96 protein-coding genes (1 of these 96 cut by a window edge) are annotated in these 114,540 nt (G+C 66.9%); 54 read left to right on the top strand and 42 right to left on the bottom strand.

Features of this window, described 5'->3' with window-relative positions; translation table 11 throughout:
- Positions 1–68: 68 nt before the first annotated feature.
- From hprK to ilvA, 4 genes are all read right to left on the bottom strand, one after another.
- On the bottom strand, positions 69–1,004 hold the full coding sequence (hprK, locus tag IP91_RS24190; protein WP_145652831.1) for an HPr(Ser) kinase/phosphatase: 936 nt from the start codon (positions 1,002–1,004) through the stop codon (positions 69–71).
- A gap of 56 nt (positions 1,005–1,060) precedes the next feature.
- Positions 1,061–1,543, bottom strand: a complete 483-nt coding sequence (locus IP91_RS24185) for a PTS sugar transporter subunit IIA (protein ID WP_145652829.1) — start codon at positions 1,541–1,543, stop codon at positions 1,061–1,063.
- Between the two features lie 317 nt (positions 1,544–1,860).
- Positions 1,861–2,694, bottom strand: a complete 834-nt coding sequence (gene queF / locus IP91_RS24180; RefSeq protein ID WP_145652827.1) for an NADPH-dependent 7-cyano-7-deazaguanine reductase QueF — start codon at positions 2,692–2,694, stop codon at positions 1,861–1,863.
- 101 nt (positions 2,695–2,795) lie between these two features.
- Positions 2,796–4,328, bottom strand: coding sequence for a threonine ammonia-lyase, biosynthetic (gene ilvA, locus IP91_RS24175; protein ID WP_145652825.1), 1,533 nt, complete (start codon positions 4,326–4,328; stop codon positions 2,796–2,798).
- Positions 4,329–4,573: 245 nt separating this feature from the next.
- Between ilvA and IP91_RS24170 the strand changes: the two genes are divergently transcribed.
- The 7 genes from IP91_RS24170 to IP91_RS24140 all read left to right on the top strand — a co-directional run bounded on the left by IP91_RS24170 (position 4,574) and on the right by IP91_RS24140 (position 13,724).
- Positions 4,574–5,068 carry a YqaA family protein gene (locus tag IP91_RS24170; protein ID WP_145652823.1) on the top strand — a complete coding sequence of 165 codons (495 nt, stop codon included), beginning with the start codon at positions 4,574–4,576 and terminating at the stop codon, positions 5,066–5,068.
- A gap of 251 nt (positions 5,069–5,319) precedes the next feature.
- Complete coding sequence (locus IP91_RS24165; RefSeq protein ID WP_145652821.1) at positions 5,320–9,342, top strand: DUF3683 domain-containing protein; 4,023 nt, start codon at positions 5,320–5,322, stop codon at positions 9,340–9,342.
- A 2-nt stretch (positions 9,343–9,344) separates the two neighbouring features.
- Positions 9,345–9,782, top strand: coding sequence for an HIT family protein (locus IP91_RS24160; protein WP_145652819.1), 438 nt, complete (start codon positions 9,345–9,347; stop codon positions 9,780–9,782).
- 8 nt (positions 9,783–9,790) lie between these two features.
- A complete protein-coding gene (locus IP91_RS24155; protein ID WP_145652817.1) occupies positions 9,791–10,210 on the top strand; it encodes a gamma-butyrobetaine hydroxylase family protein in 420 nt (139 codons plus the stop codon).
- Between the two features lie 14 nt (positions 10,211–10,224).
- Complete coding sequence (locus IP91_RS24150; protein WP_145652815.1) at positions 10,225–10,677, top strand: MarR family winged helix-turn-helix transcriptional regulator; 453 nt, start codon at positions 10,225–10,227, stop codon at positions 10,675–10,677.
- Between the two features lie 37 nt (positions 10,678–10,714).
- Entirely contained in the window at positions 10,715–11,899 is a 1,185-nt protein-coding gene (locus IP91_RS24145; RefSeq protein WP_145652813.1) for an FAD-dependent monooxygenase, read from the top strand.
- 121 nt (positions 11,900–12,020) lie between these two features.
- Positions 12,021–13,724: a methyl-accepting chemotaxis protein gene (locus tag IP91_RS24140; RefSeq protein WP_145652811.1), complete on the top strand. Its 1,704-nt coding sequence runs from the start codon at positions 12,021–12,023 to the stop codon at positions 13,722–13,724.
- A 270-nt stretch (positions 13,725–13,994) separates the two neighbouring features.
- On the opposite strand, the gene IP91_RS24135 is transcribed toward IP91_RS24140, so the two are convergent.
- Positions 13,995–14,927 carry a sulfonate ABC transporter substrate-binding protein gene (locus IP91_RS24135; RefSeq protein WP_145652809.1) on the bottom strand — a complete coding sequence of 311 codons (933 nt, stop codon included), beginning with the start codon at positions 14,925–14,927 and terminating at the stop codon, positions 13,995–13,997.
- A 20-nt stretch (positions 14,928–14,947) separates the two neighbouring features.
- Complete coding sequence (locus IP91_RS24130; RefSeq protein ID WP_145652807.1) at positions 14,948–16,009, bottom strand: LacI family DNA-binding transcriptional regulator; 1,062 nt, start codon at positions 16,007–16,009, stop codon at positions 14,948–14,950.
- 167 nt (positions 16,010–16,176) lie between these two features.
- On the opposite strand from IP91_RS24130, the gene IP91_RS24125 reads away from it, so the two are divergent.
- Together IP91_RS24125 and IP91_RS24120 are read left to right on the top strand one after the other, a co-directional pair.
- On the top strand, positions 16,177–18,483 hold the full coding sequence (locus IP91_RS24125; protein WP_145652805.1) for a TonB-dependent receptor: 2,307 nt from the start codon (positions 16,177–16,179) through the stop codon (positions 18,481–18,483).
- Positions 18,483–19,772: an LLM class flavin-dependent oxidoreductase gene (locus IP91_RS24120; RefSeq protein WP_145652803.1), complete on the top strand. Its 1,290-nt coding sequence runs from the start codon at positions 18,483–18,485 to the stop codon at positions 19,770–19,772. The genes IP91_RS24125 and IP91_RS24120 overlap by 1 nt, the downstream gene beginning before the upstream one ends.
- A gap of 201 nt (positions 19,773–19,973) precedes the next feature.
- Here the strand turns inward: IP91_RS24120 and IP91_RS24115 are convergent, their stop codons facing one another.
- Positions 19,974–20,225, bottom strand: a complete 252-nt coding sequence (locus tag IP91_RS24115) for a hypothetical protein (RefSeq protein ID WP_145652800.1) — start codon at positions 20,223–20,225, stop codon at positions 19,974–19,976.
- A gap of 190 nt (positions 20,226–20,415) precedes the next feature.
- Here IP91_RS24115 and ubiE point away from each other — a divergent pair, with 190 nt between their 5' ends.
- The 19 genes from ubiE to IP91_RS24020 all read left to right on the top strand — a co-directional run bounded on the left by ubiE (position 20,416) and on the right by IP91_RS24020 (position 39,923).
- Positions 20,416–21,150: a bifunctional demethylmenaquinone methyltransferase/2-methoxy-6-polyprenyl-1,4-benzoquinol methylase UbiE gene (gene ubiE, locus IP91_RS24110; protein ID WP_145652798.1), complete on the top strand. Its 735-nt coding sequence runs from the start codon at positions 20,416–20,418 to the stop codon at positions 21,148–21,150.
- A gap of 23 nt (positions 21,151–21,173) precedes the next feature.
- Entirely contained in the window at positions 21,174–22,208 is a 1,035-nt protein-coding gene (locus IP91_RS24105; protein ID WP_145652796.1) for a TIM44-like domain-containing protein, read from the top strand.
- Positions 22,209–22,375: 167 nt separating this feature from the next.
- Positions 22,376–23,062 (top strand): ubiquinone biosynthesis accessory factor UbiJ, encoded by a 687-nt coding sequence (locus tag IP91_RS24100; protein ID WP_145652794.1) that lies wholly within the window; start codon positions 22,376–22,378, stop codon positions 23,060–23,062.
- The gene (ubiB, locus tag IP91_RS24095) at positions 23,062–24,630 is read left to right on the top strand and encodes a ubiquinone biosynthesis regulatory protein kinase UbiB (protein WP_145652792.1); all 1,569 of its coding nucleotides are present in this window, start codon (positions 23,062–23,064) and stop codon (positions 24,628–24,630) included. The genes IP91_RS24100 and ubiB overlap by 1 nt, the downstream gene beginning before the upstream one ends.
- On the top strand, positions 24,631–25,248 hold the full coding sequence (locus IP91_RS24090; RefSeq protein WP_145652790.1) for a methyltransferase: 618 nt from the start codon (positions 24,631–24,633) through the stop codon (positions 25,246–25,248). It abuts the gene before it with no gap.
- A 192-nt stretch (positions 25,249–25,440) separates the two neighbouring features.
- Positions 25,441–25,755: an FmdB family zinc ribbon protein gene (locus IP91_RS24085; protein WP_145652789.1), complete on the top strand. Its 315-nt coding sequence runs from the start codon at positions 25,441–25,443 to the stop codon at positions 25,753–25,755.
- A 16-nt stretch (positions 25,756–25,771) separates the two neighbouring features.
- The gene (locus tag IP91_RS24080) at positions 25,772–26,359 is read left to right on the top strand and encodes a DUF502 domain-containing protein (protein ID WP_145652867.1); all 588 of its coding nucleotides are present in this window, start codon (positions 25,772–25,774) and stop codon (positions 26,357–26,359) included.
- Positions 26,360–26,400: 41 nt separating this feature from the next.
- Entirely contained in the window at positions 26,401–28,206 is a 1,806-nt protein-coding gene (gene aspS, locus IP91_RS24075) for an aspartate--tRNA ligase (RefSeq protein ID WP_199754734.1), read from the top strand.
- Positions 28,207–28,463: 257 nt separating this feature from the next.
- A complete protein-coding gene (gene nudB, locus IP91_RS24070; protein ID WP_145652787.1) occupies positions 28,464–28,922 on the top strand; it encodes a dihydroneopterin triphosphate diphosphatase in 459 nt (152 codons plus the stop codon).
- A gap of 75 nt (positions 28,923–28,997) precedes the next feature.
- Positions 28,998–29,807 carry an endonuclease/exonuclease/phosphatase family protein gene (locus IP91_RS24065; RefSeq protein ID WP_145652785.1) on the top strand — a complete coding sequence of 270 codons (810 nt, stop codon included), beginning with the start codon at positions 28,998–29,000 and terminating at the stop codon, positions 29,805–29,807.
- Positions 29,808–29,820: 13 nt separating this feature from the next.
- Positions 29,821–30,984: a cardiolipin synthase ClsB gene (clsB, locus tag IP91_RS24060; protein ID WP_145652783.1), complete on the top strand. Its 1,164-nt coding sequence runs from the start codon at positions 29,821–29,823 to the stop codon at positions 30,982–30,984.
- Positions 30,977–31,360 carry an RNA-binding S4 domain-containing protein gene (locus tag IP91_RS24055; RefSeq protein WP_145652781.1) on the top strand — a complete coding sequence of 128 codons (384 nt, stop codon included), beginning with the start codon at positions 30,977–30,979 and terminating at the stop codon, positions 31,358–31,360. The genes clsB and IP91_RS24055 overlap by 8 nt, the downstream gene beginning before the upstream one ends.
- Before the next feature lie 288 nt (positions 31,361–31,648).
- On the top strand, positions 31,649–32,236 hold the full coding sequence (locus tag IP91_RS24050; RefSeq protein ID WP_145652863.1) for a TetR/AcrR family transcriptional regulator: 588 nt from the start codon (positions 31,649–31,651) through the stop codon (positions 32,234–32,236).
- Between the two features lie 86 nt (positions 32,237–32,322).
- Positions 32,323–34,113 (top strand): acyl-CoA dehydrogenase C-terminal domain-containing protein, encoded by a 1,791-nt coding sequence (locus IP91_RS24045; RefSeq protein WP_145652779.1) that lies wholly within the window; start codon positions 32,323–32,325, stop codon positions 34,111–34,113.
- A gap of 17 nt (positions 34,114–34,130) precedes the next feature.
- The gene (locus IP91_RS24040; RefSeq protein WP_145652777.1) at positions 34,131–36,530 is read left to right on the top strand and encodes a 3-hydroxyacyl-CoA dehydrogenase/enoyl-CoA hydratase family protein; all 2,400 of its coding nucleotides are present in this window, start codon (positions 34,131–34,133) and stop codon (positions 36,528–36,530) included.
- 13 nt (positions 36,531–36,543) lie between these two features.
- On the top strand, positions 36,544–37,740 hold the full coding sequence (locus IP91_RS24035; RefSeq protein WP_145652775.1) for an acetyl-CoA C-acyltransferase: 1,197 nt from the start codon (positions 36,544–36,546) through the stop codon (positions 37,738–37,740).
- A gap of 76 nt (positions 37,741–37,816) precedes the next feature.
- A complete protein-coding gene (locus IP91_RS24030; protein WP_145652773.1) occupies positions 37,817–38,596 on the top strand; it encodes an enoyl-CoA hydratase in 780 nt (259 codons plus the stop codon).
- A gap of 83 nt (positions 38,597–38,679) precedes the next feature.
- On the top strand, positions 38,680–39,225 hold the full coding sequence (locus tag IP91_RS24025; protein WP_145652771.1) for a sigma-70 family RNA polymerase sigma factor: 546 nt from the start codon (positions 38,680–38,682) through the stop codon (positions 39,223–39,225).
- A complete protein-coding gene (locus IP91_RS24020; RefSeq protein ID WP_145652769.1) occupies positions 39,222–39,923 on the top strand; it encodes an anti-sigma factor in 702 nt (233 codons plus the stop codon). Before IP91_RS24025 ends, IP91_RS24020 begins: the two co-directional genes overlap by 4 nt.
- Positions 39,924–39,957: 34 nt before the next feature.
- Here the strand turns inward: IP91_RS24020 and IP91_RS24015 are convergent, their stop codons facing one another.
- The 8 genes from IP91_RS24015 to IP91_RS23980 all read right to left on the bottom strand — a co-directional run bounded on the left by IP91_RS24015 (position 39,958) and on the right by IP91_RS23980 (position 51,253).
- A complete protein-coding gene (locus tag IP91_RS24015; protein ID WP_145652767.1) occupies positions 39,958–41,604 on the bottom strand; it encodes a DUF4394 domain-containing protein in 1,647 nt (548 codons plus the stop codon).
- Between the two features lie 230 nt (positions 41,605–41,834).
- Positions 41,835–42,593, bottom strand: coding sequence for a GDSL-type esterase/lipase family protein (locus IP91_RS24010; RefSeq protein ID WP_145652765.1), 759 nt, complete (start codon positions 42,591–42,593; stop codon positions 41,835–41,837).
- Positions 42,594–42,608: 15 nt separating this feature from the next.
- On the bottom strand, positions 42,609–43,910 hold the full coding sequence (locus tag IP91_RS24005) for an MFS transporter (protein WP_145652762.1): 1,302 nt from the start codon (positions 43,908–43,910) through the stop codon (positions 42,609–42,611).
- A 55-nt stretch (positions 43,911–43,965) separates the two neighbouring features.
- Positions 43,966–44,928 (bottom strand): sugar kinase, encoded by a 963-nt coding sequence (locus IP91_RS24000; protein WP_259772471.1) that lies wholly within the window; start codon positions 44,926–44,928, stop codon positions 43,966–43,968.
- 4 nt (positions 44,929–44,932) lie between these two features.
- Entirely contained in the window at positions 44,933–46,933 is a 2,001-nt protein-coding gene (locus tag IP91_RS23995) for a DUF4962 domain-containing protein (RefSeq protein WP_145652760.1), read from the bottom strand.
- 10 nt (positions 46,934–46,943) lie between these two features.
- Positions 46,944–47,708: an SDR family NAD(P)-dependent oxidoreductase gene (locus IP91_RS23990; protein ID WP_145652758.1), complete on the bottom strand. Its 765-nt coding sequence runs from the start codon at positions 47,706–47,708 to the stop codon at positions 46,944–46,946.
- 23 nt (positions 47,709–47,731) lie between these two features.
- On the bottom strand, positions 47,732–48,802 hold the full coding sequence (locus tag IP91_RS23985; RefSeq protein ID WP_145652756.1) for a LacI family DNA-binding transcriptional regulator: 1,071 nt from the start codon (positions 48,800–48,802) through the stop codon (positions 47,732–47,734).
- Positions 48,803–48,829: 27 nt separating this feature from the next.
- Positions 48,830–51,253 (bottom strand): TonB-dependent receptor, encoded by a 2,424-nt coding sequence (locus IP91_RS23980; protein WP_145652754.1) that lies wholly within the window; start codon positions 51,251–51,253, stop codon positions 48,830–48,832.
- A 443-nt stretch (positions 51,254–51,696) separates the two neighbouring features.
- Between IP91_RS23980 and IP91_RS23975 the strand changes: the two genes are divergently transcribed.
- The gene (locus IP91_RS23975) at positions 51,697–52,461 is read left to right on the top strand and encodes a GntR family transcriptional regulator (protein ID WP_145652752.1); all 765 of its coding nucleotides are present in this window, start codon (positions 51,697–51,699) and stop codon (positions 52,459–52,461) included.
- Between the two features lie 76 nt (positions 52,462–52,537).
- Here IP91_RS23975 and IP91_RS23970 read toward each other — a convergent pair whose 3' ends face one another.
- Genes IP91_RS23970 through IP91_RS23955 form a run of 4 tightly spaced genes read right to left on the bottom strand, consistent with a single transcriptional unit; the run spans position 52,538 to position 57,755 of the window.
- A complete protein-coding gene (locus tag IP91_RS23970; RefSeq protein WP_145652750.1) occupies positions 52,538–52,825 on the bottom strand; it encodes a formate dehydrogenase subunit delta in 288 nt (95 codons plus the stop codon).
- Positions 52,822–55,668 (bottom strand): formate dehydrogenase subunit alpha, encoded by a 2,847-nt coding sequence (gene fdhF / locus IP91_RS23965; RefSeq protein WP_145652748.1) that lies wholly within the window; start codon positions 55,666–55,668, stop codon positions 52,822–52,824. The genes IP91_RS23970 and fdhF overlap by 4 nt, the downstream gene beginning before the upstream one ends.
- A gap of 9 nt (positions 55,669–55,677) precedes the next feature.
- Positions 55,678–57,249, bottom strand: coding sequence for a formate dehydrogenase beta subunit (locus IP91_RS23960; RefSeq protein WP_145652746.1), 1,572 nt, complete (start codon positions 57,247–57,249; stop codon positions 55,678–55,680).
- Positions 57,246–57,755: a formate dehydrogenase subunit gamma gene (locus IP91_RS23955; protein WP_145652744.1), complete on the bottom strand. Its 510-nt coding sequence runs from the start codon at positions 57,753–57,755 to the stop codon at positions 57,246–57,248. Before IP91_RS23955 ends, IP91_RS23960 begins: the two co-directional genes overlap by 4 nt.
- Before the next feature lie 124 nt (positions 57,756–57,879).
- Between IP91_RS23955 and IP91_RS23950 the strand changes: the two genes are divergently transcribed.
- Positions 57,880–58,944: a substrate-binding domain-containing protein gene (locus IP91_RS23950; RefSeq protein WP_145652742.1), complete on the top strand. Its 1,065-nt coding sequence runs from the start codon at positions 57,880–57,882 to the stop codon at positions 58,942–58,944.
- 114 nt (positions 58,945–59,058) lie between these two features.
- Entirely contained in the window at positions 59,059–60,306 is a 1,248-nt protein-coding gene (frc, locus tag IP91_RS23945; RefSeq protein WP_145652740.1) for a formyl-CoA transferase, read from the top strand.
- A gap of 224 nt (positions 60,307–60,530) precedes the next feature.
- On the opposite strand, the gene IP91_RS23940 is transcribed toward frc (IP91_RS23945), so the two are convergent.
- Positions 60,531–61,442, bottom strand: a complete 912-nt coding sequence (locus IP91_RS23940; protein ID WP_145652738.1) for a LysR family transcriptional regulator — start codon at positions 61,440–61,442, stop codon at positions 60,531–60,533.
- A 113-nt stretch (positions 61,443–61,555) separates the two neighbouring features.
- Between IP91_RS23940 and gcl the strand changes: the two genes are divergently transcribed.
- From gcl to IP91_RS23920, 4 genes are read left to right on the top strand one after another with little or no spacing between them, the layout of a single operon-like run.
- A complete protein-coding gene (gene gcl / locus IP91_RS23935; RefSeq protein WP_145652859.1) occupies positions 61,556–63,298 on the top strand; it encodes a glyoxylate carboligase in 1,743 nt (580 codons plus the stop codon).
- Positions 63,299–63,304: 6 nt separating this feature from the next.
- Entirely contained in the window at positions 63,305–64,084 is a 780-nt protein-coding gene (gene hyi / locus IP91_RS23930) for a hydroxypyruvate isomerase (protein WP_145652736.1), read from the top strand.
- 19 nt (positions 64,085–64,103) lie between these two features.
- Positions 64,104–64,991: a 2-hydroxy-3-oxopropionate reductase gene (gene glxR / locus IP91_RS23925; protein ID WP_145652734.1), complete on the top strand. Its 888-nt coding sequence runs from the start codon at positions 64,104–64,106 to the stop codon at positions 64,989–64,991.
- A gap of 20 nt (positions 64,992–65,011) precedes the next feature.
- Positions 65,012–65,944 (top strand): histone deacetylase family protein, encoded by a 933-nt coding sequence (locus tag IP91_RS23920; RefSeq protein ID WP_145652732.1) that lies wholly within the window; start codon positions 65,012–65,014, stop codon positions 65,942–65,944.
- Between the two features lie 122 nt (positions 65,945–66,066).
- Here IP91_RS23920 and IP91_RS23915 read toward each other — a convergent pair whose 3' ends face one another.
- The gene (locus tag IP91_RS23915; protein ID WP_145652730.1) at positions 66,067–66,987 is read right to left on the bottom strand and encodes a LysR family transcriptional regulator; all 921 of its coding nucleotides are present in this window, start codon (positions 66,985–66,987) and stop codon (positions 66,067–66,069) included.
- 128 nt (positions 66,988–67,115) lie between these two features.
- On the opposite strand from IP91_RS23915, the gene IP91_RS23910 reads away from it, so the two are divergent.
- From IP91_RS23910 to IP91_RS23895, 4 genes are all read left to right on the top strand, one after another.
- Positions 67,116–67,439: an HAD family hydrolase gene (locus tag IP91_RS23910; protein ID WP_145652728.1), complete on the top strand. Its 324-nt coding sequence runs from the start codon at positions 67,116–67,118 to the stop codon at positions 67,437–67,439.
- 371 nt (positions 67,440–67,810) lie between these two features.
- Positions 67,811–69,157, top strand: a complete 1,347-nt coding sequence (gene oxlT / locus IP91_RS23905) for an oxalate/formate MFS antiporter (protein WP_145652726.1) — start codon at positions 67,811–67,813, stop codon at positions 69,155–69,157.
- Positions 69,158–69,227: 70 nt separating this feature from the next.
- Positions 69,228–69,995 (top strand): fumarylacetoacetate hydrolase family protein, encoded by a 768-nt coding sequence (locus IP91_RS23900; RefSeq protein WP_145652724.1) that lies wholly within the window; start codon positions 69,228–69,230, stop codon positions 69,993–69,995.
- A 17-nt stretch (positions 69,996–70,012) separates the two neighbouring features.
- Entirely contained in the window at positions 70,013–71,029 is a 1,017-nt protein-coding gene (locus IP91_RS23895) for a 2-dehydropantoate 2-reductase (protein WP_145652722.1), read from the top strand.
- Between the two features lie 71 nt (positions 71,030–71,100).
- Here the strand turns inward: IP91_RS23895 and IP91_RS26130 are convergent, their stop codons facing one another.
- Positions 71,101–71,247 carry a hypothetical protein gene (locus tag IP91_RS26130; protein WP_158643196.1) on the bottom strand — a complete coding sequence of 49 codons (147 nt, stop codon included), beginning with the start codon at positions 71,245–71,247 and terminating at the stop codon, positions 71,101–71,103.
- 180 nt (positions 71,248–71,427) lie between these two features.
- Positions 71,428–72,036 (bottom strand): Crp/Fnr family transcriptional regulator, encoded by a 609-nt coding sequence (locus IP91_RS23890; protein ID WP_145652720.1) that lies wholly within the window; start codon positions 72,034–72,036, stop codon positions 71,428–71,430.
- A 142-nt stretch (positions 72,037–72,178) separates the two neighbouring features.
- Here IP91_RS23890 and oxc point away from each other — a divergent pair, with 142 nt between their 5' ends.
- The 5 genes from oxc to IP91_RS23865 all read left to right on the top strand — a co-directional run bounded on the left by oxc (position 72,179) and on the right by IP91_RS23865 (position 80,294).
- A complete protein-coding gene (gene oxc / locus IP91_RS23885; RefSeq protein ID WP_145652718.1) occupies positions 72,179–73,891 on the top strand; it encodes an oxalyl-CoA decarboxylase in 1,713 nt (570 codons plus the stop codon).
- Positions 73,892–73,926: 35 nt separating this feature from the next.
- Positions 73,927–75,177 carry a formyl-CoA transferase gene (frc, locus tag IP91_RS23880; RefSeq protein WP_145652716.1) on the top strand — a complete coding sequence of 417 codons (1,251 nt, stop codon included), beginning with the start codon at positions 73,927–73,929 and terminating at the stop codon, positions 75,175–75,177.
- Between the two features lie 72 nt (positions 75,178–75,249).
- Positions 75,250–75,720: a PAS domain-containing protein gene (locus IP91_RS23875; protein ID WP_145652714.1), complete on the top strand. Its 471-nt coding sequence runs from the start codon at positions 75,250–75,252 to the stop codon at positions 75,718–75,720.
- Positions 75,721–76,003: 283 nt separating this feature from the next.
- A complete protein-coding gene (locus IP91_RS23870) occupies positions 76,004–79,186 on the top strand; it encodes an efflux RND transporter permease subunit (RefSeq protein WP_199754741.1) in 3,183 nt (1,060 codons plus the stop codon).
- Entirely contained in the window at positions 79,176–80,294 is a 1,119-nt protein-coding gene (locus IP91_RS23865; RefSeq protein ID WP_145652710.1) for an efflux RND transporter periplasmic adaptor subunit, read from the top strand. The genes IP91_RS23870 and IP91_RS23865 overlap by 11 nt, the downstream gene beginning before the upstream one ends.
- Positions 80,295–80,465: 171 nt before the next feature.
- On the opposite strand, the gene IP91_RS23860 is transcribed toward IP91_RS23865, so the two are convergent.
- Both IP91_RS23860 and IP91_RS23855 read right to left on the bottom strand, forming a co-directional pair.
- A complete protein-coding gene (locus tag IP91_RS23860; protein WP_145652708.1) occupies positions 80,466–80,939 on the bottom strand; it encodes an AtaL-like protein in 474 nt (157 codons plus the stop codon).
- 24 nt (positions 80,940–80,963) lie between these two features.
- Entirely contained in the window at positions 80,964–81,833 is an 870-nt protein-coding gene (locus tag IP91_RS23855) for an SDR family oxidoreductase (protein ID WP_145652706.1), read from the bottom strand.
- A gap of 125 nt (positions 81,834–81,958) precedes the next feature.
- Here IP91_RS23855 and IP91_RS23850 point away from each other — a divergent pair, with 125 nt between their 5' ends.
- Both IP91_RS23850 and IP91_RS23845 read left to right on the top strand, forming a co-directional pair.
- Positions 81,959–82,867 (top strand): LysR family transcriptional regulator, encoded by a 909-nt coding sequence (locus IP91_RS23850; RefSeq protein WP_145652857.1) that lies wholly within the window; start codon positions 81,959–81,961, stop codon positions 82,865–82,867.
- A 101-nt stretch (positions 82,868–82,968) separates the two neighbouring features.
- Entirely contained in the window at positions 82,969–83,784 is an 816-nt protein-coding gene (locus IP91_RS23845) for a PEP-CTERM sorting domain-containing protein (RefSeq protein ID WP_145652704.1), read from the top strand.
- A 216-nt stretch (positions 83,785–84,000) separates the two neighbouring features.
- On the opposite strand, the gene IP91_RS23840 is transcribed toward IP91_RS23845, so the two are convergent.
- The 5 genes from IP91_RS23840 to betC are packed head-to-tail and all read right to left on the bottom strand — an operon-like array spanning position 84,001 to position 90,602.
- Positions 84,001–84,843 (bottom strand): ABC transporter permease, encoded by an 843-nt coding sequence (locus tag IP91_RS23840; protein WP_145652855.1) that lies wholly within the window; start codon positions 84,841–84,843, stop codon positions 84,001–84,003.
- A gap of 25 nt (positions 84,844–84,868) precedes the next feature.
- Positions 84,869–85,855, bottom strand: coding sequence for an ATP-binding cassette domain-containing protein (locus IP91_RS23835; protein WP_145652702.1), 987 nt, complete (start codon positions 85,853–85,855; stop codon positions 84,869–84,871).
- Between the two features lie 13 nt (positions 85,856–85,868).
- Positions 85,869–88,115, bottom strand: a complete 2,247-nt coding sequence (locus IP91_RS23830) for a TonB-dependent receptor (RefSeq protein ID WP_145652700.1) — start codon at positions 88,113–88,115, stop codon at positions 85,869–85,871.
- 16 nt (positions 88,116–88,131) lie between these two features.
- Complete coding sequence (gene choX / locus IP91_RS23825; RefSeq protein ID WP_145652698.1) at positions 88,132–89,070, bottom strand: choline ABC transporter substrate-binding protein; 939 nt, start codon at positions 89,068–89,070, stop codon at positions 88,132–88,134.
- Entirely contained in the window at positions 89,067–90,602 is a 1,536-nt protein-coding gene (gene betC / locus IP91_RS23820) for a choline-sulfatase (protein ID WP_145652696.1), read from the bottom strand. Before betC ends, choX begins: the two co-directional genes overlap by 4 nt.
- A 179-nt stretch (positions 90,603–90,781) precedes the next feature.
- Here betC and IP91_RS23815 point away from each other — a divergent pair, with 179 nt between their 5' ends.
- The gene (locus IP91_RS23815) at positions 90,782–91,687 is read left to right on the top strand and encodes a choline sulfate utilization transcriptional regulator (protein ID WP_145652694.1); all 906 of its coding nucleotides are present in this window, start codon (positions 90,782–90,784) and stop codon (positions 91,685–91,687) included.
- A 38-nt stretch (positions 91,688–91,725) separates the two neighbouring features.
- On the top strand, positions 91,726–92,202 hold the full coding sequence (locus IP91_RS23810) for a MarR family winged helix-turn-helix transcriptional regulator (protein ID WP_145652692.1): 477 nt from the start codon (positions 91,726–91,728) through the stop codon (positions 92,200–92,202).
- Positions 92,203–92,230: 28 nt separating this feature from the next.
- Here IP91_RS23810 and IP91_RS23805 read toward each other — a convergent pair whose 3' ends face one another.
- The 4 genes from IP91_RS23805 to IP91_RS23790 are packed head-to-tail and all read right to left on the bottom strand — an operon-like array spanning position 92,231 to position 96,777.
- The gene (locus IP91_RS23805) at positions 92,231–92,590 is read right to left on the bottom strand and encodes a DUF3325 domain-containing protein (protein WP_229474922.1); all 360 of its coding nucleotides are present in this window, start codon (positions 92,588–92,590) and stop codon (positions 92,231–92,233) included.
- A complete protein-coding gene (locus tag IP91_RS23800; RefSeq protein ID WP_145652690.1) occupies positions 92,587–94,233 on the bottom strand; it encodes a PepSY-associated TM helix domain-containing protein in 1,647 nt (548 codons plus the stop codon). The genes IP91_RS23805 and IP91_RS23800 overlap by 4 nt, the downstream gene beginning before the upstream one ends.
- A complete protein-coding gene (locus tag IP91_RS23795) occupies positions 94,230–94,562 on the bottom strand; it encodes an iron transporter (RefSeq protein WP_229474920.1) in 333 nt (110 codons plus the stop codon). The genes IP91_RS23800 and IP91_RS23795 overlap by 4 nt, the downstream gene beginning before the upstream one ends.
- Before the next feature lie 7 nt (positions 94,563–94,569).
- Positions 94,570–96,777 (bottom strand): TonB-dependent siderophore receptor, encoded by a 2,208-nt coding sequence (locus IP91_RS23790; RefSeq protein WP_145652688.1) that lies wholly within the window; start codon positions 96,775–96,777, stop codon positions 94,570–94,572.
- Positions 96,778–96,972: 195 nt separating this feature from the next.
- Here IP91_RS23790 and IP91_RS23785 point away from each other — a divergent pair, with 195 nt between their 5' ends.
- Positions 96,973–97,680 carry a siderophore-interacting protein gene (locus tag IP91_RS23785; RefSeq protein ID WP_145652686.1) on the top strand — a complete coding sequence of 236 codons (708 nt, stop codon included), beginning with the start codon at positions 96,973–96,975 and terminating at the stop codon, positions 97,678–97,680.
- Between the two features lie 19 nt (positions 97,681–97,699).
- Here the strand turns inward: IP91_RS23785 and IP91_RS23780 are convergent, their stop codons facing one another.
- From IP91_RS23780 to IP91_RS23765, 4 genes are all read right to left on the bottom strand, one after another.
- Entirely contained in the window at positions 97,700–98,794 is a 1,095-nt protein-coding gene (locus IP91_RS23780; RefSeq protein ID WP_145652684.1) for a porin, read from the bottom strand.
- Between the two features lie 83 nt (positions 98,795–98,877).
- A complete protein-coding gene (locus IP91_RS23775) occupies positions 98,878–100,176 on the bottom strand; it encodes a gallate dioxygenase (RefSeq protein WP_145652682.1) in 1,299 nt (432 codons plus the stop codon).
- Between the two features lie 20 nt (positions 100,177–100,196).
- A complete protein-coding gene (locus IP91_RS23770) occupies positions 100,197–101,537 on the bottom strand; it encodes an MFS transporter (protein WP_145652679.1) in 1,341 nt (446 codons plus the stop codon).
- 246 nt (positions 101,538–101,783) lie between these two features.
- Complete coding sequence (locus tag IP91_RS23765; protein ID WP_145652677.1) at positions 101,784–103,022, bottom strand: LysR family transcriptional regulator; 1,239 nt, start codon at positions 103,020–103,022, stop codon at positions 101,784–101,786.
- Positions 103,023–103,240: 218 nt separating this feature from the next.
- On the opposite strand from IP91_RS23765, the gene IP91_RS23760 reads away from it, so the two are divergent.
- Genes IP91_RS23760 through ligK form a run of 3 tightly spaced genes read left to right on the top strand, consistent with a single transcriptional unit; the run spans position 103,241 to position 106,037 of the window.
- Complete coding sequence (locus IP91_RS23760; protein ID WP_259772470.1) at positions 103,241–104,293, top strand: 4-oxalomesaconate tautomerase; 1,053 nt, start codon at positions 103,241–103,243, stop codon at positions 104,291–104,293.
- A gap of 20 nt (positions 104,294–104,313) precedes the next feature.
- The gene (locus IP91_RS23755) at positions 104,314–105,339 is read left to right on the top strand and encodes an amidohydrolase family protein (protein WP_145652847.1); all 1,026 of its coding nucleotides are present in this window, start codon (positions 104,314–104,316) and stop codon (positions 105,337–105,339) included.
- A 14-nt stretch (positions 105,340–105,353) separates the two neighbouring features.
- On the top strand, positions 105,354–106,037 hold the full coding sequence (gene ligK, locus IP91_RS23750; RefSeq protein ID WP_145652845.1) for a 4-carboxy-4-hydroxy-2-oxoadipate aldolase/oxaloacetate decarboxylase: 684 nt from the start codon (positions 105,354–105,356) through the stop codon (positions 106,035–106,037).
- 6 nt (positions 106,038–106,043) lie between these two features.
- Here ligK and IP91_RS23745 read toward each other — a convergent pair whose 3' ends face one another.
- The gene (locus IP91_RS23745; protein WP_145652675.1) at positions 106,044–106,646 is read right to left on the bottom strand and encodes an O-methyltransferase; all 603 of its coding nucleotides are present in this window, start codon (positions 106,644–106,646) and stop codon (positions 106,044–106,046) included.
- 297 nt (positions 106,647–106,943) lie between these two features.
- On the opposite strand from IP91_RS23745, the gene IP91_RS23740 reads away from it, so the two are divergent.
- The gene (locus tag IP91_RS23740) at positions 106,944–108,341 is read left to right on the top strand and encodes a tetratricopeptide repeat protein (protein WP_229474918.1); all 1,398 of its coding nucleotides are present in this window, start codon (positions 106,944–106,946) and stop codon (positions 108,339–108,341) included.
- A 143-nt stretch (positions 108,342–108,484) separates the two neighbouring features.
- On the opposite strand, the gene IP91_RS23735 is transcribed toward IP91_RS23740, so the two are convergent.
- Together IP91_RS23735 and IP91_RS26570 are read right to left on the bottom strand one after the other, a co-directional pair.
- Positions 108,485–111,718: an ATP-binding protein gene (locus IP91_RS23735; RefSeq protein ID WP_145652673.1), complete on the bottom strand. Its 3,234-nt coding sequence runs from the start codon at positions 111,716–111,718 to the stop codon at positions 108,485–108,487.
- A 93-nt stretch (positions 111,719–111,811) separates the two neighbouring features.
- The gene (locus IP91_RS26570) at positions 111,812–112,825 is read right to left on the bottom strand and encodes a hypothetical protein (RefSeq protein ID WP_229474916.1); all 1,014 of its coding nucleotides are present in this window, start codon (positions 112,823–112,825) and stop codon (positions 111,812–111,814) included.
- A gap of 183 nt (positions 112,826–113,008) precedes the next feature.
- Between IP91_RS26570 and pnuC the strand changes: the two genes are divergently transcribed.
- Positions 113,009–113,575, top strand: a complete 567-nt coding sequence (gene pnuC / locus IP91_RS26565; protein WP_259772469.1) for a nicotinamide riboside transporter PnuC — start codon at positions 113,009–113,011, stop codon at positions 113,573–113,575.
- Between the two features lie 208 nt (positions 113,576–113,783).
- Here the strand turns inward: pnuC and IP91_RS23720 are convergent, their stop codons facing one another.
- Positions 113,784–114,540, bottom strand: the 3' portion of a protein-coding gene (locus IP91_RS23720) for a response regulator transcription factor (RefSeq protein ID WP_145652667.1). Its footprint extends 32 nt past the window's final position; the window shows 757 of its 789 coding nt (coding positions 33–789); its start codon lies beyond the right edge, outside the window — the gene reads right to left on this strand; it ends in the stop codon at positions 113,784–113,786.

Raw genomic sequence — 114,540 nt, 5'->3', positions numbered from 1 at the left:
CACTACGCCGACGTAGCGGTGCGCGCCTGCCAGCGCGCATTCCTTGCAGCGTTGCAATGGTAGCGACGTCAGTCGCCGCTCATTGCCTGCCGCTGCCGCTCCATGAACTCCTGCAACGTATCGATGCCACGCAGCTGCAGGATGGTGTTGCGGACGGCCGCTTCCAGCAGCACGGCGATGTTGCGGCCGGCGGCGACGGGGATCACGACCTTGCGGACCGGCAGGCCCAGCACCTCCTCGGTGGGGAACTGGAAGGGCAGGCGTTCGACTTCCTCTTCCAGCGCGGAGCGGCGCACCAGGTGGACGATCAGCTTCAGGCGCATCTTGCGGCGCACGGCCGTCTCGCCGAAGATGGCCTTGATGTCCAGCAGGCCCAGCCCGCGTACCTCCAGCAGGTTCTGCAGCAGGGGCGGGCAGCGGCCCTCGATCATGTTCGGCGCGATGCGCGAGAATTCCACGGCATCGTCGGCCACCAGGCCGTGGCTGCGCGAGATCAGCTCCAGCCCCAGCTCGCTCTTGCCCAGGCCGGAGTCGCCCGTGATGAGCACGCCGACGCCCAGCACGTCCATGAACACGCCATGCATGATGATGCGTTGCGCCAGCTTCTTCGACAGGTACACGCGCAGGAAGTCGATCACCTGCGCGGCCGGCAGCGGCGTGGAGAACAGGGGGATGTTTTTTTCGTCGCAGATCGCCAGGATGTCCGGCGGCGTTTCCAGGCCCTGCGCGATGATCAGCGCGGGCGGGCCGCCGGCGATCAGTTCGCCGATGACGTGGGCGCGTGTGAGGGCCTTCAGGCGGTGGTAGTAATTGATTTCCTGGTGGCCGAAGACCTGGATGCGGCCCGGGTGGATCGTGTTCAGGTGGCCCACCTGGTCGGCGGCCGAGGCGGCGTCGCCGGAGATCGTGCGTTCGCCGCCCGGAAAGCCCGCGAACCAGCCCAGCTGCAGCGTCTCCCGGTTGTCGTCGTAGAGGCGCTGGATCGTCAGTGGGGTTTGCAGCATGGGGTCTTTTTCTAAGGAAAGAATGAACCCCTAGTGTACCCCGCTTTGGCGACGGATTACCCCGCGACCTGCAGGCTTGGCTGCCAGTTGACGATGCGGCGATACACGGAGCGCGGGTCGGCATCCGTCGACAGCGCCTGGCGGAAGCTGTCGTCCGAAAACATCTCGGCAATCTCGGACAGGATCTCCAGGTGCTGCTGCGTCACGTGATCGGGAATCAGCAGGAAGAACAGCAGGTTGACGGGCTTGCCGTCCGGCGATTCGAACGGGATCGGCTCGGCCAGGCGGACAAACGCGGCCAGCGGCGACTTCAGGCTTTTCGAGCCCTTGATACGGCCGTGGGGCACGGCCACGCCATGGCCCAGCCCGGTCGAGCCCAGGCGTTCACGGGCAAACAGGTTGTCCGATACGGTGGAGCGGGCGATGCCGCAGTTGTTCTCGAAGATCAGGCCGGCTTGCTCGAAAGCGCGCTTCTTGCTCGAGACTTCCAGATCGAGCTGGACGTTCTCGGGCGACAGGATTTTACTGAGGTTATTCATAACGCGACGTAATTGGTGCGGCGCACAAAGGTGGCTGGCGAGCGTGATTATAGGCCTGTTTGTCCGCCGTGTAACTCAATATCGCCAGGGCCGCAAACGCTGTCACGGACCTTCCTGGCGGCCTCGGCATACCCCGTGAAAAGCTTTGAATTTCGACAAAGCCGCGGCACGCTATTTCCACGTTAAAACGAGTGCAATCGCCATTTTTTGCCTGCCGCGAGCGGGGTTTGGCCAATTATTGCGCGTTTGCGCGCCGTGCACTGCAAGTTATATGAAGCTGGGCACAGTTTCTTCAAGTGCTCTTTGTGCCACCTCAATCATTGACGCGCGTTGCGCAGATTCGACGGCTGTCCGGCACGCGTGAAATTGCTCCGCCATGGATTGATGTCGAGGCCGCCACGGCGCGTGTAGCGCGCATACACGGTGAGATGCTGGGGCCGGCATTCGCGCAGGATGTCCGTGAAGATGCGCTCGACGCATTGCTCGTGGAACTCGTTATGTTCGCGGAAGCCGATCAGGTATTTCAGCAGGCTCTCCTGGTCGATCTGCGGCCCGGCGTAGTCGATCTGCACGCTGCCCCAGTCCGGCTGGCCCGTGACGAGGCAGTTCGACTTCAGCAGGTGCGACACGAACGTCTCCTCCACAGGATTCTCGTCGAAGTTGGCCTTCAGGATGGACGGTTGTGGCGAGTAATCATCGATCTCCACGTCCAGCCGGTCGAGCAGCACGCCGTCCAGCTCGCCCATCTTCAGCTTGCCGAAGTCTTCCTGCAGCGTGAGCGTCACGTGCACGGTGCTGCCGGCCGCGGCCGAGAGATCCCGTTGCAGCCGTTCGCGCAGCGCGTCCGGGTCGCCCAGCCGGGTCTGGTTGAAGGAGTTCAGGTACAGCTTGAAGGACTTCGATTCGATGATGTTCGGCGAATCGGCCGGCACCGCGATGCGCGCCACGGCCACCTGCGGCTTGCCGCGCAGGTTCAGCCACGACAGCTCGTACGCGTTCCAGATGTCGACGCCGAAGAAGGGCAGCGTCCCACTGAGGCCGAGCTCGTCACGCTTGCCCTGGCGCGCGATCGGGAACAGCAGCTCCGGCGCGTAGTCGGTGCGGTAGGCGGAGTTCTTGCCGAGGGGGGATTGTTCTGGAGAGTTGGACATGGCACGCCTTTTCTTCAACAAAAATAAATAGGGACAGACCCCATTTTCCGGGCAATATTTCCCAGAAAATGGGGTCTGTCCCCATTTTTGAAGCAAGTATTTTACAGGAACAGCTTATAGACGGGATTCTGCGTCTCGTCCCAGTAGCGGTAGCCCAGCGTGGCGAGGAATCTGGCGAATTCGTCCATCTCTTCCGGCGGCACCTGCAGGCCGACGAGGATGCGGCCCACGTCGCCGCCCTGCGAGCGGTAGTGGCACAGCGAAATATTCCAGTTCGGTGCCATGCTGTCCAGGAAGCGCATCAGCGCGCCCGGGCGTTCCGGGAATTCGAAGCGGTACAGCAGCTCGTCCTTCGCCAGCGCGCTCTTGCCGCCCACGAGGTGGCGCAGGTGCGACTTGGCCAGTTCGTCGTGCGTCAGGTCCAGCGTGCGGAAGTCGTGTTCCTCGAAGCGGCGCGCCAGGGCACTCGACTCGCCGCGGTCGGCGATCTGCACGCCCACGAACACGTGGGCCTGCTCGCGGTCGCTGATGCGATAGTTGAACTCGGTGACATTGCGCGGACCGATCAGCGAGCAGAAGCGCTTGAAGCTGCCGCGCTGTTCGGCCATCGTCACGGCAAACACGGCCTCGCGGAACTCGCCCAGCTCGGCGCGTTCGGCAACGAACCGCAGCCGGTCGAAGTTCATGTTCGCGCCGGACGTGATGGTGATCAGCGTCTCGTTCTCGATCGGGTTCTTCGTGAGCGCCGCGCGTTCGATGTACGCCTTGGCGCCCGCCACGGCCAGCGCGCCGGACGGTTCCAGGATCGAGCGGGTGTCCGTGAACACGTCCTTGATCGCCGCGCAGATCGCATCCGTGTCGACCAGGATGATGTCGTCCACATACTGCTGCGCGAGGCGGAAGGTCTCTTCGCCCACCAGGCGCACCGCGGTGCCGTCGGCGAACAGGCCCACGTCCGGCAGCGTCACGCGTTCGCCGGCCTTCAGGCTGCGCGCCATCGCATCGGCATCCATCGTTTCCACGCCGATGATCTTGATGTCCGGCCGGATCTGCTTGATGTAGGCGGCCACGCCGGAGATGAGCCCGCCGCCGCCGATGGCGACGAACACGGCGTGGATCGGCCCGGCATGCTGGCGCAGGATTTCCATGCCGATGGTGCCCTGGCCGGCGATCACGTCCGGATCGTCGAACGGGTGCACGAAGGTGAGCTTCTGTTCCTGTTCCAGCGTGAGCGCGTGGTTGTATGCGTCCGTGTATGAATCGCCATGCAGCAGCACTTCCACATAGTCGCCGCCGCGCGCCTTGACGGCCTCGATCTTCAGCTGTGGCGTGGTGGTGGGCATCACGATGACGGCGCGGCAGCCCAGGCGCGCGGCGGACAGCGCCAGGCCCTGCGCATGGTTGCCGGCGGAGGCGCAGATCACGCCGCGCTTGCGCTGCGCATCGGTCAGGTGCGCCATCTTGTTGTAGGCGCCGCGAATCTTGAAGCTGAAGACGTCCTGGATGTCTTCGCGCTTGAAGTAAATGCGGTTGCGGCAGCGCTGCGACAGGTTCGGCGCCAGCTCGAGTGGCGTTTCGCGGGCAACGTCGTAGACGCGCGCGGTCAGGATCTTCTTCAGGTAATCGGTGGTCATGGTCGTCAGGGTGGCAGGTGGATGCGACAGCGAGAGTGCCACGGCGGGTAACCGAGAGGGCAGTGAAGCGAGGACACGACGGGTAGGCCGTGGCCGTTCATTCGTGCGGGATGGCCGGGTGCGTTTCATTATAATGGCAACCTTCCGCCCCCAGCCAAGTCTTCGATGACCGAATTGCATGATCAGTCCGCAGCATCGCGTCCACCTGATTGCGTCCATGACTGAGTCCGCATGATTGAGTCCGCATGATCGAGTCTGCACTGAGCTGGCTGCTGGCCTTCCTGGCCGCGCCGGAAGTGGGCCTGACGTCCGTCTTCATCATCAGCTTCATTTCCGCGACCCTCGTGCCGCTCGGTTCCGAGCCCGCCGTGTTCGCCGTCTGCAAGGCCAACGAGGACATGTTCTGGCCGGCCATCCTCGTCGCCACCTGCGGCAACACGCTGGGTGGCGTGGTCGACTACTGGATGGGCTACTACGCAAAGGCCGCGTTCGCGAAGGAACGCAACAGCCGCTGGTTCGGCTGGCTGTCGCACCATGGCGCCAAGACGATGCTGCTGTCGTGGGTGCCCGGCATCGGCGATCCCCTGTGCACGCTGGGCGGCTGGCTGAAGCTGCCGTTCTGGCCCGCCGTCGGCTACATGGCGATCGGCAAGTTCGCCCGCTACCTGACGATGACGCTGGCGCTGCTGTACGTGCCCGATGGTTTCTGGCGCTCGCTGGTGCATGCGCTGGGTGGTTAAACGGCCGGTGCCGCCTTTCACACTTTATTCTGTTGCAGGCTCGGCCGTGCAAATTTTGCATCTCTCAGGCGCTCATGGCCGGATTGAATAAAGCGATCGGTGCGGGAGACCGAATAATGTTCCGTTGCTTGACGTTCACGTAACCCGTGGAAAAGCGGGGCTATCGGGACGTTGTGCGGCGCAATACGTTAAAATGGCCCTCTTAGTGACCATTCAAGCTGACCATTCAAGCGTCTGCTGTTTCCCGCACAATGAACGCCCCAGCACACATCCAGGCACTGCTCGCTGAAACCCCGGACGGCCACGCGCCCACCCGCCTCCGCGAAATCCCGTACAACTACACCTCGTTCTCCGACCGCGAAATCGTCATCCGCCTGCTGGGTGAGGAATCCTGGCAGCTGCTGGACGACCTGCGCGGCGCGCGCCAGACCGGCCGCTCCGCCCGCATGCTGTACGAAGTGCTGGGCGACATCTGGGTGGTGCGCCGCAACCCCTACCTGCAGGACGACCTGCTGGACAACCCGAAGCGCCGCCAGGCCCTGATCGACGCGCTGCATCACCGTCTGTCGGAAGTGGACCGCCGCCGCCTGTCCGTGGACAGCGACGAAACGGGCGAAGCCGCTGATGTTGCCACCCTGCGCCGCGCCAACGTGGAAAAGCTGCTGGCTGCCGCGAGCAAGGCCGTCTCCGACTTCGGCGACGAGTTCCGCGCCACCTACGACCTGCGCAAGCGCGCCATGAAGGTGCTGGGCCGCTACACCGACAAGCACAATATCCGCTTCGACGGCATCAAGCGCGTCTCGCACGTGACCGATGCCACCGACTGGCGCGTCGAATACCCGTTCGTCGTGCTCACGCCCGATGCGGAAGAAGAGATGGCCGGCCTGGTGAAGGGCTGCATCGAGCTGGGACTGACGATCATCCCGCGCGGCGGCGGCACCGGCTACACGGGCGGCGCGATTCCCCTCACGCCCCTGTCGGCCGTCATCAACACGGAGAAGCTGCTGCGCATCGATGCGGTGGAGATGCAGGTGCTGCCGGGCCTCGAGCGCGAATACGCCACCATCTACACGGAAGCGGGCGTGATCACGAACCAGGTTTCCGTCGCTGCCGAGAAGGCCGGCTTCGTGTTCGCCGTCGATCCCACCTCCGCCCACGCCTCCTGCATCGGCGGGAACATCGCCATGAACGCGGGCGGCAAGAAGGCCGTGCTGTGGGGCACCGCGCTGGACAACCTGGCCTCGTGGCGCATGGTCGACCCGAACGGCGACTGGCTCGATGTCACGCGCATCGACCACAACCTGTCGAAGATCCACGACACGCCGCTGGCGCGCTTCAAGTGCGAATGGCGCCATCCGAACGCGAAGGGCGAAGCGCGCGGCGAGCCGTTCAAGACGGAGATGCTGGAGATCGAAGGCCGCAAGTTCCGCAAGGAAGGCCTGGGCAAGGACGTCACCGACAAATTCCTGGCCGGCCTGCCGGGCATCCAGAAGGAGGGCTGCGACGGCCTGATCACGTCCGGCCGCTGGATCCTGCACAAGATGCCGAAGTACACGCGCACCGTGTGCCTGGAGTTCTTCGGCCAGGCGCGCGATGCGATCCCGTCGATCGTCGAGATCAAGGACTACCTGGACAGCCTGCCGAAACAGGGCGAGCAGTTCGAGACGCTGCGCCTCGCCGGCCTAGAACACCTCGATGAACGCTACCTGCGCGCGGTCGGCTACGCCACCAAATCGAAGCGCGGCGTGCTGCCGAAGATGGCGCTGTTCGGCGACATCGTGGGCGACAACGAGGATGCCGTCGCCATGGCCGCCTCGGAAGTGGTGCGCCTGGCGAACACCCGCGTAGGCGAAGGCTTCGTTGCCGTCAGCCCGGAAGCCCGTAAAAAATTCTGGCTGGACCGCGCGCGCACCGCGGCGATCGCCAAGCACACCAACGCGTTCAAGATCAACGAGGACGTCGTCATTCCGCTGAACCGGATGGGCGAGTACACCGATGGCATCGAGCGCATCAACGTCGAGCTGTCGATCAAGAACAAGCTGCAGCTGGCCACCGCGCTGCGCGAGTTCTTCGAAGCGGGCAACCTCCCGGTCGGCAAGAGCGATGACGCGGGCGACGACCAGGTGGGCGATGCCGAGATGCTGGGCGACCGCCCGCAGCAGGCCCTCGCCCTGCTGGAGCAGGCGCAGGCCCGCTGGACCTTCATCCTGGCCAACCTGGACCAGCCGCTGGCCGCCACGCGCCTGGAGCTGTTCCAGCTCGGGCTGGAGGAACTGGGCTCGGCGTTCGAAGAGCGCCTGCAGCGCGCGCCGGACGCCACGCTGTTCGACGTGGTGCAGGACCGCACCGTGCGCATCAGCTGGAAAGGCGAGATCCGCGCCGTGCTGCGCCAGATCTTCAGCGGCGGCGCCTACAAGCTGATCCTGGATGAGGCGCAGGCGATCCACAAGAAGATCCTGCGCGGCCGCGTGTTCGTGGCGCTGCACATGCACGCCGGCGACGGCAACGTGCACACCAACCTGCCGGTCAATTCGGACCACTACGAGATGCTGCAGGATGCCCACGAAGCCGTGGCCCGCATCATGAAGCTGGCCCGTTCGCTGAACGGCGTGATCTCGGGCGAGCATGGCATCGGGATCACGAAGCTGGAATTCCTGACCGAAGACGAGATTGGCGAATTCCGCGACTACAAGCTGCGCGTGGATCCCGAAGGCCGCTTCAACAAGGGCAAGCTGCTGAACCTGCCCGGCATGGAAGCGACGCTGGCCAACGCCTACACGCCGTCGTTCGGCCTGATGGGCCACGAATCGCTGATCATGCAGCAGAGCGATATCGGCGAGATCGCCAACAGCATCAAGGACTGCCTGCGCTGCGGCAAATGCAAGCCGGTGTGCTCCACGCACGTGCCGCGCGCGAACCTGCTGTATTCGCCGCGCGACAAGATCCTGGCCACGTCGGCCCTGATCGAGGCCTTCCTGTACGAAGAGCAGACCCGCCGCGGCATCTCGATCCGCCACTGGGAGGAGTTCGAGGACGTGGCCGACCACTGCACCGTGTGCCACAAGTGCGTGACGCCGTGCCCGGTGAACATCGACTTCGGCGACGTGTCGATGAACATGCGGAACCTGCTGCGCAAGATGGACAAGCGTTCGTTCAACCCCGGCAAGGCCGCGTCGATGTTCTTCCTGAACGCGACCGACCCGGGCACGATCAACGCCGCGCGCCAGTCGATGATCGGTCTCGGCTACAAGGCCCAGCGCCTGGGCAACGAGATCTTCAAGAAGGTGGCGCGCCAGCAGACCAAGGCACCGCCGCCGACGACGGGCAAGCCGCCCGTGCGCGAGCAGGTCATCCACTTCATCAACAAGAAGATGCCGGGGAACCTGCCGAAGAAATCCGCCCGCGCGCTGCTCGACATCGAGGACAACAAGATGATCCCGATCATCCGCGATCCGAAGAAGACCAGCGCCAACACGGAGGCGGTGTTCTACTTCCCGGGCTGCGGTTCGGAGCGATTGTTCTCGCAGGTGGGCCTGGCCACGCAGGCGATGCTGTGGGAAGTGGGCGTGCAGACGGTGCTGCCGCCGGGCTACCTGTGCTGCGGCTATCCGCAGCGGGGCGCGGGCGACTACGACAAGGCCGAGAAGATGATGACGGATAACCGCGTCCTCTTCCACCGCATGGCCAACACGCTGAACTACCTGGACATCAAGACGGTGCTGGTCTCGTGCGGTACCTGCTACGACCAGCTGTCGACCTACGAGTTCGAGAAGATCTTCCCCGGCTGCCGCATCATGGACATCCACGAATACCTGCTGGAGAAGGGCGTCAAGCTGGAAGGCGTGAGCGGTACCCGCTACATGTACCACGATCCCTGCCACACGCCGATGAAGCTGCAGGATCCGCTGAAGACGGTGAATGCGCTGGTGCAGACGGTGGACACGGTGAAGATCGAGAAGAACGACCGCTGCTGCGGCGAGTCCGGCACGCTGGCCGTGACGCGTCCCGACATCTCCACGCAGGTGCGCTTCCGCAAGGAGCAGGAGATGGTCAAGGGCTCGGACAAGCTGCGCGCCGACGGCTTCGAGGGCAACGTGAAGATCCTCACCAGCTGCCCGTCTTGCCTGCAGGGCCTGTCGCGCTACAACGAGGATTCCGGCACCACGGCCGACTATATCGTCGTCGAGATCGCCAAGCACCTGCTGGGCGAGAACTGGATGCCGGAGTATGTGGCGCGCGCCAACGACGGCGGCATCGAGCGGGTGCTGGTCTGAGCATGGCCTGCGATCTCTGCACGCTGCTGGCAGCATCCGATGACCCCAGCATCATCTGGCGCGACGATGCATTGGCCATCGTCGCCGTCGATGAACCGGGCTATCCCGGTTTCACGCGCGTCGTCTGGAACGACCACGTGAAGGAAATGACGGACCTGCAGCCGGCCGACCGCGAGCGCGTGATGCGCGCCGTGTGGGCCGTCGAAGTGGCGCTGCGCGACGTGCTGGCGCCGCACAAGGTCAACGTGGCCAGCTTCGGCAACATGACGCCGCACGTGCACTGGCACGTGATCCCCCGTCATGCCGACGATGCCCACTTCCCGAACCCCACCTGGGGCGCGCGCCAGCGCGACGCCTCCCCGGCCGCGATCGCCGTCCGCACGGCCCTGCTGCCCGAGCTGCACGCGGCCATCACCGAACGCATGAACGAATCCGACTGAAGCACACCATGGCCAATCCCACTGCAATCACGCTGCACAACCAGTCCCGCTACCTCGAAATCGCCTTCGACGACGGCGCCACCTTCAACCTGCCGTACGAGTTCCTGCGCGTGTATTCGCCGTCGGCGGCCGTGCAGGGCCACGGCCCGGGCCAGGAGACGCTGCAGGTCGGCAAGCGCGATGTCGGCATCACCGACCTGGAACCGGTCGGCCAGTACGCACTGAAGCCCATCTTCACGGACGGCCACGAGTCCGGCCTGTACACCTGGCAGTACCTGTATGAACTGGGCCAGAACCAGGACACGCTGTGGAAGGACTACCTGGCCCGCCTGTTCGGCGCCGGCTTCCCCGGCGACACGGGCCGCATGCCCGGCACCGAGCTGCCTGGCGCTGCCGCGCCGCACCAGGGCTGCGGGCACCACCACTGAGCCGTCCGGCGGCGATGCAACCGGAGATCCATCCCGAAGCGGCCGTCGCACCGGGCTACCTGGCCAACCACGCCGCGCGCGTCTTCAACCGCATGGTCGATGCGCGGCTGCGCGAGCACGGCATCACGCTGGCCCTCGTCGGCCCCTTGCTGCTGCTGTCCTGGAAGGGCGCGATGCTCCAGCGGGACATGGTGCGGGCCTCCGCGGTCAAGCAGCCGGCCATGGTGGCCCTGCTGGACAAGCTGGAAGCCATGGCCCTCATCGAGCGCAGCGTCCTCGCCAGCGACAAGCGGGCCGCCACCGTGCGGCTGACGGAAGCGGGCAGCGCGGCCGCCGCGATGGGCCGGCGCGTACTGATCGAAGTGAACGCGCTGGGCGTCGCCGGCATGTCGGCGGAGGAAGCGGCCGTGCTGGTCGGCCTGCTGGGCCGCCTGATCGCCAGCCTGGAGGACGCGCCCGGCGATTAATATCACGTATGATGTAATTTTCCCCGGGAGATTACGCATGGACCGACGCATTCTTGTCACCGGCGCCAGTGTCGCCGGCACCACCGCCGCCTGGTGGCTGACGCAGCAGGGTTTCGGGGTCGACGTCGTGGAGCGCGCGCCCGCGTTTCGCGACGGCGGCCAGAACGTGGATGTGCGCGGCAGCGCGCGCGAGGTACTGCGCCGCATGGGCCTGGAGGAGCGGGCGTTCGCACGCAGCACGCGGGAGCGGGGCACGGACTGGGTGGACGAAGACGATTCCGTCATCGCCCGGTTCGAGGCGGGCGACTCCGACAACGACAGCGGCCCCACGGCCGAACTGGAAATCCGCCGCGGCGACATCGCCCGCATCATCCACGACGCCGCCCGCGAGCGCGCCGCATTCCGCTTCGGCGACAGCATCGCCAGCCTCGCGCAGGATGCATCGGGCGTGGACGTGGCGTTTGCCAGCGGCCGGCAGGCGCGCTACGACATCGTGGTGGTCGCGGAAGGCGTCGGTTCGCACACCCGCGAGCTGGTGTTCCCCGGCGAGAACGAGCCGCGCTGGATGGACCTCACCATCGCCTACTTCAGCATTCCCGCGCAGCCGGGCGACAGTCCCTACGCGCGGCAGTACAACACGGTGCACGGCCGCGGCGCGACGCTGAAACAGGCGCTCGACGGGAAGCTGGGCGCCTATCTCGGCATCCAGAAGAAGCCGGAGGGCGAGCATGCGTGGGATGTCGAACGCCAGCGCCGCTTCATCGAAAACCGGTTCGCGGACGACGGCTGGGAAATCCCGCGCATCCTGGCCGCCATGCGCGACGTGGACGACTTCTATTTCGACGTGCTGCGGCAGGTGCGCATGCCGCGCTGGTCCGATGGCCGCGTGGTGCTGACGGGCGACGCGGCCTGGTGTCCCACGCCACTGACCGGCATCGGCACCACGCTGGCGCTGGTCGGCGGCTATGTGCTGGCGGGCGAACTGGCGCAGGCGCCGGATCCGGCCAGCGCCTTCGAAGCGTACGAGCGCGTGATGCGGCCCTTCGTCGAGAAAGGACAGGACCTGCCGAAGATCGTGCCGCGCCTGCTGTGGCCCCATTCGGAGGCGGGGCTGGCGCTGATGCGCGGCGCCATGCGGGTGGCGGGCATGCCTGTCATCAGCAAGGCCATCCAGAACGGTTTCGCCCGCGATCCGGACGCGATCGACCTGCCGGACTACTGACGAACGCCAGCCCTGCCGCTGTCGCGCAGCGCTATTGTGCGCACCGGTTCGGAGCATGGGAATACTGTTGCAACTGAGTCTGTCGTTCAGTTGGCAAAACACGTTCCTCTCCGGAGACACCATGTCCAAGCTTACCGTCCGCTTCAGCCTGATGGCTGCGCTTTCGCTGTTTGCCGTGATGATCGCGCTGGGTGCGGCGCTCGGGGTGCTGATGATCAGCCGCTCCAACAATGCGCTGGCGCTGGTGCAGGGCATCGCGCTGGAAACGCAGGCCATCAACGACGTCTACAAGGAAGCCACGCGGGTCCGGTCGAGCGTCAACCGCGCCTATTCGGAACTGCGCGATGGCGGCAAGGCGGCGGCCAATGGCGGCGCCGTCGACAATGCCCGCAAATACCAGGCGAACGCGCAGAAGATGCTGGACGGGTTCACCGCGGCAGAACCCACGCCCGGCGTGGACCTGCAGCTGCGCCGGAACCTCGTCGATGCGTCCAAGCGGCTGATGACGACACTGGAGGAGGGCACGGCAGCGCTGGCCCGTGGCGACGCGGCCGCCTTCGCCCTCATCAACAGCCGCGACCTCACGCCGCGCGGCGCCGAGATCTCCAAGCTGCTGGAGCAGTTCCAGAAGGTGAACACGGAACGCAGCGAGGCGCTGATGGTGGAGCGCCGGAACGAATACCGGCTGGTGCTGTGGCTCGTGGCGGCCGGCCTGGCGGGCGCGCTGGCGCTGGTGGTGGCGATGCACTACTTCCTGCGCAGCCTCGTCATCGCGCCGCTGGAGCGCGCCGTGAAGGTGCTCGACAACGTGGCGCATGGCGACCTCACGGCGCAGGTGGAGGTCAGCAGCGACAACGAGATCGGCCGGCTGATGCGGGGCATCGCCACCATGCAGGGCAGCCTCGTGGAGATGGTGGCCAATGTGCGCGCATCGGCGCAGACGATCGGCATCGCGGCCAACGAGGTCGCCACCGGCAATATGGACCTGTCGGAGCGCACCGAGAGCCAGGCCAGCGCGCTGGAACAGACGGCGGCCACGATGGAGCAGCTGACCAGCACCGTCAGGAGCACGGCGGACAACACCATGCAGGCGCGCCAGCTGGTGGAAGCCGCATCGGGCAAGGCGGCGGCGGGCGGCGCCGTGATGGGGCAGATGGCCAGCACGATGAGCGCGATCGATGCGTCGTCGCGCAAGGTGGTCGACATCATCGGCGTCATCGACAGCATCGCCTTCCAGACCAATATCCTGGCCCTGAACGCCGCCGTGGAAGCGGCCCGCGCGGGCGAGCAGGGCAGGGGCTTCGCCGTCGTCGCCTCCGAGGTGCGCACGCTGGCCCAGCGCAGCGCCGCCGCGGCCCGCGAGATCAAGGGCCTGATCGACGAATCGGTGGAGAAGGTGGGCTCCGGCAGCATCCTGGCCGAGCAAGCCGCCAGTGCCATGAGCGACATGGTGTCGAGCGTGGAGCGGGTCACCGGCATCGTCATCGACATCGCCGAGGCGAGCCGCGAGCAGAGCGATGGCATCAACCAGGTCAACCAGTCGATCGTGCAGATGGACGAAGTCACGCAGCGCAACGCCGCCCTGGTCGAGGAAGCCGCCGCCACCACGCAGTCGATGCGCGACGAAACCGACAGCCTGCTGCGCGCCGTGAGCGCCTTCAAGCTGGCCGGCGATGCCGCCATTGCTGCGGCACCGGCACCATCGCTGCGTCCCGCGCCCCGCGCCACCGCCCCCACCGCCCCCGCTACCCAACCCGTCCCGCAACTGCCGCGTCGCGCAGCCCCCGCCAGGACCGCTCCCGCCGACGACTGGGAAGAGTTCTGAACCTGCCGTCGTATATGGATGAGTCCGTGTCACCCTCTGGGGTCAGGCGTAGTGACACGAACTCAACACTAGGGCTCTCGGTTTTCCTGTCGCTCACGGCGTGCCCCTGACAATGCCTGACGTTCCCGGAAATCAGCGCTACTGCTGAGTGCGTGTCACTACGCCTGGAAGGAGCGCGGCCCTGCATGGCCGCACCGCTGCACAGGCGCGAAGCTGCGCTCCGCGAAACCCCTGTTACGCCCCCACGGCGTAACGCGAGCTCGGCAATAGTTATTTGCGCGGCCAGGTCCAGGTGCTGCCGGCAACGGTGACGGGGCGGGGGATCAGCTTTTCCTTGTAGAACAGGTCGGCGATTTTCTGCTGGTTGGCAATGATGGCGGCGTCGATCGGCATCACGCCGGCCTTCTGGCGGCCCAGCCACGTGGCGATGACATCCGGTGGCACGCCCACCTGCGGCGCCATCATTGCCACCATTTCCTTCTGGTGCGCGTTGGCCCACTGGCCCGCCTGCGCGATCTGTTCGAGCAGCGCGGCGACGCCCTGCGGGTCCCGCTTCACGAACGCACGCGAGGCGAGATAGAAGCCATTGGCCTGCAGCAGGCCGGTGTAGTCCGCCACCACGCGCGCCTGGTACGCCTTCTGCGCGGCGGCCATGTACGGATCCCATACCACCCACGCATCGATGCTGCCGCCGTCAAAGGCGGCGCGCGCTTCCGAGGGGCCGAGGTAGATCGGCTGCACGTCGTGCAGCGTCATGCCGGCGCGGTTCAATGCGGCGACGAGCAGCAGGTGCGAGCCGGAGCCCTTCACGAACGCCACGCGCTTGCCCTTCAGCTGCGCCACCGTGCGGATCGGCGAGCCGGGCTTGACGATGATCGCCTCGCTGGCCACCGGTGCCGGCTCGGCGCCCACGTACACGAGGTCGATGCCGGCCGCCTGCGCGAAGATGGGCGGCGGCGCGCCGGTGGTGCCGAAATCGAGACTGCCCGCATTCAGCGCTTCGAGAATCTGCGGACCGGCCGGGAACTCGACCCATTTCACCGTCGTGCCCCGCGCCGCTAACGCCTTCTCCACCGCACCCTGGCGCTTCAGTAGCGCCATCAGCCCGCCGCCCTTCTGGAAGCCGATGCGCACCGTGTCCGCCCATGCCGGCAACGCCGCTGCCAGCAATAGCGCCAGCAATACCAGCCAGATCTTCTTCATGCCATCTCTCCGTTCAGTCATCAGGTACTCTCCCGTTCCACCAGCTCGCAGCCCAGCAGGTTCAGGCGCGCCGGTTTGCCATCGTCCGGCAGCTCGCCGAGCGCCTGCAGGATGCGCTGCGCCGCGATCTCGCCGATCTCGCGGCCGGGCGGACGGATCGTCGTCAGGCTGGGCAGCAGCAGCGACGAGAACGCATAGTCGCCAAAGCCCATCAGCGCGCACCGTTGCGGCACCTGCAGGCCGGCCCGTTGCGACGCCAGCAGCGCGCCGGCCGCCAGGTTGTCGTTGGCGAAGACGATCGCATCGGCCTTGCGGCGCCCGCGCGTCAACGCTTCCAGCGCCTGGCGGCCCGCATCGAACGGCGCCGCCTCGGTAGGCGCATAGGTCCACGGTTCCAGGCCGTGTTCCTCCAGCACGGCCGCATAGCCGTCGCGGCGGTCGATCGCGGAGAGGTCGCCGGCCACGCTGTTCTGCACGAATGCGATGCGTTTATACCCTTTCGAAAGCAGGTGCCGCGCCGCCTGCGCACCCACCTCGTGGTTCGAGTAGCCCACCTGGATCGGCTTGCGGCGCGGATGGTAGTCCCAGGTTTCCACGACGGGAATGCCGGCCCCCGCCAGCATGGCTTCCGTGCCTTTGGTATGGAAACGCCCCGTGACGACCAGCGCCGCCGGCGACCAGCCCAGGAAAGCGCGCACGGCGTTCTCTTCCTGCTCCGCCGAGAAATAGCTGGAGGCCAGCAGCACCTGGTAGCCGTGGCGGTTCAGCGTGTCGTTGAAGCTCTGGATGGTGCTGGCGAAGATCGGACCCGAGATGTTCGGCACGACCATCCCCACCACCTTGCCGCGCGACGAAGCCAGCCCGCCGGCAACGAGGTTCGGCACGTAGTTCAGCTGCGCCACGGCGGCATCGATGCGCTCGCCCAGTTCGGCCGACACGTAGCCGTTCTTCTTCAGGTAGCGCGACACCGTGATCGAGCCCACGCCGGCCAGGCGCGCGACATCGTGGATGGTGGCGCGGCCGGAGCCGCGGCGCTTGCGTGCCGGCTCCTCGTTTGCTTCTTCGTCCGGTTTGTTCTTCATATTCCCAAACAACATATCGATGGTTATTTTGATTCTTTGACTTCAAAATCGGCATCCCGGACACTGCGACGGTATCGGTACCATACAGAAAAGTCTAGCAGCCTTCGGAGGCGGAGCAAAGCTGGTTTTCTGCAGTGGCAGGTCGGTTTTTCGCATATGGGGAAGTCATGAAAACGCAGCAGAACAAGAACAGTCATCAGAACAAAAGCAGGCACTGGAAGATCAAGGCCGGCGTGGCAGCGGGGCTGCTGGCCGGCGCGGGCCACGCACTGGCAGTCGAACCCGTCGGCGACGAGCCGGCCGAACCTGCAACCGCAGCAGCGGAGCGCCTGCCGTCGGATGGCTCCCTGCCCAGCGTGACGGTGACGGCCACGCGCCGCAGCGCCTCGCTGCAGTCGGTGCCGCTGGCCGTGTCCGTCGTCAGCGGAGAGCAACTGGAACTGTCGAACCGCACCAGCATCGACACGGTGGTGCAGGAAATCCCGAGCGCCAATTTCCGCCAGCAGGGCGGCAACAAGGACACCACCGTGTTCGTCCGTGGCATCGGTACCATCTCCACGTCGCCCGGTGTTGAACCGACCGTGTCGACGGTGGTCGATGGCGTCGTCTATGCGCGTCCGGGCCAGGCCACCATCGACCTGCTCGACATCGACCGCATCGAAGTGCTGCGCGGTCCGCAGGGCACGCTGTTCGGCAAGAACGCCTCGTCCGGCGTACTGAACATCATCAGCCGCGCCCCCACCGACCAGTTCACCGGCTACGTGGATGCCGCCGCCTACACTGGCCACGAGAGGCGCGTGCGGGCTGGCGTCAGCGGCGCCCTGCAGCCGGGCGTGCTGCGCGCCTCGATCAATGCGGTGTATGCGGACTACGACGGCAACGTGACCAACGTCCACGCTGGTGGGGGCAAAGTGAATGGCTACGAGCGGCGCGGCGTACGCGGCCGCCTCGACATCACGCCGAACGCCGATACCGACATCGTGCTGATCGCCGACTACCTGAAGGCGGAAAGCTCGCCCACGCAGACGGCGTACAAGCAGACCAGCGCACCGTTCGCGCAGGCGCTGCTGCCGGCCGTGGCGGGCAGGGAAAACCGCCAGGTCAACTTCGACCTGGAGAACGCGGTGGACGACACCAGCAAGGGTGTCTCCGCGCAGGTGAACTGGCGCCGCAACGGCTACACGCTCACCTCGATCACCGCCTGGCGTGCCTGGGACAACGACCAGCACACGACCACCTCCGCGATCGGCAATAGCGCCGAAGCGGCCCGCGTGACGAGCGCCTTCCCCGGCACGCGTGACATCGGCACGCTGGAGTTCACGCAGGCGTCGCAGGAGTTCCGCATCGCCTCGCCGAAAATCGAGCTGTCGGACCTTGGCGCAATTGACTACGTGGCCGGCCTGTACTACCTGCATGGCAAGGACCGCGAAACCTACCAGCGCATCGTGACGACGGCGGCCGTCAACAGCGGCCGCGCCGACTACGGCATCAGGAGCGACAGCTACGCCGCATTCGGCGAGGGTACCTTCCACTTCAGCCCCACGTGGCGCGCCATCGGCGGTGCGCGCTGGACCCGCGACGAACTGGAATACGACCACCTGCGCACGTCCACGCAGTCGAGCGCCTTTGCCGGCGTGCAGCCGGGCACGCAAAGCGCGGGCAGCACCGACGAAAAGGCGTGGTCGGGCCGGCTCGGCCTGCAGCACGACTTCGCGCCAACGGCGACCGCCTATGCCACCTGGTCGCGCGGCTATAAAGGCCCGGCCTACAACGTGTTCTTCAACATGCTGCCGCGCGATACGCTGGCGCTGGCGCCGGAAACGTCGAACTCCGTCGAACTGGGCTTCAAGGGTTCGGCCTTCGCGCGCCGCCTGACGCTCAATGCCGCGCTGTTCCACACGGACTATTCGAACTACCAGGCGAACTTCTACGATACCGTGGCCGGCGCCGTCGTCACGCGCCTCGTCAATGCAGGCGACGTATCGACGCGCGGCCTGGAGCTGGACGTGACGGCACGTCCCACCACGCAGCTGACCGTGACGGCCGCCGCGGCCTGGACGGATGCGCAGGTGGACAACTTCAACTGCCCGCCGGCCGCCGCCGCCGCATCGTGCAACCTGAACGGCAAGACGCTGCCGTTCGCGCCGCGCTTCAAGGGCTTCCTGCGCGCCGGCTACGCGGTGCCGCTGGCCTCCGGCCACGACCTGAACTTCAGCGCCGACTACACGTACCAGAGCCGCACGCAGTACGACCTGTTCCAGGCCGCGGATGCGATCCAGCCGGGCTACGGCATCGTCAACGCGTCGGTCGAACTGGCGCAGGTGGCGCAGGGCTGGCGCATCGCGCTGGTGGGCAAGAACCTGGCCAACAAATCGTATGCGACGAACCTGATCAGCAGCACGGGCTATGTGCACCGCGTGGTGCCGCGTGACGACAGCCGCTATTTCGGCCTCACCGCGCGCAAGGAGTTCTGATGGCAGCGTCCACACGGAGGCAGCTCAGCCTCACCGCCTTCCTGATGCGCCATGGCCACCACGTGGCCGCGTGGCGGCATCCGGACACGGACCTGTCCTCGCCGCCATTCGAAGTGATCCGCCAGCAGGTGCAGAGCGCCGAGCGGGCCTGCCTGGATGCGGTGTTCTTCGCCGACAGCGTGGCCCTGACCGGCGCGCCATCGCTGGAGCCGCTGACGATGCTGGCGGCGCTGGCCGCCGTCACCAGCCGCATCGGCCTGATCGCCACGGCCACGACGACCTACAACGAGCCGTACACGGTGGCGCGGCAGTTCGCCTCGCTGGACAGCATCTCGAACGGCCGCGCGGGCTGGAACCTCGTCACCTCCGACAACGCGGCGGAAGCGGCCAACTTCGGGCGCGACCGGCACGTCGATCACGCGGTGCGCTATGCGCGGGCCCGCGAGTTCCAGGAGGTGGTGAAGGGACTGTGGAACAGCTATGGCGACGGCGCCTTCGTCAACGACAAGGCGGCCGGCAGGCTGCTGGACAACGCGCACGTGCATCGCCTCGACTACCGCGGCGAGCATTTCTCGGTGGCCGGACCATTGAACGTGCCACCGAGCCCGCAGGGCCGTCCCGTCGTCGTGCAGGCCGGCAGTTCGGAAACGGGGCGCGACCTGGCAGCCGCCACGGCCGATGTCGTCTTTACCGCGCAGCCGTCGCTGGCCGGGTCACAGGCGTTCTACCGCGATATGAAGGGCAGGCTGGCTGGCTACGGCCGCGCGGCGGACAGCCTGCGCGTGACGCCGGGGATCTTTGCGGTGGTGGGCGAGTCGGTAGGGGAAGCGCAGGACAAGTTCGGCGTGCTGCAGGACCTGATCGAGCCGCAGGCGGGCCTGGCGCTGCTGGGCCGGATGATCGGCAACTTCGACCTGTCCGGCTATCCGCTGGACGGGCCGCTGCCGGAGCTGCCCGTCACGCAGGATGGCCAGCGCAGCCGCCAGCAGCTGCTCACCAGCATCGCGCAAGGCGAGAACCTGACGATCCGCCAGCTGTACCAGCGCATCGCCGGCGGCCGCGGTCACTTCACCGTGATCGGCACGGCCGCGCAGATCGCCGACCAGATGCAGCAGTGGTTCGAGGAGGGCGGGGCGGACGGCTTCAACCTGATGCCGCCGGCGCTGCCGGGCGGGCTGGACGACCTGCTGGCGCAGGTGGTGCCGGAACTGCAGCGGCGCGGTCTGTTCCGCACCGCGTACGAGGGGTCGACGCTGCGCAGCCACTTCGGGCTGCCGGCACCCGACTGACTGGTACGGCAGGCATGACGTTGATAAAACCGTCGCACGACCGGGTCCCGCATCGAAAGCGGCGATCACATCAACCACTTGCTCATCGATGAACAGCGGCCAGATGAAAACGGCCGCTCTTCGCCGAGCGGCCGGTTCGTGCCAGTGCAAAGCTGGCTAAATTGCTACCGGTACTGACAGCGAGCTGCCAGTCGGTGGCAATCAGTTCGTCATGCCGTGGCGCAGCACGAATTCCTCGTAGCGGCGCTGTTCGCGTTCCCAGATGTAGCGGAAGGCGGCGCGGGCGGCCGGCGGCAGCGTGCGGATGGCTTCGGCATTGAACTGCATCGGTGCAGGCGGCTTTTCGCCGAGGGCGCGGCGCGCCTGGGCATCCGTGGCGTCGATCATTTCGCGGGTCGCGCTATCGATCTCCGGGAAATAGATATCCTTGGGGAGTTGATGTTGAAGCTCCATTGTCTTCCTCCGATTTGAGACAAATGCCGGACAGACTGACCGGCTTGCTCGCTTAACGCAGCCTTGTTTATACCGGTTGACACGTTTTCGAAAAACTGGTGGATATTGCCAATTAGGTAAGCTTGCCGAACTGGCGCCTCCCCCGGAAGGCCGCTTGTATAATGCCGGGAGATCAACCCGCCCGAGAGCCATGACCAATACCACCCACTTCGGCTACAAGACCGTCAACGAGGACGACAAAGTCAAGGAAGTCGCCAAGGTGTTTCACTCCGTCGCCGCGAAGTACGACGTGATGAACGACCTGATGTCCGGCGGCCTGCACCGCATCTGGAAGACGTTCACGATCGCCAACGCGGCCGTGCGCCCCGGCATGAAGGTGCTGGACATTGCCGGCGGCACGGGCGACCTGGCCAAGGCGTTCGCGAAGGGGGCGGGACCGACGGGCGAGGTCTGGCTCACGGACATCAACGAATCGATGCTGCGGGTGGGGCGCGACCGTCTCTTGAACAAGGGCCTGGTGACCCCCACGTTGCTGTGTAATGCGGAAAAATTGCCCTTCCCGGACAATTATTTCGACCGCGTGAGCGTGGCCTTCGGCCTGCGCAACATGACGCACAAGGACCAGGCGCTGGCGGAAATGCGCCGCGTGCTGAAACCGGGCGGCAAGCTGCTGGTGCTGGAATTCTCGAAGGTGGCGGCACCCCTGCAGAAGCCGTACGACGTCTACTCGTTCTCCGTGCTGCCCTGGCTGGGCCAGCGCATCGCGAACGATTCGGAAAGCTACCGCTACCTGGCGGAATCGATCCGCATGCACCCGGACCAGGAAACCCTGAAGACGATGATGCAGGCGGCAGGACTGGAACGGGTCCAGTATTACAACCTGACGGCGGGTGTGGCCGCGCTGCACACCGGCATCAAGCTGTAGCACCAAAGTAAAAGGATAGAGACATGAAACTGAAGAAACTGCTCGTCGTTGCCACGCTGGCACTGGCAACGCTCTCCATGACGGCCGAGCTGGCCGCGCGCCCGATGGGCGGCGGCAAGTCGTTCGGCCGCCAGTCGCAAAGCGTGAACCGCATGGCGCCCCGTCCGGCACCGGCACCGCAGCAGCAGCAGGTGCGTCCCGCCAACCAGCCGACGCCGGCACCGGCCGCGCCCGTGAAGCGCCCGAGCCCGTGGAAGGGCATCCTGGGTGGCGCGCTGCTGGGCCTCGGCCTGGGCGCGCTGCTGTCGCACTTCGGCCTGGGCGGCGCCCTGGCCAGCGCGATCGGCTCGATCCTGACGTTCGCCCTGATCGCCGGCGCCATCTACTTCGTCTGGCGCCTCATCAAGGGCAAGTCGCAGATGGCGGCGCCGAAACCGGCCGCAGCGTATTCCGGCGGCTTCGGTGGCAACAATGACAGCAATGTCGGCAATGGCAATTTCGGCAACGGCAACAACAACGCTGGCGGCATCAACAATAATGCCGCGTACACCAACGGTTCGTCCACGCCGGAGATCGGCTCGCGCCTGCAGCCTGCCGCGTTCGATCCGGTCACGCCTGCCGCTTCGGGCCTGGACCTGAACAAGCCGGGTTCTGCGCCTGCCGCACCGCACCAGCCATGGGGCGTGCCGGCGGACTTCGATACCGCGGCCTTCCTGCGCCATGCCAAGGGCAATTTCATCCGCCTGCAGGCCGCCTGGGACAAGAGCGACGTGAACGATATCCGCGAGTTCACCACCCCGGAAGTATTCGCCGAGCTGCGCATGCAGATCCAGGAACGGGGCGGCAAGGACGACTACACGGATGTGGTGGAGATCGAAGGCGAGCTGCTCGGCATCGAGAACAACGGCACCGACTACCTGGCCTCCGTGCAGTTCACGGGCCGCATCAAGCCGGCACCGGACGCGCTGCCGGAGCCGTTCAACGAGGTATGGAACCTCGTCAAGCCGGTGCAGGGCAATGCCGGCTGGCTGCTGGGCGGTATCCAGCAGCTGGCGTAATGCCGGTCAGCACAGTAAGGCAATGGAACCACGGTGATGCAGCCAGGCGGCTGGCAGTGTTAAAAGCCGTACACGGTTAACCGTCTGCAAACTGGTAAGATCGAGACCGCCCGGAATGGTTCCGGGCGGTTTTGTTTTTTGCGTCCGCCAGATTGCGCCCCAGAGACATGTTTCCATTCCCTATCCCGTTGCCCGACGGGCTGTCGGCCGGGCTTCCCAGCTTGAGCACGCCCGCCGCTGCCACGATCAACCATCTGCTGGCCCAGGAGCCGTGGGCACGTGGCGAGCTGAAGCAGTTTGCCGGCAAGGTCGCCCGCATCGATGCGTCGCCGGCCGAGCTGCGCCTGCGCGTGGCGGCCGATGGCATGGTGGAGGCCGCCGATGCCGCGCAGGCCGCCGCCGTCACCATCCGCGTCAAGCTGTCCGACCTGCCGCTGATCGCCCGGAACCGCGAGCGCGCCTTCTCGTATGTGCAGATCGAGGGCGATGCCGAATTCGCCAACGCCATCTCGCGGCTGTCGCAGTCGCTGCGCTGGGAAGCCGAGCACGACCTGGAAAAGCTGTTCGGACCGGTCGCGGCCGTGCGGCTCGTCGATGGCGCAAAGGCGGCCTTTGCCTCGCTGCAGCAGGGCCACCGCAAGTTCACCGAGAACGTGGCCGAGTACTTCCTGGAAGAGAATCCGGTGCTGGTGCGTCCGAGCACGACCGAAAGCTTCGCCAGCGATGTGACGCGCCTGCGCGACGATGTCGAGCGCTTCGCCAAGCGGCTGGAGCGTGTGGAAAAGAACCTGAAGGGAAGCGCCCCGGCGCCTGCCGTCCAGCACAGCGGCCCGGCGCCCACCACGGAAACCTGATGATCCTGAAATTCCTTCGCCTGATCAAGATCCTGCGTGTGCTCGTCAAGTATGGCCTCGACGAGATCGCGATCTCCGGCTTCGACAGGCCGGGCATCAACCGCTTCCTCGATACCGCATTTTTCTGGCGCAACCTGTCGACGCCGCGCGCCATCCGCCTGCGCATGGCGCTCGAAGAGCTGGGCCCCATCTTCGTCAAGCTGGGGCAGGTGCTGTCCACCCGCAGCGACCTGGTGCCGCCCGACATCGTGCTGGAACTGTCCAAGCTGCAGGACCGCGTGCCGCCGTTCGATTCCGACCTGGCCATCGCCCAGATCGAGCGCTCGCTGGGCGCCCATCCGGACCAGCTGTATGCCCGCTTCGAACGCGTGCCGGTCGCTTCTGCTTCCATCGCGCAGGTGCACTTTGCCGTACTGCCCGATGGCACGCAGGTGGCCGTCAAGGTGCTGCGCCCGGGCATGAAGAAGCTGATCGACGAGGACGTGGCGCTGATGCACCTGGCCGCCGATTTCATCAACCGCGTGTGGAAGGATGCCCACCGCCTCAAGATGAAGGAAGTCGTCGGCGAGTTCGACAAGTACCTGCACGACGAGCTGGACCTGATGCGCGAGGCCGCCAACGCCGCCCAGCTGCGCCGCAACTTCGCCGAATCGAACCTGCTGATGGTGCCGGAGATGTTCTGGGACTACTGCTCCAGCAGCGTGATCACGATGGAGCGCATGCACGGCATCCCCGTGTCGCAGATCGAGCGGCTGATCGAGGCGGGCGTGGACATGAAGAAGCTGGCCAGCGACGGCGTGGAGATCTTCTTCACGCAGGTGTTCCGCGACGGCTTCTTCCATGCCGACATGCACCCGGGGAACATCCTCGTGTCGATCGAGCCGGAAACGTTCGGGCGCTACATCGCGCTGGACTTCGGCATCGTGGGCACGCTGAACGACTACGACAAGGATTACCTGTCGCAGAACTTCCTGGCGTTCTTTCGCCGCGACTACAAGCGCGTGGCCGAGGCGCACATCGAATCGGGCTGGGCGCCGAAGGAGACCCGCGTCGACGAGCTGGAAGCGGCCGTGCGCGCCTGCTGCGAGCCGATCTTCGACCGGCCGCTGAAGGACATCTCGTTCGGCCAGATTTTGCTACGCTTGTTCCAGACCTCGCGCCGCTTCAACGTGGAAGTGCAGCCGCAACTGGTGCTGCTGCAGAAGACGCTGCTGAACGTGGAAGGCATGGGCCGCGTGCTCGATCCCAACCTGGACCTGTGGAAGACGGCGAAACCGCACCTGGAGCGCTGGGTGTCCGAGCAGGTGGGCTGGCGCGGCCTGCTGGACAAGCTGAAGGCCGAGGCGCCGCGCTACTCGCACATCCTGCCGCAGCTGCCGCGGCTGGCGCACCAGGCGCTGGCACGGCTGGGGGAACGCGACGACAGCACCAACCGCCTGCTGCGCGAGCTCGCCGACGAGCAGCGCCGCACCAACCGGATGCTGAGCTTCTTTGTCTATTTCGTTGGCGCATTCGCGGCCGGCGCCGTGGGTTTCCAGGCCTGGCTGCGCTGGCATGGAGCCCTGTAGATGACCGACTTCGCGCACCGCGACCCGCTGTCTCCCGCGTTCTGGGACGAGCGCTTCACGAAAAGCTTCACGCCCTGGGACAAGGGCGGCATCCCGGAGCGCCTGCGCCGCCTGGTGGCGGCCGCCGATGCAGCGGTCGATGCCTCGATCAGGCCGCCGGTGGCGCTGATCCCCGGCGCCGGCTCCGCCTACGAGCTGGACCTGATGGGCGAGGCGGGCTGGGATGCCACGGCCGTCGACTTCGCACCGGAAGCCATCGCCCGCGCACACCAGGTGGTGCGGCGCTGGCCCGAGCGCATCGTCCAGGCCGACTTCTTTACCTATCAGCCGCCAAAGCCGCTGGACGTCATCTACGAGCGCGCCTTCCTGTGCGCGCTGACGCCGGAGCGCTGGCCGGATGTCGCCCGGCGCTGGGCCGAGCTGCTGCCGTCCGGTGGCCTGCTGGCCGGCTACTTCTTCCTCGGTCCCACCGAATCCGGTCCGCCGTTCGCCATCGAGCGCAGCCAGCTCGACGCGCTGCTCGCCCCCTGGTTCACGCTGGCCGCCGACGAAGCCGTCACCGACTCGCTGCCCGTCTTCGCCGGCCGCGAGCGCTGGCTGGAGTGGCGCCGCCGCTAATACACTGTCGAGCCCGTGTCATGGTGCCAGGCACCATGATACGGGCTCAGCTGTCGCTCTGCTGTTGAACCCGTGTCACGGTGCCTGACCCTAGCTGACACGGGCCCATCAGTCATCATCCTGCCCAAATCCCATAGTTCCCGCCAAAACACTTTATAATGCAGGGTTTTTGATGTTTTTCGCGGAGTAAGAATGCCTATCTATGCCTACCGCTGCGAGGAGTGCGGCTTTGCCAAGGATGTGCTGCAGAAGATCTCCGATCCGCAGCTCACCGTGTGCCCCTCCTGCGGCCAGTCCAGCTTCAAGAAGCAGGTGACGGCGGCCGGCTTCCAGCTGAAAGGCACGGGCTGGTACGTGACCGATTTCCGGGGCGGCAATGCGCCGGCCACCGGCGTGGCCAGCGGTGCCAGGAGCGATGCCCCTGCGGCGACGGAATCGGCCCCGTCTGGAGCAACGCCGGCGACGCCAACCGTGGCGGCCGCGACCGGCACCGGTGACAAGAAGTAAGCCGCCGATGAGCCTGATCCGCAAGTGCTTCCTCACGGGCCTGCTGGTGCTGGTGCCGCTGGCGATCACGGCCTGGGTGCTGAACCTCGTCATCGGCACGCTGGACCAGTCGCTGCTGTTCGTGCCGGAACGCTGGCAGCCGCACACGCTGTTCGGCTTCGACATTCCCGGGCTGGGCGCCATCCTGACGCTGCTGATCGTGTTCATCGTCGGCCTGCTGGCGAACAACCTGATCGGCAACTTCGTGCTGCGCCAGTGGGAACGGCTGCTGAACCGCATTCCCGTCGTCAGCTCGCTGTACGGCAGCGTGAAGCAGGTGTCGGACACGCTGTTCTCGTCGTCCGGCAACGCGTTCCGCAAGGCCGTGCTGATCCCGTACCCGCACGCGGATTCGTACACCATCGGCTTCCTGACCGGCGTGCCGGGTGGCGACGTGAAAAACCACCTGGTGGGAGACTATGTGAGCGTGTACGTGCCCACGACGCCGAACCCGACCTCCGGCTTCTTCCTGATGCTGGCGCGCGACAAGGTGGTGGAACTCGACATGACCGTCGATGCCGCCCTGAAGTACATCGTATCGATGGGCGTGGTAGCGCCCGACTAAACGCCCGAATAAAACAAATCAACTTGAATCGAGAATCAACCATGTCAATGCGTACTCATTACTGCGGCCTCACCACCGAAGCCCTGCTGGGCCAGACCGTCAGCCTGTGCGGCTGGGTGCACCGTCGTCGCGACCACGGCGGCGTCATCTTCATCGACCTGCGCGACCGCGAAGGCCTGGTGCAGATCGTCTGCAATCCCGAGCAGGCCGAAGTGTTCAAGGTGGCCGAAGCCGTACGTAACGAGTTCTGCCTGCGCGTCACCGGCGTGGTGAAGGACCGCCTGGCCGGTACCGTGAACAGCAACCTGAAGTCCGGCAAGATCGAAGTGATCTGCTCGGAACTGGAAGTGCTGAACCCGTCCGTGGCCGTGCCGTTCCAGCTGGACGACGACAACCTGTCCGAAACCACCCGCCTGACGCACCGCGTGCTGGACCTGCGCCGCCCGCAGATGCAGAACAACCTGCGCCTGCGCTACAAGGTGACGATGGAAGTGCGCAAGTACCTGGACGACCTGGGCTTCATCGACATCGAAACGCCAACGCTGACCAAGTCCACGCCGGAAGGCGCGCGTGACTACCTGGTGCCATCCCGCGTGAACGCCGGCCAGTTCTTCGCGCTGCCGCAGTCGCCGCAGCTGTTCAAGCAGCTGCTGATGGTCGCCAACTTCGACCGCTACTACCAGATCACCAAGTGCTTCCGCGACGAAGACCTGCGCGCCGACCGCCAGCCGGAATTCACGCAGATCGACTGCGAGACCTCGTTCCTGAGCGAGCAGGAAATCCGTGACCTGTTCGAGGACATGATCCGCAAGGTGTTCAAGAACACGCTGGCCATCGACCTGCCGAACCCGTTCCCGGTGATGAACTTCTCCGAAGCGATGGGCTCCTACGGTTCCGATAAACCGGACATGCGCGTCAAGCTGCAGTTCACCGAACTGACCGACGTGATGAAGTCCGTCGACTTCAAGGTCTTCGCCGCCGCCGCGAACATGCCGAACGGCCGCGTGGTCGGCATGCGCGTACCGAAAGGCGCCGAGATGCCGCGTTCGGAAATCGACGCGTACACCCAGTTCGTCGCCATCTATGGCGCGAAAGGTCTCGCCTACATCAAGGTCAACGAGAAGGCCAAGGGCCGTGACGGCCTGCAGTCGCCGATCGTCAAGAACATCAACGACGAAGCGCTGGCGCAGATCCTGGCACTGACGGGCGCCGAAGACGGCGACCTGATCTTCTTCGGCGCTGACAAGGCAAAAGTCGTCAACGACGCGATCGGCGCGCTGCGCGTGAAGATCGGCCACTCCGAGTTCGGCAAGAAGAACGGCCTGTTCGACGACGTGTGGGCACCGCTGTGGGTGATCGACTTCCCGATGTTCGAATACGACGAGGAAGACGATCGCTGGACCGCCACGCACCACCCGTTCACGGCGCCGAAGGACGGCCACGAGGACCTGCTGGAAACCAACCCGGGCGCCTGCATCGCCAAGGCCTACGACATGGTGCTGAACGGCTGGGAACTGGGCGGCGGTTCGATCCGTATCCACCGCGAAGACGTGCAGTCGAAGGTGTTCCGCGCACTGAAGATCGGCCCGGACGAAGCGCGCCTGAAGTTCGGCTTCCTGCTGGACGCGCTGCAGTACGGCGCGCCGCCGCACGGTGGCCTGGCGTTCGGCCTGGACCGCATCGTCACGCTGATGACGAAGTCCGATTCGATCCGCGACGTGATCGCGTTCCCGAAAACGCAGCGCGCCCAGGATCTGCTGACGCATGCGCCGTCGGAAGTGGACGAGAAGCAGCTGAAAGAGCTGCACATCCGCCTGCGCGCGGCCGAGCCGAAAGTGGCTGGCTGAGTTTCGCTGATGGAGAAAAGGGCGCTGCAGGCGCCCTTTTTTACACCTGCGGCGGATGCCTGGGGTCTGCCGGATCGCCGTACCGCCCCGGTAAGTGGTCATGTATCCGTAGTTGCCGGCAGCATCAGGGACTGACCCCGGTTTTCCCTGGCGTGCCGGTGTCGCCGGCAAACACCGGGGACAGACCCTGCGACGCAGCCGCCGCTTGCGACATCAAGAAACCCCGGCGCAGCCGCCCTTTGCGACATCGCCCACCGATGACCAAACCCTACAAAATCCCCGAATCCGTCCTCGTCGTCATCCACACCGCCGACCTGGAGGTGCTGCTGATCGAGCGGGCCGGCAATCCCGGCTTCTGGCAGTCCGTCACGGGCTCGCTGGATGCACCCGACGAGCCACTGCCCGCCACGGCCACGCGCGAGCTATTCGAAGAGACGGGCATCGTCGCCGATGGCGAACGCATCGTTCTCCGCGACTGGCACCTGTCGAACGTCTACGAGATCTATCCCGTCTGGCGGCACCGTTATGCGCCCGGCGTCACGCACAACACGGAGCACGTGTTCAGCGTGGAAGTGCCGCGCGATATTCCCATCCTGCTGTCGCCGCGCGAGCACACGGCGCACGTGTGGCTGCCCTACCTGGAAGCGGCCGACAAGTGTTTCAGCAGTTCCAATGCCGAAGCGGTGCTGCAGCTGCCCCGCGTGCTGGGCCGCTGAAGGCCGGCCTGCAATCGTGTCCCCCGCGCACGATTGCCGCGAGAAAAGAATCCAGCTTGGGGCTAGAATCATTGCATGAAGATCAAAGTCGCCACCTACAACATCCACAAGGGCGTTTCCTACCGCAGCAAGCCGCGGGTGGTCGCGCTGAAGCAGGCCATCGAGTGCTTTGATGCGGAGCTGATCTTCCTGCAGGAAGTGCAGGGCCAGCACGACCGCATCGCCGCGCTGTATGGCGAAGAGCGCCACGGCACGCGCCATTGGCCCACCGGCAGCCAGCACGAATTCTTTGCCGGCGAGTCGCACCAGTCGGTGTATGGCCTGAACGCGCAGTACGACCATGGCCACCATGGCAACGCGCTGCTGTCGCGCTACCCGATCCAGAAATGGACCAATACCGATATCTCGGATCATGCCTATGAAAAGCGCGGCATCCTGCACTCCGTCGTCGAGACGCCGCAGGGCGCCGTGCACTGCTTCGTGATCCACCTCGGCCTGTTCGAACGCAGCCGCGTGCGGCAGGTCGATGCGCTGATCGAGGCGGTCAGGCTGTCCGCCCCGAACGGCGAACCGGTGATCATCGCCGGCGATTTCAATGACTGGCGCAATACCCTCAGCGCCAAACTGCGCAAGGCGCTGGGAGTGGTGGAGGTGTTCGACGAAGTGGCTTCCCGCTCCAGCCTGGGCGACCTGGTCCGTACCCTGGCGCGGCGGCAGGCTGCCGTCCGTCCGGCCCGCACCTTCCCATCCGCCTTGCCCTTCTTCCGCCTCGATCGCATCTATGTGCGCGGCTTCAAGGTAGAATCGGCAGAGGTCCTGCATGGCCCGTTGTGGGCCAAGCTGTCCGACCATGCGCCGATCGTGGCGACCCTGAAACTGGCCTAGCGTCCTGGCAGGTATGCGTTCCGTCGAGTTCATTGCCGATAACGAAGTCAAGCTCCTGCACTGCGGTACCGAATTCTTCCCCGCCCTGGTGGAAGCGCTCGATGCCGCGCAGTACGACGTGTATTTCGAAACGTATATCTTTGCCGATGACGAGACCGGCCAGGCAATCCTGGCCGCGCTGATGCGGGCGGCTCAGAGGGGCGTCACCGTGTGCGTGATCACGGACTGGTTCGGCACTGGCAACGCCCGTTCCAACCGCATGCATGCGCAATTGCTCGAGGCAGGTGTCGAGCACCGTATCTTCAACCCCTGGTTCCGGCGCGGCATCACGCGCACGCACCGCAAGATCTGCGTGGTGGACCGCTGCGTCGCCTTTGTCGGCGGCATCAACATCAACGACGACATGTTCTGCGACTACGACCACAGCATTGCGCTGTGCGCGCCGCGCTGGGACTTCGCCGTGGCCGTGAAGGGGCCGCTGGTGTCGGCGATCCACCGCGAGGCCGTCGCCCAGTGGCGCCGCCTGGGGCACATGCCGCTGGCGCAGCGCTACCACCTGTACAAGGAAACCCGGCGTGCCAACAAGGCGGCCAACGAACCGTCCGTGCAGGCCGGCTTCGTGGTGCGCGACAACCTGCGCAACCGCCATACCATTCAGAAGGCCTACCTGCAGGCGCTGGGGCGTGCCAAGAAAAGCGTGCTGCTGGCGAATCCGTATTTCGCGCCGGGCCGCAAGTTCCGCCGGGCGCTGTCGCAGACGGCCCAGCGCGGCGTCGACGTGGTGCTGCTGATCGGCGTGGGCGAGCACTGGCTGCAGGATGCCGTCGCCCATTCCTTCTATCCGAAGCTGCTGGCCTCCGGCGTGCGGCTGCTGGAATACCGCAAGACGCAGTTGCATGCCAAGGTGGCCGTCATCGACGACGAGTGGGCCACCGTGGGCTCGTCCAATGTAGATGGGTTGAGCCTGTTCTTGAACCAGGAAGCGAATGTCGTGATCAAGGATGCCGCCTTTGCCAGGGATCTGCGCAAGCATATCGAGATGGCCGTGTCCGAAGGCGTGGAAGTGTTCCCGCACGAGTACGAGCACGTCGGCCGCTTCCGCCGCATCGGCTACGAGATCGCCTACGTGGTGTACCGGACGCTGATGCGCATTTTCGCGGTAGGTAAATATGCTTGAGAGTGTACGGATCGACAAATGGCTGTGGGCGGCGCGCTTCTTCAAGACGCGCAACCTGGCGATCGACGCCATCGACAGCGGCAAGGTGAAGCTCGGCGGCGACCGCATCAAACCCGCGCGCCTGCTGAAGCTGGGCGAGCGGCTGCACATCGACAACGGCTCGGACGAATGGGATGTGCTGGTGGTGGGCCTCTCGGACCAGCGGCAGGGCGCCCCGATCGCCCGCACGCTGTACGAAGAGAGCGAGGAATCGCTGGCGCGCCGCGCCAAGGAGCAGGAGCGGCGCAAGCTGTTCACCGAGCCGGCCGCCGACCTGAAGGGCCGCCCCACCAAGCGCGACCGCCGCGTGCGCGACCAGCTCGATCACGGCGAATAGTTTCCCGAAAAATGGGGACAGACCCCATTTTTTTGGAAATCTTTCTCGAAAAATGGGGTCTGTCCCCATTTTCTCGCCCCCTGCGTTTGCGGGCGCAAGCCGCTTCGTCAAAATAGAACGCCACCTCTAACAATCAGGTTTGACATTTATCCACCACTGGATAATAGTACGAGCGTTCGTAATTTTTTCCACACGAAGCAGGGGCGGCGGGCGAGAATCAGGTTCCTATTTCTCCCGAAGCCGGATGCCCAAGTGAGTACTCTAGCCATCAATACCTCGACTAAATTCATGCGCAAGGGCGAGATGACCCGCGCTGCCATCCTGGACGTGGCACTCGACCTGGCCAGCCGCGACGGGCTGGAAGGCCTGACCATCGGCCTGCTGGCGGACCGGATGAACATGAGCAAATCGGGCGTGTTCGCGCACTTCGGTTCGCGCGAGGACCTGCAGCTGGAAGTGCTGAAGCTCTACCACAGCCGCTTCGAGCAGGAGGTCTTCTACCCCAGCATCAAGGAAGAACGGGGCCTGCCGCGGCTGCGCGCGATGTTCGCGCACTGGGTCAAGCGCGTGTCGATCGAGATCGCCTCCGGATGCATCTACATCAGCGGCGCTGTCGAGTATGACGACCGCCCGGGCCCGATCCGCGAGGCGCTGGTGGCGATGGTCGGGGCCTGGCAGGCCGCATTGCTGCGCGCCACGGAGCAGGCCGTCGAATGCGGCCACCTGAAGGCGGGCATCGATGCCCAGCAGCTGGTGTACGAGACGTATGGCCTGATCCTGGCCGTGCATCACGATGCCCGCTTCCTGCGCATTCCCGGCGCCGTCGAGCGGGCCACCGTGGGCTTCAACCGCCTGATCGAAAATTACCAGCCTTAATGCAGCACCAGTTTCAATGCGGCAGGTCACGAGCCTGTCACTTCCGAATCGTTCAATAACTTAGTTCAAGTCGTCAGGAGATAAACATGGGTCAATACGTCGCGCCAATCCGGGATATGCAATTCGTGCTGCATGAGTTCCTCAAGGTGGAAGAGCACCTGAAGGAACTGCCGGCCCACGCCGAGACCGATGCCGAGATCATCAACGCAGTGCTCGAGGAAGGCGCGAAATTCACCTCGGAAGTGCTGTTCCCGCTGAACCACTCCGGCGACCGCGAAGGCTGCCACCACGACGCGGAAGCGAAGACCGTCACCACGCCGAAGGGCTACAAGGAAGCGTATAAACAGTATGTCGAAGGCGGCTGGGCCGCGCTGGCATGCGATCCCGAATACGGCGGCCAGGGCCTGCCGGTGGTGCTGAATAATTCGTTCTACGAGATGCTGAACTCGTCCAACCAGGCCTGGACGATGTACCCGGGCCTGTCGCACGGCGCCTACGAGTGCCTGAAGGAACACGGCACGGAAGAACAGAAGAAGACCTACCTGCCGAAGCTCGTCTCGGGCGAATGGACCGGCACGATGTGCCTGACCGAACCGCACTGCGGTACCGACCTGGGCCTGCTGCGCTCGAAGGCGATCCCGAACGACGACGGTTCCTGGACGATTACCGGCAACAAGATCTTCATCTCCGCCGGCGAGCACGACATGGCCGACAACATCCTGCACCTGGTGCTGGCCCGCGTGCCGGACGCACCGGAAGGTTCCAAGGGCATCTCGCTGTTCCTGGTGCCGAAGTTCCTGCCGAACGCCGACGGTTCCGTCGGCGAGCGCAACCCGATCTTCTGCGGCGCCATCGAGGAAAAGATGGGCATCCACGGCAACTCCACCTGCCAGATGAACCTGGACGGCGCGAAGGGCTGGATCATCGGCCAGCCGAACAAGGGCCTGAACGCGATGTTCGTGTTCATGAACGCGGCCCGCCTGGGCGTGGGCATGCAGTCGCTGGGCCTGACCGAAGTCGCGTACCAGAACGCGCTGGTCTACGCCAAGGACCGCCTGCAGATGCGCTCCCTGTCGGGCGTGAAGGCACCGGACAAGCCAGCCGACCCGATCATCGTGCATCCGGACGTGCGCCGCATGCTGCTGACCGCGAAAGCCTACGCCGAAGCGGGCCGCGCGTTCACCAGCTACGTGGCCCTGCAGATCGACCGTGAACTGAACCACCCGGACGAAGAAGTGCGCAAGGAAGCGGCCGACGAAGTGGCGCTGCTCACGCCGATCGTGAAAGCCTTCATCACCGACAACGGCTGGATCGCCACCTCGGAAGCCATGCAGGTGTACGGCGGCCACGGCTACATCGCCGAATGGGGCATGGAGCAGTACGTGCGCGATGCGCGCATCAACATGATCTACGAAGGCACGAACACCGTGCAGTCGCTCGATCTGCTGGGCCGCAAGATCCTGATGGACAACGGCGCCAAGCTGCGCAAGTTCGGCGAGAAGATCCGCGCCTACGTGGAAGACAACGGTACCGACGAAGCCATGTCCGAGTTCATCACGCCGCTGGCCGACCTGGGCGACAAGCTGACGAAGCTGACGATGGAAATCGGCATGAAGGCCTTCCAGAATCCGGACGAAGTGGGCGCCGCCGCCGTGCCTTACCTGCGCGTGGCCGGCCACCTGGTGTACAGCTACTTCTTCGCCCAGATGGCGCAGATCGCGCTGGCGAAACAGGACTCTGGCGACAAGTTCTACGAAGCGAAGCTGCAGACCGCGCGCTTCTACTTCGCCCGCCTGTACCCGGAAACGGCGATGCTGATCCGCCAGGCCCGCTCCGGCGCCGCGAACCTGATGGCGCTCGACGCCGATCTGTTCTAACAGTTTAAGGGACCAACATGAGTAATTTCACCGTCAAAAAAGTCGCCGTGCTGGGCGCCGGCGTGATGGGCGCGCAGATCGCCGCCCACTGCGTGAACGCCAAGGTGCAGGTCGTGCTGTTCGACCTGCCTGGGAAAGAGGGCACGCCGAAGAACGGCATCGTGCTGAAGGCCATCGAAGGCCTGAAAAAACTGTCGCCGGCCCCGCTGGGCGACAAGGAAGATGCCGCGCTGATCCAGGTCGCCAACTACGAAGACAACCTTGACCAGCTGGCCGACTGCGACCTGATCATCGAAGCGATCGCCGAGCGCCTGGACTGGAAGCACGACCTGTACAAGAAGGTCGCCCCGCACATCGGCGCCAACGCGATCTTCGCATCGAACACGTCCGGCCTGCCGATCGAGCAGCTGGCGCAGGGCTTCGACGCGGACCTGAAGGCGCGCTTCTGCGGCGTGCACTTCTTCAATCCGCCGCGCTACATGCACCTGGTGGAACTGATCCCGACCGAAGCCACGCGCCCCGAGATTCTCGACCAGCTGGAGACGTTCCTGACGTCCGCGCTGGGCAAGGGTGTCGTGCGTGCGAAGGACACGCCGAACTTCATCGCCAACCGCGTCGGCATCTTCGGCATGCTGGCCACGATCCACGAAGCCGAGAAGTTCGGGCTGTCGGTCGACGTGGTCGATGACCTTACAGGCGCGAAGCTGGGCCGCGCCAAGTCCGGCACGTTCCGCACCGCGGACGTGGTGGGCCTGGATACGATGGGCCATGTGATCAAGACGATGCAGGACAACCTGAAGGACGACCCGTTCTTCAGCGTGTACAAAACGCCGGACGTGCTGGCGAAGCTGATCGAAAAGGGCGCGCTGGGCCAGAAGACGGGCGGCGGCTTCTACAAGAAGGTCGGCAAGGACATCCAGCGCCTCGACTTCGCCAGCGGCGAATACGTGGCCGGCGGTGGCAAGGCAGCGGACATCATCGCCCGCATCCTGAAGGAAAAGGACCCGGTCAAGAAGTTCAAGGCGCTGCGCGAATCGACCAACCCGCAGGGCCAGTTCCTGTGGGCGATCTTCCGCGACGCGTTCCACTACATCGCCTACCACCTGGACACGATCGCCGACAACGCACGTGACGTGGACTTCGCGATGCGCTGGGGCTTCGGCTGGAAAGTGGGCCCGTTCGAAACGTGGCAGGCCGCCGGCTGGAAGCAGATCGCCGAGTGGGTCAAGGAAGACATCGATGCCGGTAAAGCGCTGACGGATGCGCCGCTGCCGGCCTGGGTCTTCGACGAGAAGCTCGCCGAGAAAGGCGTGCACACGCCGGAAGGTTCGTACTCGGCCAAGTCCGGCACCTACGTGCCGCGCTCCACGCTGGAGGTGTACAACCGCCAGGCGTTCCGCGCCCCGGTGCTGGGTTCCGGCGATGCCGACCCGGCCAAGGCCGGCACCACCGTGTTCGAGGACGACTCCGTGCGCCTGTGGCATGGCGGCGACGACGTGCTGGTGATCTCGCTGAAGACGAAGCTGCACGTGATCGGCCAGGGCGTCATCGACGGCCTGAAACGCGGCCTGAAGGAAGCGGAAGCGAACTACAAGGGTCTGGTGATCTGGGGCACGGATGCTGCCGATGGCGGCGCATTCTCGGCCGGCGCCGACCTGCAATCGGCCCTGCCGGCCTTCATGGCCGGCGGCGCGAAGGCACTGGAACCGCTGATCCGCGACCTGCAGGATACGTTCATGGCCATGAAGTATTCGAACGTGCCGGTGGTGGCTGCCGTGGCAGGCCTGGCGCTGGGCGGCGGCTGCGAAATGGCGCTGCATGCGTCGCGCCGTGTCGCATCGATCGAAACCTACATCGGCCTGGTGGAAGTGGGCGTGGGCCTGATCCCGGCCGGCGGCGGCCTGAAGGAAGCGGCCGTGCGCGCCGCCAGGGAAGCGAAGGGCAACGACATCCTGCAATTCCTGAAGGTGGGCTTCACCAATGCGGCCACCGCGAACGTGTCGAAGTCCGCGCTGGAAGCAAAAGCGATGGGCTACCTGAAGGAAGACGACATCATCGTCTTCAACCCGTATGAACTGCTGCACGTGGCCAAGGTGACTGCGCGCGCCATGTTCGATGCGGGCTACCGCGCACCGCTGCAGCGTCCCGTGACCGTGACGGGCCGCTACGGCTGGGGCACGATCCGCGGCCAGCTGGTCAACATGCGCGACGGCGGCTTCATCTCCGCGCACGACTACAAGCTGGGCGACATGATCGCGGAGATCGTCTCCGGCGGCGATATCGACCAGGGCAGCGTGGTTTCCGAACAGTGGCTGCTGGACATGGAACGTAAAGCCTTCCTCGAGCTGCTGAACCATCCGAAGACGCAGGAACGCATCATGGGCATGCTGCAGACCGGCAAACCAGTGCGCAACTGATTAGGAAAACAACATGAGCAAACAACTTCAAGACGCCTACATCGTCGCCGCCACCCGCACCCCGATCGGCAAGGCGCCGCGCGGCATGTTCAACAAGACCCGTCCGGACGACCTGCTGGTGCACGCCCTGCGCGGTGCCATGGCCGCGGTACCGAACCTGGACCCGGCACTGATCGTCGATGCGATCATCGGCTGCTCGTTCCCGGAAGCGGAGCAGGGCTTCAACATCGCCCGCAACTCGGTGATCCTGGCCGGCCTGCCGAACACGGTGGGCGGCGTGACCGTCAACCGCTACTGCGCCTCCGGCATCACCGCGCTGGCGATGGCGGCGGACCGCATCCGCGTCGGCGAAGCCGATGTGATGATCGCCGGCGGCATCGAATCGATGTCGATGGTGCCGATGATGGGCCACCACCCGTCCATCAACATGGAAACGTTCAAGGACGAGAACGTGGGCCTGGCCTACGGCATGGGCCTGACGGCCGAGAAGGTCGCCACGCAGTGGAAGATCTCGCGCGAAGACCAGGATGCGTTCGGCCTCGAGTCGCACCGCCGCGCCATCGCCGCCCAGCAGGCCGGCCACTTCAAGGACGAGATCACGCCGGTGGAAATCGTCACCCGCACGCCGGACCTGCGCACCGGCGAGATCAAGGTCAGCAAGCGCACCGTGGACACCGACGAAGGCCCGCGTGCCGATGCGTCGATGGAATCGATGGCCAAGCTGAAGCCCGTCTTCGCCGCCAAGGGCACCGTGACGGCGGCCACGTCGTCGCAGATGTCCGATGGCGCGGGCGCGCTGATCGTCGTCTCCGAGAAGATCCTGCGCGAGCACAACCTGACGCCGCTGGCCAAATTCTCGTCGTTCGCCGTGCGCGGCGTGCCGCCGGAAATCATGGGCATCGGTCCGAAGGTGGCGATCCCCGCCGCGCTGGCCGCCGCCGGCATCACGCAGGACCAGCTGGACTGGATCGAGCTGAACGAAGCCTTCGCCGCACAGGCGCTGGCCGTGATCCGCGACCTGGGCCTGGACACGACCAAGGTCAACCCGCTGGGCGGCGCCATCGCGCTGGGCCACCCGCTGGGCGCCACCGGTGCCATCCGCGCCGCGACCGTCGTGCACGCACTGCGCCGTAACAACCTGAAGTACGGCATGGTCACGATGTGCGTGGGTGCCGGCATGGGCGCCGCGGGCATCATCGAACGCGTGTAACTTTACGCAGCAGCGAACAGGAGGGCGCCGCGGAGTCACATCCCGGCGCCCTTCATCATTTACAACAGGAGACAATATGGACATCCTCGTCAGCAAGGCCGCCGGCATCCTCACGCTGGAATTCAAGCGCCCCGAACGCAAGAACGCGATCACGTCCGCGATGTACCAGACGCTCGCCGATGCACTGAACGCAGCGCAGACGGACAACGAAGTACGCTCCATCCTGATCGCCGGCCAGCCCGAGCTCTTCACGGCCGGGAACGACCTGGAAGACTTCATGAAGACCACGCGCGCCAACGACGGCGTGGCGTTCGGCGACCGCCCCGTGTTCCAGTTCATGCGCGCGCTGTCCGGTTCCGCCAAGCCCGTCGTCGCAGCCGTCGGCGGCCTGGCGATCGGCATCGGCACCACGCTGCTGATGCACTGCGACCTGGTCTACGCCAGCGACAGCACCAAGTTCTCCGTGCCGTTCACGCAGCTGGGCCTGTGCCCGGAGTTCGGTTCGTCGCTGCTGATGCCGGTGGCCGGCGGCCATGCCCGCGCGGCCGAGAAGCTGATGCTGGGCGAGCCGTTCACGGCGCAGGAAGCCTACGACATGGGCATCGTCTCGAAGGTCGTGGCGCCGATCGAGCTGCTGACGCATGCGCGCGCGCAGGCCGCCAAACTGGCCGCGCTGCCCGCCAACTCGATCCGCACGACGAAGCGCCTGATGACCGCCTCGCGCAAGGCCCAGCTGGAAGAAGCGATTGCCACCGAAAGCCGCCTGTTTGCCGAGATGCTGCAGGGTGCCGAGGCGCAGGAGGCGTTTGCCGCATTCTTCGAAAAGCGCAAACCCGACTTCACGAAGTGCGGTTGATGGACCGGCAGGCGCGGTGCGTGCGCCGCGCCTGCCTCATCCCTATATAATCGCCGCGCCCCCCACTTTTCCAGCGGACCGCCTTGCCCATCGCACCTGACGAATTCGATTACGAAGCAGCACTGGGTGCCTGTGCCCGCGGCGACCGCCAGGCCCTGCGCCGGCTGTATGACCAGGAGGCCCCGCGGCTGCTGGGCGTGGCGCTGCGCATCGTGCGCGAGCGGCAGGCGGCGGAGGATGTGGTGCACGACGCGTTCGTCAGCATCTGGACCAGGGCGAACACGTTCGATGCCGGCCGCGGTGCAGGGCGCGGCTGGATCTACAGCATCGTGCGCTACCAGGCGCTGGACAGCATCCGCAATGACGGCCGGGAAGTGCCGGTCGACGAAGAAGTCATGGAAACCATCGATACCGCCCATATCGCCGACGCGTTCGAGCTGCGCCAGGACCTGGGCCGCCTCGAGCACTGCCTGACGCAGCTCGACGTGGCCAAGCGCAACAGCATCCTGTTTGCGTACGTGGACGGCTGTTCGCACAGCGAGATCGCCGAGCGCCTGAAGTCGCCGCTGGGGACCGTCAAGGCGTGGATCAAGCGCGGCATGAGCGCGCTGCGGGAGTGCATGGTATGAACCCGGTCCGCGATCCTGAAGACCTGGCCGGCGAGTATGTGCTCGGCACGCTATCGGCTGCCGAGCGCCGCGACGTGGAGCGCGCCTTGCCGCACGATGCCGCACTGCGCGCCGCCGTGCAGTACTGGGAACAGCGGCTGCTGCCGCTGACGACGCTGGCCGAACCCGTCACGCCATCGCCCTCGTTGTGGGCGCGCATCGAACGCAGCCTGCAGCCCGCGCCCGCGCGTGCAAACACCGTACCGGCCACCCGCTGGTGGGACAGGCTGACCTTGTGGCGTGGCCTGGCAGCAGGCGGCTTCGCAGCCGCGGCCATCATGGCAGTCGTGGTGGGCGTGCGCGTGCAGGCACCTGTGGAACAGGGCTACATGGTGGTGCTGGCTGCGCCGCAGAACATGGCACCGGGCTGGGTGATCCGCGCATCGGGCCGCAACTCGCTGCATCTGGAACCGCTGGTGCGCACGGCGGTGCCGGCACATCGCGCGCTCCAGTTGTGGACGAAGGCCGATGGCTGGAAGGGTCCCGTGTCGCTGGGCCTGGTGCAGGCCGGCCAACCGGTCGATGTGCGGCTGGACAAGCTGCCGCCGCTGCAGCCGAACCAGCTGTTCGAGATCACGCTGGAACCGGAGCAGGGCTCGCCGATCGGCCGCCCGACGGGCCCGATCCTGTACATCGGCCGGGCCGTCAAGTCGATGTGACGGCGGCAGCCGCCGTCACGTTACTTCTTGCTTCTTACTTGATCGCGATCGCGATATCGCGCAGGGCCACCGTGCCGATCGCGGACGTGGCCGGCGTGGCCGCACCATTCACCGGCGTTGCCGTGCCTGTCGCCAGGTCGATGCGGTACAGCGTGCTGGCACCCGTCGTCGTCGTGCGCAGGGCTGCCAGCACCAGGCCATTGGCGCCGCCGGCAATGTCCATCGCGCCGGTGCCCGCGATATCGATGCCCAGCGGGCCCACATTGACCAGCGTGCCGTCGTTCGGCGGATTCTGCAGCGCGAGCACGTCGCTGGTGCTGTCCAGGTCGTACAGCATGGTGGCCGTCGCGCCGGCGATGCTGTTGGTGTAGGCCGCCGCGATGACGGTGGCCGGGCCGCTGGCGCGGTTGATGGCGCCGTCCGTCGTCGTCGCGCCCGTGTCCACGTTGATGCGCAGGCTCTGGCCCGTGCTGCCGATCACGCGCAGGCGGTCCGCCACCGGGTTGAAGTCCACCGCGAACGAGGTGCCGCCCAGCGCCGTGTACGGCGCCGTGGTGTCGGCCGCATCGGCGGCCAGCGTGGCCTTGACGGTGGCTGCGCCGGTGGCCGGGTCGATGGTGACGATGCGCGCCGTCGACGTCAGGCCGTGCATCAGGCCATCCTTCGGCCGGTAGTCGATGCCCAGCAGCGTTTCGCCGCTGGCCAGGCCCGTGACCGCAACGGTGCTGTCGATCGTGTTCGGCGTGGCCACCTTGAAGCCCAGCAGGCGGTTGTCGTCCGTCAGGCCATAGACCATCGGCGTCGCGGCCGGGCGCAGCGCGATGCCACGCACGTCTTCCGTGATGCCCAGTGCGCCGACCAGCGTGCCGGCATTGCTGGTCGCCGTCAGGTTGATGCTGTACAGGTTGCGGGCGCTGCCGACCGTCGCCACTGCATAACCCATGTTCGTGCGCGCATCGATGTCGAAACCGTTGGCGCTGCCCGCGTCGAAGCCCAGCGTGACCGGCGTCGTCAGCGTGCCGTTGTTCGGCGGGTTCTGCACGTACAGCGTGTCATTGACGGTGTCGATCGAGTACAGGGTCGTGCTGGCCGTGCCGGCGAACGAGTTGGTGTAGGCCGCTGCCGTGATGGCCGTGGTGGCCGCGCCGCCGTTGATGTTGCCGTCGGTGGTCGTGGCGCCCGTGTCCACATTGATGCGCAGGCTCTGGCCCGTGCTGCCGACGATGCGCAGGCGGTCTGCGGCCGGATTGAAGTCCACGCCGAAGTCGGTGCCGGCCAGCGCCGTGTACGGTGCCGTCGTGTCGGCGCTGTCCGCCACCAGCGTGGACTTCAGCGTCGCTGCACCGCTGGCGGTGTCGATGGTGTACACGCGGCCCGTCGAGCCCACGCCATACAGCTTGCCGTCTGCCGGGCGGAAATCGATGCCGACCAGGTTCTCGCCGCCTTGCAGGCCGGTGATGGCGAGGGTGGTGCGCACCGTGCCCGGCGTCTCGCGGTTGAACGACACCAGCTTGTTCGACGCGGTCAGCACGAACACGTCGCCCGCCGTCACGACCGGCACGCCCGGCGTGGGCGTCACGGGCTTGATGCCTTCGTCGCTGGAATTGCCGCCGCCGCAGGCGGACAGCGCCAGGGCGATCGAGGAGAGAAGAACGAGTTTCGGGAAATTCGGTGCAGTCATGGTGGGTCCTCGGTAGTGTTATGGGGCTCAACAGCTGACGGATCGGCGATGTTGGTCCCTGTACTACGCGGGGGAGGGCCGTTTGGATGCAGCAGGACGCAAATTTTTTTCGATCAGGCTGTGGCGCCAGTGGCGATCCTGCAGTGTTGCTGCTGTGCAGCGCCAGCGCACCGGTGCATCGCATGGTGCGACCTCGCGCTGCCAGCCGTTCGACATCCGCGCAAGCGCTCTTATTGCATCATCTCCTCCAGCAGCGGCTGCATCGCATCGGCCCACAGCTGGTAGCCGGCGGCATTCGGATGCAGCTGGTCCGGCATGATGGCGTTCGGGATGCGGCCGTCCTGGCCCAGGAACACGTGCGAGATGTCCAGGTAGCGCACGGTCTTGCCGTCGTCCAGTTTCGCCAGCTCGGCGTTGAGGGCCTTGATGGTGGCCATCCGCTTCTCCGCCTCCGCCACCAGCGCCGGGGTGACGGGACCGCCGAAGCGGTCGCGCGGGCCGCGCGGGAACACGCCGAGCAGGAGCACTTTCGTGTGCGGCAGCCTGGCGCGGACCATGCCGATGATCTTGCGGTCCGCCGCGGCGATCTCGGCGGCACTGTAATCGAGGCTGTTGTTCGTGCCCAGCATCAGCACCGTGACTTTCGGCGCGATGCCATCGAGCTCGCCATGCTCGATGCGCCAGATGACGTGCTGCGTGCGGTCGCCGCCGATGCCGAAGTTGGCGGGCTGGTACTTGCCGTAGTACGCCTCCCAGATATGGGGCGCCTTGCGCCAGTTGTCCGTGATCGAATCGCCCAGGAACAGCAGGCCCACCGGACCGCTCTTCGCGCGCGCCAGGTTGACGCCATGCTTCTTGAGGAACTTGCCGTCGTCCTGTTTCGGGAACGGCTGGGACGGATCTTCTTTCGGATTGGCCGTTTGCGCGCCGACCTGGCAGCTGGCCAGGACCAGCACGAACAGCAGGCGGCGGATGGTCGTGAAATGCATCGAGGATCTCCTTGTTCAGAGGGTGGGATGGAGGCGCGCCGGCGTGGCCGCCGTGGCACGGCGCACCCGTTCCACGCGGCCGCCCAGCCAGATCGACAGGAACACCAGCGGCACCAGCGCGGCGCCCAGCACGAAGAAGGGCGTGTAGTTGCCGCCGGCCGTCAGCACGGGCACCAGCTGCATGCAGACGATCACGCCCAGCACGGCGGCCGTGCCGCTGATGCCGGCCAGCGAACCGACCGTGCGGCCGGAGAAGAAATCGCTGGGCAGCGTCTGGATGTTCGTGATCGCGGCCTGGAAGCCGAACAGGATCACGGCGATGGACAGCACGGCGAACAGCGGCGTGTCGGCCACCGCCGTCAGCAGCAGGGCGGGGAACATCACCACCAGCCCGAGCGCGATGACGCACTTGCGGGCCCGGTCGACCGGCCAGCCGCGCGCAAGCAGCCGGCCGCAGAACCAGCCGCCCAGCAGCGCACCGATGCCGGCCCCCACGTACGGCACCCAGCCGAACAGGCCGATCTGCTTGACGTCGAAGCCGAACTTCTCATTCAGGTACAGCGGCAGCCAGCCCACGAACAGCCACCACACGGGATCGATGAAGAAGCGCGCGGCGATCACGCCCCAGCTCTGGCGATGGCGCAGCAGCTGGCCCAGCGTGGGCACGTATTCCTGCGCTTCCACGCGCACGGGCCCCTGGCCGGCCAGGATGTAGTGGCGTTCCTCGTCCGTGATCCACGGATGCCGGTCCGGCCCCGATTTGTAGACGATCAGCCACGGCACGATCCACACGAAGCCCAGTGCGCCGATCAGGATGAAGGTGCTCTTCCAGCCGACGAAGGCATACAGGAAGGCCACCAGCGGCGGCGCGATGATCGAGCCGACCGAGGCGCCGGCACCGAAGATGCCCTGGCCGAACGCCCGCTCCCGGACGGGGAACCATTCGGCGATCGCCTTGGTGGCACCGGGCCAGTTGCCCGCCTCGCCCACGCCCAGCAGCGCCCGGAACAGCGCGAACGAGAGCGCCGTGCGGGCGACGAAATGCAGCCCGATCGACACCGACCACACGGCGATCGACAGCAGGAAGCCGATGCGCGTGCCGAACGCGTCGAAGATCTTGCCGAACAGCGTCTGCCCCACGGCATAGCCGACCAGGAAGATCGTGATGATGTTGGCGTAGTCGCGCTTGTCCAGGCCCAGCTCGGCCGCGATGCCGGGCCACATCACGGCCAGTGCCGAGCGGTCGATGTAGTTGATGATGGTGGCCGCCGCGACGAGCGAGATGACCAGCCAGCGCAAACCCTTCTTGGTATTCATGCCCTTGTCTCCGATATCTTGTAGTTGTGGTGCGGGGCGATGCCGGGGACCTTGGCTAGGAAGGTCCTTCGGCAGCCAGTTGCGCGCGCGTGGGCAGGCCTTCGCAATCGCCGCGGAACTGCACGACCCGCGCGCCGATGGCATTGCCGCGCGCGGCGGCGGCATCGAGCGGCAGGCCGTCCAGCAGCCCGCTGAGGACGCCGACCGCGAAGCCATCGCCGGCACCCACGGTATCGACGACGTTCACTACCGCCACGCCGGGCACCGTGCCGCGGCCCTCCGGCCCCGCGTAGTACGCCCCCTGCGGTCCCAGCTTGACGACCACGTGCCGCGCGCCGCCCGCCAGGTAGAAGTCGGCGATGCCGGCCGCATCGGCCCGGCCCGTCAGCAGCCGGCCTTCCGCCAGTCCCGGCAACACCACGTCGGCCAGGCTGGCCAGTTCGTTCAGCGTGGCGATCATCGCGTCCTGCGAGGGCCACAGGCGCGGGCGCAGGTTCGGGTCGAATGTCACGGTGCGGCCGGCAGCGCGGGCCTGCGCCGCCAGCGCGAACACCATCTCGCGGCAACCTGCCGACAGCGCCGGCGAGATACCGGTCAGGTGCAGCAGCCGCGCGGCGGGGAAGACGCCGGGCGGAATGTCGGTGGCCTGCAGATGGCTGGCCGCCGAGCCGCGCCGGAAATACTCGATCGGCGGATCGCTGCCGTCCGTCGTCGCGCCCTTCATCATGAAGCCGGTGGGGTGGTCGGCATCGATCCTGACGTCGCGTGGATCGATGCCTTCCTGCGCCATGAAGGCCAGCAGGTGGCGGCCCAGGCTGTCGTTGCCCAGCGCGGACAGGTAGCGCACGCGCCAGCCCAGCCGCGCCAGCCCGACGGCCACGTTCAGCTCCGCGCCGGCGGTGGCGCGCTCGAAGGCATGCACCGCGTCCAGCGGGCCGGCCTCGCGGGCGATGAACAGCGCCATTGCTTCGCCGGCGGTCACCACGTCGCAGGGATCGGCTGCGGCGTGCGCTGTCACCAGCTCAGGCACGGGCCACCTTCATCGTCGTCACCAGCGTCGCTTCCCGCGCGGCCGGCAGCGAGATGCGCAGTACCGTGCCGCGTTCCTGCCGTGGGCCCTTGTCGACATTGCCCGGCGGCCCCGCCGCCGTCACGATGCCCGGTTCCACGATTGCCTTGGCAGCCGCCGCCACGTCCACGGCCAGCGTGGCGGGCTTGCCGGCGACCGTGTAGCGGCGCCGGTCCGACTGCGCGATCGTCGTGTCGCCGTGCACCTGGGCCGTCAGCACCACCGGCTTGCGGGCGCGCAGCCGGTCCGTCGTCGTCCACGTATCGCCGGCAAATTGGAAGGTGCGTTCCAGCTTCTCGACACCCAGTTCCGGCCGGTAGGCGCCGGCCAGGTCGGCCACGATCTCGGCACCGCTGGCCGTCAGTTTCACGGTAGTCAACCGGATCGTGTCGAGCCGCGCATACGGATAGCTGTCGAACGCGTCGTGGCCATGGCCTTCGTTGGCCTGGCCCTGGCCGTCGATCAGCAGGGTATTACTGAGATTGCTGCGCGGGACGCCCGCATAGCCCATCGGCCCCGTCAGGTAGGTGCCGCCGCCATACAGGATGAAGCTGCCCGCATCCGGATGCGAGTGGCCCATCGACAGGTGCCAGTCCGGCAATTTGTCCAGCAGCGTGGCCGCATGATGGCCTTCCGGCGGACCGGCGCGGAACGCGAACGCGGTGGCCTGGTCGGTCCAGTCGCTGCGCCAGTAGACGGTGCCCAGGTCATCGAAGTGGTGGTGCGGCGGCAGTGCCGCGATCGGGGTCGCAGGCAGCTTCGTGTCGTACCAGGCCAGCGTCCAGAAGTCTTCCGCGCACACATGGCCCAGCGATGCCATCCAGTCCGCCACGCCCTGCGCGTCCCGGTTCCGGTGGCGTGCGGCGAGCCGGTACAGCAGATTGTAGTTCGAATGGAGCTTGCCATCCGGGTGCGTGCGGGCCGCTTCGTCGCCGTGGCGCGAGCGTGTCAGCGGGCCTTCGAAGGCATCGCCGAAATCGAAGATGTCCTGGCCGTTCGGCGTCAGCGAATGGGCCATGTACAGGTGCGCATTGCGCAGCGCCGGATGGTCGTACAGGTCGTCGCCGGCGGCATGGGCGAAGGCGTCCAGCGCGTGGATAATCCACGGCATCGAGAAGATCCAGTACTCCACGCCTTCGTAGAAATAGCCGTCCGGCGAAGCCACGTCCAGCACGCGGCCGAAGATGGCGCGCGCCTGTGCCGCCCAGCCGGCCGCTTCCGGCACTTCGTCCCATACCGCGTAGGCCGCGATGGCCAGGCCGGCGATCGGGATGAAGCAGTGGTTCTGGCTGTACGAGAACGTCTTGCCCGGCCTGGGCGCGAAGTGCGCCGCCAGCAGGCGTCCCTGGCGCTGCAGCTTGTCGCGGTAGCGCTTGCGTTCTTCCTCCGTCAGCACGTCGAACAGCAGGTCGTAGCCCGTGCCCAGGCCATACAGCAGGTGGCCGGCGGCCAGGTCCACGTCCGGCTTGCTGAACGTGTAGCCCCACACGGGATAGCTGACGGCGGCCTCCATGTAGCGCTTCGCCGCGTCCAGGTAGCGCTGGTCGCCTTCGATGCGGTAGGCCAGCGCGGCGCCGACGATGCCGATGCCCACGGTGTTCTGGGCGCGGCGCTTCTGGGCTGGCGCCGGCGCCGGTTCCTCCCGCATCGCCACTAGGCCGGCCAGCGCCTTCTGCCAGGCCGCGCGGTGGCTGCCGGTGGCACGCTGGCGCATCTCGGCCAGGCCGGCCGCCGTGGTGAACACGCGCGGGTGCACGCCGCGCAGCTCGGTGCGCAGTGCCGCCGGATGCTGCTGCATCAGCGCCTGCAGCGGATGCGGACCGCGACCGGGTTTGCCTTCCTTCGGGCCGAGCGCCTCGCGTGCATCCTGGGCCAGCGCGGCGCCGGTGGACAGCGCAGGCAAGGCGAGGGCGGCGGCGCCGAGGAAACGGCGTCGTGTGATGTGCTGGTTCATGGGGCCTCCGTCAGTAGATGCCGAGGCCGCCGTTGACCTGCACGATCTCGCCGGCCAGGAAGGCGGCACGATCGGAGGCCAGGAAGACCACGACATTGGCCACGTCGTCCGGCTGGCCTTCGCGGCGCGCCGGGGTGCGTTCGGCAATGGCCTGGCGATTGGCCGGCGTGTTGAAGGTGTCGTGGAAGCGGGTGGCGATGAGGCCCGGCGCCACGCCATTGACGCGGATGCCGAGCGGGCCCACTTCCTTGGCCAGCGCCTTCGTGAACGTGCCCACCGCCGCCTTCGACGCGGCATAGTGCGCCGAGCCGGGGCCGCCGCCATCGAACGCGGCCAGCGAGGACATGGTGACGATGACGCCGGCGCCGCGCGGTTCCATGCGCTTCAGCGCGGCCTGGCAGATCAGGAAGGTGCTGGTGAGGTTCAGGTTCATCGCGTCGTTCCATAGCGCGAGCGGCATGTCGACGACCTTGCAGCGCTGGATCAGCCCGCCGATATTGGCAAACAGCGTGTCGATCGGGCCGATGGCCGCCTCGGCGGCGGCGAATACCTGCTCGGCCACGGCGGCATCGGTCAGGTCGGCCTTGATCGCATGGGCCTGGCGGCCGGTGGCGCGGATCTGCGCCACCACCTCGTCCGCCTCGGTGCTGCTGCTCCAGTAGGTCAGCACCACGTCCGCGCCGGCGCGGGCCAGCGCCAGCGAGGTGGCCTTGCCGATGCCCGATGCGCCGCCCATCACGAGGGCGCGTTTGCCTTGCAGTTCGTTCGATGTCATGGTTGTCTCCGTTGTGGTTCGAGTTATCGAGGGGGTGTGGCGGTCGACGAGCGCACCACCAGTTCGGGAGCGAACAGCTCGCCGTCCTGCGCTGCAATCGCCTCCTGGCCTGATGCAATGGTCGAAGCAACGGCCGGTGCGAGGATGCGCTGCACCGCGGCGTCGGCCATCGCCTGGATCGGCTGGCGCAGCGTGGTCAGGGGCGGATCGTGCGCGGCGCAGAAGAAGATGTCGTCGATGCCGATCAGCGACAGGTCGGCGGGGATGCGCCGGCCCAGCTGCTTCAGGCCCACGCCGATGCCGATGGCCATCATGTCGTTGATGGCGATCGCCGCCGTGGGCTGCGCGGACGAGGTGACGATGCGCGAGGCGGCGCTGCGCCCCAGTTCGAACAGCCGGGTGTCGCCGTGCGGATCGCTGGGCGCATCGGTGGCGTCGGCAATGATCAGTTCACCCGTGATGCCGGCCGCCGCGACGGCCTGCTGGAAGCCGCGGATGCGCTCCTGCCGGTTCAGCGTGTAGGGCGGCGGCGTCACCAGCGCAATGGACCGGTGGCCCAGCGCGGCCAGGTGCTGCACCGCCTGGGCCGTGGCACCGGCGTTGTCCATCGAGATCGTGGTGATGGGGCTGTGCGATTGGTCGTCGCGCTTGATGTCGAACGCCACCACGGGGCAGCGCGACGTGACGGCCGCCAGGTGTTCCGTGTCGCTGAGGGCGGAACCCGTGATGATGCCTTTCACGCCGTACGCCAGCAGGTCCGCCATCACGGCGCGCTCGCGGTCCGGATCGCGGAAGGTACTGAAGGTCATCACATGGCACTGGTATTTCGCGGCAGCCGCTTCCACGGCGCAGGCCAGGGCGCCGAAGAACTGGTTGGCCAGCGAGGGCACCAGCAGGCCGACCATCGATGCCACGCCCGTCTTCAGCTGGCGCGCGGCGGTGTTCGGCCGGTAGCCCAGCTGCTCGATGGCCTGCTGGATCTTCGCCTGCGTGTCCGGCCGCATCTGCCCCATCCGGTTGTTGAGGAAATTCGAGATGCTGGACGGGGAAACCCCCGCCAGACGGGCCACATCCTGAATTTTGGGTTCGTTCATGTTGTCCTTCGTGGAATCGACGGCGGGTCAGAAATTGACGTCCAGCCGGGCGGTGTAATAGCGGAATGCGTCGCGCGCAGGCTGCCAGCCGTACGAGCGGATGGCGGGCCCGGTGGTGGGCTGGAAGTTCAGGAACGAGCCCACGTTCCCGACCGCGTAGTGGTGGTCGAACAGGTTCTTCACGCCGACGGCAAGCTTGTATCTGCTGTCCCGGCTGGCCAGGGAGGCACCCAGGTCCACGATAGCATGGCCCGGCCGCAGCAGGCTCGGGTCCTGGCTGATGGCGCCCTGCACCTGCGACTGGGCGCGCAGATTGGCATTGATGGCCGTCTTGTACGGTATCGCCCTGAACGGCAGCGTGTATTCGCCGCCCAGGTTCATCTTCCATTTCGGCGCGTTCGGCATCATGCCGCCGCTGGCATCGCGCAGGAAGGAGCCCGGCACCAGCTCGTTCGGCACGGTGCAGTCGGTGGCGCCGCTGTAGCAGGGACCCTGCTTCCAGTCCACCACCGTGGCGCGCGTATAGGCCAGGTTGGCCGTCAGCAGCAGCTCGCGCGTGAGCAGGGCACTGGCGTCGGCCTCGAAGCCCTTCGTCTGCAGCGACGGGATGCTGTACAACACGCTGGCCTGGCTGCCGTCCGTGAAGCGTTCCGTGGCCGAGGTCTGGTAGTCGCGGAACGTGGACTTGAACACGGCCAGGTTCAGCGTGGCGCGGTTGTTCCACAGGTTGGCCTTGAAGCCGGCCTCGAAGCTGGTGGCCTTTTCCGGCGCCAGCGGCAGGCGCTTGAACACGTTGACGTTGTTGGCGCCGCTCGTCATGTCGTACGCCACGCCCTTGCTGCCGGTGGATGCCGTACCGTACACCATCGTGTCGCGCGTGAGCTTGTAGCCGTAACCCAGCTTGCCCGTGACGAAGTTCTCGTCATGCTGGGGCGCCGTGTAGAGGTTCGAACCGGTGTGCACATTGTTGGGTGCCGACGACGACAGGCTGTCGATCGTGTGGAACATGTAGTCGTTGGTCTCGCGGGTGAAGCGCAGGCCCGCCGTCAGCGTGTGCCGGGGCAGGAAGTCCCAGCTTCCGTTGGCGTACAGCGCCCGGTTCAGATTCGCGGAGGTGGTGTGGTAGTTGGTCCAGTTGGTCTCCTTGACGAGCGGATTGCCGCGCAGGTAGTAGCGGTCGATGCTGGTGCGCGCCAGCCACAGGCCGGCCAGGTAGCGGAAATTGCCGCCATCCGGCGACGTGATGCGCAGCTCCTGCGTGGACATCTTGGTGTCCATCGTGCCGTTGATCATCGGCGGTTCGGCGATGCCGGACGGCTTGCCGGTGTGGTCCAGCTGGTAGAAGGTGGAGATCAGGTCGATGTTGTCGTTGTCGCGGAAATCGTTGGAGCGGTTCTTGTCCACCGAGGTGATCGACGTCAGCGCGTGGCCGGCCAGCGGCGAGGCTTCCGGGAACAGGTAGTTGATGCGCACGCCGATGCCGCGGTCGCTGGCATCGAGGCCGGTGGGCGAATCGTTGCGGATCGTCGTGTTGAACGGGCTGACGTTAATGCCGCGCAGGATCGCCGTGTTCGACAGCGCCTTGTAGTTGCGGTTGTACAGATAGCCCACGCCCGGGCCGATGGACGTGATGGCCGCCGTGTTCCCGGTGCGCAGCGCATGGTCGTAGCGGGGCGAGATCTGCACGTCCAGGTCCGGTGTCACCTGCCATTGCAGCTTGGCGAAGAAGGTCTTGCCGCCCGAGCCGTTCTGCATGCGGTCGGTGGTGAGGTTGTGCAGCAGGCCGGGGAAATTGGTCTTGCTGGCGAACAGGCGCAGGCCGACCGTGTCGCTCAGCCGGCCGCTGGCCGACGTGGCGACGCGGTACTCGTCGTCGCTGCTGCGGAACAGGGAGAGCTTGCCCTTCATGGGACCGGCGCCGATCGGCTTGGTGGTGATGACGACGGCGCCGGCGATGGCACTCTTGCCGAACATCGTGCTTTGCGGGCCTTTCAGCACCTCCACGCGCGCCACGTCGGACTGGTCGCGGAAGGCCTGCTGCGCCTGGGCATACGGCATGTCGTCGACGATGATGGCCACGTCGCCTTCGATGCCGATATTGTTCGACGTGGTACCGATGCCGCGCATGTTGATGCTGTTGGTGCCCACCTGGGTGCCGGTGGAAATCGTCAGCGCGGGGGACAGGTTGACGATGTCGTCGAACTCGCGCACGTTGTTGCGGGTCAGTGCCTCCTCGGTGAGGACCGAGATCGACATCGGCACGTCTTCCAGCTTCTCGATGCGGCGGTTGGCCGACACGACGATGGTTTCCAGTTGCGGCTCGCTGCCGGTGGCGGGCGCCTGCTGCGCCTGTTGTGCCTGGGCGGGCAGCGCGAACTGCAGCAGCGCGAGCGCCGCGGCGACGGGTGTCAGCGGCAGGGGCCTGCCGTGACGGCGGTTCATGACGACCATGGTTTTTGTCTCCGTTATACGTTGGTATACGTTTTTTTATGTTGCTTTTTGCAACTTATGGGTGAAACGTTTGCTGCCACGATACGGTGCTGCTTGGAACGGCCTGGTCCGCCATGCGGTCGTGCACACAAGCCTTTCTATGGATTTCCTGATGACGCAGACGCCAGCCTCGGCGCCTTGGCATGTTTCCTGAAATCACTCTAACGATCTACTAAAACGATTTACTGCATCGATTTAGTAAGGATATAGGAAGGTAAAACGAAGTCAACAGATTTTTTTTGCGCGGAAGAGAAGGGGCAGGGCTGCACGAGGCGGCGCATAGGCATATGTCCTTGCCGCCTAGTCCACTCGCCGCATTAGCAATCACAAAACGATTCGTTCCCAGCCCGGCAGGGCGCCGATACCATCGGCCGACAACTGTCATGACAGGCCAACCCGCGTATATGAACGTCTTCCGAGCCCTCGAAACTTCCGCCATTCCCCTCTATTCCCAGGTGCGCGAACGCCTGCGCGAGCGCATCGTCGACGGCACCTACGAGCCGGAGTCACGGCTGCCGGCCGAGAGCGAGATCAGCGCGATCTTCAGCGTCAGCCGCATCACCGTGCGGCAGGCGCTGGCCGACCTGCAGAACGAGGGGCTGATCGTGAAGGTGCCGGGCAAGGGAACGTTCGTGGCGCAGGCGCGCACCACCCAGGACCTGGCGCAGCTGGAGGGATTCGGCGAGGCGATGGCGCGGCGCGGGCACACGGTGCTCAACCGCGTGGTCAGTCATCTGACGGTGCCGGCCGAGCCGCATGTTGCGAGCCAGTTGCGCATCGCGGGGAGTGCGAAGGCCAGCGAGATCCGGCGCGTGCGTCATGTGGACGACCAGCCCGTTTCGTTCGAAGTGGCCTACCTGGCGCCGCCATTGGGCGACCGCCTGCGGGGCGAGAACCTGGCCGAGCGCGACATCTTCGCCATCCTGGAAACGGACTACGACCTGCCGCTCTCCCATGCGGATGTGCAGATCGGCGCCATCAGTGCCGACGCCACGCTGGCCAAGGCCCTGTCCGTCGAGCCGGGCACCGCGCTGCTGCGCATCGAGCGGCTGACGTGGACGGCCAACGGCGCACCGCTCGCCTTCGAATACCTGTACGTGCGCGGCGACGTGTTCCAGTACACGCTGCGGCTGCCGCGGCGCGCCGGGCCGTCCCTGCCACGGAGCTGAGCGACGCAGCGGGCGGCGGGTCTATCACGTCGAGCTCGTGTCAACTTGCGTGACTGGCCCCGAAGCTGACAAGGGCTCAGCCGGCGTCGCTGCCGCCCGTGTCCACGTCCGCCGGCACCGAAGTGTCCTCCGTGACCGGCACGTCGCGGCCCTTGCGGTGCAGCCGGATGGCATCGAGCACGATGACATCCAGGCCGGCGCCGTGCGTGCCGTCCACGTGCTCGTACAGCCGCACCAGCATGCGCGGCGCCCAGTAGCGCTGCAGGTGCGTGGCGATGCCCGTGTGCGCTTCCTCGCGGTCCGGGAAGGAAGCGAAGAAGCTGCCGATCTGGTTCGCCATCGTCACGAGATTGTCGATGTTCATGCGCCGTCTCCGGCCAGTTCCAGCTGCGTGGCATTGAAGCGCTGGTATTCCTGCTGCCAAGCCGAGTGCTGCTGCACCGGCATCACCTGCACGGCCGTCACCTTGTACTCGGGGCAGTTGGTGGCCCAGTCCGAGTTCTCCGTGGTGATCACATTGGCGCCCGATTCGGGGAAGTGGAAGGTGGTGTAGACGACGCCGGGCTGCATCCGTTCCGTGACGAGCGCGCGCAGCACCGTCTCGCCGGCGCGGCTCTGGATGCCGACCCAGTCGCCGTCCTTGATGCCCCGTTCCTGCGCATCGTGCGGATGCAGTTCCAGCCGGTCCTCCGCATGCCACTGCACGTTCTCCGTGCGGCGCGTCTGTGCACCCACGTTGTACTGCGACAGGATGCGGCCCGTCGTGAGGATGAGCGGATACTTGCGCGTGACCTTCTCGGCACTGGCCACGTACTGCGTGATGATGAAGCGGCCCTTGCCCCGTACGAAGGCATCGATATGCATCGTGGGCGTGCCTTCCGGCGCCGCGTCGTTGCACGGCCACTGGATGCTGCCCAGTTCATCGAGCCGCTGGTAGCTGACGCCGGTGAAGGTGGGCGTCAGGCGCGCGATTTCGTCCATGATCTCGGACGGGTGGCGGTAATCCATCGGGTAGCCCAGGCGGTTGGCCAGCTGCACCGTCACTTCCCAGTCCGCATAGCCGGCGCGGGGTGGCATCACCTTGCGTACGCGCGAGATGCGGCGCTCGGCGTTCGTGAACGTGCCGTCCTTTTCCAGGAACGAGGAGCCGGGCAGCAGCACGTGCGCGAACTTGGCCGTCTCGTTCAGGAAGATGTCCTGCACCACCACGCATTCCATCGCCTGCAAGGCCGCCGTCACGTGCTGGGTGTTCGGATCGGACTGCACGATGTCCTCGCCCTGGCAGTACAGGCCCAGGAAGCTGCCGTCCAGTGCCGCCTCGAACATGTTCGGGATGCGCAGGCCCGGTTCGGACTGCAGCGGCACGCCCCACGCCTGTTCGAACAGCGTGCGCACGGTGGTGTCCGAGACGTGCCGGTAGCCGGGCAGCTCGTGCGGGAACGAGCCCATGTCGCAGGAGCCCTGCACATTGTTCTGGCCCCGCAGCGGATTGACGCCGACGCCTTCGCGGCCCACGTTCCCCGTCGCCATGGCCAGGTTCGCGATCGCCATCACGGCCGTCGAACCCTGCGCGTGTTCCGTCACGCCCAGGCCGTAGAAGATGGCGCCGTTGCCGCCGGTGGCGAACAGCCGCGCCGCGCCGCGCACCAGTTGCGCCGGCACGCCGGTCACCGCTTCCATCGCCTCGGGCGAATTCTCCGGCTGCGCGACGAACTCGCGCCACTGCGCAAACGCCCGTTCCTCGCAGCGCTCGTCGATGTACTGCTGCGCCAGCAGGCCTTCGGTCACGACCACGTGCGCCAGCGCCGACAGCATCGCCACATTGGTACCGGGCCGCAGCTGCAGGTGGTAGTTGGCCTGCACGTGCGGCGACTTGATCAGGTCGATGCGGCGCGGGTCGATGACGATCAGCTTCGCGCCCTGGCGCAGCCGCCGCTTCATGCGCGAGCCGAACACGGGGTGGCCGTCCGTCGGGTTGGCGCCGATGACGAGGATGACATCGGCCTTGGCCACCGAGGCGAAGCTCTGCGTGCCGGCCGATTCGCCCAGCGTCTGCTTCAGGCCATAGCCGGTGGGCGAGTGGCATACGCGGGCACAGGTGTCGACATTGTTGTTGCCGAACGCGGCGCGCACCAGCTTCTGCACGAGATAGCCTTCCTCGTTCGTGCAGCGGGACGAGACGATGCCGCCGATCGCATCGCGGCCATGTTTCGCCTGGATGCGCTTGAATTCGGCGGCGGCATGATCGAGCGCTTCGTCCCAGCTCACTTCCTGCCACGGGTCGGTGATCTTCGCGCGGATCATGGGCTTCAGGATCCGGTCCTTGTGCGTGGCATAGCCCCAGGCGAAGCGGCCCTTGACGCAGGCGTGGCCTTCGTTGGCCTTGCCGTCTTTCGTCGGCACCATGCGCACCACCTCGTTGCCCTTCATCTCCGCGTTCAGCGAACAGCCCACGCCGCAATAGGCGCACGTCGTCGTGATGCTGTGCTCGGCCTGGCCCAGCCAGATCACCGTGTTCTCCTGCAGCGTGGCGGTGGGGCAGGCGGCCACGCAGGCGCCGCACGACACGCACTCGGAGGCCATGAAAGGCTCGTCCTGGCCGGCCGACACGCGCGAGTCGAAGCCGCGGCCGGAGATCGTCAGCGCAAAGGTGCCTTGCGTCTCCTCGCAGGCGCGCACGCAGCGGTTGCAGACGATGCACTTCGACGAATCGAACGTGAAATAGGGATTCGATTCGTCCTTCGGCAGCGCCAGGTGGTTGGCGCCCTGGTAGCCGTAGCGCACCTGGCGCAGGCCCGTCACGCCGGCCATGTCCTGCAGCTCGCAGTCGCCGTTGGCGGGGCAGGTCAGGCAGTCCAGCGGGTGGTCGGAGATGTACAGCTCCATCACGCCCTTGCGCAGCGCTTGCAGTTTCGGCGACTGGGTGCGCACGACCATGCCGTGCTCCACTGGCGTGGTGCACGAGGCGGGGTAGCCGCGGCGGCCGTCGATCTCGACGAGGCACAGGCGGCACGAGCCGAACGGCTCCAGGCTGTCGGTGGCGCACAGCCTGGGGATGTTGATGTCGGACAGCGCGGCGGCGCGCATCACGGAGGTGCCGGCGGGGACGGTGACGCGCTGGCCGTCGACCGACAAGGTGACGAATTCGGTGGCCGGGTCGAGGGGTGGCGGCGTGCCCAGGTCGCGGGACAGGATGGTTTCGATCATGGTCGTCTCCTAGGCGGCGTGCCGGGTGGTGATGGATGGCAGGGCCGGCTCGCCGAAGTCCTGCGGGAAGTGGTTCAGGGCCGACAGTACGGGATACGGCGTCATGCCGCCCATCGCGCACAGGGAGCCGTGCAGCATCGTGTCGCACAGGTCGCGCAGCAGCACCACCTGCTGTTCCCGTTGCGTGCCTTGACGGATCTTGTCGATGACTTCCACGCCGCGCGTGGAGCCGATGCGGCATGGCGTGCACTTGCCGCACGACTCGATGGCGCAGAATTCCATTGCGTAGCGCGCCAGCTTCGCCATGTCCGCGCTGTCGTCGTGCACCACGATGCCCCCATGACCCAGCACGGCCCACAGCGACGCGAACGCTTCGTAGTCGAGCGGCGTGTCCCATTGCGACTCCGGCAGGTAGGCACCGAGCGGCCCGCCCACCTGCACGGCCTTGATGGGCCGGCCCGTGGCGCTGCCGCCGCCGAAGTCATACAGGATTTCGCGCAGCGTGATGCCGAACGCCAGCTCGATCAGGCCGCCGTGCTTGATATTCCCGGCCAGTTGCACGGGCAGGGTGCCGCGCGAACGGCCCATGCCGTAGTCCTGGTAATACTGGGCGCCCTTGTCGAGGATGATGGGGACGGTGGCCAGCGACAGCACGTTGTTGATGACGGTGGGTTTGCCGAACAGGCCGGCCAGCGCGGGCAGGGGCGGCTTGGCGCGCACGATGCCGCGCTTGCCTTCCAGGCTTTCCAGCAGCGCCGTCTCCTCGCCGCAGATGTAGGCGCCGGCGCCCTTGCGCACGGCCAGCTCGAAGGTGCGACCCGTGCTGAGCAGATTCTGTCCAAGGTAGCCGCGGTTGCGCGCCGTGTCGATGGCGGCCTCCAGCCGGGCGATGGCGTGCGGGTATTCGCTGCGCACGTAGATGTAGCCGCGCGTGGCGCCCACGGCCAGGCCGGCGATCGTCATCCCTTCGATCAGCACGAAGGGGTCGCTCTCCATGACGAGGCGGTCCGCGAACGTGCCGGAGTCGCCTTCGTCGGCATTGCAGACGATGTATTTCTCGTCGCCCGGGGCCTTCAGCACCGTGTTCCACTTGATCCCGGTGGGGAAGGCGGCGCCGCCGCGGCCGCGCAGTCCGGAGGCCGTCACGGCTGCCACGATCTCGGCCGGCGCCATTACCAGCGACTTGTGCAGGCCGCGGTAGCCACCATGCGCCAGGTAGTCGTCCAGCGACTGGGGATCGGTGATGCCGATGCGCGCGAACGTGAGGCGCTGCTGCCGCGCCAGGTAGGGAATCCGTTCGACCACGCCCAGCGACAACGGATGCGTGCCGGCACCGGCATGGAAACCGGCATCGAACAGCGCCGGCACGTCGCCCGCATCGACGGGGCCGAAGCCGATGCGGCCTTCCGGCGTGTCTACTTCCACCAGCGGCTCCAGCCACAGCAAGCCGCGCGTGCCGTTGCGAACGAGCGCGACCTCGATGCCGCGCTGCTGCGCTTCGGCTGCGATCACGGCCGCCACTTCGTCGGCACCGACCGCCAGCGCGGACGAGTCGCCGGGGACGAAAATGCGGATGCTCATACGGCCTCCTGCAGCTGGTTGACATCGGCGATCAGCGCATCGAAGCGGGCCGGTGTGACGCGGGCGAACACGGCCTCGTTGATCGTGAGCGCCGGCGAGCTCGCGCACAGGCCCAGGCAGTACACGGGTTCCAGCGCAAAGGCACCGTCCGCGCTGTGGCCGTGCAGGCTGCAGCCCAGCACGCTTTCGGCATGGGCCAGCAGGCGGTCGCCGCCCATGCTCTGGCAGGCCTCGGCGCGACAGATCTGCACCACGCAGCGGGCCGGCGGCGCACTGCGGAAGTAGTGATAGAAGGTGATCACGCCATGCACTTCGGCGCGGGACAGGTTGAAGTGCTGCGCCAGCGCGGGCACCTGGTCCGGCGGAATGTAGCCGACACTATCCTGCAGCGCGTGCAGGGCGGGCAGGAGCTCGTCCTGGCGCGGGCCATGGCGGGAGAGGATGCCGGCGAGGATCGCGCTGACGGTGGTGGCTGAGGTGGCTGCGGCGGCGGGCTGTGCGGGCATGCTGTCTCCGTTGTCGACCGGTCCGGTTTTGAAGAACCATATGCTCGGCAAAGCATATGCGGGACCGTGTTATAAACGAGACTAGCACCGGCAAAAAGCGCAATCAATAGGAAATGATTTGCATATGCTGAAGGTTGAAATCCGCCCCGACTGGATCCTGCGCGACGCCCGCGGCAACCCGACGGCGCTGCCCGCGCTGCTGGCGCTGCTCACCGCCGTGAGCGAGACGGGCAGCATCAGCAAGGCCGCCGCGGCCTACGGCATGTCGTACCGCCACGCCTGGGGGTTGCTGCAGCAGTTCAGCGAGCAGTTCGGCGCGGCGCTGGTGCACAAGGTGCGCGGCCAAGGCACGGCGCTGTCGCCGCTGGCCGAAAAACTGATCTGGGCGGACCGCCGCATCAGCGCGCGCCTGACGCCGCTGCTGGACAGCCTGGCCTCCGAACTGCAGCAGGAACTGGCGCGCGTGCTGGCGGGCGACGCGCAGGTGCTGCGGCTGACGGCCTCGCACGGGTTCGCCGTGGCCGCCCTCGTCACGCAGCTGCGCGAAGGCGGTGCGACGGTGGACATCAAGTACCGCAGCAGCACGGAAGCGGTGGCCGCCCTGGCGCGCGGCGAATGCGACCTGGCCGGTTTTCATTTGCCGGTCGGTGCCTTCGAAGGCGCCGCGGCAGCCCAGCACCGGCCCTGGCTGGATAACCAGCGGCATGCCTTCCTGCACCTGGCCTTCCGCCAGCAGGGGCTGTTCATCGCCAAGGGCAATCCGAAGGGCGTGACGGGGCTGGACGACCTGCTGCGCCCGGACCTACGCTTCGTGAACCGCCAGCACGGCTCCGGCACGCGCCTGCTGCTGGAGCTGCTGCTGGCGGACCGCGCCATCGACACCGCCCGCATCGCCGGCTTCGACAGCGCCGAGTTCACGCATGCCGCGGTGGCCGCCTACGTGGCGAGCGGCATGGCGGACCTGAGCTTCGGCGTGGAGACGGCGGCGCGGCGCTTCGACCTCGATTTCCTTCCCGTCTGCCGCGAACGCTACTTCCTGGCCTGCGACCGGAACGCCCTGGACACGCCACTGCTGCAGGCCGCCCGCACGGCGATGGCCAGCACCGCCTTCCGCCAGGTGCTCGACGGCCTGCCCGGCTACGACGGCGCACAGGCCGGCACGCTGGCCGTCCTGGACACGCTGTTCTGACGGCGGCTTTCTGTATTCTTAACCGCGGTCAAGCGGCAAAAGCCGGCCACTTCGCTAAGATGGAATGGCAGAATAACGAAAAAAATCCATCGCAGCAGACGACAGGAGACCGGCATGAGCAAGGCACTCGAAGGCGTTCGCATTCTCGACTTCACCCACGTCCAGTCGGGGCCCACCTGCACGCAGCTGCTGGCCTGGTTCGGGGCGGACGTGATCAAGGTGGAGCGGGCCGGCGAGGGCGATGCCACGCGCGCCCAGCTGCGCGATATCCCCGGCGTCGACAGCCTGTACTTCACGATGCTGAACCATAACAAACGCTCGATCACGCTCGATGCGAAACGGCCCGCCGGCAAGGGCGTGCTGGAAGACCTGATCCGCGAGTGCGATGTGCTGGTCGAGAACTTCGCGCCCGGCGCGCTGGACCGCATGGGCTTCACGTGGGAGCGCATCCAGCAGCTGAACCCGCGCATGATCGTCGCTTCCGTGAAGGGTTTCGGACCGGGCCCGTATGAACACTGCAAGGTCTACGAGAACGTGGCCCAGTGCACCGGCGGTGCGGCGGGTACCACCGGCTTCGATGATGGCCCGCCCGTGGTGACGGGGGCGCAGATCGGCGACAGCGGCAGCGGCCTGCACCTGGCGCTGGGCATCGTCACCGCCCTCTACCAGCGCAACACCACCGGCCGCGGCCAGCGCGTGCTGACGGCCATGCAGGATGCGGTGCTGAACCTGTGCCGGGTAAAGCTGCGCGACCAGCAGCGGCTGGAACGCACCGGCGTGATGGAGGAATATCCCCAGTACGCGGGCGGCACGTTCGGCGAGTCCGTGCCGCGCGCCGGCAATGCTTCCGGGGGCGGTCAGCCCGGCTGGATCCTCAAATGCAGGGGCTGGGAGAAGGACCCGAACGCCTACATCTACTTCATCGCCCAGGCGGCCGTGTGGCCGGCCATCTGCAAGGTCATCGGCAGGACGCACTGGATCACGCATCCCGATTTCGCCACGCCCCGTGCGCGGCTGCCGCACCTGATGGAAATCTTCGCCGCCGTCGAGGAGTGGACGACAACGCAGACGAAGTACGAAGCGATGGATGTGCTGAACCAGTACGACATTCCCTGCGGCCCGATCCTGTCGATGAAGGAAATCGCCAACGAGCCGTCGCTGCGCGCGAGCGGCACGGTGGTCGAGGTGGATCATCCGGAACGGGGGCCGTATCTGACCGTGGGCAACCCCATCAAGCTGTCGGACAGCCCGACCGAGGTCACGCGCTCGCCGCTGCTGGGCGAGCACACGGAGGAGGTGCTGGCGGGGCTGGGGTACAGTGCCGAGCGGATTGCCGCGTTAAGGGAAGAGCGGGTGATCTAGGTGTGAACCAGGTTTTCAGCTGCCGCGGTCGACGGCCTGCGCGAACCGGGGTCTGGCACCGCCAGTGAAGGCAGCAGAAGCATTCACAGCGCATGCTGCGGTGCCTGACCCCAGCCTTTCGCAGGCGCCGCCGGAACGCATGCAAACTGCTGGGGTCAGGCACCGCAGCAAGTGCCAACGCGTTGATCGAGCGTGCGTGGCCAGCGGTGCCAGACCCCGGCGCATCACCGAGCGGCGGTCCAATAACCCGCCTGCGCGTACACCGCCTTCAACGTCTCGATGAACGCCCGCACCCGTGCCGGCAGATGCCGCTGCTGCATGTAGACGGCCTTGATGTCGTAATCCGGCAGCGCGTATTCGTCCAGCACCGTCACCAGCTCGCCTGCGGCCAGCTGCGCCTGGATCTCCCACGTCGACCGCCACGCCAGGCCCAGTCCCTCGCTGGCCCAGCGGTGCAGCAGCTCGCCGTCGTTGCAGTCGACATTGCCATTGACCTTGATGGTGACGGGCTTGCCGTCCTTCTGGAAATACCAGCCGCGCTGCTGGCCGCCCTGCAGGTTGAAGGCCAGGCAGTTGTGGTGCGCCAGGTCGTCCAGCGTGCGCGGGATGCCGCAGCGCGCGAAATACGACGGCGTGCCGCACACCACGCGGCGATTCGTGGCCAGCCGCACGGCGACAAAACTGGGATCGAGCATGCCGCCGATGCGGATGCCCAGCTCGTAGCCCTCGCGCACCAGGTCCACCACCTGGTCCGTCAGGTTGAACGACAGCCGCACCTTCGGATGCGCGGCCAGGAAGGCCGGGGCATGGGGCGCCACGTGCAGCCTCCCGAAGGCGGCGGGCGCGGAGACGATCAGGTGGCCGTTGGCTTCGTCGCGGCCTTCGGAGACGATGGTCTCGGCCAGCTCCAGGTCGGAGAGCAGCTTGCGGCAGTGCTCGAGGAACTGCGTGCCGGATTCGGTCAGCGTCAGGTGGCGGGTCGTGCGGTGCAGCAGCTTCACGCCGAGGCGCCGCTCCAGCGCATCGATGCGGCGGCCCAGCATCACGGGCGTCACGCCCTGCGCGAGCGCCGCGCGCGCCAGGCTGCCCTGGTCGACGGCTTCCACGAACGCGGTCATCTCCTTGATCTTGTCCATGCTTTCAGTATTCCATACCGCAGGTATCGGATCACCCGATTTTTTGTGGGCTTATCAGGCGCGTTCGAACGCTCTAGCATGGCTCATCGCAATCACACGACAGCGGAGGCATGATGGCCAGGATGACCGCAGCGGAAGCAGGGGTGCTGGTGCTGGAAAAGGAGGGCGTGCACGTGGCCTTCGGCGTGCCGGGCGCGGCGATCAACCCGTTCTACGCCGCGTTGCGCAAGCGCGACAGCATCCGCCACATCCTCGCGCGCCACGTGGAAGGCGCCTCGCACATGGCGGAGGGTTTTACGCGCGCCGCAGCGGGCAATATCGGCGTGTGCATCGGCACCTCGGGCCCGGCCGGCACGGACATGATCACGGGCCTGTACGCCGCATCTGCCGACTCGATTCCGATCCTGTGCATCACGGGCCAGGCACCGCGCGCCAGGCTGTACAAGGAAGACTTCCAGGCCGTCGACATCGAGTCGATCGCCAGGCCCGTCACCAAGTGGGCCGTCACCGTGCGCGAGCCGGCGCTCGTGCCGCAGGTGTTCCAGCAGGCCTTCCACCTGATGCGCTCCAGCCGCCCCGGCCCCGTGCTGATCGACCTGCCGGTGGACGTGCAGCAGGCGCAGATCGAATTCGACATCGACACGTATGCCCCGCTGGCCGCATTCAAGCCGGTCGCGACGCGTGCACAGATCGAGAAGGCCTTGATGCTGCTGAACGAGGCGCGCCGGCCCCTGATCACGGCCGGCGGCGGCATCATCAATGCCGACGCGTCCGCACTGCTGGTCGAGTTCGCGGAGATCACCGGCGTGCCCGTCATTCCCACCTTGATGGGCTGGGGCAGCATCCCCGACGATCATCCGCAGATGGCCGGCATGGCCGGCCTGCAGACCAGCCACCGCTACGGCAATGCCACGCTGCTGGCCTCGGACTTCGTGCTGGGCATCGGCAACCGGTGGGCCAATCGGCACACCGGTGGCGTGGACGTGTTCACGAAGGACCGCAAGTTCGTCCACATCGATATCGAGCCCACGCAGATCGGCCGCGTGTTCGGGCCGGACCTGGGCATCGTCTCCGATGCGAAGGCGGCCCTGTCCCTGCTGGTGGAAGTGGCGAAGGAATGGCGCGAGGCCGGCAGGCTGGCCGACCGTTCGGACTGGCTGCACGACTGCCAGGAACGCAAGCGCACGCTGCTGCGCCGGAGCGATTACGACAGCGTGCCCGTGCATCCGCTGCGCGTGTACCACGAGATGAACCGCTACTTCGGGCGGGACGTGCGCTATGTCGCCAGCATCGGCCTGTCGCAGATCGCCGCCGCGCAGTTCCTGCACGTGCACCATCCGCGCCACTGGATCAACTGCGGCCAGGCGGGGCCGCTGGGCTGGACGATTCCCGCCGCGCTGGGCGTGCGGGTGGCCGATCCGGAGGCCGACATCGTGGCCATCTCGGGCGACTACGATTTCCAGTTCCTGATCGAGGAACTTGCCGTCGCCGCGCAGTTCAAACTGCCGTACATCCACGTACTCGTGAATAACGCCTATCTCGGCCTGATCCGCCAGGCCCAGCGGGGCTTCGAGATGGACTACTGCGTGCAGCTCTCGTTCGAGAACGTCAACGCGCCCGAGCTGGAAGGGTATGGCGTCGACCACGTGGCCGTGGTGGAAGGCCTGGGCTGCAAGGCCATCCGCGTGTTCCGGCCGGATGGGATCGTGCCGGCATTCGAGCAGGCCCGCGAGCTGATGCGCCAGTACGGCGTGCCGGTGGTGGTCGAGATCATCCTGGAACGGGTGACGAACATCGCGATGGGCACCGAGATCGATGCGCTGAACGAATTCAACGATGTACTCACCGTGCAGTAAGGAGGGATGATGAAACTGGCCGCCAACCTGACGATGCTGTTCAACGAAGCCGACTTCCTCGACCGCTTCGCGCTGGCCGCGCGGGCCGGCTTCCAGGGCGTCGAGTTCCTGTTCCCGTACGCATACCCGGCCCAGGCGCTGGCCGCGCAGCTCGACGCGCACCGGCTGGAACTGGTGCTGCACAACCTGCCGGCCGGGGACTGGGCCGGTGGCGACCGCGGCATCGCCTGCCATCCGGAGCGGCGCGGCGAATTCGAGGAAGGGCTGGCCGTTGCCATCGCGTATGCGGGGGCGCTGGGCGTGAAGCAGCTGAACTGCCTGGCCGGCATCGTGCCCCCCGGCGTGGAACGGGAAGCGGCGCATGCCACCCTGGTGGCGAACCTGCGCCTGGCCGCGCGGCGGCTGAAGGACGAAGGCATCGCGCTGCTGATCGAGCCGATCAACACCTTCGACATTCCCGGCTTCTTCCTGCACGGCACGCGGCAGGCGCTGGACCTCATCGGCGAAACGGAGTCGGACAACCTGTTCCTGCAGTACGACATCTATCACATGCAGCGCATGGAAGGCGAGCTGGCCGCCACCATCAAGGCGCACCTGCCGCGCATCCGGCACATCCAGCTGGCGGACAACCCGGGCCGCGGCGAGCCGGGCACGGGCGAGATCAACTACGGCTACCTGCTGCCGGCGCTGGACGCGCTGGGCTACACGGGCTGGGTGGGCTGCGAATACAAGCCGCGCCGCACCACGGCCGAAGGGCTGCTGTGGATCACCGAACATGGTTTCTGATTTCAACGGGGAGAGCGTGATGACGAAAGTGGGTTTCATCGGACTGGGCATCATGGGCGGGCCGATGGCCGGCCACCTGCAGGCGGGCGGCTGCAAGCTGTACCTGCACGACGTGAAGAATCCGCCGCTGGCGCTGGTGGAGGGCGGCGCCACCGTCTGCACCAATGCGGCCGAAGTGGCGAAGCGGGCAGACGTCGTCATCGTGATGGTGCCCGACACGCCGCAGGTCGAAGAAGTGCTGTTCGGCGAGAACGGCGTGGCCGATGCGCTCACGCCGGGCAAGGTGGTCGTGGACATGAGTTCCATCAGCCCGCTGGCCACCAGGGAGTTCGCGCAGAGGATCAACCGGCGCGACTGCGATTACCTCGATGCGCCCGTCTCGGGCGGCGAGGTGGGTGCCAGGGCGGCCACCCTCACGATCATGGTCGGCGGTTCGCAGGAAGCGTTCGACCGCGTGAAACCCCTGTTCGAGCTGATGGGCAAGAACATCACGCTGGTGGGTGGCAATGGCGACGGCCAGACGGCCAAGGTGGCGAACCAGATCATCGTGGCGCTGACGATCCAGGCCGTGTCCGAAGCGCTGCTGTTCGCGTCAAAAGCCGGCGCCGATCCCGGCAAGGTACGGCAGGCGCTGATGGGCGGCTTTGCCGCGTCGCGCATCCTGGAAGTGCATGGCGAGCGGATGGTCAAGCGCACCTTCGCGCCGGGCTTTCGCATCGCGCTGCACCAGAAGGACCTGAACCTGGCGCTGCAGGGGGCGAAGAGCCTGGGCATCTCGCTGCCGAACACCGCCATCACGCAGGAACTGATGAACGCCTGCGCCGCGAACGGCCTGGCGCAGCAGGACCACTCGGCGCTGTGCCAGGCGATCGAGCGCATGGCCAACCATCCGATCGCAGCGGGGTAACGATTCAACGGGAGGGGGTAATGAAAACGCTGGTGATGTTCCACCCGGCCTGCCTCGAGCACGTGCCGGGCGCCGGTCATCCGGAATCGCCGGACCGCCTGCGCGTCGTGATGGCGGCGCTGTGGGAGCCGGAGTTCGCCACGCTCGACTGGCGCGAGGCGCCGGCCGGCACGCGCGAACAGCTGCTGCTGGTGCATGAAGCGGGCTACATCGATGCCGTCGAAGCGATGGTGCCATCTACCGGCATCGTGCTGCTCGATGGCGGCGACACGGCGATGTCGCCCGGCTCGTGGGAGGCGGTCCTGCGCTGCGTGGGCGCGGCCTGTGCCGGCGTGGATGCCGTCATGGCCGGGGACGCCGACAATGTGTTCTGCGCCACGCGGCCCTGCGGCCACCACGCGGAACCGGGCCGGGCGATGGGCTTCTGCATCTTCAACCAGGTGGCCGTCGCGGCCTGCCACGCGCTGGTGGCGCACGGGCTCCGGCGGGTGGCCGTCGTCGACTTCGATGTCCACCATGGCAACGGCACGCAGGCCGCGTTCTGGGACCGCGCCGAGCTGTTCTTCGGCTCCAGCCACCAGTCGCCGCTGTACCCGGGCACGGGCGCCGCGCGCGAGACGGGAGAAAGCGGCAATATCGTCAACGTGCCGCTACCGCCGGGCTGCGGTTCGGAACGCTTCCGCGCCCGCGTGGCCGATGTGCTGCTGCCCGCACTGCGACGGTTCGAGCCCGAGCTGATCCTGATTTCGGCCGGCTTCGACGCCCACCGCCTCGATCCGCTGGCGCAGCTGGAACTGGAGGACGAGGACTTCGGCTGGATCACGCGCGAAGTGATGGCGATTGCCGCGGACGTGTGCCAGGGAAGGATCGTCTCGGTGCTGGAAGGCGGCTACAGCGGTGCCGGACTGGCGGGCGGCACGACCGCGCATGTGCGGGCGTTGATGGGGCGTTGATCGGACGCTGATGCCGTGCTGACAGGGCGCGGATCGATTGCTGCCAGCACTGCCGGTACGCGGCGGCGTCATGCGGTGCCGTGGCCGCGGGACCTGATAACGCCATCCGCTTGCCTGACCCGTCACGCCGTCGGAATGAGCGCTGCGATCCGCTCCGCCCCTTCGTCCAGCAGAAACTGCCGGAACGCGCTCGCGACCGGCGGCAGGCGCTTCTCGACGCGATGCACCACGTACCAGTGCAGCATCAGCGGGAAGCCGTCCACGGGCAGCACGACGAGGCTCCCCGACGCCACCTCGCGCCCGATCGTGTGCGCCGACAGGAAGCCGACGCCGATGCCGGCGATGACGGCCTGCTTGATGGTCTCGGTGCTGCGGATTTCCATCGCCACCGGCACTTCGTCCAGGCGCGTGCCGAACGCATCCTCCATCGAGTGCCATGTGTCCGAACCGCGCTCGCGCACCACGAACGGGTGGCGCAGCAGTTCGTCCATGCCGATGCGGCCACGGCCGGCCAGCGGATGGTCGGGCGCCGCCACGATCACGTAAGGGTGCGGCGCGAACGCATCGTTGCGCGTGCCCGGTTCGGCCGGCGGGCGCACCATCACGGCCAGGTCCGTGCGGTTGGCCGCCAGCTGGCCGAGCAGCTCCTCGCGGTTGTGCACGGTGAGGTTCAGCTGCACGCCGGGATGGCGCCGCGCGAAGGCCACCATCAGCTGCGGGAAGAAGTAATCGCCGGCGCTGATCACGGCCACGTTCAGCCGGCCGCCGGCAATGCCGCGGAACTGCTCCATCGCCATTTCGGCCGCCTCGAACTGGCCGATGATCGCGCGGCAGAACTGCAGCAGCTCGGTGCCCGCCTGGGTCAGGTAGGTCTTCTTGCCCAGCTGCTCGAACAGGGTGACGCCCACGTGGCCTTCCAGCGTGCGGATCTGCGTCGAGACGGCCGGCTGCGTCAGGTGCAGTTCCTCGGCGGCGCGCGAGAAACTCAGGTGACGGGCGACGGCTTCGAATGCCTTCAGCTGGCGCAGCGTGGCGTTGCGCATGGTGTCCTCCCGGCCGGTCGAATCATCAACGATGCTGAATGATTATCCCTAAAAACTTTAACTTTTACTAATCGTCTCGCCGGCTTACGATGGATCCACAGCACCACACAACAACTGGAGAAAACGCCATGACGATCACCAGCAGTGGGGCGGAGGCCCGGCCGGCCGACGCCGAATGCAATGCGTGGAACGCCGCCTTCCACGAGCTGGGCCTGAGCTGGTTCTGGGATGCCGCGCACCTGCCTGGCGGCGGTGCCGGCGCCGAGCGCAGCTGCGTGCGCGAGTACCTGACGCGGCACCAGCCGCACCTGCTGGCCGCGTACGACGCCGACTTCCTCGTCGATGCGATCCTGGCTGCGAAGGCACGCTGCGCCGCGCAGATGGCGGCGGCCGGCAACCCCGGTGCCGCGATCGACTGGCGCGAACTGCAGCAGCGGCAGATCGGCGCGTGAAGCCGGATCCCGGGCAGTTGCAGCACGCATGCGGCGAATTTTCGAATCTTAACCGCGGTCAAGGAACTGCGAAAACCGTTCTTCCACAATCGCCCCATCTGTTGAACTTTACATAAGCGATGCCACATGCCGGCCCCGGCCGGCGGCGCGAAAAACACGGTTCCAGAGTCCTTCGGTAGCTATCGTGAACCCCATCAGGAGACCAGGTCATGAGCAACCCGCACCGCGGCATCGCCCGCCCCGCCAGCCCCCACCCCCTGGCGCATGCCGCCGGCCCGCCCGTCATCGACCGCCTCGCGGCCCGGAGGACAGCACGGGCCTGACAGCACGGCACGACCGACGGCATCAAAAAAATCCAAGGGAGACATTGCATGAAAACCGAGGCATCGATATCCGACAGGCCAGCGTCGTTCCGCTGGCTGCAGCTGGTGATGGGCATCATCTGCATGGCGATGATCGCCAACCTGCAGTACGGCTGGACCCTGTTCGTCAATCCTTTATCCGAAGCGCATGGCTGGTCGAAGGCGGCCATCCAGGTAGCCTTCACCATCTTCATCCTGACCGAAACGTGGCTGGTGCCGATCGAGGGCTGGGCCGTCGACAAATGGGGCCCGCGGCCCGTGGTGCTGTTCGGCGGCCTGCTGTGCGCGATCGGCTGGGTGATGAACTCGTTCGCCTCCACGCTGTTCGTGCTGTACGTGGCAGCCGCCATCAGCGGCATCGGTGCCGGTGCCGTGTACGGTACCTGCGTGGGCTCGGCGCTGAAATGGTTCCCGGACCGGCGCGGCCTGGCCGCCGGCCTCACGGCAGCCGGCTTCGGCGCGGGTTCGGCCGCCACGATCATCCCCATCTCGGCGATGATCGAGAGCCGCGGCTACCAGGACACTTTCCTCTACTTCGGCATCGGCCAGGGCCTCGTGGTGATCCTGCTGGCGCTGATGATGGCGCGGCCGCCGCACAATGCCGCCAGGGTCGCGAAGAAGAAGAACCCCAACGTGCTGCAGACCACGGCGGACTACACGCCATCGCAGATGGTGAAGAAGCCCGTGTTCTGGGTGATGTACACGATGTTCGTGCTGGTGGCGGCCGGCGGCCTGATGGCTACCGCGCAGATGGGGCCGATCGCCAAGGACTTCGCCATCGACGGCGTGAAGTTCAACGTGATGGGCATGGTGCTGCCGGCACTGACGTTTGCCCTTGCCATCGACCGCGTACTGAACGGCCTGACGCGCCCGTTCTTCGGCTGGGTGTCCGACCAGATCGGCCGCGAGAAGACCATGTTCATCGCCTTCGCGCTGGAATCGGTGGGCATCCTGCTGCTGTACTACTTCGGCCGCGACCCGATCATGTTCGTCATCCTCACCGGCCTGGTGTTCTTTGCCTGGGGCGAGATCTACAGCCTGTTCCCGGCCACCACGGCCGACACCTTCGGCACCCGCAACGCGGCGGGCAACGCGGGCCTGATGTACACGGCGAAAGGCACGGCCTCGATCTTCGTGCCGATCTCCAGCGTGATCATGGCGGCCACCGGCAGCTGGGAGGCGGTGTTCTTCATCGGCTGCGGCATGAACGCGGTGGCGGCCGTGATGGCGTGGTGGGTGCTGAAACCGATGCGCAAGCGCTTCATCGAGCAGGCCAATGGCCAGGTCAGCGTGGAAGTCGAGGGCACGGTGCCCGGCGCGGCCGGCACGCCGGCCGGCGCGCGGCTGGTCAACTGATGTCATCCCGCGCGTGCGGTTAGCCCCCCGCACGCGCCTCCTTTTCCTTTTCAATCCCCGGAGTGCCGCCATGGTCCAGCACTGGATACGCTTCCTGCATCTCGACACGGTGCGCTTCGGCACGCTGGAAGGCGACAAGATCCGCGTCTTCAAGGGCGACATGTTTGACAGCCCGAGCCGCACGGACATCGCCATCGCCCTGCCGGAGGTGACGCTGCTGACGCCCGTCGTGCCGGGCAAGGTGCTGGCGATGTGGAACAACTACCATGCGCTGGGGCAGAAGCTGGGTCTCGCACCGCCGGCCGAGCCCCTGTACTTAATGAAGCCGGCGAATTCGTATCTGGCGCCAGGGGGCACGATCCGCAAACCGCGCGTGGAGGCCAAGGTGGCGTTCGAAGGCGAGCTGGCCATCGTGATCGGCCGCCGCTGCAGCGGCGTGAGCGTGGAGAGCGCGCCCGACCACATCTTCGGCTACACCTGCGCGAACGACGTGACCGTCAACGAGATCATCGGCCGCGATCCTACCTTTCCGCAGTGGGTGCGGGCCAAGGGCTTCGACACGTTCTGCCCGTTCGGCCCCATGATCGCCACCGGGCTGAATCCGGCGATGCTGGTCGTGCGCACGATCCTGAACGGCGAGGTGCGGCAGGACTATCCCGTCAACGACATGGTGTTTTCCGTGGCGGAGCTGGTCAGCAAAATCTCGCAGGACATGACATTGGAACCGGGCGACCTGCTGCTGTGCGGCACGTCGATCGGCGTGGGCTCGATGCGCCCCGGCAGCACGATCGCCGTCGAGATCGACGGCATCGGCACGCTCAGCAACCGTTTCGAGTAAACCTTGAGAGGTGTGTCATGAAGATCGCAGTGATCGGTGCCGGCGCGATCGGCGGGCTGGTGGGCGCGCGGCTGGCGCTGGCCGGCGAGGAGGTGACGTTCATCGTGCGCGGCGCGAACCTGGAGGCCATCCGCGCGCGGGGCATCCGCCTGGTCGAGACGGATGGAACGGAGCACGTGGCCACGCACGTGAAGGCCACCAACGACTACGACGAGGCGGGAGCGCAGGACGTGGTGGTGCTGGCGATGAAGGCCCACCAGGTGGCCGACGTGGCGCCGCGCATCGGCCAGCTGTTCGGGCCGCAGACCGTCGTGGTGACGATGCAGAACGGCATACCGTTCTGGTACTTCCACCGCCATGGGGGCGCCTTCGAAGGGCGCGCGGTGACGAGCGTGGACGCCGATGGCGAACAGGCGCGGCGCATTCCGCCAGCGCGCGTGATCGGCTGCGTGGTCTATCCGGCCGCGGAGCTGGTGGCGCCGGGCGTCATCCGCCACATCGAGGGCAACCGCTTTCCGCTGGGCGAGCTCGATGGCAGCAGCAGCGAACGCATCGCGCAGGTGGCGGCCTGCTTCGAGCACGCAGGCTTCAAGTCGCCGGTGCTGGACGATATCCGCGCGGAGATCTGGCTGAAGCTGTGGGGGAACCTGTCGTTCAATCCGATCAGTGCGCTGGCGCATTCCACGCTGGTGGACATCTGCCAGCACCCGCTGGCGCGCAACTTGGCGGCGAACATGATGCGCGAGGCCGAAGCGGTGGCGCACAAGCTGGGCATCACGTTCCGCGTCTCGCTGGAGCGCCGCATCGCCGGCGCCGAGAAGGTGGGCAAGCACAAGACCTCGATGCTGCAGGATGTGGAAGCGGGGCGGGGACCGGAGATCGATGCGCTGGTGGGTTCGGTGATCGAGCTGGGGCGGCTGACCGACACGTCCACGCCACACATCGATTCGGCCTATGCGCTGGTCAAGCTGCTGGAGCAGTCGATGGCGGAAGCGCGGGGCGGGGTGCGGCTGCAGGCGGCGGTCGCGGCGTAGAAAAACCAACGCACCGGCGGCGGTGGAGCCGACGGTGCGTCGTGGGTACTGCGGGTGCTGCGGGAGGCTGCTTACATGCCCCAGGTGTGGGCGCCGTCGTCGCGGTTGGCGGCGCTCAGCTTGTCGCGCAGCTTGAGCTGGAAGAGGGCGGCGATCAGGCTGGCGAACGAGAAGGACGGGGTGGATTGCTGCGCTGCGGCGTTGGTGAAACCGTTCATTTTGCAACTCCTCAGGAAAGGTGAAATAACGTATGTCCTTGATTATAAGGACGTCGTACGGCGTTTCCAATTGGAGTAACTGATAGTAGATATTTTAGGCGTGAATATCTGTCTATGAGAAATCGCTCAAAAATGCAGCAAAAAATATTTTTGCCTGTGCGGTGCAAAAAACCACCAGTGTCAGATCTTGCCCTGGTGTTTCAGCCGGCTGAGCGTTTCCGGCGACAGGTTCAGGTAGGAGGCCAGTTCCTTCTTCGGCAGCCGTTCGAACAGCTCGGGATGCTTGCGCACGAAGCGGTGCACGCGGCCCGGCGCATCGAGCAGGTGCAGCGTGATGGTGTGCGCCATGATGCCGCTCATGAGGTTCATCACCTCGTGCTCGAACGCCTGCTTGACGGTGCTGTGGCTCTGCAGGAAATCGACCCATTGCGTAAGCGGCATGCTGGCCACGCGCGCCTTCGTCATGCACACGATGCTGTAGGGCGTGGGCTTCTTCAGGCACCACGCCGCGTAGCTCGTTTCGATATCGCGTTCGGCGGAAAAGCGCAGGATCATCTCGCGCGCTTCGTGGTTGGTGACCTGGCGTTTCAGGATGCCGTCCAGGATGAAGTACTGCTCCATCTCGTACACGCCCTGGTTCATCAGCAGGTCGCCCTTCTGGTGATTGACGACGGTGAGGTAGGGCTCGAGCGCGGCCATTTCGCTGTCGCGCAACGCCTTGAGCACGATGTTCTGCTTCAGCTGCACGCGAATGATGTTGCGTTCCGGGTGATTGGCGATGAGGGTCATGGCGAACCGGCTTTTGCAGGAGTCCACACATCATGCGGCGAAAATTGACCTCGGTCAATGATCCCGATCAGGGTGCCTCGCTATGATGAATTCAGGGCGAGACGGCTGGCCGGGCGCCCGGACACAACAACCGGAGACAACCATGACACACAACCAATCGGTCGACGTCACCGACGGCTTCCACCTGGTGATCGATGCGCTGAAGGCGAACGACATCGACACCATCTTCGGCCTGGTGGGCATCCCGATCACGGACCTCGCCCGGCTTGCCCAGGCCGAAGGGCTGCGCTTCATCGGCTTCCGCCACGAGCAGAACGCCGGCAACGCCGCCGCCATCGCCGGCTTCATCACGCAGAAGCCGGGCATCTGCCTGACCGTGTCCGCACCGGGCTTCCTGAACGGCCTGACGGCGCTGGCCAATGCCACCACCAACTGCTTCCCGATGATCCTGATCTCCGGCTCCAGCGAGCGCGAGATCGTCGACCTGCAGCAGGGCGACTACGAGGAGATGGACCAGCTCAATGCCGCGAAGCCGTATGCGAAGGCCGCCTACCGCATCAACAAGGCCGAGGACATCGGCATCGGTGTCGCGCGGGCGATTCGCGCCGCCGTGTCGGGCCGCCCCGGCGGCGTGTACCTGGACCTGCCGGCGGCATTGCTGGCGCAAACGATCGAGGCGGGCCATGCCCAGCGCTCGCTGCTGAAGGTGGTCGATCCCGTGCCGCGCCAGCTGCCCGCGCCGGACGCCGTGCAGCGCGCACTCGCGCTGCTGAAGGGCGCGAAGAAGCCGCTGATCCTGCTCGGCAAAGGCGCCGCGTACGCGCAGGCCGACGACGACATCCGCGCCTTCGTCGAACGCACCGGCATCCCCTACCTGCCGATGTCGATGGCCAAGGGCCTGCTGCCCGACACGCATGCGCAGTCCGCATCGGCGGCGCGCTCGTTCGTGCTGGCCGAGGCGGACGTGGTGGTGCTCGTCGGCGCACGCCTGAACTGGCTGCTCGCGCATGGCAAAGGTAAAACCTGGGGCAAGCCGAAGCAATTCGTGCAGATCGATATCTCGCCCACCGAGATCGACAGCAACGTGCCGATCGCCGCGCCGCTGATCGGCGACATCGGCTCCTGCATCGCCGCGCTGCTCGGTGGCCTGGATGCTGCCGGCATCACCGCGCCGGATGCCGAATGGACGGGCGCGATCGCCGAGCGCAAGGAAACCAACCAGGCGAAGATGGCGGCGCTGCTGGACAAGAATCCCGCACCGATGAATTTTCATAGCGCGCTGCGGGCCATTCGCGACGTGCTGAAGGATCACCCGGACATCAACCTCGTCAACGAAGGCGCCAACACGCTGGACTACGCACGCAGCATCATCGACCAGTACCAGCCCCGCAAGCGGTTCGACTCCGGCACCTGGGGCATCATGGGCATCGGCATGGGCTATGCGATCGGCGCGGCCGTCGTCAGCGGCAAGCCGGTGGTGGCGGTGGAGGGCGACAGCGCGTTCGGCTTCTCCGGCATGGAGCTGGAAACCATCTGCCGGTACCAGCTGCCGGTGACGACGATCGTCTTCAACAACAACGGCGTGTACCGCGGCACGGACGTCAATCCCACCGGCGGCGCGGATGTCGCGCCCACCGTGTTCGTCAAGAACGCCCGCTACGACAGGATGATCGAGGCATTTGGCGGCGTCGGCTACAACGCCACCACGCCGGAAGAACTCACCGGCGCCCTGCAGGAAGCGATCGCCGCCGGCAGGCCCGCGCTGATCAACGCCGTCATCGACGAGACGGCCGGCACCGAAAGCGGCCGGCTCACCAACCTGAATCCGCAGAGCGCGAAAAAGAACCAGGCCTGACCGGCCGGCCCACGATTTCGAAAGGAGACCGCATCATGAGCAAACCACTGGAAGGCATCAAGATCATCGACTTCACGCACGTGCAGGCCGGACCGGCATGCACGCAGCTGCTGGCCTGGTTCGGCGCGGACGTGATCAAGGTGGAGCGCCCCGGCGCCGGCGACGTCACCCGTTCGCAGCTGCGCGACATCCCCGGCGTGGACGCGCTGTATTTCACCATGTTGAACAGTAACAAGCGCTCCCTGACCCTGGACACGAAGACGCAGGACGGCAAGGACATCCTGACGAAGCTGATCAAGGAGTCCGACGTGCTGGTCGAGAACTTCGGCCCCGGCGCGCTCGACCGCATGGGCTTTACATGGGAGCACATCAAGGAAATCAACCCCGGCATGATCGTCGCCTCCGTAAAAGGCTTCAGCGACGGCCACCATTACGAGGACCTGAAGGTGTACGAGAACGTGGCGCAATGCGCCGGCGGTGCCGCCTCCACGACGGGCTTCGACGATGGTCCGCCCACCGTCAGCGCCGCCGCGCTGGGCGACAGCAACACGGGGATGCACCTGGCGATCGGCATCCTGACGGCGCTGCGTGCACGCGACACCACCGGTAAAGGCCAGAAGGTGGCCGTGTCGATGCAGGACAGCGTGCTGAACCTGTGCCGCGTGAAACTGCGCGACCAGCAGAGGCTCGACCGCGTGGGCTACCTGGAAGAATATCCGCAATACCCGCACGGCACGTTCTCCGACGTGGTGCCGCGCGGCGGCAATGCGGGCGGCGGCGGCCAGCCGGGCTGGGTCCTCAAGTGCAAGGGCTGGCAGACCGATCCGAATGCCTACATCTACTTCACGATCCAGGGCCATGCGTGGGCGCCGATCTGCCGCGCCATCGGCAAGGAAGAGTGGATCGACGATCCGGCCTACACGACGGCCCAGGCGCGCCAGGACAAGATCTTCGACATTTTCGCCACCATCGAGGAATGGCTGAAGGACAAGACGAAGTTCGAGGCCGTGGACATCCTGCGCAAGTTCGACATTCCATGCTCGCCGGTGCTGTCGATGAAGGAGATCGCCGCCGATCCGTCGCTGCGCGCCAGCGGCACGATCACGGAAGTGGAGCACAAGGAGCGCGGCACCTACCTGACGGTGGGCAGCCCGATCAAGTTCTCCGACCTGAAGGTGGAGATCAAGGGCTCGCCGCTGCTGGGCGAACACACGGACGAGATCCTGGCCGGCCTGGGCTACGACCCGCAGAAGATCGCGGCACTGCACGAACAGCGCGTGGTGTAAGCCATCGTGATGATTCATGCGCGCCCGCGGAGGCCGGCGCGCATTTTCATTTTTTATTCGCCAGGAGCTGCCATGAATGTCGAAAAGGATGCCTCCCAGCCCGCGGCCGTCGATTTCCCGCAGCTGCTGCAGGCGCTGGGCGACAGCGTGATCGTCTGCGATGCGGCCGGCATCATCACGTTCTGGAACGCCGCTTCCACGCGCATCTTCGGCTTCAGCGCGGAAGAAGCGGTGGGCCGGTCGCTCGACCTGATCATCCCGCCACGCCAGCAGGGCCGCCACTGGGACGGCTATCACAAGACGATGGCGACGGGCGTCACGCGCTACGGCGCCGACGTGCTGCGCGTGCCGGCCGTGCACAAGGAAGGCAAGCCCCTGTCGATTGCCTTCACCGTCGCACTGCTGCATGGCGCGGATGGCAAGGTGTCCGCCATTGCCGCGGTCGTGCGCGACGACACCGCGCGCTGGGCCGAGGACCGCGTGCTGCGCGTGCGGGTGCGGGAGCTGGAGGCCGGAGCAAGTGCGACGCCTGTCGCGAAGTAGCACCTCATCTCTGCGCCAAGATCGGCGCGCCACCCTGTGTTCAGTTCTGCGCGGCGTTCAGAAAGCCGAACGTATTGAAAACTGAACGCGTCCGTCATTTTCTGCCTCCAGTTACATTGCGGTACAAATCAAGTCCTTCATTCCGGTAGTATTATGACTTGCAAATTTGCAATTAATGAGTCCGCTCATGAACGCATGCGGGCAGGGCGTCTTACTGTGTCGGCCGAAGTGCGATATGGTAGCGGGCTGAGCTCGACAATCAGTCAACCGGGGGTTTTCAATGCTGTTAGGTGCTGTTCGCGTCGCGTTGCGGCGTCCCTATACGTTCGTCGTGCTGGCGCTGCTGATCCTGATCGTCGGGCCGCTGGCCGCGCTGCGCACGCCGACCGACATCTTCCCGGACATCAAAATCCCCGTCATCGCCGTGGCATGGCAGTACACGGGCCAGCCGCCGGACCAGATGGCGGGCCGCATCTCCACGCTGTTCCAGCGCACGCTGACGACCACCGTCAACGACATCGAGCATATCGAGGCCAACACCTTCCCCGGCGTCTCGGTCGTGAAGATCTTCTTCCAGCCCGGCGTGGACATCGCCGTGGCCAATGCGCAGGTCACGGCCATCTCGCAAAGCGCGCTGCGCCAGATGCCGCCCGGGATCACGCCGCCGCTGATCCTGAACTACAACGCGGCCACCGTGCCGATCCTGCAGCTGGCGCTGTCCGGCGCGGGCCTGTCGGAACAGCAGCTGTTCGACCTGGGCATGAACACGCTGCGCACCCCGCTCGTCACCGTGGCGGGGGCGGCGATCCCGCTGCCGTATGGCGGCAAGCAGCGGCAGGTGCAGATCGACGTGAAGCCGGCGGCGCTGCAGGCGCTGGGCCTGTCCGCGCAGGACATCGCCGCGGCACTGGCCGCGCAGAACGTTCTCACGCCCGTGGGTACTCAGAAGATCGACACGCTGGAATACACGATCCAGCTGAACAGCGCGCCCTCGGCGATCGAGGAACTGGGCCGGCTGCCGGTGAAAGTGGTGAACGGCACCACCGTCTACCTGCGCGACGTGGCCGACGTCCACGACGGCAATGCGCCGCAGACCAATATCGTGCACGTCGACGGCGGCCGTTCGGTGCTGATGTCCGTATTGAAGAACGGCTCCGCCTCCACGCTGGCGATCGTCGACGGTATCCGCGCCAAGCTCGATACCTTGCGCCCCGGCCTGCCCGATGCGCTGAAGGTCGTGCCGATCAACGACCAGTCCGTGTTCGTGCGCGCAGCCGTGAAGGGCGTGGCGCTGGAGGGCGCGATCGCCGCGGCGCTGACGAGCGTGATGATCCTGCTGTTCCTGGGCAGCTGGCGCTCCACGGTGATCATCGCCGTGTCGATTCCGCTGTCGATCCTCGGGTCCATCATCGCCCTGTCCGCACTGGGCGAGACGCTGAACCTGATGACCTTGGGCGGCCTGGCGCTGGCCGTCGGCATCCTCGTCGACGATGCGACCGTCACCATCGAGAACATCAACTGGCACCTGGAGCAGGGCAAGGACGTGGAGAGCTCGATCCTCGACGGCGCGCAGCAGATCGTCACGCCGGCGCTGGTGTCGCTGCTGTGCATCTGCATCGTGTTCATCCCGATGTTCTTCCTGGAAGGCGTGGCGCGCTACCTGTTCGTGCCGATGGCCGAGGCGGTGATCTTTGCGATGGTGTGCTCGTTCATCCTGTCCCGCACCCTAGTGCCGACGATGGCGAACTGGCTGCTGCGCGCGCATGCTCCCCATGGACATCAGGCCCAGTCGAACAATCCACTGGCCCGCTTCCAGCGCGGCTTCGAGGCGCGCTTCGAAAAGCTGCGGCACGGCTATCACGGCGTGCTGAAAAGTGCGATCGGCCGCCGGCCGCTGTTCATCGTGGCTTTTCTCGCCGTCGTGCTGCTGTCGTTCGGACTGCTGCCCTTCATCGGCAGTAACTTCTTCCCGTCCGTCGATTCGGGCCAGGTGCTGATGCACGTGCGCGTGCCGATCGGCACCCGCGTCGAGGAAACCGCCGTGCGCTTCGCCAGCATCGAACAGGCGATCCGCCGCGTGATCCCGTCCGAGGACATCGAGACGATGGTCGACAATATCGGCCTGCCGTCGTCGGCGATCAACATCACCTACAACAACACGGGCACGATCGGCGCCCAGGATGGCGACTTCCAGATCGCGCTGAAGGAAGACCACAAGCCCACGGCGGAATACGTGCGGCGCCTGCGCGACGAGCTGCCGCGCCAGTTCCCCGACACGACATTCTCGTTCCCGCCGGCCGATATCGTCAGCCAGATCCTGAACTTCGGCGCGCCGGCACCGGTGGACGTGCAGGTGCGCGGCCGCGACGTGGCCGCCAACTTCGCCTACGCGCAGCAGCTCCTCAAGCGCATCAAGGCCGTGCCGGGCGTCGTCGATGCGCGCATCCAGCAGTCGGACCGCGCGCCGCTGTTCAAGGTGGATGTCGACCGCACGCAGGCGCAGCTGCTGGGCCTGACGACGCGCGACGTGGCCAACAGCCTGGTCGTCAACCTGGCCGGCAGCAGCCAGGTGTCGCCGACCTACTGGCTCAATCCGCAGAACGGCGTGACGTATCCGATCGTGATGCAGACGCCCCAATACGAACTCGATTCGCTGGCGGCGCTGGCGAACCTCCCGGTCGGCAACGGCACCAATGCGAATGCGGCGACGCTGGGCAGCGTGGCGCGGCTGGAGCGCGGCAATGGCAGTGCGCTGATCAGCCAGTACGACGTGGCGCCGATGGTGCAGATCCATGCGACCACGCAGGACCGCGACCTGGGCGGCGTGGCACGCGACATTCGCAAGGTCCTCGAGGATACCAAGGCCGATGTACCGAAGGGTGCCACGGTCGACATCCTGGGTCAGGTGAAGACGATGGAGCGGGCATTCTCCGGCCTGCTGTTCGGCCTCCTGGGTGCGATCGTGCTGATCTACCTGCTGATCGTCGTGAACTTCCAGTCCTGGCTCGATCCGGCCGTGATCGTGTCCGCGCTGCCGGCCGCACTGGCCGGCATCGTGTGGATGCTGTTCGTGACCGACACCACCTTGTCCGTCCCCGCGCTGACGGGCGCCATCATGTGCATGGGCGTGGCCACCGCGAACAGCGTGCTGGTGATCTCGTTCGCGCGCGAGCGGCTCGAGGAACTGGGCGACGCGACGGCGGCCGCGCTGGAAGCGGGCTTCGTGCGTTTCCGTCCCGTGCTGATGACGGCACTGGCCATGATCATCGGCATGCTGCCGATGGCGCTGGGCCTGGGCGAGGGCGGCGAACAGAATGCGCCGCTGGGCCGCGCCGTGATCGGTGGCCTGATCTGCTCGACGATCGCCACGCTGGTGTTCGTCCCCGTCGTCTTCAGTCTCGTGCACCGGCGCCATGCCCGCCGTGCCGCCGTTCCATCTTCTTCCGGAGTTCCCGATGCCATCTAAGTTCAAGCCGACGGCCATCGCCGCCGCCGCCGCCGTTCTCGTGATCGCCGTCGTCGCGACGGGTATCGTCAGCCGCCGCAGCCACGCCGACCAGCTGCAGCGCAGCACCAGCGAGCGCGCCATTCCGACCGTCGCGCTGCTTACGCCAGCGCCGGCCGCTGCCGATGCGCTGGAGCTGCCGGCGCGGATCGAGGCATGGTCGCGTGCGCCGATCTATGCGCGCGTCAGCGGCTACCTGCAGAAGTGGAACGTGGATATCGGCACGCCCGTGAAAGCGGGGCAGACGCTGGCCATCATCGAAACGCCGGACCAGGACCAGCAGTTGCTGCAGGCGAAGGCGGAACTGGCCACGGCGCGCAGCAACCTGGTGCTGGCCAAGAGTACGGCCGAACGCTGGCAGGACCTGCTGGAGGCGAAGGCCGTATCGAACCAGGAAGTGGATGAGCGGGTGGGCGACTACGCGGCCAAGAAGTCCAACGTGGAGGCGCTGCAGGCCAATGTGCAGCGGCTCTCCACGCTGCAGCGCTACAGCCGGCTGGTGGCGCCGTTCGATGGCGTCGTCACGGCGCGCAATACGGATGTGGGCAATCTGATCAGCGTGGGCGGCGCGGCGGGCAGCGAACTGTTCGTCGTCTCCGACCTGCGCAAGCTGCGCGTGTACGTCAACGTGCCGCAGCGGCAGCTGGCGCGCATCCAGCCCGGCAGCAAGGCGCAGATCACCGTGCCCGAGCGGCCCGGCCAGGAATTCACGGCCACCGTGCAGTCGCTGGCGCAGGCGATCAGCGCGTCGTCCGGCACGATGCTGGTGCAGCTGGCTGTCGACAACCAGGATGGCGCGCTGGTGCCCGGCGCCTTCGCCAACGCCCGCTTCGACAGTGCTGGTGCCAGCGATGCCGTCAGCGTGCCACCGGGTTCCCTCATCGTCGGCAAGAACGGCGTGCAGGTCGCCACCGTGGACGGCAGCAGCAAGGTGCGGCTGCAGCCCGTCACCATCGCCCGCGACCTGGGCAACGCCGTCCAGCTGGCCGGCCTCGCACCCGGCGTGCGCGTCATCGCCAACCCGCCCGACGGCGTCGCCAACGGCGACCCGGTGCGCGTCGCCAAATAGCCTACAGCCGAGTTCGTGTCACACCCTGGTGCCAGGCGTGGTGACACGAGCTCGACCGTAGATGCACTTGCGCTATTGCGCCCCTATGACACAAGTCTTCCAATCCTTCTACTGCTGAGTGCGTGTCACTACGCCTGACCCCAGGCCGGGACACGAGCTCAGCCGTAATGCTCAGAGCTCGCCGGCTGCAAGCAGCTCGCGGGTGCGCTGCAGCGTCGACAGCAGCGCCGTTTTGTAGCCCTTGTCGCTGTCCATCCACGCCTGTTCGGCCTGCTCCTCGGGGCCGCCGGGTATCTTGCCGCGCAGGCCCGTGTAGCAGTAGAACTTCAGCTGCAGTGCACCGGTCTCGTCCTCGAACAGTTCGTTGACGATCACGCCTTCGCGCGGCCCCGTGGCCTGGAAGAAGGAGACTTTCGCTTCCAGTTCGAAGACGATGATTTCGCGCAGGTCGCTGCCGCCGATGGTGGCGTCGCGGACGATGTGCGTGGCGCTTTCCTCGGTCACGTCGCAGCGCGTGCACAGGCCGGGCGGCAGGAACTGGCGGGCGTCGCGGGCTTTCAGCACCAGACCGGCCCAGGCCTGCGCGCGCGTCAGCGGCGTGGCGCCATCAGGATTGACGGGGACGGTCACGGATGAATAGATCATGATGTTCTCCTTGAATGATTGGGATCAGGCGGATGCCACGACGGCGGCGGCGAACTCGTGGTACGAATGCAGCGGGCGGCCCAGCAGCGTGGTCAGGCGCTCGACATCGCCAGCTTCCGGCCGCATGCCGTCGGTGAGGAAGCGTTCGCCCATCAGGCGCATGTCGTAGGCCATCCATGCCGGCATGAAGTGAAGCAGGTTCTGCTCGAAGCCGGCCGTGTCGTCGCCGCCGTAGACCACCGGACGTTCCAGTACATCGGACCAGATCGCGGCGATGTCGGTGCCGGTCAGCGTGTCGGGGCCGACGAGGTTGATGCGGTCCAGCGGCAGCGGCGTGGCGGCCTGTTCGCGGCGCAGCAGCTCGATGGCCGCGATCTCGGCGATGTCCCGCGTGTCGATCATGGCCAGGCCCTTGCCGCCGACCGGCATCGGATACACGCCATGGTTCAGCACAACATCCTTGATCGTCAGGTCGTTGCCGATGAAGTAGGCGGACCGCAGGATGGTGGCGGCGAAGCCCATCTGCTCGATCATCCGTTCGACGCCGAACTTGCCCGCGAAGTGCGGCACGTTCACGTACACGTCGGCGTGGATGACGGACAGGTAGACGATGCGTTCGATGCCCGCCTCGCGCGCCACATTGAGGGCAATGAGCGCCTGCGTGAATTCATCGGCAACGACCCCGTTCAGCAGGAACAGCGTGGACACGCCGGACATCGCCGCGCGCAGCGATGCGACATCGAGGAAATCGCCCTGCAAGACCTCGACACCGGCCGGAAACTGGGCCTTGGCGGGATCGCGGACGAGGGCACGGACGGCAGCGCCGCGGTTGACGAGCTGGGTGACGACCTGGCGGCCGACGGTGCCGGTGGCACCCGTAACGAGGATGGTCATGTGATTCTCCGGTTGGTTGAACGATGTGTTGGACGACGAATCCATGGTATCCATCCCACCGGAGAGCCGATAGACGGTATATTTGGACATACCGTCTCACACCTGGAACAGTCATGGCACCAACGATGGACCTGCTCGCGCTGGCCGACTTCAACCTCGTCGCCCGTCATGGCGGCTTCGGCCGCGCCGCCCGCGCCACCGGCCGCCCGAAAGCCACGCTGTCGCGCCGCGTCCTCGAACTGGAAAACAGCCTGGGCCTGCGCCTGATCGAGCGGGGCGCGCGCACCCTGAAGCTCACGCAGGAGGGCCGCGCGCTGCACGAACGCACGGCCATGCTGCTGACGGAGATCGACGAGGCGGCGGCAGCGATCGCTTCGGGGGGCGAGAAGCCGCGCGGCCGCCTGCGCATCAGCGCGCCGCTGCTGTTCTCGCAGACGGCGATGGGCCGGCTCGCAGCGGGTTTCTCGCTGAAGTACCCGGAAGTGCGGCTGGAAGTGACGACGGAAGACCGTCCCGTCGACATGGTCGAGGAAGCCTACGACCTGGTGATCCGCGTGAACCCGGCGCCGGACGAGAACCTGATCGGCCGCATCTTCCTGCGCGACCGGCTGGTGGTCGTGGCCAGCCCGGACCTGAAGCGGCCGGCGGACGGCACCGCTGTCCCCGCCGTCGTGCGCGGCACCAATGACCGGAGCACTGCGTGGACCATGCAGGGCGGGACCATCGCCGTCGATCCGGTCCTCAGCCTGGCGTCACTGGTGATGGTGCGCGATGCCGTGCGCGCAGGTGTCGGTGCGGGACGGCTGCCGATCTCGCTCGTCACGCACGACATCGAGGCCGGCCGGCTGGCGCTGTGGGGCGACGTGGCAGGACCGGAGATCGCGCTGTGGGCACTGTATCCATCGCGCCGGCTGCTCAGCACCCGCGTCTCGGCGTTCCTGGAGTACCTGAAGGGCGCCTTCCCGGACGGCACGCCAGAGGAGCTGGCGGCGTACCTCTGCCCTTGGCCAGACCATCCCTGCTTGCATGCCTGACCTTGCCACCACGGCCAGGATGCTGTTTATAAAAAAGCTACCAAAAATTGCAATGCGATGCTAGGATTTCTGCACATAAATTATTTCCTATGGGGAGCATCATGCAAGCAAGCCGTCTCGTCTTCGGTCTGGTCTGTCTTCTTTCTTTCGGTGCTGCAACAGCCCAAACCACGTCCACAGCAACCATTGGTCGCATCAGTTATCAGCTGGTAGATCTTGATCTCGATGACGGTATTACTCCCTCGCTGACTTTTGTTCCTGGAACCACCATCACGGCACCTTCCTCGTTCTCCATCGGATTCAACAATAGCGGGAGCTGGATGTCGGTGCTCGGGGCGCACGAACAGGCCCCGATCACTATCGCTGATACGCAAGGTACGGTAAGCGCACAGGGCATCCTCACCAGTACCGGCTCGTTGGCATCGCTGGAGATCACGGCGGTGGCCAATGCGGCGGGGGACGGCAGCTTTGCTTACAAGCGTGCGACCGTGCAGGGAGGCAGCGGCCGGACGAATTTCCAGTTGTCGCCCATGACGGCCGTGATCTTTACCGCGCAGTCCGTGCTGACCGGTCGAACCACACAGGGGGGCGACTGGGCAGTTGCCAGCGCCTGGATCGACCTGGAAACCTATATCGATGGCGAGCCTGTCAGCACGCAAAACTACAAAAGCCTGAACTCGTATTACGATCTGCCGTTCGGCAGTGACGTCTTCACGGAAACCCAGCACGATACCTTGCAGGTCACCTACGCCAATACGTCGCTCGGCATTACCGAAACCGCATTCGGTGCCGGTGTGTACGGCAACGCCGACAGCTTCCTGACGCCCGTGCCCGAGCCTTCCGTCTATGCCATGCTGATGGCCGGGCTGGGGCTGGTGGCATGCGTGAGCCGCCGGCGCGGTCGCTCGGCGACCTAGCACCGGGACCGCAGTAACCAGTACAAGGAGTACGGGCTTCGGCGTGGGGGCGGCCGCCCACCGGAGCCTCGTCACTTGCCCATTTCTTACTTCCTCTCCCTTACTTCCTCTCCCTTACTTCCTCTCCCTTACTTCCTCTCCCTTGCTTCCTTCCCTCACGCGCTCGTCCGTTGCCGGCCGCGGCGCATCGCCCTGTCCAGCCGCCATGGTCCCCAGTCAATGCGGGACTGCCTGGCGCAGCGGCCGCCCGAAACTCTGCGTGATCCGGTCCAGCACGATCGCCAGCAGCACCACGCACAAGCCGCTCTCGAAGCCCAGGCCCACGTCGAGCTGCTGGATGCTGGACAGGACCTCGCCACCCAGCCCGCCGGCGCCGACCATCGACGTGACGATCACCATCGACAGCGCCATCATGATCGTCTGGTTGATGCCGCCCATGACGGCGGGCAGAGCGAGCGGCAGCTGCACCTTGTACAGCAGCTGGAACGGACTGGCACCGAACGCCTGGCCCGCCTCCACCTGCTCGCGGTCCACGGCCAGGATGCCCAGTGCCGTCAGGCGCACGGCCGGCGGCATCGCGAACACCACGGTGGCCAGCACGCCCGGCACGCGCCCGAGGCCGAACAGCATCACCGCCGGAATCAGGTACACGAAGGCCGGCATCGTCTGCATGAAATCCAGCAGCGGTCGCAGCACCTGGTGCACCCGCCGGTGGCGCGCGGCGAGGATCCCCATCGGTACGCCCAGCAGCAGGCTGATGGCGGTGGCGGCCAGCGTCAGGCCCAGCGTCGCCATCGTCTGCGGCCAGTAGCCCAATGCGACGATCAGCAGCAGAGCCAGCACGGACAGCACGGCAAAGCCGGCCGACACGCGCCGCCAGGCCACAACCGCGGCGAAGGCGATGACGAGCCAGAAGGGCAGGGCCTGCAGCGCGCTCTCGATAGCGCCGGTGAACACTTCGAGGCCATGGCCGACCGTGTCGAACAGCGTGCTGTTGTTCTCCACGAGGTAGTTCACGCCGGCGTTGATGTGGGCGCCAAGTCCCAGCGTGTCGTGCAAGGAATCGGCATGCAGAGGCGGCAGCTCAGGCATGGCTGCCTCGTGCCCGTGTCAGCACGCGCAACGCGCTGGCCGCCGTGATGGCGCCGAGCGCCACGCCGCTGGCATCGCGCACTGTCAGCGGTGCGGTCAGCTGGCCCAGGCGCGAGAGCAGGTCGCCCAGCGTGGTGTCTGCAGCAACGCCGGCCGTCGTGGCATCCGAAGGCGGCGCCACCGGATCGATCAGGTCCGCGGCACGCAGGTGGCGGGCCGGATCGACACCCTGGAAGAACGCGCGCACATGGTCATGTGCCGGTTGCGTCAGGAACGCGCGCGGCGCGCCGTGCTGCAGAAGGCGGCCATCGTGCAGCATCGCGATGCGGTCGCCCAGGTGCAGCGCCTCGTCGATATCGTGCGAGACGAAGACGATGGTGCGGCGCTGCTCCTTCTGCAGCGACAGCAGCAGGTCCTGCATGCCGCGGCGCGTCAGCGGATCGAGCGCCGAGAAGGCTTCGTCCATCAGCAGCAGCGAAGGATTGACGGCCAGTGCCCGGGCCAGCCCCACGCGCTGGCGCATGCCGCCGGACAGCTGGTGCGGATACTGCGCGCCATGGCCGCCGAGGCCCACCTGCTCCAGCACTGCGCCGGAGCGGCGCAGCCGTTCCGGTTTCGCCACGCCGGCGATCTCCAGGCCGAATGCGGCATTGTCGATCACGGTCCGGTGCGGGAACAGTGCGAAGGACTGGAACACCATCGCCATCGTGCCGCGCCGCAGCTGCTGCAGCCGGCGGTGCGACAGCGTGCCCAGGTCGTCGCCATCGACCAGCACCTGGCCATCGGTCGGCGTCACCAGGCCGTTCAGCAGCCGCAGCAGCGTCGATTTGCCGCAGCCGGAAAGCCCCATCAGCACGCAGATTTCGCCTTCCGCGATATCGAGCGTGACATCGTCCAGCGCGGCGGCACGGCCGCCCGCCGGCGCGGCGCGGTCCTGTTCATACACTTTCGAGACCTTGCGCAGTGCGACCGTGGCCATGGTGGGTTCCTGGTTAAAGTTTGCCGTTGAGGGAGATGAATGCCGCGCGCGGTGCGCCCGTCAGCATCGTGGCGAACGTGCCGGCCGGGTCCGAGCTGGCGAAGCCGTTGGTGCCGATCGCGCCGAAGTATTCCTTGTCGCCCAGGTTCGTCACGTTCAGCTGCACGGTCGCTTCCCTGAACGGTCCCACCTTGCCCAGCTTGTAGCCGGCCGCCAGGTGGCCGATCCAGTACGACGGCACGGGGCTGTCGTTCAGGTAGGTGTAGTAGCGCTTGCCCGTGTACTTCGCTTCGGTGCGGGCGAACCAGCCGGCATGCTCGAACGACAGCTCGGTGTTGAACAGCACGCGCGGCGCATCGACCACGCGCTTGCCGTTCACATCGATCGCGGTGGTTCCTTCGTAGTACAGCGGCGCATCCTTGTACTCGGAGTGGTTGTACGTGAACGAATTGAACCAGGCCCATTCGCGCGACAGCTTCCAGTCCAGCGCCGCTTCCACGCCGCGCGTCGCCACCTTGCCGACATTGGTCAGCACGGTCGGGCAGCCGACGATGCCGGTGCAGGTCGCCACGTTCAGCTGGCGGTCCTTGAAGTCCGCCGCGTACAGGGCCAGCGACCCCTGTGCCGCGCCGCGCCTGCTGCGGATGCCCAGGTCGACCGTCGTGGATGTTTCCGGTTTCACGCGGCCTTTCGACAGGTCGAACGCCGCCTGCGTCTGCGAGAACGGTCCGTCCGCGCCGGGCTGGTAGGCGTGCATATTGCGCGCCCACGAGGTGAACAGTTCATCGTTCGGCGTCAGGGAAAACGTCAGTCCCGCCTGCGGCAGGAAGTGCTTCGATGCTTCCAGCGTGCCGGCCGCGCGCCCGCCGATATCGTTGTCGCCCTGCGTCGTTGCCTTCGAGCTCTTGAAACCGTAGTTCAGCTTCAGCCGGTCGTCGAGCAAGGCGAAGCTGTCCTGCAGATAGAACTGCTTTGTCTTCGTCGTGAAGCGCTGCGCGATCACGGTGGAGAACGGGTTGTCGAGGAAGCGGTCGGTATCCTCGTCGCCGGCCACGGCGTAGAACGCGCGCGACCAGCCGTGCGTGCTGCGCTCGTACCAGAGGCCGGCCGTCACCGTGTGGCTGGCCAGCTCCCACGAAAGGTCGCTGACGATGCCGGCCCGTTCGATGCCGTATTCCTGCGCGCGGATCGAGATCGGCACGGTGGCCGAGGAGGGCGTGTACGGCGTGTACCAGTGGCTCTCGCCATGGTTGCGGTGGCCGTACACGGTGGTGTTCAGGCTGACACCCTCCGCCACGGTCCAGTCCAGCGCCACACCCGTCAGCCAGTCGTGGCGGATGCCTCGGCCGAGGTAGTACGCGTCATCCAGGTTGTTGACGCCGCCCGTGTAGATGCCGTTGGCGGCATTGACGGCGCGCTGCCAGTCCGGCGCGTAGTTGTCCCAGTCGTGGCCGAGGCGGCGCGTGGCGTCGAACGACAGGTCCTGGTAGTCCGTCTCGTCGCGCTCCGAGTAGTTGAAGAAGGCGCTGATGCTGGCCTGGTCACCCAGCTGCTGTTCGATCTTCGCATTGAACTGGTCCTGGTCCTGGCTTCCTTGTCCCTTCCACTTGTCGGCGCGCTGGCGCGTCAGCGACAGGTAGGCCTTCGTGCCGGTGGACAGCAGGCCGGTGTCGATGCGGGCAAAGGTGCGCGACGTGTCGTCGCTGCCGAAGGTCTGCGCCGCCTGCAGGCTGGCGGTATCCGATGGGCCGCGCGTGGTGAAGGCCACGGTGCCGCCCAGGTTGCCGGTGGATGCAGTAGCCAGCGCGCCGGTGCCCTGCGAGACCGTCACGCTGCCCACGTTCTCGGACGAGATGGCGCGCGAGATGTGCAGGCCGTTGCTGTTCCGGTAGCTCATGTCGCCCAGCGGGATGCCGTCCAGCGTGAAGCCCAGCTGGTTCTGGTTGAAGCCGCGGATCGAGATGTGCGTGGACCATTCGTAGGCGCCGAACGGATCGGCCGACTGGAACGACACGCCGGGCAGCTTTTCCAGGGTCTTCAGCGGGCTGGTGCCGGGCGTGGCCTGCACCAGGTCCTTGCGGGTGATGTTCTGCACCTGGCGGCCCTGGCCTTGCACGAACACGGTCTCGATCGGCGGCGCATCGGGGGCGGCGGGTTCCGGCTCCGGCGCGGCAATCGCGGCACCGGCAAAGGCCTGCAACAGCAGCAGGGTCAGTGGTTTCAGGACAGGGGACGGGTTCCGGCGTGACGGCAGGGGCATCGTGGGCTCCATGTTGTTATAAATTGTTTGCACCGAGGCGTGCCAGCACGGCTGCCTTCGCGTTGGTGCCCGCCAGCGTGGTGACGCCTTCGAGCCAGGTGTCCAGCAGTTCCGGGTGCGCCTGCAACTGGCGCAGCGCGGCGGCGCGCACGGGCTGCCTGCGGCCTACCACGTCGGCGATGATCGCGTGCTCCAGCGCGGGCGAGAACGTCAGCTGGGCGGCGAGACGGCCCGCGTTCGGGCATGCGCTGCGGTAGCCGCGGCGCGTCACGGTGTTTACGCTGGCGCTGCCGAAATTGGGACCGAAGTAATCCTTGTCGCCATCGAGGTAGGTGATCCGGAAGGCGTTGTTCATCTGGTGCGGCTCCCAGGCCAGGAACACGATCCAGCGCCGGTTGCGCGTCACGCGCTTCACCTGGCTCAGCATCCCCTGTTCGCTCGACTCCACCAGGATCCAGTGCTCCAGCCCATAGCTTTGCGCCGCCAGCATCTTCTTTACCGTCTGGTTGGCTGGCGAGCCGGCCTCGATGCCGTAGATACGGCGGTCGAACCTGTCGGCGAATGTCGCCAGGTCGGCAAAGGTGCGCACGCCGGCCTGGGCCACGTAGTCCGGCACGGCCAGCGTGAACTTCGCGGCCGGCAGGTTGGCATGCACCTGCTCCACCGCGCCGGACTGGAACAGGGGCTCGACGAGCGCGCGCTGCGCCGGCATCCAGTTACCCAGGAAGACATCCACCTGGCCCTTCTGCAGCCCGGCATACGTGATCGGCACCGACAATGGCAGGATCCTCTGCTCGTACCCCAGCGCTTCGAGCACGATGCCGGCCAGCGCATTGGTGCCGGCGATGTCCGTCCAGCCCGGATCGGCCATGCGCACCACGCGGCATGCAGGCGCATCGGCCGCATGGGTGACGCTGCAGGCAGCCAGGGCCAGCATCGCGAGCAGGCGCTTCATGGGCGTGCGGCCGGCACGGCGGGGAAGCGGGCGCGCGCCTCCAGCGTGTCCAGGTCCAGGTGGTTGCGGATGTAGCGGCGGCTGGCGTCGCGCGGCGGCTCGTAGTCCCAGGCATGGTGCGTGCCGAGTGCATTGGCCGCGCCGATCAGCCGGCGGCGGCGCTGGCTGGCGATCACGCGGCCATGCAGCGCGTCGAGATTCCAGCGTGCCGCGACGTCGGCGCGCAACTGCGCGAGCGCTGCCCCATGGCGGCCCGGGTCCGTCGCCAGATTGCGCAGTTCGTCGGGATCGTCGGGCAGGTGATAGAACTGGTCCGGATCGGCTGGCGAGTGCACGTATTTGTAGGGGCCGCGGCGCAGCATCACGATCGGCGCCAGCGCGCCTTCGGCCAGGTATTCAGCCACCGCTTCGTCATGGCCGCCCTCTCCTTGCAGGTGCGGCAGCAGGCTGCGGCCGGCAAGGTCCTGCGCCAGGCCGCGGGGCACGTCGCCCTGGTATGCGAAGTCGAGCAGGGTGGGGAGCAGGTCCAGCGTGGACACGGCCTGCGCGACACGCTGCGCGGCAAAGCGTCCCGGCGCATGGACGATCAGCGGCACGCGGATCGAGGGCTCGAAGCACGTCATCTTGTACCAGAGATTGCGCTCGCCCAGCATGTCGCCATGGTCGGAGGTGAACACGATGATCGTGTTGTCCGCCTGGCCGGTCCGTTCCAGCGTGTCGAGCAGCTTGCCCACCTGTTCGTCCACGTATGAAATGGCGCCGTAGTAGGCCCGCCGGGCGGCGCGCACGCGTCCGGCGTCCACCGGCGTGCGGTCGATATCGATCACGCCCCGCAGGCGTTGCGAGTGCGCGTCTTCGTTCTCCGGCGTGTGCGGCACGCGCGGCGGGTCGATCCCGTCATCCGCATACAGGTCCCAGTATTCGCGCGGGATCGCATACGGGTCATGCGGATGCGTCAGCGAGACGGTCAGGCAGAATGGCCGCGCATCGCCATCGCGCACCAGGTCGAACAGTTTCTGCCGTGCGGCGTAGACCACCTCGTCGTCGAAGTCGAGCTGGTTGGTGCGCACGCACGGGCCGGCGTCCAGAACGGAGCCCATGTTGTGGTACCAGTCGGGCCGCACGGCCGGCTGCTCCCAGTCGGGCGTCCAGGAAAAATCGGCCGGATAGATGTCGGTGGTCAGGCGTTCCTCGAAGCCATGCAGCTGGTCCGCGCCAACGAAATGCATCTTCCCCGCCAGGATCGTGCGGTAGCCGGCATGGCGCAGGTAATGGCCGAACGTGACGGACTCGGAGGACAGCGCGGCGGCATTGTCGTAGCCGCCGTGGACGGACGGCAGCTGGCCCGTCATGAGTGAGTAGCGCGCCGGTGCGCACAACGGCGACGCGCAGTACGCGGCATCGAATACGGTACCGGTCGCGGCCAGGCGGTCCAGGTGCGGCGTGCGCGTGACGCGGTTGCCGTAGGCGGCCAGCGCGCGTGGCGTGAGTTGATCCGCCATCAGGATCAGGATGTTCGGCGGCTGGGGCATGCGGGTTCCGGTGGGTCTTCGATGCGTGGATTCTGCACGCCGCCATCCGTTTGGCGAACGTATTAATTCGCATAATCTTATGATTTATCCATAATGCATGTTTATGGAAGCCTGCACGTTGTCATTGCATTTTCTGGGGCTTGTGATCAAAATATCCCATCCATGCATTAGCTGAACTTATGTCTGACGACCTGCCCCTGCAAAGCCTCGCCCTGTTCGCCGCCGCCATGCGCCACCTCAGTTTCACGCAGGTGGCGGAGGAATACGGCACCACGCAGCCGGCCGTCAGCCAGCGCATCGCCGCGCTGGAAAAGCATCTCGGCACGCCGCTGTTCCACCGCTCGCGGCGCGGCGTGACGCCGACGCCGGAAGGCGCCGCGCTGTACGAGGGGGTGCGCGAACACCTGGCCGCGATCCAGAACACGGTGGAGCGGGTGCGCACGCGGCGCCTGCGCGAAGTGCTCACGGTGGCCACCGATTTCGCATTCGCGAACTTCTGGCTGATGCCGCGCCTTGCCGCCTTCCAGTCCCTGCAGCCGGACGTGGACGTGCGCATCGTCACGTCGCAGACGCAGATCGACATCCGCGGCGAGCCGGTGGACCTGGCGACTTCGTTCGGCACCGGCAGCTGGCCCGGCTGCGATGCGCAGCGCATGCTGCCGGAGCTGGTGGTGCCCGTGTGCAGTCCACAGCTACGGGGGCGCGAACGCGTGAAGAAAGCGGCGGACGTACTGCACCTGCCGCTGCTGCACCTGGAGAGCAGTGGCCGCGCGCGCTGGATGACCTGGCAGGACTGGGCGGCGGCGCAGGGCCTGCGGGCCGACGCCGGCGGCCACAGCCTCACCCTGGGCAATTACCCGCTGCTGATCCAGGCCGCGCTGGCCGGGCGCGGCGTGGCGCTGGGCTGGCGCCCGCTGGTCGACGAGCTGCTGCGTGCCGGCCAGCTGGTGGCACTGCCGGCGCCGGCACTGAGCACCGAGCGTGGCTACTACCTCGTGCGGCCGCACGGCCGTGCCACCGGCGCGGCCCTGAACCGCCTGTGCGAATGGATCGCTGCCGAATGCGGCAGCGATGGCCAGGCGTAGCGGTATACTCACGGCGCCTTCCACCCACCGACACCGCCATGCGTTCCCGCGATACCGAAGCCGATTCCACCGATCCCGTCACCGATGCCGCCACCGTGATGGAGACCGTGCACGCGATCATGCACCTGTACCGCGCGCGCCAGTTCCGCACCATGCGCAACGGGCCGCATGACCTCACGCACATGGAAAGCAAGGCGCTGGGCTATTTCGCGCGCCATCCCGGCGCCACGCAGAGCGACCTGATGGCGCACTCGGGCCGCGACAAGGCCCAGCTGGCGCGCCTGGTCAGGGGCCTGCGCGACCGGGGCTTGCTGGAAGCGACGGTGGACGAGATGGACCGGCGCAGCACGCACCTGCATGTGACGGCGGAAGGGAAGGCGATCTCGCGCGCCCTGCAGCGCAGCGGCGAAGTGCTGGCCGAGGTGGCCGTGACGGGGCTGGACGAGGCGCAGCGGCGCCAGTTGCTGGCGCTGCTGGCGCAGGTGAAGAAGAACCTGGACGCCGCCGAAGAGTGAGAACCGGACTGAAAACCGGTGGCCCGGGCTAGCGCAGCACGACGGCGGCCACGCCCGTGATGCAGGCCAGCGCGCCGGCCACCGTCAGCGTGCGGCCGGCATGGCGCGCCGCATACGTGAACAGCGCCACCGCCAGCCACGCGCCCACCGACAGCACGCCGCACCACAGCACGACCGCCTGGCCGGTGCTGCGCACCTGCAGGCAGCACCACAGCGACAGCACGAGGGCCACGCTGCCCAGCAGCCGCAGGTTGCGTCGCCCCGTCGCCGTGGGCTCGCTGCCGCGGCCGTGGATGGCCTCCCAGTGCCGGTCGATCGCCAGCGCCAGCGCGGCAAAGCCCGCGGCGGTGGCTGCCAGCGCTGCAATGATGAACAGGGCGGTGGTCATGCGCGGCTCCCGGTGACAGCGGTATTGACGGCGTCGTTCCCGGCCGCTTCGGATGATTCGGTTCCTGCTGCCTTCGCGGCTTTCACGGCACGGGGCTTGCCCAGGTAATGCGCCGCATACAGCAGCCCCAGGCCGAGCAGCAGCGTGACGAGGTCGAAGCCCGCCACCGGCCACACGCCACGGGCGATGCTGGTGAACAGGTCCGCGCCGCCGGTGGCCGCGTTCAGTACCGGCAGCAGCGCGAAGGCGAGGCCGCCCAGCAGCAGCTGGATGCGCCACATCGGCCGGCGCGGCCACAGCAACGCCGCGATCGAGGCAACCGCCCACGCCGTGAAGAACCAGCGGATCTCGGCGTCCGGCCGCCCCGCAACATCCGTCGCGATCAGCCGGTTGGCCCAGAAGAACACGGCCATCGCCAGCGGCAGGCCGGCCACCGCGGCAATGTTCAGGCCATCGACGAGGCGCAGGCCGAAGCCGGTGAGCACGCCGCCCCTGCCGGCCCTGGCGTACTTCGGACGTTCCTTGACGGCCCACAGCAGCAGGCCGGTGGCGACCATGATGCAGCCGGCAAGGCCGGACAGGAAGAACAGCGCACGCACCAACGGATCGGCGAAGCGGCCCACGTGCAGGCCGTACATCACCCCGCGCGTCTGCGCCGCGCCGCCGCTGGCGACATCCGGCTTCGTCACCAGTGCACCCGTCACGCCGTTGAACACCAGCGTCGGCAGGTCGGAGGTGATGCCGTGGCCTTCCTGCTGGGTGATCGACACCGTGGCGTTCGCGTCGTTCGGGAACATGACCGTCACGCGGCCGGCCGGCGCGCCGTGCCAGTGGCGCGTGGCTTCCTGCAGCATCGGCGCGATCGGTGCCAGCGGTGCGAACTGCTTCGCCGCCTTCGCATCGGCCGACGGATTCTGGAACAGCTCGGAATAGAAGGCGTCCTTGTCCGGATAGACCGCCGCGATCCCCTGCGGGAAGTACAGGAACATCAGCGTGAGCAGGCCCGTATACGTGATCATCAGGTGGTAGGGCAGGGCCAGTACGGCCGAGACGTTGTGGAAGTCCAGCCACGAGCGCTGGCCCTTTTTCGGCCGGAACGTGAAGAAGTCCTTGAAGATGCGCTTGTGCGTGACGATGCCCGACAGGATCGCTACCAGCATGAACATGGCGCAGACACCCACGATCCAGCGGCCCCAGATTGCCGGCATGTAGTGCAGGTCGAAATGCAGGCGGAAGAAGAAGTCGCCGCCGCGCGTCTCGCGTGGCGCGGACAGTTCCGCACCGGTGGCCGGATCGAGCGCCACTGTTTTGAGGCCGCGCCGGCCGCGGCCCGGGCTGCCTTTTTCACGCGGTACCGCATAGCCGGCCCGCACGGCCGGTTCACGCTCGGTCGGCATCGTGATGAACCAGCGCTGGCTTTTCGCGGCGCGGTCCTGCAGCGTGTCGACGGCGTTCTTCAGCGCGACGGCCTGCGGTACCTGGGCGTGGCTGGCGGCGTGCAGCTCCGGCTTCATCCACAGCGTGATCTCGTCGCGGAAGTAGCTGGCGGTGCCGCAGGCGAACACCATAAACAGCACCCAGCCCACCAGCAGGCCGGACCAGGTATGCAGCCACGCCATCGACTGGCGGAATCCCTCCTTCATGGCATGCCTCCCGTGAAGGCAAGCATGGCGGCCGGCAGGACCGCGGCCAGCAGCAGGCCGCCGATGGCATGCAGCACCGTGCGCGCGGCGAAGCACCACATGACCAGGCAGGCGTACAGCACAAGGGCGATCATAGTGGCCGTCAGCGCCGCTTCCACGCGTACCAGCGGCAGCACGCGTGCCAGCCCGGCGGCCCACAGCGCGGTCACCGCGTAGGCGCCAGGGATCGCGGCCAGCGTGCGCACCGCTACGCCGAGCCGGTAGCGCACGCCGGGACCCTTACTCTTCTGCGCGGGCGCGGTGCCCGCCATCGTTTCCTGTGCCTGCATGGCGTCCTCAGTAAGTGGCCTGGAGGGTGGCGGTGATGTTGCGCGGTTCGCCGTACCAGTTGCTGCCGCTGGTGCTGCCCAGCGTGCGGTAGTAGGTCTTGTCGAACAGGTTGTTCACCACGACGTTCAGCGCCAGGTTGCGGTTGAACTGGTAGGCGGCCGTGGCGGTCCATACCGAGTACACGCCCTGTTCGAGGCGCAGCACGCCGCTGGTCTTGTACGTCTTGCTCTGCGAACGCACGCCGCCGCCCACCGTCCACGGCGTGCCGGCCGGTTTCCAGGTGCCGAACAGGCGCGCCATGTGGCGCGGTGCGAACGTCAGCAGGGGCTGGTTCTCGTTCGCACTCGGCGTGCCGTTGGCGGCACGGTCGCGCACGAAGCGCGTCTCGTTGTAGGTGTAGCCGCCGCTCAGCTGCACGCCGGGCACGATGGCGCCGGACAGCTCGGCGTCCAGGCCCTGGCTGCGCACGCGGCCTTCGGCGACATAGCAGGCACCGAGCGTGGGCGAACCGGCACAGGGAGTCGGATGGCCGGCATCGACCTGCGAGCGGTTGTCCTCGTTCAGGCGGAACAGGGCCAGCGCCGCGTTCAGGCGGCCGCCATACAGCGCGCCCTTGATGCCCGCCTCGTAATTGCTGCCGGTCGCCGCGTCGAGTCGGTCGCCGCTGGCCGTGTACAGGTTGGCCTGCGAGCGGAAGATCTCGGCGTAGCTGAGGTAGCTCGTCCAGTCGCGCGCCAAGTCCCAGCTGAGCGCTGCATATGGCGTGAACTCGCCGTCTTCCTTGTATGGCTGCGTGGAGTAGGCATTGGTGACCAGGTTGCGCGTGGCGGTCTCCCAGTTCGACACGCGGCCGCCCAGCACCAGCTTCCACTGCTCCGCCAGCGCCAGGCGCAGCGACGCATACAGGCCGGACTGCTCGATCGTTTCCAGCGTCTGCGTGGCGGCGCGGGCCGGGTCCGTGGGCACCGAGGCATACGTACGGGAGTCGAACGTGAACGGGTTGATGATCGGGTTGGGGACGGCGTACAGCTGGCTCGTCTTGTCGTATTCGCGCTTCTGCCAGTTGGCGCCCACGATCACGTCGTGCTTGCGGCCGAACGCGACGAAGCTGCCTTCCAGCGTGGCATCCGCACCGCCCTGCTTGCCCTGCAGGTTCTGGTGGAACGCCGAGATCGAAGGCCCCAGGCTGGTGGCGGGATTGACGGGGCCGAATGCGCTGCCGCTGAAGTCCGTATTGTCTTCGCGCATGCGGGTGCCGGCGATGCGCAGCTTCCAGTCGGCGTTGAACTGGTGGTTCAGGTCCGCGAACACGGTGGTGTTCCTGATGTCCGTGTGCGACCAGCCGCCGTTCAGGAAAGTGGACCGCGGCAGGTGCAGGTCGCGACCGTCGCTGTAGCGGGGCAGACCGCCGTAGAACGGCACCATGTCGTTGCGCTCGTACTGCACGCCGGCGCCCAGCGTGGTGGCGTCGCCCAGGTCGGCTTCCACGATCGCGTAGCCGACCGTGCGCTTGGAATTGGCCACGTCATAGAAGTAATCGCGGTCCTCGTGCGCGACCACGGCGCGCGCGCGCAGCGTGCCGGCTTCGTTGAGCACAAGGCTGGCATCGCCTTCGGCGCGGTAGTTGTCCCAGCGGCCGGCGGACAGCCTGCCCTGCAGCTGGTTCGATTTCAGGGGCCGCTTGCGCACCAGGTTGACGGTGCCGCCGGCGCCGCCGGAGCCGTTGAACAGGCCGGCCGGGCCGCGCTGCACCTCGACCGTTTCGAACACGGAGAGGTCCGGGCTGATCGCGAAGCCGTTGCCGCGCAGCGTGGCCACGCCGTCGTACTGGATCGTGTCCACGGCGAAGCCGCGCGAATAGAACGTGCGCTCGTAGCTGCTGCCCGTTTCGACGGTGATGCCGGCCACGGCCTGCAGCGCTTCGTCCAGCGTGCGCAGGTCCTGGTCCTCGAGTCGCTGGCGCGTCAGCACGGAGACCGATTGCGGCGTCTCGCGCAGCGTGCGTTGGCCCTTGCCGATCGAGACTTCGTCCACAGTATAGGAATCGACCGGACGGTCGCCGGCGATCACCACTTTCTGCACAGCGCTTTCTTCCGTGGGTTCGGTGGCGGAGGCCGTGGAACAGCCGAAGGCCAGCGCGAGGGCCAGCGGTAGTGGAGCGAGGCGGCGAGGAAGCGGGGCGGACGACGGACGGGAAGGCGCGCTGCGGGCCATGCGGTTCTTTCTGATGAGGTGGAGAAGTCCCGTCGGCAGCGCGCCGTGCACGGTCAGCGGCAATGCAAATGAGAATGATTCGCAATTCTGGCAGAATCAGTACTTTATTGCAAGCTTTCAAGACAACTGCCGGTTGGTTGACATCATCAACCGTATGGCGCAAAATAGATGATCTTGTCAACCAATGGAGCGGACATGCAGCAGGCAATCGAACGGGTACGGCATGAACTGAAGCGGCGCGACGTGGCCGTGTTGCGGGTCGCACCGCTGGGCGGACAATTCGTCAGCGTGACGTTTGGCGGCGCCGACCTGGCGGACTTCGTGTCGTTGGGCTTCGACGATCACGTCAAGTTCATGATCGAGACGGCGGAAGGCGAGGCGGTGCGGCGCGACTACACGCCGCGGCATTACGACGCGGCAGCGTGCGAGCTGACGATCGAGTTCGCGCTGCATGGCGAGGGCCACTGCTCGGACTGGGCCAGGCAGGCGGCGGTCGGCCAGCGCGTGACCATCGGCGGTCCGCGCGGCTCGATGATCGTGCCCCCGCTCGGCTGGCACCTGCTGGCCGGCGACGAGACGGCGCTACCCGCGATCCGCCGCCGCCTCGAGGAGCTGCCGGCAGCGGCACGCGTGACCGTCATCGTTGCCGCGACCGAGCCGGTGCAGCTGCACGGTGCGGCGCAGCTGGACTTCAGGCAGGTGGCCGATGGCGGCCGGCTCGTCGAAGCGATCCGCGCGCTGGACATCCCTTTGCAGGATGCCTTCGTGTGGTTCGGCGGCGAAGTTTCCATCGCAAAACAGGTACGCGACGTGGTGCACGGCGAAAAAGCCTTTTCCCGCGAGTGGAGCCGCATTTCCGCCTACTGGAAGCAGGGCGCGGCGGATCATCACGAGGATCTGTAACAGCCTGGCCCAGGGCCGATCAGAACGAGTGCTTGATGCCGGTAATGATGCCCGTCTGCGCGAGCCCGGCACCGACCGAGCCGCCGGCGGACATCGCGACGGCGGCGATGCCGTCGTTGTCGAGCCGGCCGCCGGCCAGGTAGACGGCGGTACGTGTCGACAGGTAGTAGGTGGCGCGGAGCAATGCCTGCTTCGTGTCGTTGCCGGTGGCGCGGTAGTCCAGCTTCGCCAGCTGACCGTCGACCACCAGCAGCGGCGTCACGTTGTATGCCGCACCCAGGTAGTACAGGCGGCTCTTCGGCTGTGTGGCCGAACCCTGGTTGTCGCGCAGCAGAACGCCGCCGCCCAGCTTCCAGTCCGCGCCCTTCACCAGCCCCGCCACATGCAGGCGGCTGTCCGTCCGGTCGCTGCTGGTCAGGCCGTTCGCGGCGCCGCTGCCGCCATGGATGCGGTCATAGGCGGCCACCACGGCCCAGGCGGGACGGTCATAGCGCAGCAGCGCCGACCATTCGCGGCAGGCAGACGAGTCGCTCGCCGATTCACCGGCGCAGGCGGTACCCGAGGCGCCGCCGGCCGACGAGGTGTCGCGCCCCAGGCTGTACGTGGCGCCCACGGTGACGCCGTTGAACGTGCCCTTGTAGGCGATCGAGTTGTCGCTGCGGCCGTTCGGCACGGCCGGATCGAGCGCGCCCAGGCCGTACTGCGACGGGCCGAACGTATCGACATCGAACGAGGACACATAGATCATGTTGTAGTTGCGGCCGACCGTCACCTGGCCCCAGCTGCCGGCCAGGCCCACCCAGGCCTGCCGGCCGAACAGGCGGCCGCCCTGGTTCAGCACACCGTTGTCGACGCCGAAGCCGTTCTCCAGCGTGAAGATGACCTTCAGGCCGCCGCCCAGGTCCTCCGTACCGCGGAAGCCGATCCGCGACGGGAACAGGCCGCCGCCCAGCGTCGGCACGCGGCTCACGCCATTGCCTGCCGCATCGGCATTGGTGTAATGCTCGACGGCCGCATCGACGATGCCGTAGATGCTGACGCCACTCTGCGCGCGGGCGGGCAGGGCGGCAAGGGTGCAGGCGGCAGCGGCAGCCGCGATCAGGGTGTGCTTCATGGTGTCTCCTAGTTTTATGGGGGCGTGCGGAAGACGCCGCCCGCGCGGGCGGCGGCATGCTGCACGGTTGCTGCCGAAGCGATTCAGCGCGGCGGCTGGTTCCAGTCGGCGTCACGGGCGGTGCCGCCCACCGAATACAGCGCCTGGGTATTGCGGGTCTTCTGGAACTGCTCCAGCGTCTCGCCGCGCATCGCCGCATAGATGTGCAGGTTGGACACGCCCACGGCCGCGCCCAGCTTCTCGAGCAGGAAGAAGATCACGCCGTAGCGGATCAGCCCCTGCCAGTCGCGCGCCGTGATCATGCGGCGCTCGTCGTCCGTCAGGCCCGCTTCGTCGTAGGTGGCATCGGGCGCTGCAACGAAGCGGGAACGGAATTCCGGCCTGATCAGCTGGTGCAGGTACTTGTTGATGCGGTAGGCGCGCGTGCTGGTCTCCAGCGTGAACGGATAGGTGCCCGGCAGCTCCGCCGCACCCGCCGTCTGGTGCGCGATGTGTTCGCGGTGCCGCTCGATGGCGCGCCCGTGCAGGGCCGGATCGGAGGCGGCGGCGTTTTCGTAGATCGTCACCGCGATGCCCGTCATCGACGGCAGGTAGTATTCGCGGTGCAGGCAGTCGATCCTGGCCGCCATCGCGCCGCGCATGATCATCCACATCACCACTTCCGCGCTTTCCCATCCACCCAGGCGGGCAAAGTCGGCATGCGTCAGGTCCAGCAGCGCTTCCGGATCGGCCTCGAACAGGTCGAGGAAGCGGCTGTCCCACTCGGTGCTGTTGAAGCCTGCGCGTTCGCCATGCACCTGGTGCGACAGGCCGCCGGTGGCGACGATCGCCACGTCGAGGTCTTCCGGATAGCTTTCGATGGCGCGGCGCAGCGCCTGGCCCAGCTTGTAGCATCGCCGCCCCGAGGGCACGGGGAACTGCAGCACGCCCACCTGCAGCGGCACGATGCTGCCCGGCCAGCCGTCTCCGCCGTGCGGCCACATGATCGACAGGGGCGAGAAGCAGCCATGGTCCAGCGGCTTGTCCTGGAAGAAGGACATGTCGAATTCGTCCGCCATCAGCGACTGGCCCAGGTGCTGCGCCAGTCCCGCGTGGCCGGCGATGGGCGGCAGGTCGCGCGCGCCGCCGCCTTCGTCCGCCGCGCGGTACTCATTGCCGATGCCCAGCGCGAACGCCGAATAGTGATCGAAGAAGAACGAGGTCACGTGATCGTTGAAGATCATCAGCAGCACGTCCGGCTGCTTCGCCGCCAGCCATTGCTGCACCGGCTCGTAGGCCTTGAAGATGGGGGCCCAGATGGCGTCATGCTGCTTGTTGGCGTCCAGCGCGAAGCCGATCGTGGGGGTGTGGGACGACGCGATCGCGCCAATGATGTTGGCCATGGTGATTCCTCTCAAGCGTTTCAGTAACTCGTCCGCACGGCTGCCGCGCGGGGCGCGAATTTCGCCAGCACGATGGCAATGGCGGCGATCGTGGCCGGGATGGCCAGCACCGCGATCACGGCCGAGAAGCTCCAGCCCATCGACAGCATCAGCCCGCCGGCAAACGATCCCGTGATGCTGCCGAAGCGGCCCACGCCCAGCATCCAGCTTACGCCGGTGGCACGCACGACGGTCGGATAGCACTGCGGCGCATAGGCATTCAGGCCGGTCTGCCCGCCGCTCATGCAGAAGCCGGCCAGCAGCACGAACAGCGCGAACGTGGACGATTGCACGCTGCCCGAGGCCAGCAGCAGGATGAAGCCCGCGCCGGCAAGGTAGGCGATGGCGATCACACGGTTCGGCACCCAGCGGTCCATGAAGTAGCCGACGACGAGCGCACCGACCGTGCCGCCCAGCTGGAACAGTGCCGTGATGCTTGCCGCCTTCTCGATCGGCAGGCCGGCATCCTTGATCAGGGTCGGCAGCCAGCCGCTCAGCAGGTAGATCACCAGCAGGCCCATGAAATAGGTGGACCACAGCGACAGCGTGATGCGGCGGAAGGCTGGCGACAGGAGGGCCTTCGCTGGCGTGCCCGCGATCACGGGTGCTTCGCTGATCGTGTAGCTCGCAGCGTGGGGCGTGCCGGCACCGCACACGCGGCGCAGCGTACGGGCGATGCGGTCGGCAGGATACTTGCGGGCGACGAGGAACTGCGTCGATTCCGGAATCAGCCACAGGTAGAAGGGCAGGCAGGCCAGCGGAATCGCGCCGCCCACCATCAGCACGGTGCGCCAGCCGTGGTCCGGCAGGATCGCCGCGGCGCCGAAGCCCACCAGGGCCGATCCGAGGTTGAAACCCGTGAACATGATGGCGATCAGCGTGCTGCGCGACTTCTCGGGCACGTATTCGGCCAGCAGCGTGGTCGTCGTCGGCATGGCCGCGCCCAGTCCCAACCCGGTGAGGAAGCGCAGCGCGGACAGGGACACCACATCGCCCACGGTGCCGCACAACACGCTGCACAGGCCGAACCAGCCCACGGACGCCATCAACAGCTTCTTGCGGCCGTAGCGGTCCGACAGCGGGCCGACCAGCAGCGCGCCGATGGCCAGGCCGATGGGGGCGGCACTCATCACCACGCCGAACGCGGCCTTCGAGATGCCCCATTCCTTCGTGATCGCGGGAGCGAGGAAGCCCATGATGGCCACGTCCATGCCATCGGTGGCGACGATCAGGAAGCACAGCACCAGCAAGAGCCACTGGTAGCGGCCCATGCCGCGGTCGTTGATAAACGCCCGCACGTCCAGCGATTGATCGGTATTCATTAAGTCTCCTGTCTGTGTACATCTGTTTTTATGCCGGCATGCGCGGATCGGCATGCGCGACGTACCGGATGTCGCCCTGCTCGTTCATGCGGGCGGACCGCACGAAGGACGGGTATCACCGCACGGGCAGTGTACGTTTTGGTGTGACGGGAAGTATTGCCTTTGTCTGCCGCTGCGTTGCAATCTGCTTATCGGCGTGGCGGAGGACGTTACAGGCGTAAAGAAAGGTAAAGGGCGGCGGGCGGGTCAGCGCCAGCGCCGGCTGGTGCTGTCGATCTCGTCCAGCAGGGCGCCGGCACCCGGGGACAGGTGGGCATTGCGGCGGGTGATCAGGCCGATGCTGCGATCGTGGCCGGCCATGTCGTAGGGCAGCACGGCCAGCTGGGATGTCTCGATTTCATAATGGAGCTGGTGGGCCGACAGCGCCGTGAGCATGTCGCTTTCCACCAGCAGCCCGCGCAGCAGTGCCAGGTCGCCCGTTTCGACGGCCGGCTGTGGCGGCACCGTGCCCTGGCTGCGGAAGAACGCTTCCAGCGACTCGCGCAGCGGCGAGCCGGCACGCGACAGAACCCAGGGGTAGGCCGCCAGGTCGGCCGGGCGGATGCGCCGCTTGCCGGCCAGCGGATGGCCGCGGCGGGCGATCAGCGCCACGCGGTCCTCGATCAGCACGCGCGTGTCGAACGCATCGCCGGCACCGGCGCGCAGCGCCCCCACGATGAAATCGATGCGGCCGGACAGCAGGCCGGCCGTCAGTTCCTCGTACGGACTTTCCAGCGAACGGATGCGCAGCTTGGGGTGCTTCTGCAGCACGGCCGCGATGGCGCCGGGCAGCAGCTGCGAACGGGCCAGCGGCAGCGCGCCCACCGTCACCACGCCTTCCACCACGCCGGCCAGCGCGGCGATGTCTTCCGGGATGTGGCGCAGCTCGGCCAGCACCCGTTCGAAGCGTTCCACCCAGCGCCGGCCGGCGTCGGTCGGCACCATGCCGTGGGCGGTGCGCAGGAACAGCGGCTGGCCCAGCATGTCTTCCAGCCGGGCGATGGCCTGGCTGACGGCCGACTGCGACGTGCCCATCGCATGGGCCACGCTCGGCATGTGGTGGACTTCCGCCAGCAGCACGGCGGCCTGCAGGCGGCGCTCGTTCAGCAGCGCATCTATGCTGCCGGACACGTGGTCCGGCATGGCGCCGCCTTTCGTGCCGCGCGCATTCTGGCGCTCGCGCAGGCGCGCGGCATCGTCGCGCACGTCGCGCAGCTCCGCCTCGATGCGGTCGGCGCGCAGCCTGGCCAGCTGGCCGGCCGCCGTCAGCAGCATGCCGCGGCCCTTGCGTTCGAACAGCAGCACGTCCAGGCTGTGTTCGAGCGCCGCCACGGAACGCGCCACGGCGGACGAAGCCCGGTACAGCGCCTCCGACGAGCGCCGGATGCCGCCGGTGGCGGCGACGACGGAAAACGCGTGCAGGTGACGCAGGCTGACGAGCGGCATGGTGCTCCTGGTGGAAGGCCGATAAGCGGATTAGAACAAAACGGACGGCACAAAGCAACCAAGCGCCCTGCGCCGGGGGCGATACTGGCCGCATGTCAACGCCTATACCACCAATCATGGAAGCTGAACGCAGCATGAGCGCGGACCTGCGGCCGTGCGCGGATCGTCGGTTACTCCCCGACCCGCCACCGCCTTCGGATCTGCGGCCGGTCCCGTGCATGCTGATGCGGGGCGGCACGTCGCGCGGACCGTTCTTCGTCGAAGCCGACCTGCCGGCCGATCCCGCCGGGCGCGACAGGGTGCTGCTGGCGGCCCTGGGTTCGCCCGATCCGCGCCAGATCGACGGCCTGGGCGGCGCCCACCCGCTGACCAGCAAGGCCGGCATCGTCCGCCCCAGCACCACGCCGGGTGTCGATCTGGACTTCCTCTTCGCCCAGCTGCAGCCCGACGGCGACACGGTCGATCTCACGCCGAACTGCGGCAACATGCTGGCTGCCGTGCTGCCATTTGCGCTGGAACGGGGTCTGCTGCCGGTCGGCGCCACCACCACCACGGCGCGCATCCTCACGCTGAACACCGGCATGCGGTGCGACGTGACGGTGCCGACACCCGGCGGCCGCCTGCAGTACCGGGGCGCGACGCGCATCGATGGCGTGCCCGGCACGGCCGCCGCCGTGCGCATCGAATTCCTCGACACGGCCGGTTCCGTGTGCCCGTCGCTGCTGCCGAGCGGCCGTGCACTGGACCGTATCGACGTGCCCGGCCTGGGCAGCGTCGATGCCACGCTGATCGACAACGGCATGCCGATGGTGCTGGTGCGTGCCGCCGACTTCGGCATCGCCGGCGACGAGACGGCGGCGCAGCTCGATGCCGATCCCCTGCTGAAGGAAAGGCTGGAAGCGCTGCGGCTGGCCTGCGGCCCGCTGATGGGGCTGGGCGACGTCGCATCGAAGAACTACCCGAAGATGTGCCTCGTCGCCGCGCCGCGGCAGGGCGGGGCGCTGGCCACGCGCTGCTTCATCCCCCACGTGTGCCATGACGCGATCGGCGTGCTGGCCGCCGTCACCGTTGCCACCGCGTGCGTGCTGGCCGGGTCCGTCACCGCCGGCATCGCCCATGTGCCGCTCGGCGCGACCAAGACCATCTCCGTCGAACATCCCAGCGGCGAATTCTCCGTCGAGCTGGACGTCGACGGCCAGCAGGTCACGCGCGCGGCGTTGCTGCGCACCGCCCGCCCGATCATGCGCGGCGAAGTGCTGATACCCGATTAGAGGAACAGATGAAGAAACCATTGATCATCGACTGTCATGGCCACTACACGACCGCGCCGAAGGCGCTGGAGGACTGGCGCAACCGGCAGATCGCCAACCTGAACACGCCGGCGCTGGGGCCCAAGGTCGCCGAGCTGAAGATCTCCGACGACGAGTTGCGCGATACGATCGAAAGCAACCAGCTGCGCCTGATGCGCGAGCGCGGCTCGGACCTGACGATCTTCTCGCCCCGCGCCAGCTTCATGGCGCACCACATCGGCGGTTTCGAGACGAGTGCCACCTGGGCCGCCATCTGCAATGAGCTGTGCGCACGCGTCGCAGGGCTGTTCCCCGATCACTTCGTGGGGGCGGCGATGCTGCCGCAGTCGCCCGGCGTCGATCCGGCCACCTGCATTCCCGAACTGGAACGCTGCGTGAACGAGTACGGCTTCGTGGGCATCAACCTCAATCCCGATCCGTCCGGCGGGCACTGGACGTCGCCGCCGCTGTCGGACCGCCAGTGGTATCCCGTCTACGAGAAGATGGTGGAATACGCCATCCCGGCGATGGTCCACGTATCGACCAGCTGCAACCCGTGCTTCCACACCACCGGGGCGCACTACCTGAACGCCGACACGACGGCCTTCATGCAATGTCTGACCAGCGACCTGTTCAAGGACTTCCCGACGCTGAAATTCCTGATCCCGCACGGCGGCGGCGCGGTGCCTTACCACTGGGGCCGGTTCCGCGGCCTGGCACAGGAGATGAAGAAGCCGCCGCTGGCGGCGCACCTGCTGGACAATATCTACTTCGACACCTGCGTCTATCACCAGCCCGGCATCGACCTGCTGACGAAGGTGATCCCCGCGAAGAACGTGCTGTTCGCCTCCGAGATGATCGGCGCCGTGCGCGGCATCGATCCGGAGACGGGCCACCATTACGACGATACGAAACGCTACATCCAGGCTGCCGCCATCACCGACGAGGAACGCTTCGCGATCTTCGAGGGCAATGCGCGCCGCGTGTTCCAGCGCCTGGATGCGCAACTGACGAGGAAGGGGCTGTGATGAGCACACCATCGATGAACCAGCTGGGCGTCGTGAAGCGCCATATCGAGCGGGCCGACCGCGATGCCGTCGACCATCTGGCGCAGTTCGGCAGCGCCACCATCCACGAAGCGATGGGCCGCGTGGGCCTGATGAAGCCCTATCTGCGGCCGATCTACCAGGGCGCCGCTGCCGCCGGTACGGCCGTCACGGTGCTGCTGCACCCGGGCGACAACTGGATGATGCATGTCGTGGCCGAGCAGATCCAGCCGGGCGATATCGTCGTGGCCGCGCTGACGGCCGACTGCACGGACGGCTTCTTCGGCGACCTGCTGGCAACCAGCTTCCAGGCGCGTGGCGCGCAGGCGCTGGTGATCGACGCCGGCGTGCGGGACGTGAAATTCCTGCGCGAGATGGGCTTTCCGGTCTGGAGCAAGTGCATCAGCGCGAAGGGCACGGTCAAGGCCACGCTGGGTTCCGTGAACATCCCCGTGCTGTGTGCCGGCGCGCTGGTCCATCCGGGCGACGTCATCGTGGCCGACGAGGATGGCGTGGTCGTCGTGCCGGCCGGCGATGCGGCACGCGTGGCCGACGTGGCGCAGAAGCGCGAGGACCTGGAGGGCGAGAAGCGCGCCAGGCTGGCGGCCGGCGTGCTGGGGCTCGACATGTACAACATGCGCGAGCCGCTGGCGAAAGCCGGCCTCACGTATCTGGACTGAGCGGCGTCAGCCGGCGCCGCCGCGGGTCGCCAGGAACTCGCCCTTGCCGACCGGGACGAGGCTGCAGGCAAAGCCGTCCGCGCGCACGGACTGCACGAAGTCGGCCATCTCCTCCGCGTGCGAGACCGCGTTGTCGACGACGAGCAGACCATTGGGCCGCAGCACGCGCCGGATGTCCGGCCACCAGTCCAGATACAGCGAACGCTCCGAGTCCAGGAAGATGAAATCGTAGTAGCCTTCGGCGGCGTCCCGCAGCACGGCGCCGGCATCGGCCTGCAGCGCGTCGATGCGGTCCGCCAGGCCGGCACGCCGGAAGTTCTCCTGCGCCAGCGCGAATTTCGCATCGAGCAGTTCCACGGTCGTCACCTTGCCGCCCAGCGCGCGCGCCGCATCGGCCAGCCACAGCGTCGAGTAGCCGTTCGAGGTGCCGATCTCCAGGATCGCCCGGGCGCCCGTGGCGCGCACCAGCACGGCCAGGAATTCGCCCGTGTCGCGCGTGATGTTCAGCATGCGCAGTGGGCGTTCGGCGCTGGCGCGGTCGATGCCCGCATCGTTCTGCAGGCCGAATCGTTCGAGTTCTTCCAGCAGCTGGTGCAGTGCGGGTTCCATGGGCGCTCCTCCGTGAATGAACCTACATGCTGCCAGAGCGGGCCGCGAGTGCCAACGCGGTTGATGAACGCAATGACGCACGCAATGACGAAGCGCCGCGGCTGCGCGCCACGGCGCTTCGTCTGCGCTTTGCTGGGCTTCCTATGAATTGGTGCCGGTATATTTCCCGACCGCCGGCGCCGGTAGTGGCAGCTCGCGCCGCCATGTCGCCCTCTCCACAGAGCAGGCGTATTCTGCCCGGCCAATATGACAGGCGTTTGACGGCCGGACCCGAGGCTGTGCTCTAATGCGGCCATCATGACCGACACCCTCACGCACCTCCTGAAGCAGGCCGTGGCGCAGCACAAGCGCGGTGCCTTCGCCGAAGCCGAAGCGCTCTACGCGCAGGTCCTGCAGACCGATCCGGACAATTTCGATGCGCTGCACCTGACCGGCGTGCTGGCGCGCCAGCGTGGCGACGTGGCGCGGGCCCTGGCGCTCATCGGCCGTGCCATCGCGCTCGATGGCAGCCGCGCGATCGCGCACTGCAACCTGGGCGCCGCGCTGCAGGATGCGGGCAACGACAAGGCGGCGCTGGCCAGCTACGAGCGTGCATTGTCCCTGCAGCCCGATTACGTGCTGGCGCTGTGCAACCGCGGCAACGCGCTGCGCCGCCTGGGCCGGCATGAGGCGGCACTGGACAGCTATGGTGCCGCGCTGGCGCTGCGGGCCGGCCATGTCGAAGCGATCCACGGGGCCGCGCTGTCGCTGCTGGCGCTGGGCGAAGCGGAGGAGGCGCTGCAGGGTTTCGAGCGCGTGCTGCGCGCGCAGCCGGATCATGTGGAGGCGTGGTGCCAGCGCGGTGCCATCCTGCTGCGTGCGGAGCAGGCCGAAGCGGCGCTGGACAGCTACCGCCAGGCGCTGGCCGTGGCGCCGGCCAATGCGCGGGCGCGGCTGGGCGAGGCGAACGTGCTGCGCGCGCTGGGCCGCAAGGAGGACGCCATCGCGGCCTATCGCCAGGCGCGCGAGGCCGGTGCGGATGCGGCGACCGTCGACTACCTGCTGGCGATGCTTGGCGCGGGTCCGATGCCGCAGGCGGCGCCGCCGGACTACGTGGCTGCGCTGTTCGACCAGTACGCGCCGCGCTTCGACCGGCACCTCGTCGACGTGCTGGGCTACCGCACGCCCGGACTGCTCGCGCAAAGCCTGGCCCGCCATCTCGCATCCCGCGCAGACAAGGATGTGCTGGACCTGGGCTGCGGCACCGGCCTGTGCGGTGCAGTATTGCGCCCCTTCGCGCGCCACCTGGCCGGCGTGGACCTGTCGCCGGCCATGCTGGAGCGCGCGCGGGCACTGGCGATCTACGATGCGCTGGACTGCGCCGACGTGGTGGCGTTCCTACGCGATGCGGACCGGCAGTGGGATGTGCTGGCCGCCGCCGACGTGCTCGTGTACCTGGGCGACCTGGAGGCGTTATTCGCGCAGGCGCACCGTGCGCTGCGGGCCGGTGGCCTGTTCGCCTTCTCGGTCGAGCGGCTGGCGGCAGGCACCTTTACGCTGCTCGGCTCCGGCCGGTATGCGCACGCCGCTTCGTATATCGAAACGCTGGCCGCGCGCCACGGCTTCACGGTGCGCGAGCTGGCACCCTGCACGCTGCGCCAGGACAGCGGCAGCGATGTCGCCGGGCTGCTCGTCGTCCTGCAGCGCAACGGTTGAACTGCCGAGTTCGTGTCCTGGTGCCAGGCACCATGCCACGAACCCGACAATGTCCCGGTGCCTGGCACCAGGACACGAGCTCTGCAATATGGATTGTCCCGGTGCCTGGCACCAGGACAGGGGTTGCAACAGGAACCGGGTGATCAGGCGGCCAGCAGCAGCCGGGCGCGCAGCGACGGGGCGGTGTGGCTGAAGCCGAAGCGCTGGCCGTCGGCGGCCAGGGTGCGCAGCGTTTCGGGGGCGGCCCGCTCTTGCAGCTGGGCGCGGATCAGCGCCACGTGGTGGTCGACCCAGGCGCACGGTTCGCTGGCGCAGGCGGCCAGCTGGTCCGCGTAGAAGCCGGCGGAGACCAGGTCGCCGTCCTGCAGCGCCACTTCGGCGGCGGTGAGGTAGAAGCGGTAGGCGTTGTGCGCCAGGCAGTCGCGCGTCAGGTAGGCCGCGCCCTTCAACAGCGCCAGCTTGCGCGTGGCGGCATCGTGCGTGAACAGTGCCAGGGTGCCCATCAGCCAGGGGCCGATGAAGTTCTGCAGCCGGTGCTTTTCCAGGTCGGCCACGGCGTTCAGGATGCGCCGCTCGGCGCCGAACTGGTCGCCGCGCAGCCAGGCGATGCGCGCCGCGCTCTCCTGCAGGAAGGTGTCGAAGCGCGCGCTGCCGATCGAGCGCGCCAGCTCCAGGCCCGTGCCCACCTGTTCCTCCGCTTCCGCCAGGCGGCCCGCATCGACGAGGGCCCAGCCGGCCGTCATGCGCGCGAAGGTCTCGGCGCGGCGGTTGCCCACCTTGTGCGCCAGCAGCGCCGAGCCGATGGCGTCGTCGATCGCGGCTGCCGGTTCGCCCAGGTAGATGCGCGTGGACCCCAGCGCCGAGCGGTTCGAGGCCTCGATGTGCACGTAGCGGTGGCGCTCGCACATGGCCAGGCATTCGCTGAACATCTGGTGCGCCTGGCGCATGCGGCCCTGCGCGTAGTAGGAGTCGCCCACGCCGGACAGCGCGCGGGCCTGCGTCTCGGCCATGTCGCTGGCCTGCGCATAGCGCGCCGCATCCTCGTGGTAGCGGCGGCACTCGCCGAAATTCCCGCGCGGGAAATAGATATTCCCCTTCAGGTACAGCAGGCGGCCCAGCGCCGCTTCCGCGCCGGTGGACATGGCCAGCGGGATCGTCTCGTCCAGCAGGCGCTCCTCTTCTTCCAGTTCTTCCAGCACGTTGAGCGCCGTCGCCAGGCCGATCACGGCCTCGATGCGTTCCTCCGGACGGCCGGCCAGCGTCATCGCATGGCGGTAGTACTGGCGCGCTTCGGCCATCTTGCCCAATCCGGCGGCGGCCTGGCCGCGCAGCAGCGCCAGCGGAAAGGAGGCCAGCGTGGTGGCATCGGCCCGGTTGCACTGGCTGGCCAGTTCCAGCGCGCCCGCGTAATCGTGCTGCTCCAGGCGCAGGCGGATCGCCGCCAGCATGATGTCCAGCGCGCCGGGATCGTGGGCGTGGTACAGGTGCTGCGCGCATAGGGCCGCATCGCGCGTGCGGAACACTTCGGCGGCGGCCAGGTGCAGGCGGCGCAGCTGGGCCGGATCGATCGCGTCGTAGATGCATTGCATGACGAGATCGTGCACGAACGCGTACGCCCCCTTGCCGGACGGGCGCAGCAGGCTGTTGCGCCCGCCGGCCTGCGGCTCGTAGCCGGCGTCGCCCAGGGCTTCGCGCAGCAGCGCCAGGTCGAAGCGGTTGCCGAACACGGCGGCCATGCGCAGGGCGCGGGCCTGCTCCGGCGCCAGGCCGTCCAGGCGCGCCTGGATCAGGTGCTTCAGGCTGTCCGGCAGCAGGTGTTCCGGGCTGGCCAGCAGCTGCGTCAGGAACAGCGGATTGCCCTGGGCGCGCTCCACGCACTGGCGGCGGAAGGCGGCATCGAGCTCGAACTGGTCGGCCAGCGCGGCCGCCTCGCGGGGGCTCATCGGCCCCAGGTCGAACACCGTCAGCGCCACGTCGTACAGCTGCGGGCGCAGCGCCGTTTCCAGCGGATCGTCGTCGACGCGCGACGTGAGCACCCACAGCACCGGTACTTCGCGCGTCTCTTCCAGCAGCCGGGCCAGCGCATCGAACAGGTTCGGCTCGCCCCAGTGCAGGTCTTCCAGCGCGATCAGCAGCGGCTGCGCCAGCGCCACGCGCAGCACCAGCAGCTTCAAGGCCTGCGCCATGCCTTCCTCGCGCACGCCGTGGCTCATGGCGGCATGCAGCGCCGCATCGTCCGGCGCCAGCGTGGCGCCGCACAGCGCGCGGTAGAACAGCCGCAGGTCGGCCGGCAGTTTCAGGCGCGTGATGGCGGCGTCGATGCCGGCATCCGTCATGTCACAGCCCAGCAGGCTTTTCGCCAGCTGCGCCAGCGGTGCGCGCCAGTCGTCCGCCCCGGCATCGAGCACCTCGCAGGTGTGGCAGGCGATGCCGTCCTGGCGGGCGATTTCGGCGAACTCCTGGGCCAGCCGGCTCTTGCCCACGCCGGCCATGGCGCGCAGGTAGACGATGTGGCCGGCCTGGCTTTCCAGCGTCGTTTCGGCCAATGCCTTGAACTGGCGCGTTTCGGCGTAGCGGCCGATCAGCGCCGGCAGCGCATCGCCATCGCCCGCCGCCATGCAGCGGCGCCAGCCCGGCAGGTGCTCGTCGCGCGCGGCAAACACGAATTTTCCGTCCAGCTGGGGCAGCAGATTGTCGGTGACGTGGACGGGCAGCTGCGCCACCCCGGCAGGTGCCGCCGCGGCAGCCGGCACGGGAGCCTGTTCCATGCCCTGGTCCGGCTGCCAGCGCACCAGCCGCAGCGCGATCGAGCGGCCGCCCAGCGGTGCCACATGGCGCGCCAGTTCGAGCGCGCAGCGCAGCGCCCGTTCGGCATCGGAGCGGTAGGCCTGCGGCAGGCCGAACACGGCGCACTGGCGCGCGCCGCCATGCACTTCCAGCCGGCCGCCAAACTGCAGCACGGCAGTGGCGATGTGGCCGGCCAAGGCACGGTCCGGCGGGGCGGCCAGTTCGAGGTGCAGCAGGATGACCCAGCGGGCGGGATCGTCGGCCGGCGCCGGCCTGGCCTGGATGACGGTGCCGGCACCAGCGGTGGCACTGGCAGCGGCGGCCGGCAGCAGCTGTTCGAGCGCCACGTCATAGACTTCGGCGAGGTGCCGCGCAGTGCGGTACAGCACGGCCTTGCCCGTTTCCGCGCGCTTGATGGAGGCGATGGACACGCACAGCTGCCGGTGGAAGCACAGCTCGGCCAGCGCTTCCTGCGACAGGCCGCGCGCCTTGCGCCACCCCTTCAGCAGGGCCGCATCGAGCAGCACGCGGCCATCCGCGGCGGCGGCTTCGACGGCAGATTCGGCAGAGGCGGACGGGTCGGTGCTCATAGCCGGTCACTATAGCACTGCGCACCTTGCCGATCATCCCCCGGGGGCGGGCCGCGGGGCCGACTGACGCGGCCCGGCAACGGATGCAGCCAGTCAGTTACCGGCGCGTACCTGCAGGCGGCGTTCGAACATGCGCGCATTGTCCGGCAGCGGGTCGTGCGGCACGAAGCTGGCCCGCGTGCCGTGCGGATTGGTGCCGCGGAACGAGCCTTTCAGCGGGCCCACCACGCGCGCGCCCGATTCGAAACGCAGTGCCGCCAGCAGCACGTAGGGCACCGAGATCGTCGAATACGTCACCGACACGGCCGAGCGCAGCGAGGCGTTCGGCGCCACGTCCACCGGCGTATCGAAATGCCAGCTGCTGCTGGCGCTGAAGGCGGCATCCGGCAGGAAGGGCGTGGGTGCACCGGTCAGCTCGATGGCCTCGCCATCCACCACGGGAACGGGAGCGCGGAAATGGGCATCCGCGCTGTAGCGGGCAGTGATGTCGTTGTTCCAGGCGGTCGTGGTGGTCACGGAGATGGTGCCGCGCAGGCGGTGCTGCTTCTGGTCCTTGTCGCAGTTGACGACGGTTTCGTTGTACACGTTCGACGGGCTGGTGCGCAGCACGCAGGCGTTGCCCAGGTCGTATTCGATATGCAGCACCTCGACGATGCTCTCGACCCGGTCGGTGGCGCCGGTGGCCCAGATCAGGCCGCAGCTGTCGGCCGGGCCCTGGCCCTTGCGGACGGAGAAATTGCCGTCCTCCTGCATGGTGCCGTAGAACGCGTTGCCCTTGGCCGTCATCTGGCTGCCCCAGTGCCAGCCGAAGCCACTGCCTTCGTCGCCCGTCTCCCGGTAGACGCAGAAGTTGCCGTCGCTTTGCACGATGGCGAAGTAGGGGCCCGTCTCCCCCGGCCGGCCGCTGCTCCACAGCAGGGCGGCGGGATCGTTGTCGTCGATGCCACGGAACACGGCGAAGGTGCCATCGGCGCGCAGCGTGGCGAAATACAGGCCGTTGCCGGCAACGAGGATGTCGCCGGTGCGGAAAGCGGTGTTCATCGGCAGCACGCCATCGAAACGGCGGCCGGCACGGCCGGAGGAGGGAGGAAGCAGTTGCAGCGACATTGCGGTGGGCCGGAAGGCGGCAGTGAATTGACGTGTTGCCAGTATCGGAGTTCTGTCCCGGTGGCAACAGACCAGTATCGGCTCACTTCGGTATCAGATGGCCGGCGCGGGGCCAAATGGCCGTTTGCAATCTTGCGGGTATTGCATGACAATGGCCGAAACTTTGCCGCAAAGGAAACTTTTGTGTCCCCACTCGAGATTGCCGCGAACGCCGTGATGGCCGTGTCCATCGTCCTTGCCGGCCGCAACAATGTGCACTCGTGGTGGACCGGCATCGTCGGCTGTGCCATGTTCGCGCTGCTGTTCTACGGCGTGCAGCTGTATGCGGACGTGGCGCTGCAGGTGTTCTTCATCCTCACGTGCGTGGCGGGCTGGGTGCAGTGGCTGCGCGGCGCCGGCGGCGGCGCGCTGCCCATCACGTCGGCCAGCACGAAGACGCTGGCGGGACTGGCGCTGGCCGGCATCGCCGCCACCGTGGCGTATGGCCTGATGCTGCGCGAGTTCACGGATGCCTACGCGCCGTTCATCGATTCGGCCGTGCTGGCGTTCTCCGTGGTGGCGCAGTTCCTGCTGATGGGGCGGCGCATCGAAACGTGGGCCGTGTGGGTGCTGGTGAACACGATCTCGGTGCCGCTGTATGCCAGCCGGGGCCTGTACCTGACGGCCGTGCTGTATGCGGCCTACTGGGTCAACGCGATCGTGTCGTGGTGGTGGTGGAACCGGCAGATGAAGCGCGCCGGCCCCGGCTGAGCCGCTTACTCGAGCACCCAAGGCGTACTGCATCTGCGTCCAGGCCGTCACGGGCTGGCCATCCTTCACGCCCGGGCAGAAGCGGCCCGCGATCCAGGCCAGGCCGGCGCCCCCCCCGGCTGCACAGGGCGCAGCAGTGCCAGCAAGGCGCCCGTGACGGCCGCCGCCAGCGCATCGATGGCGGGAGCGGGCGACGGGGAAATCCAGACTAGGAGGTCTGGTGGTCGCCCGCCGTGCCGCCGACGCGGTAGGCGCTGGGCGACTGGCCGGTGCGGGCGCGGAAGGCAGTGGCAAAGTTGGCGGCGCTGCGGAAGCCCACCAGCTGGGCGATGTGCTGCACGTCGAAGTCGGTTTCCTTCAGCAGCTGCATGGCGCGCGTGATGCGCTGTTCGCGCACGAAGGCAAACACCGTCTGCCCCGTGTGGGTGCGGAACTGCTGGCTGAGTTTTTCGCGGTAGGTGCCCACGCTGCGGGCGATCTCGGCCAGCGCGGGCAGGGCGCCCAGGTTGTCGGCGATCAGGCGCATCGCCGCGCGCACCGTCACCGCTTCCGGATCGGGCGAGGTGGCCGGCTCGCTGCCCGGGACGGACATGGCGTCGGGACGCCGCATCAGGTTCAGGTGCACATGGATGCGCGCGGCCAGTTCGCCCGGCGTGAAAGGCTTGCTGACGAAATCCACGCCGCCCAGCTGCAGGCCCTTGATGCGCTCCTGCGCCGAATCGATGCCGCTGACGAAGATGATCGGAATGTCGCGCGTGGCGGGATTGGCCTTCAGCAGCCGGCAGCAGGCATAGCCGTCCATGTCGGGCATGCGCACGTCCAGCAGGATCAGGTCCGGCCGGCGTGCCTGGGCCAGCCGGTAGCCCTGCTCGCCATTGAAGGCGACGGCCACGCGGTACGGCATTTCGCTGAGCAGGTCGGCCAGCATGCGCTGTTCGAACGCGGAATCATCCACGATCAGAATG

This window comes from Pseudoduganella lurida (assembly GCF_007830455.1).
Classification (GTDB): domain Bacteria; phylum Pseudomonadota; class Gammaproteobacteria; order Burkholderiales; family Burkholderiaceae_D; genus Rugamonas; species Rugamonas lurida.
The sequence above is the reverse complement of the archived record's forward strand: the minus strand, read 5'-3'. Positions and strand labels throughout refer to the sequence as shown.

Coding starts and splice junctions, on each gene's coding strand:
- IP91_RS23990 (WP_145652758.1), bottom strand. CDS start 47,708: ATGACATCGAACGAACTGCAAGGCAAACGCGCCCTCGTGATGGGCGGC.
- IP91_RS23895 (WP_145652722.1), top strand. CDS start 70,013: ATGAAGATCGCAGTGATCGGTGCCGGCGCGATCGGCGGGCTGGTGGGC.
- IP91_RS24105 (WP_145652796.1), top strand. CDS start 21,174: ATGAAACTGAAGAAACTGCTCGTCGTTGCCACGCTGGCACTGGCAACG.
- frc (WP_145652716.1), top strand. CDS start 73,927: ATGAGCAAACCACTGGAAGGCATCAAGATCATCGACTTCACGCACGTG.
- IP91_RS23940 (WP_145652738.1), bottom strand. CDS start 61,442: ATGGACAAGATCAAGGAGATGACCGCGTTCGTGGAAGCCGTCGACCAG.
- IP91_RS23960 (WP_145652746.1), bottom strand. CDS start 57,249: ATGAGCATCCGCATTTTCGTCCCCGGCGACTCGTCCGCGCTGGCGGTC.
- IP91_RS23835 (WP_145652702.1), bottom strand. CDS start 85,855: ATGGCCACGGTCGCACTGCGCAAGGTCTCGAAAGTGTATGAACAGGAC.
- IP91_RS24130 (WP_145652807.1), bottom strand. CDS start 16,009: ATGAAGAACAAACCGGACGAAGAAGCAAACGAGGAGCCGGCACGCAAG.
- IP91_RS24115 (WP_145652800.1), bottom strand. CDS start 20,225: ATGGAGCTTCAACATCAACTCCCCAAGGATATCTATTTCCCGGAGATC.
- IP91_RS24145 (WP_145652813.1), top strand. CDS start 10,715: ATGGACCGACGCATTCTTGTCACCGGCGCCAGTGTCGCCGGCACCACC.
- IP91_RS24050 (WP_145652863.1), top strand. CDS start 31,649: ATGCGCAAGGGCGAGATGACCCGCGCTGCCATCCTGGACGTGGCACTC.
- IP91_RS23830 (WP_145652700.1), bottom strand. CDS start 88,115: ATGCCCCTGCCGTCACGCCGGAACCCGTCCCCTGTCCTGAAACCACTG.
- IP91_RS23850 (WP_145652857.1), top strand. CDS start 81,959: ATGGACCTGCTCGCGCTGGCCGACTTCAACCTCGTCGCCCGTCATGGC.
- IP91_RS23995 (WP_145652760.1), bottom strand. CDS start 46,933: ATGAACCAGCACATCACACGACGCCGTTTCCTCGGCGCCGCCGCCCTC.
- IP91_RS23765 (WP_145652677.1), bottom strand. CDS start 103,022: ATGCCGCTCGTCAGCCTGCGTCACCTGCACGCGTTTTCCGTCGTCGCC.
- IP91_RS24015 (WP_145652767.1), bottom strand. CDS start 41,604: ATGACTGCACCGAATTTCCCGAAACTCGTTCTTCTCTCCTCGATCGCC.
- nudB (WP_145652787.1), top strand. CDS start 28,464: ATGACCAAACCCTACAAAATCCCCGAATCCGTCCTCGTCGTCATCCAC.
- IP91_RS26570 (WP_229474916.1), bottom strand. CDS start 112,825: ATGTCGCTGCAACTGCTTCCTCCCTCCTCCGGCCGTGCCGGCCGCCGT.
- IP91_RS23955 (WP_145652744.1), bottom strand. CDS start 57,755: ATGCCCGCACAGCCCGCCGCCGCAGCCACCTCAGCCACCACCGTCAGC.
- IP91_RS24160 (WP_145652819.1), top strand. CDS start 9,345: ATGGCCTGCGATCTCTGCACGCTGCTGGCAGCATCCGATGACCCCAGC.
- IP91_RS23800 (WP_145652690.1), bottom strand. CDS start 94,233: ATGAAGGAGGGATTCCGCCAGTCGATGGCGTGGCTGCATACCTGGTCC.
- hyi (WP_145652736.1), top strand. CDS start 63,305: ATGATGAAACTGGCCGCCAACCTGACGATGCTGTTCAACGAAGCCGAC.
- IP91_RS23970 (WP_145652750.1), bottom strand. CDS start 52,825: ATGAACATCGACAATCTCGTGACGATGGCGAACCAGATCGGCAGCTTC.
- IP91_RS23920 (WP_145652732.1), top strand. CDS start 65,012: ATGAAAACGCTGGTGATGTTCCACCCGGCCTGCCTCGAGCACGTGCCG.
- IP91_RS23760 (WP_259772470.1), top strand. CDS start 103,241: ATGCTGATGCGGGGCGGCACGTCGCGCGGACCGTTCTTCGTCGAAGCC.
- IP91_RS24170 (WP_145652823.1), top strand. CDS start 4,574: ATGATCGAGTCTGCACTGAGCTGGCTGCTGGCCTTCCTGGCCGCGCCG.
- IP91_RS24045 (WP_145652779.1), top strand. CDS start 32,323: ATGGGTCAATACGTCGCGCCAATCCGGGATATGCAATTCGTGCTGCAT.
- IP91_RS24065 (WP_145652785.1), top strand. CDS start 28,998: ATGAAGATCAAAGTCGCCACCTACAACATCCACAAGGGCGTTTCCTAC.
- IP91_RS23785 (WP_145652686.1), top strand. CDS start 96,973: ATGCAGCAGGCAATCGAACGGGTACGGCATGAACTGAAGCGGCGCGAC.
- IP91_RS24040 (WP_145652777.1), top strand. CDS start 34,131: ATGAGTAATTTCACCGTCAAAAAAGTCGCCGTGCTGGGCGCCGGCGTG.
- IP91_RS23790 (WP_145652688.1), bottom strand. CDS start 96,777: ATGGCCCGCAGCGCGCCTTCCCGTCCGTCGTCCGCCCCGCTTCCTCGC.
- IP91_RS23910 (WP_145652728.1), top strand. CDS start 67,116: ATGACGATCACCAGCAGTGGGGCGGAGGCCCGGCCGGCCGACGCCGAA.
- IP91_RS23780 (WP_145652684.1), bottom strand. CDS start 98,794: ATGAAGCACACCCTGATCGCGGCTGCCGCTGCCGCCTGCACCCTTGCC.
- IP91_RS23890 (WP_145652720.1), bottom strand. CDS start 72,036: ATGACCCTCATCGCCAATCACCCGGAACGCAACATCATTCGCGTGCAG.
- glxR (WP_145652734.1), top strand. CDS start 64,104: ATGACGAAAGTGGGTTTCATCGGACTGGGCATCATGGGCGGGCCGATG.
- hprK (WP_145652831.1), bottom strand. CDS start 1,004: ATGCTGCAAACCCCACTGACGATCCAGCGCCTCTACGACGACAACCGG.
- fdhF (WP_145652748.1), bottom strand. CDS start 55,668: ATGATCGAAACCATCCTGTCCCGCGACCTGGGCACGCCGCCACCCCTC.
- IP91_RS23950 (WP_145652742.1), top strand. CDS start 57,880: ATGCTGAAGGTTGAAATCCGCCCCGACTGGATCCTGCGCGACGCCCGC.
- IP91_RS24155 (WP_145652817.1), top strand. CDS start 9,791: ATGGCCAATCCCACTGCAATCACGCTGCACAACCAGTCCCGCTACCTC.
- IP91_RS24090 (WP_145652790.1), top strand. CDS start 24,631: ATGACCGACTTCGCGCACCGCGACCCGCTGTCTCCCGCGTTCTGGGAC.
- IP91_RS23745 (WP_145652675.1), bottom strand. CDS start 106,646: ATGGAACCCGCACTGCACCAGCTGCTGGAAGAACTCGAACGATTCGGC.
- IP91_RS24150 (WP_145652815.1), top strand. CDS start 10,225: ATGCAACCGGAGATCCATCCCGAAGCGGCCGTCGCACCGGGCTACCTG.
- IP91_RS24135 (WP_145652809.1), bottom strand. CDS start 14,927: ATGAAGAAGATCTGGCTGGTATTGCTGGCGCTATTGCTGGCAGCGGCG.
- ligK (WP_145652845.1), top strand. CDS start 105,354: ATGAACCAGCTGGGCGTCGTGAAGCGCCATATCGAGCGGGCCGACCGC.
- IP91_RS26130 (WP_158643196.1), bottom strand. CDS start 71,247: ATGAACGGTTTCACCAACGCCGCAGCGCAGCAATCCACCCCGTCCTTC.
- aspS (WP_199754734.1), top strand. CDS start 26,401: ATGTCAATGCGTACTCATTACTGCGGCCTCACCACCGAAGCCCTGCTG.
- ubiB (WP_145652792.1), top strand. CDS start 23,062: ATGATCCTGAAATTCCTTCGCCTGATCAAGATCCTGCGTGTGCTCGTC.
- choX (WP_145652698.1), bottom strand. CDS start 89,070: ATGAAGCGCCTGCTCGCGATGCTGGCCCTGGCTGCCTGCAGCGTCACC.
- IP91_RS23775 (WP_145652682.1), bottom strand. CDS start 100,176: ATGGCCAACATCATTGGCGCGATCGCGTCGTCCCACACCCCCACGATC.
- IP91_RS24120 (WP_145652803.1), top strand. CDS start 18,483: ATGGCAGCGTCCACACGGAGGCAGCTCAGCCTCACCGCCTTCCTGATG.
- IP91_RS23865 (WP_145652710.1), top strand. CDS start 79,176: ATGCCATCTAAGTTCAAGCCGACGGCCATCGCCGCCGCCGCCGCCGTT.
- IP91_RS24035 (WP_145652775.1), top strand. CDS start 36,544: ATGAGCAAACAACTTCAAGACGCCTACATCGTCGCCGCCACCCGCACC.
- oxlT (WP_145652726.1), top strand. CDS start 67,811: ATGAAAACCGAGGCATCGATATCCGACAGGCCAGCGTCGTTCCGCTGG.
- IP91_RS24010 (WP_145652765.1), bottom strand. CDS start 42,593: ATGCATTTCACGACCATCCGCCGCCTGCTGTTCGTGCTGGTCCTGGCC.
- IP91_RS24055 (WP_145652781.1), top strand. CDS start 30,977: ATGCTTGAGAGTGTACGGATCGACAAATGGCTGTGGGCGGCGCGCTTC.
- IP91_RS24020 (WP_145652769.1), top strand. CDS start 39,222: ATGAACCCGGTCCGCGATCCTGAAGACCTGGCCGGCGAGTATGTGCTC.
- IP91_RS23740 (WP_229474918.1), top strand. CDS start 106,944: ATGACCGACACCCTCACGCACCTCCTGAAGCAGGCCGTGGCGCAGCAC.
- ubiE (WP_145652798.1), top strand. CDS start 20,416: ATGACCAATACCACCCACTTCGGCTACAAGACCGTCAACGAGGACGAC.
- IP91_RS24005 (WP_145652762.1), bottom strand. CDS start 43,910: ATGAATACCAAGAAGGGTTTGCGCTGGCTGGTCATCTCGCTCGTCGCG.
- IP91_RS23845 (WP_145652704.1), top strand. CDS start 82,969: ATGCAAGCAAGCCGTCTCGTCTTCGGTCTGGTCTGTCTTCTTTCTTTC.
- IP91_RS23735 (WP_145652673.1), bottom strand. CDS start 111,718: ATGAGCACCGACCCGTCCGCCTCTGCCGAATCTGCCGTCGAAGCCGCC.
- queF (WP_145652827.1), bottom strand. CDS start 2,694: ATGTCCAACTCTCCAGAACAATCCCCCCTCGGCAAGAACTCCGCCTAC.
- IP91_RS23980 (WP_145652754.1), bottom strand. CDS start 51,253: ATGGTCGTCATGAACCGCCGTCACGGCAGGCCCCTGCCGCTGACACCC.
- IP91_RS24185 (WP_145652829.1), bottom strand. CDS start 1,543: ATGAATAACCTCAGTAAAATCCTGTCGCCCGAGAACGTCCAGCTCGAT.
- IP91_RS23805 (WP_229474922.1), bottom strand. CDS start 92,590: ATGACCACCGCCCTGTTCATCATTGCAGCGCTGGCAGCCACCGCCGCG.
- IP91_RS24125 (WP_145652805.1), top strand. CDS start 16,177: ATGAAAACGCAGCAGAACAAGAACAGTCATCAGAACAAAAGCAGGCAC.
- IP91_RS24165 (WP_145652821.1), top strand. CDS start 5,320: ATGAACGCCCCAGCACACATCCAGGCACTGCTCGCTGAAACCCCGGAC.
- IP91_RS23900 (WP_145652724.1), top strand. CDS start 69,228: ATGGTCCAGCACTGGATACGCTTCCTGCATCTCGACACGGTGCGCTTC.
- IP91_RS24030 (WP_145652773.1), top strand. CDS start 37,817: ATGGACATCCTCGTCAGCAAGGCCGCCGGCATCCTCACGCTGGAATTC.
- IP91_RS24140 (WP_145652811.1), top strand. CDS start 12,021: ATGTCCAAGCTTACCGTCCGCTTCAGCCTGATGGCTGCGCTTTCGCTG.
- IP91_RS23810 (WP_145652692.1), top strand. CDS start 91,726: ATGCGTTCCCGCGATACCGAAGCCGATTCCACCGATCCCGTCACCGAT.
- ilvA (WP_145652825.1), bottom strand. CDS start 4,328: ATGACCACCGATTACCTGAAGAAGATCCTGACCGCGCGCGTCTACGAC.
- oxc (WP_145652718.1), top strand. CDS start 72,179: ATGACACACAACCAATCGGTCGACGTCACCGACGGCTTCCACCTGGTG.
- IP91_RS23875 (WP_145652714.1), top strand. CDS start 75,250: ATGAATGTCGAAAAGGATGCCTCCCAGCCCGCGGCCGTCGATTTCCCG.
- IP91_RS23795 (WP_229474920.1), bottom strand. CDS start 94,562: ATGCAGGCACAGGAAACGATGGCGGGCACCGCGCCCGCGCAGAAGAGT.
- IP91_RS24100 (WP_145652794.1), top strand. CDS start 22,376: ATGTTTCCATTCCCTATCCCGTTGCCCGACGGGCTGTCGGCCGGGCTT.
- IP91_RS23985 (WP_145652756.1), bottom strand. CDS start 48,802: ATGAACGAACCCAAAATTCAGGATGTGGCCCGTCTGGCGGGGGTTTCC.
- IP91_RS23975 (WP_145652752.1), top strand. CDS start 51,697: ATGAACGTCTTCCGAGCCCTCGAAACTTCCGCCATTCCCCTCTATTCC.
- IP91_RS24085 (WP_145652789.1), top strand. CDS start 25,441: ATGCCTATCTATGCCTACCGCTGCGAGGAGTGCGGCTTTGCCAAGGAT.
- IP91_RS23770 (WP_145652679.1), bottom strand. CDS start 101,537: ATGAATACCGATCAATCGCTGGACGTGCGGGCGTTTATCAACGACCGC.
- IP91_RS23815 (WP_145652694.1), top strand. CDS start 90,782: ATGTCTGACGACCTGCCCCTGCAAAGCCTCGCCCTGTTCGCCGCCGCC.
- betC (WP_145652696.1), bottom strand. CDS start 90,602: ATGCCCCAGCCGCCGAACATCCTGATCCTGATGGCGGATCAACTCACG.
- frc (WP_145652740.1), top strand. CDS start 59,059: ATGAGCAAGGCACTCGAAGGCGTTCGCATTCTCGACTTCACCCACGTC.
- clsB (WP_145652783.1), top strand. CDS start 29,821: ATGCGTTCCGTCGAGTTCATTGCCGATAACGAAGTCAAGCTCCTGCAC.
- gcl (WP_145652859.1), top strand. CDS start 61,556: ATGGCCAGGATGACCGCAGCGGAAGCAGGGGTGCTGGTGCTGGAAAAG.
- IP91_RS23855 (WP_145652706.1), bottom strand. CDS start 81,833: ATGACCATCCTCGTTACGGGTGCCACCGGCACCGTCGGCCGCCAGGTC.
- IP91_RS23915 (WP_145652730.1), bottom strand. CDS start 66,987: ATGCGCAACGCCACGCTGCGCCAGCTGAAGGCATTCGAAGCCGTCGCC.
- IP91_RS23860 (WP_145652708.1), bottom strand. CDS start 80,939: ATGATCTATTCATCCGTGACCGTCCCCGTCAATCCTGATGGCGCCACG.